The following is a 115343-nucleotide window of genomic DNA, read 5'->3' as shown; positions in this document are numbered from 1 at the left end:
CGCGAACACCGCGCTCATGGGGCTGCGTGACGTCGCAGGAGTTCAGCCGGGGCAACGCGTTCTGCTCAACGGCGCGTCGGGCGGCGTCGGCACGTTCGCGCTCCAGCTGGCGAAGTCGTTCGGCGCGACCGTGACCGCCGTGTGCAGCACGCGGAACGTCCAGTTGGTCACCGACCTCGGCGCGGACCACGTCATCGACTACACGCAGCAGGACTTCACCCGCGCCGGCGAGCAGTACGACGTGGTGTTCGACCTGGTGGGCAACCACTCACTGCGTGCGCTCCGGCGAACGGTGGCCCCGGGAGGCATCCTGGTCCTCTCTGGCGGCGGCGTCTCCCGCGGCGGCAGCCTCGTCGGCCCGATGGGTCTGGTGATCAAGGCGGAACTGGTGGCCCGCTTCGCCCGCGACCGCATCGTCCGGCTGACCGAGGCGCCGAGCCGCGAGAACCTGGTGACACTGCGCGAACTCATCGAGTCCGGCAAGGTCACCCCGGTCGTCGACCGCACCTACCCACTGACCGAGACAGCGGCCGCCATCGACTACGTCGAGGTCGAACACGCCCGCGCGAAGGTCGTCATCTCGGTGTGACCTTGAACGTCCAGGCCCACCTGCCGGCCGCGCGGGCGGATTCCGGGACCTCGATCACGAGCTTCCCGCTCTCCATGGTCCACTTCAGACTCTGTCCGTGGCCGAGCATGGTGACCCGGTCGCCCGCGCGGATCGGGACCGGGGCGTCCACCACGACCCGGTCCCCCGGCTGTTCCAGGGAAGTGATGTAGAAGGCCTCGTTCTGCTTCACCATGAAGCGCAGCGGGCCCTGTGCGGCCATGCGGGACCAGTATGTCGTGCCGTAGACGGCCTCGCCGTTGACCTTCAGCCACTCGCCGGTCTCCAGGAGCCTGGTGCGCATGATCTCCGGGATCGAGCCGTCGGCGCGGGGACCGATGTCCAGCAGGAAGTTGCCGTTCTTGCTGGCGACGTCGACCAGGGTGTCCACGACCTCGTCGGCGGTCATGTACATCTCGTCCGGGGTGGCCTGGTTGTAGCCGTAGGAACGCGGGTCGAGGCCACGGCTCGCCTCCCACTTCTTCACCACCGTGTCCGGGTAGGTCGTGTACTCGGGGGTGGTGAAGTCGTGGGTGGGGATGCCGCACCGGTCGTCGACCGTCACGTCCTTCGGGTGCAGGCGGTTCTTGGCCCGGTTGAAGTAGTCCGCGAGGACGGACCGGCTGTCGTTGGCGCCGCCGATGTCACACCAGATCACGTCCGGGTCGTACTGCTGGACGATCTCCCGCATCTGCGGGGCCTGGTAGTCACGCACGAAGTTCCGGCCGGACTCGTAGCCGGTGTACGGGACGGCCGTGCCGGTGTACGGGTTCACCGGGCCGTGGCCCGTCCACGGACCGTCCGGGTTGTACCACTCCGGCATCGAGAAGTAGAGGCCGTTCCTCATCTCCGGCGTGTGCGTGCGGGACGCCTCGAACAGCTCGCCGACCAGGTCCCGTCCCGGGCCGAGGTCGACCGAGTCGCGGCCGGACACCGCCGAGTCGTACAGCGCGAAACCCTCGTGGTGCTTGGAGGTCAGCACGTAGTACTTCGCGCCGGCGGCCTGGAACAGCGTCACCCAGTCCACCGGGTCGTACCGGGACGCGGTGAAGCCGGGGATGAAGTCGTCGTAGTCGAAGTCCTCGCCGTAGGTCTGCGCGTGGTAGGCGTGGACCGCGTTGTTCGGGTCCTCCATCCAGCGCCAGTACCACTCGGCGTACTGCTCGCCCGGCGGTGACCAGGCCGGCACCGAGTAGACGCCCCAGTGGATGAAGATGCCGAACTTGGCGTCGTCGAACCAGTACGGCGACTCGTGCCGGCCGAGGGAGGCGTCGGTCGCCTGGTAGTCCGCGACGCCGAGGGTGAGGCGGACCGGCTGCTCGACACGCAGTCGTTTGCCTTGCGCCACAACCTTTCCGTTGACGATCGTGTCGACGGGGGCGCCGGTGCGGACGATCCCGACCCGCACCCGGGCCTCCTCGCCGGGCGCGAGCCTGCGCACCGCGGCCGGTCGGACGGTCCGCGCGCCGAACACCTCGACGGACACCGACACGCCGTCCCGCTCGGTGATCCACTCGTCGCCGAGGTTCACCACGGTGGCCTCGACCGCCTCGATGTTGTTGCCGGACAGCAGTTTCGTGGTGGACCGCGCACCGAGGACCGCGAGGGCCCTGCCGCTGGCGGCGGGCTGTGCGGTCAGCGCGAACACGTGCAGGCTGGACTGGTTGGGCTGCGCGGGTTTCGTGGTCGGCAGCGTGATGCCGACGGCGTCCCGGCCGGGGTCGAGCCAGATCCGCGCCACGGAGATCGACACCGGGTGCTGGTCGGTGCCTCCCGTTGGGGTGTAACGGAAGGGAGCGGCGATCGCGCCGGATCCGCTGTACCAGTCCGGTCCGCCGAACGCCGCGGTCGTGGTGCCGCCGTCGGCGTAGTGCACGGTCGACTGTCCGGACGCCATGCCGTAGCTACTGGCGACCAGGAGGTGCGCGCTGTGGTACCGACCAGATGGCAGATCGAGCCGCTGCCCCATGGCCACGATGTTGTTGGCCGTTCCCGGTGCGGCGGAAGGGAACGCGTACGGCACGCCGTCCACTGTGACCTGGCCGGACGGCAACGCCTCGGCCGGGAACGTGTAGCCGGAACCGTCGAAGTTCCCGTCCCGCGCCGAGGCGGAGTCGATGCCGTCGTTGTCGAAGGAGCGGTCGATAGGTATGACCACAGACGTGGGCACCGCGGCTGCCGCGGCGAGCGGCCCGGCGGTGGCGGTCGAGGTGATTCCGGTCAGTAGAACGGTCATTGCCAGCAGGGACGGGATCGACCTCGATCGCGTTCGCATACACGCTCCAGCGGGTGCACGGCGGCAGTCATCCGATGTTCGGAACTTTACTCTATGCCACCATCCCCACACGGAACGAAAATCGGCGGCGGAGGTGAGACCCGACATGACCGAACAGCAGAAGGTTTCTATGCCGGGCCGGCTCATCGGCGTACTCGTCGTGCTGGCCATCCAGATGATCGGCAACGGCTTCCTCGGCTGGGTGCTGATCGACGAGCTGAACGAGGACGCCGAGCACGGCAGCTCGATGGACGGCGCCGGTGGGTACTACTTCATCGGGTACCTGTCGGTCGCGATCGCGTTCGTGCTGCTGGTCTGTGCCGTGCTCACCATCAGCCCCCGCGCGTGGGTGCGACCCGTGATCATCACCGTCGAGGCGGTCTCGATCGTCAGTGGTTTGATCAACCTGGTGAACGGCGCGGTGGCGTCGCTGCTCGGGATCGTCATCGCGATCGTCGTCATCTCGACGCTGCTGAGCCAAGAAGTGGTCGACTGGTACCAACAACGGCGCTAGGCCGCTCCCACGCGATGTCGAGGGCGAGAAGAACCAGGTTGGCCGCGGCGGTCGCGCCGGCGATCGTGGTGAGGAGCGCGAGAAGTCCGTCCATGGCGTGGAATCCCAGCCACGCGCCGACGAGCGCGCCGGCCACCGCCGCCACCAGCCCGATGGTACGGACGTTCCTGGCCTGGTCGCGACGCCGCCAGGCCAGGTGGATCCCCAGCCCCACCGGCATACCGACGGATAGCGCCGACGCCAGCTCGTCGTCGAGGGGAACGCTGGGCAGCAACGTCAGGATGACGAGGGCGGCGAGGAACCAGCCACCGAGGCCCAGCACGAGCGGGAACACCGACCGCAGAACCGCGCTCGCCTTCGGCCCGAACCCGCCCTTCTTGCGGACCCGGCGAGCCATCAGCAGCAGCGACAGCACCATGACGAGCGCGAGCCCGGTCATCGTGCCGAGGATGATCTTGGCCAGTGCCGGGTGGGTGACCGACGGCGTGAAGTCGACCTTCGCGGTCCGGTACAGCGAGTGGTCGACCTGGCCGCTGCCGAGGAAGGTGCTGATCAGCCGGTCGCCCGCCTCCGGTTGGGTGGCCCAGAAGTCCGTGGTGTGCCCGAGTTCGGCCAGTATCACCTGGTGACCGTTGGGCAGGAACGGAAGCAGCTCGTTGGTCGCGTTTCGCGCCGGCGCAGAGAAGTCGAGCGTGCCACCGATGAGCAGCGTCTCCACGTCCGAGGTCCGCACGGTGCGGTACTCCGCGTCGTCCGGCGAGGTCGGCCACGCGTCGGCGAACTGCCCGCCGGCCCAGACGAAGGCCGTGCCGGGGTCGTCGAGGATGGAGTCCTGCCGGACATCGGGGAGCGCCCACGCGTCGGCCGTGCCGATCGCGGCGTACTCGCCCCAGACGAACGACCTCGGGAAGATCAGGTCAGCGGCGAGCGAGGCGAACCACAGCCCGCTCGGGTCACCCTCCGCCGCGGAGAGCCAGGAGTCCAGTGTGGCGGGTGCCGGCATCGCCGCGGCCGACGTCGAGTCGACGAGCCCGAAGAAGGCGGCGAGCCGCACGTTGCCCGGCTTGATGTTCAGGACGCCCCAGCTGTCCGGCACGTGTTCCGCCGTCCGGTCCATCGACGCGGCGAGCTCGTCCGTCCTTTTGCGACAGTCAGTGTCCTCGGCGCACAGCCTGGCGTAGCGGCGGATCAGGTCGTCGGTCGTCGCCGGGTCCCACAGGAAATGGCCGGGCGGGTTGACGCCGATCATCACCGACCGGTGGATGCTGTCGGGACGACGCCACGAGTAGATCTGTGCCGTGCGGGTGCCCGTGCTCTCGGCGAGCAGGTCGATGCGGTCGTAGCCGAGCGCCACGCGCGCGGCCTCCAGGTCGTCGACCCGTTGCGTGAGGCTGTACCCGTCCAGGTCGACGCCCTCGGCGGTCAACCGTTTCGCGCAGTCGCGGAAGGCATCGGTGTAGGCGCGGAAGGACTCCTCGCCGAGGAAGTCGGTGGAGTGCCTGAGCGCGGCGGTGACCTCGGGGCAGTCGAGCACCGTCGAACCGTCCACACCGCGGTAGCCGACGAGGACGACGTCGTGGCCGTCGAGAAACCGGTTGGCGGTGGGGAAGTCCAGGTTCGACAGGCCGGGGCCGCCCTCGAGGTGGAAGATCGGTTCGGCCGGCTCGTCGGTCTCCGCGCGGATCTTGACGACGGGTAACGCGATGAGCCGCGAGCCGGGGTCGTTCCGGTTCTCTGGCACCACGAGGGTGCCGCAGTCGGCGGCGTGGTCGCCGTTTTCCGTGGTGTACTCACAGGGTTCGAGCGTCAGGTCGCCTGCTCTGGCCCCGTCTGGCACCGCGACCTCGTCCGGTCCCGACCCGAAGCGCAGGAACACCAGTCCTCCCACGAGGATCGCGATGAGCGCGATGGCAACGACGCGTGTTGGTTTCATGGTGTCGACGCTAGGAAGAGACAGTGCCTCGGCACGTCGTCGCGAGGCTTGATTCGATCTCGGACCGACCGGCGATTTCCCTCTCCTACTCGGGTAGGACGTGCCGGGCCCGCGCGTCCCGTACGGTCGGCGGCGTGAACCGGATCAGACGCGGGGTGGACGTGTTGATCGTCCTCACCGCACTCGCGAGCGCGGTTGAGATCGCACTCCGGTACGACGCGCCGGAGGTGCGCCTCTGGTTCGCGGCGCCCGCGGTCGCGTTCGTCGTGCTGCCGCTACTCGGCCGTCACCGCTTCCCTTTCGCCGCACCGGCGACGGTGTGGGTGGTGGCGATCGCGGTGTCGTTCGTGGACGGCCGGCTGGTGGTGTTCCCGATCAGCGCGTTCGTCGGGGGTCTGGTCGCGTCGTTCCTGCTGGGCCACGTGGACGACGCCGGGCGGACGAGGCTGGGCCTGGCTGTCGTGCTGGTCGGCGGTGCGCTCGTGGTGTTCAACGACCCCGACCACGACACGAGCCAGCTCGCGTTCATCCCGATCGTGTTCGCGATCGCCTGGCTGGCCGGTTTCGCGCTCCGCGAGCACGCCGTGCAGACAGAGGCGGCGGAGCGACGCGCGGCGGACGCCGAACGGGAACGTGAGACGGTGGTGCGGATCGCCGTGGCCGAGGAACGGGCCAGGGTCGCGAGGGAACTCCACGACATCGTGGCGCACGCGGTCAGCGTCATGGTTCTGCAGGTGGGGGCGATCCGGCACAAGATGCCAGCGGAGTTGGCCGAGGAGACGGACGCGCTGCGGGACGTGGAACGGGCGGGCCGCACCGCGTTGACGGAGATGCGCCGCCTGCTGGGTGCGTTGCGGCAGGAAGGCGAAGCCGTGGAGCTGACGCCGCATCCGGGTCTGGGGAACCTGGAGGCGTTGGTCGCGGAGGTCGGCCGTGCGGGACTGCCCGTGCGGTTGCACGTCGACGGCGAGACCGTCGAGCTGCCCGAGGCGATCGACCGTTCGGCGTACCGGATCGTCCAGGAAGGCCTCACGAACGTGCTCAAACACGCGCGGGCACGGCAGGCGGACGTGACCGTTCGCTACCGTCCGGACGAGCTGAGCCTGGAGGTGCGCGACGACGGCCCCGGCGCGTCGACGGCCGGCGGCATCGGGCACGGGCTGGCCGGTATCCGCGAGCGGGTGAAGATCTACGGCGGCGAGATGACCGCGGAAGCCTTGCCGGAGCGGGGTTTCGTCCTCAGCACCCGCCTACCGCTGAGCGGCTCATGACCATCCGTGTCCTGGTCGCCGACGACCAGTCGATGGTGCGTGCCGGTTTCCGCATGCTGCTCTCCCAGGAAGAGGACATCGAGGTGGTGGCGGAGGCCCGCAACGGCCGGGAGGCGATCACGGCGGCGGCCACCACGAGCCCGACGGTCATCCTGATGGACATCCGCATGCCCGACCTGGACGGCATCGAAGCGACCCGCCGCATCCTGGCCGCGGACGGCGGCGCGAGGGTCCTGGTCCTGACGACGTTCGACCTGGACGAGTACATCTACGAGGCACTGCGCGCCGGGGCGAGCGGTTTCGTGCTGAAGGACGACCCGCCGGAACAGCTGATCGCCGCGATCCGCACCGTGGCCACCGGCGAAGCCCTGCTCTCCCCCACGGTCACCCGCCGTGTCATCAAGCAGTTCACCCACCTGGCGCGCCCCGCCCGTCCCCCCAAAGAGTTCGCCGACCTCACGGTCCGCGAGCAGGAGGTCTTCCGCCTCATCGCCGACGGCCTGTCCAACGCGGAGATCGGCCAACGCCTCTACATCGGCGACACCACGGTGAAGACCCACATCACCCACATCCTGCAAAAGCTCAACCTGCGAGACCGAGCCCAACTAATAGTGCTGGCCTACCAGTCCGGCCTAGCCCACTAACCGCGAGTCGCGCGTTCGGCCCCTGCGAGTTGCGTTTTCGTGAACGCCCGGGTGTACCTGAAAACGTAACTCGGGGGTGCTGAACGCGAGACTCGCCGGGGCTGAACGCGAGACTCGCGGTGCTTTGGGTTGTTGTGTGCGTACCTTGCGTCACCTGATTGGGGGTCGCTCGTTAGGGGGGCAACGGAGGGTTGCTGGTTGGAGGTCTGATGGTCAGTCGAGTTCGGCGTTGTACTTTGCTTGTCGCGGTGGCTCTTACCGCCTCGGGGGTGGTGCCGGGGGTCGCCTCGGCGGAGCCGCTCGCGCCGGTGTCCCCGTCGTTGGTGTCGACCCTCGGGTCGGCGACCGGCACGATGACCGTCCTCGTGCACGGGGCCGACCTCGCCGCCGCGCGGAGCGCCGTGCAGCAGGTCGGGCTTGCCGAGGTCACCAGTTTCGACCGCATCGGCGTCGTGGCCGCGACCGGCACCGCGGACCAGGTGCGGGCCGTCCGGGCACAACCGGGCGTCACGTACGTCGAGGGCAACGACCCCATCGAGTTCTTCGCCACGTCCGGCACCGTGGCCAGCCGCAGCCGCGAAGCACAGCAGACGCTGGTCGGCGCCAACGGCGCACCGCTCAACGGGACCGGCGTGAGCGTCGCCGTGATCGACAGCGGGATCGACCCGACCCACCCGGCCTTCGCGGGACCGGGCGGCGCCACGCGGGTCGTGCGTAGCCTCAAGGGCGTCTGCCTCACCGAGGACACCACGCCAAGCTGCCTGGTCGACGTGCCCACGTCCGTCGACACCGACCTGCTCGCCGTCGGCGGGCACGGCACGCACGTCAGCGGCATCGCCGCCGGCACCGACTACACGCTGCCCGACGGCACCGTGGTCGGCGGGTCCGCGCCGGGCTCGAAGATCGTCTCGCTGTCGGTCGGCGCCGGGCTCCTGATCATCGGGGCCGACGCCGCGCTCAACTGGGTGCTGGAGAACCACGCCGCGCCGTGCGGCGCCGGGGTGCCGGCCACAACCTGCCCGCCGATCAAGGTGATCAACAATTCCTACGGCCCGTCGGGCGGCGGCCAGTTCGACCCGAACTCGGCCACCGTACTGCTCCAGCGTCAGCTGGCCGCCGAAGGCGTGGTCACCGTGTGGGCCAACGGCAACGACGGCGGCGACGGCTCGACGAACCTGTCCAACCCGCCGGGCACCGACCCGACCCCGGGGATCCTCTCGGTCGCGTCGTACCACGACCTGGGCACCGGCACCCGCGACGGCGCCGTGTCCGACTTCTCCTCCCGTGGCGCCGCCGCCGACCAGACCACCTGGCCGGACATCTCGGCGCCCGGCGAGAACATCGTGTCCGCGTGCCGGCTGTACCTGCCGATCTGCGCCACCGGCCTGCAGCCGGTCAACGGCCCCGGCCCGCTCGACGTCGGCACGTACAACGTCATCAGCGGCACCTCGATGGCCGCCCCGCAGATCACCGGCATCGTGGCCCAGCTGTTCCAGGCCGACCCGACGGCCACCCCTGGCCAGATCGAGAACGCACTGAAGTCCACGGCATACCGCTTCACCGCGGGTGCCCCGTACCAGCAGGCCGGTCCGTACCTGTCGAGCTACGACAAGGGCACCGGGCTGGTCGACGCCGTCGCCGCCGCCACCTCCCTGGGCGCCGGACGGCCATGAGAAAGGACGGAGGGCCTCTACCCGCGGGAGGCCCTCCGTCTGCTCGGTCCGCATCGCCTCCCTGCGGGCCATGTTTGACCGCCGCCACGCAGATCATCCAAGCAACCGGGGCCGACAGAATTTTCTCGTGTAGAACTGTCGACCCGGTACTTGGCCGTTCGACGCGAACGTGACAGCGGCCCGAACAGACAACACAGGGAGCAGACAATGCGGTTTCTGATGATGCACCGACTGGACGAGCGTGTGCCGGAGGCATGGAACCCCACGCCCGAGTTCATCGAGAAGATGGGCGGGTTCATCCAGCAGTCCTTCGACAAGGGCATCCTGATCACGGCGGAGGGTGTGCACCCTTCCGAGAAGGGCTCGCTGGTCCGCAAGTCCCGCGCCGAGAAGGTCACCGTGACCGACGGGCCGTTCACCGAGGCCAAGGAGGTCATCGGCGGCTTCGCCCTGATCAACGCCGACGACCGGGCACAGGCGGTCGAGTTCGCCGAGGAGTACATCGCCCTGTTCGACGGCATCGAGATCGAGGTCGAGGTGCGCCAGGTCGTCGAGTTCGAGGACCTGCCCCAGTCCTGACCCCGGTGCGTGCTGGCCACCGACCAGGTGGCCAGCACGGGTTCGTCCCTACGAGGGCCATGGCCGGTGGTCGCGCCGCATGGGATGGTCGGCGGGGACCTCGACGAGCACGATCCGCAGCCCGTCCGGGTCGGTGATCCACATTTCGCGCAGGCCCCAGGGCTCCTCCTTTGGCCCGCGCTCGATCGGCACGCCACGGTCGGCGAGTTCGCGGGCCGTGCTGGCGACGTCCCGCACCTGCAGCCACAGCGCGACGTCGGGTCCCGGCCCGGTGTCGCCCTGTCCGGACAGCTCGATCAGCCCGCTCCCCGCGAAGAACACCGTCCCACCGGGAAACTCGCGATAGATGGCCAACCCGAGCGTGTCCCGATAGAACGCCAGCGACCGGTCGGGATCACGTGGCCGCACGATCATGCGGCTCATGAGGAACTCCATGACAGCAGCATCTCGCGAGCGTGGCCGTCGCGCAGCGGAGCACGCCGTCAGCTGGCGAGTATCGAGGTTCAGGCCGAAGCGCCGTTCCGCCTCCAGTCGGTCATGCATGCCGCCGATCCGGACCCGCGCGTGGATCGCGCCGCGGGGAGTCGTGATCTCCGCCAGGTCGCCGACGCGCAGGTGGACGCGGCGCGAGGACCTCGTGCAGCAAACCGTTCATCAGCGCCAGGTTCGTGTCGGGCAGTGGTGCCAGGTGGACGGTCGCGGCGCGTGCGACCTCGGTCTCTCTCGGGTCGACGCACAACAGCTCTGACGGGTTCTGCCCGGCGAGGCGGTCCAGGATCCGATCCCACAGCACGACCTGTGCTGGCCGCTGGTGTAGAAGCCGAGCGCCGCTCGGCGAGCAGTTCCTTGGCGCGGGTCACTATTCGGCTCATCGCATCGTCCTATGTGGACTCGACGAGCCCGCCGTTCCTGATCGCGGTTCCATCCCGTCCCCGTTGGAATGCGACACCGCGGCGGTCGGCACCCACGCGTCGACGTCCTCCAGGGTCACCCCGTCCGCGAGGTGACCGTCCACCCGGACCGGCCATGCCCGTACGGGGTCCGCCTCCCCCACGGTCGTTCGATGCCGCCACTCTCCACCGTGGAGTCCTACCTGGCGGCACGCGGGGAAACACCGTGCTCAGCGGGCGGTGAGCCCCAGGTAGGCGGCCATGTCCCTGGCCTGGTGCTCGTACCAGGCCGCGAGGTCGGTGATCGTGTTCTTGAACCGGCCGAACAGCTCGAAGCTGATCGCGCCGAACAGCTCGGTCCACGCGATCAGCGCCCGCGCCATGACCGCTTCGCTGACACCCGGCGCGATGTAGGCCGCGATCTGCGCCAGCTCCGGCAGCAGGTCCGGCACCGGACGTTGGATGCCTTTCGTCGTGAGGCGGCCGGCGTCGTGCGCGTCCTCGAGGATGGCGCCGAGCACGACGACCGGCCGGATGGACGGCTCGACCGTGTCCTGCGGCGCCTCGTAGCCCGGGACCGGGCTGCCGTAGATCAGGGCGTACTCGTGTGGGCTCGCGGTGGCCCACGCCCGCACTCCACGGGCCACCGCGAGCCACCGGCCGAGGTGGTCGTCACGGTCGCGCACCGACGCGCCGGCCTGCTCCGCAGCCTCGCCGAGCGCGTTGTACGCGTCGAGGATGAGCGCGGTCAGCAGCTCGTCGCGGCTGGCGAAGTACCGGTAGATGGCCGACGAGACCATGTTCATCTCACGGGCGATCGCCCGTAGCGACAGGTTCGCCCCGCCCTCCGCGAGCTGCCGGCGGGCCGCGTCCTTGATCTCGTCGATCATCTCCGCTCGGACCCGCGCCCGGATCGATCCCCTGGTGCGCTCAGCCATGCCCGAGATTGTTGCACACATCCGAGAGCACTGCTCTTGACACAGAGCGGTCTCTCAGTAGAACATTGCACCAGAGCGAGAGCACTGCTCTCAAAAGAGACAGGGGAGCACAGTCATGAGCGGTTTACACGTGATCGTGGGTGCGGGCCCGGTCGGCACCGCCACCGCGGAGCTGCTGGCCGCACGCGGCGACAAGGTCAGGGTCGTGACGCGCAGCGGTGGCGGGCTGGCGCACCCGGGGGTCGAGCGGGTGGCGGCCGACGCGACGGACGCGGACCGGCTCAGTGAGCTGGCGGAGGGTGCGGTCGCGCTGTACAACTGCGCGAGCCCGCAGTACCACCGCTGGCTGACCGACTGGCCGCCGATCGCGGAGTCGCTGCTGACCGCCGCCGAGCGCAGCGGCGCGGTGCTGGCGACCGCGAGCAACCTGTACGGGTACGGCGAGGTCGACGGCCCGATCACACCCGAGACGCCCCTCGCGGCGGCACACCCCAAGCTCAAGATCCGCGCCGACCTGTGGCGCGCAGCCCTGGCCCGCCACGAGGCCGGCCGGATCCGGGTCACCGAGGTCCGCGGCAGCGACTACATCGAGGCGAACTCGATCTTCAACGCGGTGCTGGCGACCCCACTGCGCGCGGGCAAGCGGGCGCTGGTGCCGACCGCACTCGACATGCCGCACAGCTGGACGTCGATCGCGGACGTGGCACAGACCCTGGTCACCGTGGCGGCGGACGAGCGCGCGTGGGGCAAGGGTTGGCTCGTGCCCACCAACGCACCACTGACCGTTCGCGAACTGGCACAACGCTTCACGGAGGTCCACGGCCTCCCACCGGCGAAGCTCGCCACGCTCCCGTACGCGGCACTGTGGACGGCGGGCCTCTTCTCGCCGATGATCCGCGAGTTGCGGGCCACCCACTACCAGTTCACCCGGCCGTTCGTCATGGACTCCTCGGCGACCGAGCAGACCTTCGCCCTGGCCCCGACAAACATGGACGCCGCACTGAAGAACGTCTCCTAGGGTGTGCCTGTGACCGAGTACTCGATCCGTCCCGCAATGGACCAGGACCTCTCGACGCTGCGGGAGATCGAGCGGGCGGCCGGCAAGTGGTTCGCCGACATCGGCATGACGTTCGTGGCCGACGACGAGCCGCCCTCGCTCGAGACGCTGGCGGAGTTCGCTCGTGACGGCAGGGCCTGGGTGTGCGCCGACGGGGACGACCGCCCGGTGGCGTACCTGCTCGCGGAGGTCGTCGACGGGAACGCCCATCTGGAACAGGTCTCGGTCCACCCCGACCACGCACACCGCCGGCTCGGCAGGGCACTGCTCGAGCACATGATCGACTGGGCGCGGGCGCGCCGGCTGCCGGCGATCACCCTGACCACCTACACCGAGGTGCCGTGGAACGGCCCGTACTACGAACGCCGCGGCTTCCGCTACCTCACTGACGCCGAGCTCACCCCCGGGTTGCGCCAGATCCGCGCCGCCGAGGCGGCACACGGCCTCGACCGCTGGCCACGGGCGTGCATGCGCCGGGACCTGTGAGACGGGGAATGAACGCGTCGTGCCAGGTGTTGACCATGGGCATGTCGGACGTAGAGCTCAGCCCAACGGAATGGGTGCGGAACCAGACGAAGAAGATCCTCGAGACCGGGACGACCGAGGGCCTCGACATCCTCGGGAAGCCGATCGTGCTGCTGACACTGCGCGGCGCGAAGACCGGCAAGCAGCGCTACACCCCGGTGATGCGGGTGGAGCACGAGGGCCGGTACGCGGTCGTGGCGTCCAAGGGCGGCGCCCCGGAACACCCGACCTGGTACTACAACATCAAGGCGCACCCCGAGTTCCCGCTGCAGGACGGGACCGTGACGAAGGACTACGTCGCACGCGAGGTCGCGGGTGCCGAGCGGGCCCAGTGGTGGGAGCGGGCCGTCGCGGCCTATCCGGCCTACGCCGAGTACCAGGAGAAGACCGACCGGCAGATCCCGGTCTTCGTCCTCGACCCCAAGTGACGGACGGCCCGCGGCCCCGCGCCGCGGGCCTCTCTTCTAGCGCACCGGGTACTCGATGGCGGCGGCGACCCGGGCCGCGGTGGCGGCGCCCAGTTCCCGTTCGGTGAGCCGCAGTCCGAGATCGAGCCCGGCGGACAGGGCACCCGCCGTGACGCGGTCCCCGTCGTCGACCACACGTTGGTCCAGCACGGTCACGTCGTGCGCCCGCAGTTCCTCAAAGGCACCTCGGTTGGTCGTCGCCCGCCGGTGGGTCAACAACCCGGCCGCGGCCAGCAGTAACGCACCCGTGCAGACCGACGCCATCCAGCGCGTCGACGGCGCCAGCTCCGCCAACCGGGCCGGCAGCACCCCGCGCCGCGCCTCCGCCCAGGCACCCACAGCGGACCGGTTCAACCACCCGCCACCCGGAACGACCACGCCGTCGGCCCGACCGAGCACTTCGGACACCTGGAGCCGGGCTCCGCCCTGACCGGTCACGATCCCCGGCCGCTCAACGGCAACGAGCGCCACCTCGAGCCCGGCCAACGACAACACCTCGAACGGCCCGAACACATCCAGTTCGTCGAAGCCGTCGAACGCCACGATCTCGATTCGCACGAGGGCCAGCAGCTCCCCCGGCACAACCGGTTGGCGAACGGATTTACGAGGATGCCTTGTGGCGGTGGTAGTAGCGCGCCACGCGGGCACGGTTGCCGCAGCGGGTCGGTGAGCACCAGCGCCTGCGAGGATGCGCGGGCAGAAAGAGCATCACGCAGTCATCGGCTTCGCATTCCCTGAGACGGCGGATCGCGGGTTGGGCGAGGAGATCCACAGCGGCTTCGGCGAGCCGGGCCGCCAGACGGACACCAAGCCGGCCGCCGCGCCTGGCGGTCGCGATGACGGCGGCACCGTCCCAGTCCAGTTCCCACACGGCGGGCGCCGCACGCTGCGCCTCCGTCAGGCCCCGCAAGGCGGTCTTGGGCGGCCGGGTTCCGTGCAGTAACGCGTGGACCGCTACGTCGATGTGCTCGCGCACGGCATGCACCGCGACGAGGTCCGCCGCTGTCGGCACCGCGTCCCCCACCTCTTCCTGAAGCGCGGGCTCCAGATCCAGCCAGGAGGCCAACCTCTCCGGGGTGTCGAGCAGGTCGACGGGGCCGTCCCCGGACAGCGGACGCGTGTTGACGAGATCCAGCGCGAGGGGCTCGCCGGTGAGGGGCCCGGTGTCGCTCATGTCACTAACGCTACCAGACGCACTTGATGCATTAGATCATTTCGGCTATACCTAATGTGTCATCACACTCAGGAGGCATGTGACATGACTGCTCGCGTCGCCCACCGCCACATCGACGTCGACGGCGTGGACGTCTTCTACCGGGAGTCCATGCCGGACCGTCCGGATGCGCCGGTCCTGCTGCTACTGCACGGTTTCCCGTCCGCCTCACACCAGTTCCGCCGGCTCATCGACGCCATCGGCACGCGCTACCGGCTCATCGCGCCCGACTATCCGGGCTTCGGCCAGACCCAGGCCCCTGAGGGGTTCTCCTACTCGTTCGATCGCCTCGCCGACATCGTCGAAGGGTTCGTCGACCGTGTGGGGCTGACCCGCTTCACCATGTACCTGTTCGACTTCGGCGCACCTGTCGGCTTCCGGCTGGCGCTGCGCCGGCCGGAGTGGGTCGCGGGTCTGATCGTGCAGAACGGCAATGTCTACGCCGAGGGCTTGTCGGACACGGCACGCGCGTTCATCGCCCTCACGCCAGAAGCCCCTGGCGCCGAGCAGACGATCCTCAACCTGTTCACACTCGACTCGACCCGTGCCCAGTACGAGGGCGGCACCGTCGATCCGGAACTGGTCGCGCCGGAGGGATGGCTGCTCGACCAGTTCTTCCTGGACCAGCCGGGTCGCAGACAAGCCCAGCTCGCGCTGGCCTACGACTACCACAGCAACGTCGCGGCCTACCCCGACTGGCAGGCATGGCTGCGGGAACAACGCCCGCCGACGCTGATCACCTGGGGTGTCAACGATCCCTTCTTCACCGCGGCCGGCGCCAAGGCATACCTGCGCGACCTACCGGACGCCGCTCTCCACCTGTTCGACACGGGCCACTTCGCCCTGGAGGACCACCTGCCCCAGATCGCACCGCTGATCGCCCGGTTTCTCGACGACACCTACCTCGGAACCACGATCGAACCGTCGAAGACCGAGGCGCCCGGGACCGCGTCGAGGAGTTGACGGGTGTACGGCTCGGTGGGCGCCGAGAGGACCTGTGCCACCGGTCCGTGTTCGACCACCGCGCCGTTTCGCATTACCAGGACTTCGTGTGCCAGGGCGGCCACCACCGCCAGGTCGTGGGAGATGAACAGGTAGCTCAACCCCAACTCGCGTTGCAGTTCCGACAGTAGGCCGAGGATCTGGTCCTGCACCAGAACGTCCAATGCGGACACCGGTTCGTCGCACACCACGAGCCGCGGCCCGAGCGCGAGTGCCCTGGCGATGGCCACCCGCTGCCGCTGCCCGCCGGACAGCTCGTTCGGGTACCGGTGGGCCATCGACTGCGGCATGGCGACCTGGTCAAGCAGCTCCGCCACCCGCGCCCGGCGGGTGGCACGGTCGGCGGAGCCCAACGTGCGCAACGGTTCCGCCACGACGCGCTCGACCGTCCACATCGGATTCAGTGAGGCGTACGGGTCCTGGAACACCGGCTGCATCGCCATGCGAGCGGCACGCAACCCGTCGCCGCGCAGGCCGTCCAGCTCCGCGCCGTCGAGGCGGATCGTGCCCGACGTCGCGTGCACCAGGCCGAGCACCATGCGGGCGATCGTCGTCTTGCCGGAGCCGGACTCGCCGACGACGGCCGTGGTCCGAGCCCGTCCGACCGTGAACGACACGTCATCGACCGCGCGCAGCACCCCGCCGCGGCCCCGGATCCGGTACTCCTTCGAGATGTTGACGACCTCCAGCACCGGTTCCGTGTCCGCGACGGGCTCCCGGGCTGCGGTGAGCGACGGCACGGCCGCCACCAGGCGCTTGGTGTAATCCGCTCTCGGTTCGGTCAGCACCTGCCGCACCGGACCGGTTTCCACGATCTCGCCCTCGGACATCACCACGACCCGGCTGGTCCGGTCGACCGCGAGGCCGAGGTCATGGGTGACGAGCAACAGGGCGGTGCCGAGCTCGTCGGTCAGCGCCTCCAGGTGGTCGAGGATCTGCCGTTGCACGGTGACGTCCAGAGCGGACGTCGGCTCGTCGGCGATCAGCAGGTCCGGCCGGCAGGCCAGGGCGATCGCGATGAGCACGCGTTGCCGCATCCCACCGGAGAACTCGTGCGGGTACTGTTTCGCGCGCCGCGCCGGTTCTGGGATGCCGGCCTGCCCCAGCAGGTCCACCGCGTGCCGCCACGCCTGACGGCGGGTTGACATTCCGTGTGCCAGTAGGGTTTCCGCGACCTGTCTGCCTACTTTGGACACCGGGTTGAGGTTGGACATCGGGTCCTGCGGCACGAGGCCCACCTCCCGGCCGCGTAACCGCCGCAGCCTGCGCTCCTCGGCGTGCGTGATGTCCTCGCCTCGCCAGCGGATCGCGCCGCCGGTGACCCGGCCGGAGCCGGGCAGCAGGCCGATGATGGCGTGCGCTGTCGTCGACTTGCCCGAACCGGACTGACCGACCACGGCGACCCGCTCCCCCGGCGCCAACGACAGCGAGACGCCCCGCACCGCGGACGTGTCCCCAAAGGACACCGAGAGGTCGTCGACTTCCAGCAACAGAGTCACGAACCGCTCCTCGGGTCGAGTGCGTCACGCAGGGCGTCGCCGAACAGGTTGAAGCCGAGGCAGATCAGCCCGAGGGCGACACCGGGGAAGATGCCAGGCCACGGGGTGCGGAACAGGTACTGCTGCGCGTCGGACAGCATGATGCCCAGGCTCGGGTTGGGTGGCTGGATACCGAGCCCGAGGAACGACAGGATCGCCTCGCCGAGCACCGCCGTCGGCATGATCACGGTGGCCTGCACGATGATCGCCGACAGCGCGTTGGGCAGGATGTGCTGGCCGAGGATCCGCGACGGCCCGGCGTGCATCGTGTGCGCGGCGAGCACGAACTCGCTTTCCTTCAGCCGCAACGTCTCCGCGCGCACCACCCGGATCATGGTCGGGATCTGCGCGACACCGAGCGCGACGGCCGCGTTGGCGAGCCCGCCGCCGTTGATCGCCGCGAGCCCGACCGCGAGCACCAGCGCGGGGAAGGCCAGCATCAGGTCCGCGAGCCGCGACACGACGGCGTCGACCCAGCGCCAGTACCCGGCGAGCAGGCCGAGCGGCACCCCGACCACGACCGCGACCAGCACCGCCAACAAACCGACCTCGAGAGAGGCCTGGATGCCGTAGAGCACACGGGAAAGCACGTCGCGGCCGAGGTCGTCGGTGCCGAGAGCGAAACCGACCGTCGCGGGTTGCTGGAACGGCGTGGCGAAGTGCACCTCGGTCGGCGGGTACGGGGCCAGCAGCGGCGCGAACGCGCCGGCGACCACCACGATCAGCAACAGCACGCCGCCGACCACACCCAGCGGGTTGCGCCGCAGCCTGCGCAGGGTGCGGCCGCGGACCAGCGGCGCCGGTGTGGCGGTGATCTCGGCGGTCGTCATCGGGCCCTCCCGGAGACTCGCATGCGTGGATCGATGACGGTGTAGAGCACGTCGACGAGCAGGTTGATCACGATGTACGCCGCGGTGATCACCAGCACCACGGCCTGGATCACCGGGTAGTCACGGGTGAACACCGAGTCCAGCGTCAGCTTGCCGATGCCGGGCAGACCGAAGATCCGCTCGGTGACCACGGCGCCAGCGATCAGCCCGCCCAGCTGCAGCCCCACGATCGTGGTCACCACGATGAGGCTGTTGCGCAGGCCGTAGCGGAACACCACCGCGCCCCGGCTGAGCCCCTTCGCCCGCGCGGTGCGGACGAAGTCGGCGGCCAGCGTGTCCACCATGGACGCACGGGTCTGCCGCTGCACCACCGCGGCGTGGGTCATGCCGAGGATGACCGCCGGCAGCGTCAGGTAGTACAGGCCACGCAACGGTTCGGAGAACGGCGACACGTAGCCCGACGCCGGGAACCAGCCCAGCTGCACCGCGAGGTACAACACGGCGAGGATGCCGAGCCAGAACGTGGGCACCGACAGGGCGAACAGCGAGAAGCCGTTCGCGACCCACTCCGGCCACCGCCCTCGGAACACCGCTGCGACGACCCCGAACGCCATGCCGGCGAGCACCGCGATCAGCATGGCGTACACGGCGAGCTGCACGGTCACCGGCAGGGTCGCGCCGACCATCTCGTCGACCGGCGTGCCGGTGCGGACGGACTCGCCGAAGTCGCCACGCAGCGCGTTGCCGAGGAAAGTCAGGTACTGCACCGGAATCGGCTCGTCGAGGCCGAGCTTCGCGCTGATCGCGGCGACGGTCTCGGGGTCGGCCTCCTCACCGGCCATCGCCGTCGCCGGATCGCCGGGCAGCAGCCGCACACCGATGAACACGACGATCGAGGCGAGCACGAGCGTCAGCGCGGACTGCCAGAGGCGGTGGAACGTGTAGCGCACCATGACCTCAGTCCTCTCCGGCCATGAAGGCGGCCTTGCCGAGCCGGACGACACCGTCGGTGTACACCTCGACGCCGGCGATCCGTTTCGTGTGGACGGTCAGGTTGCGGAGCCGGTAGGTGTAGATGACCGGGTTCTCGCGCTGCAGCACGTCGACGACCTGGCCGTACAGCGCGGCACGCTCCGCGACGTCGGTCGTCTGCGCCGCCCGCGCGAGCAGATCGTCCATTGTGGCCGAGGAGAACCCGCTGTAGTTGGCGGCCTTGCCGGTGCCGAGGAAGCGGGTCGTGTTGCCGTCGGGGTCGATCCGGCCCGACCAACCCAGTGCCAGCGCCTCGAACGTGCCGTTCTTCTGCACGTCCAGCAGTGTCGAGTACTCGACCGGCACGATCTCCAGCTCGAACCCGCCCTCGGCGACGCTCGCCTGGAGTGCCTGCGCGAACCGCAGGATGTCCTGTGTGTTGGACACCTGCAACGTGATGGGGTACGGGATCCGCACCCCCGCCTCGGTCAACAGGCGCCGGGACTCGGCCGGATCGAAGTCGGGGCAGGCGTTGCTCGCGTCCGACGCGTACGGCGTCTGTGGCGCGACGGGTGAACACGCCGGCTCGAACCAGTTGTTGAACACGGTGTCGACGAGCGACTGGCGGTCGATGGCGTGGGAGAAGGCCAGCCGCACACGGGGATCGGTGGCGAGCGGCGTGTCGATTGGCTTTGTGGGCTCACCCACGCCGTCGACGTTACCGACGTTGATCGTGACGGCCTGGTAGCCGAGTGAGGGCGCCTGCAGCACGCGCAACTCCGGATCGCGGATCAGCGCGTCCACGTCCTGCGGGGAGATCGTGTCGGCCACCTGGATGTCCCCGGACCGCAGGTTGGCGGCGCGGATGTTCGCGTCCGACATGATGCGGTAGGTGATGGAGTCGAGGTGCACGTTCTCGGCGTCGTAGTACCTCGGGTCGCGGACCACGGTGATCGAGGTCTGCGGCACGCGTTCGACGAACGTGAACGGCCCGACGCAGACGGGATGGTCGCCGAAGGAGTCGTCCAACCCGGTCGGGGACATGATCATGCCGGCGCGGTCGGCGAGCGCGGCGGTGATCGGCGCGAACGGCCGCTCGTACCGGATCACCACGTGGCTCGCGTCCGTGGCGGTGATGCTCACGATGGGCCCCATCTCGCTGGCACGCTGGGACTCCGGGAGCGTGAGGTGCCGCATCAGGCTGACGCGGACCGCGTTCGCGTCGAACGGGGTGCCGTCGGCGAAGGTGATCCCGGTGCGGACGGGGATGGTCACCGTCAGCCCGTCCGCCGAGATCGTGGGCAGCCCGGTGGCGAGTTGCGGGATGATCTCGCCGCCGGCGTCGAGGTCGTAGAGCTTCTCGCAGATCGAGCTCATCACGTACCGCGTGTACAGCGAGGAGGACGTGGTCGGGTCGAGCCGGTCCGGTTCCGACGACAGCCCCATCACGAGATCACCGCCGTCGGCCACCGGACGCGTGCCGACCGGAGTGCCGAAGTCGTCGTGGTACTCGGGGCGGGCGGTGGGGTGTTGCAGCGGAACGCAGGCGGCCAGTACAGCGGCCAGCGTTGGCAGCGCCACACGCAAGGACCGGGTTGACATGTCGACAACCTACGACGCCGGTTCCTTTCCCACCATTTCTCACGGGTTAATGAAAGTAAATAGTGACAATTGACTAAAGCGCACGGAAAAGCAGCGGTCCGCCGATTTCCGGACCGCTGCGTACCCGCGTTCAGTTATCTGCCGGCGGCGTAGCCCTGCATGCCCCTCGGGTTGGCGGCCGCCGAGAGCACACCGGTCTCCGGATCCCGTGCCACGGCACACAATCTGCCTTCCGACCACGGTTCCCCGACCGTCACGTCGTGGCCCCGGCGGCGCAGTTCCGCGATGACCGGGTCGCCGATCCGGGATTCGACGACCACGCTTCCCGGCGCCATCGCCCTCGGATAGAAAGAGCTGGGGAAACTCTCGGTGTGCCAGTTCGGCTCATCGACCGCGCCCTGCAGATCCGGGCCGCCGCGTACTTTTTCGCGCAGCGCGACCGACAGCAGGAAATGCACGCTCCACTGGTCCTGCTGGTCGCCGCCTGGGGTGCCGAACGCCATGACCGGCTCACCGTCACGCAGTGCCAGCGACGGGCTCAGGGTGGTGCGGGGACGACGGCCAGGGGTCAGCGAGTTGGGGAGGCCGGGGTCGAGCCACGTCATCTGCAACCGGGTCCCCAGCGGGAAGCCGAGTTCTGGGATCACCGGGTTGGACTGCAGCCAACCGCCACTCGGGGTGGCCGCGATCATGTTGCCCCAGCGGTCCACGACGTCGACGTGACAGGTGTCGCCCACCGTGCGGCCGTCCCGTGCCACGGTCGGCTCCCCCGCACCCGCCGGCACGGGTCGCGCGCCGGCCTCGATGTGCTTGCTCAGCACCGGTTCCCGACCGTCTGGCCGGCCGGGACGCAACTCGCGGGACGCCCGATCGCCGATGAGCGCGCGGCGGGTTTCGTTGTACGCCGGGGATAGCATCGTGTCGAGCGACACGTCGGCACCGTCGCCGTACCACGCCTCCCGATCCGCCATCGCGAGCTTCGTACCCTCGACGAGCGTGTGGTGATAGTCCACCCCGCCGTACTCCAGGTCGGTGGGCAGGAGCGCGAGTTGTTGCAGGAACACGGGTCCCTGGCTCCACAGCCCGGGTTTGGCGACTGTCCACCCGCGCCAGGTGAACGTGGCCGGTTCCTCGTAGTGCGCGGAGAAAGCGGCCAGGTCGTCGCCCGTCAGCACCCCGACATGCCGCTCACCTGACGTATCCATTGTGGACCGACCGGCGACGTCGACGATGGCCTCGGCGATGAAGCCCTCACGCCAGACCGCGCGGGCGGCGTCGATCTGGGCCTCCCGGCCCGGACCGGCCGCCTCCGCCTCGGCGAGCAGCCGCTGCCAGGTCCGTGCGAGCGCCGGGTTGCGCAGGAGGGCACCTGGCGCTGGCGACTTGCCGTCCCGCAGATAGAGCGCGGCGGAGGAGGTCCATTCGGTCTCGAACAGCTCCCGCACGGTGTCCACTGTGGAACCGATGCGGTCGACCGCCGGATGTCCGTGCTCGGCGTAGCCGATGGCGTGGGTCAGCACGTCCCGCAGTGACCTGGTGCCGTGGTCGCGCAGCAGGAGCAGCCAGGCGTCGAACGCGCCGGGCACCGCGGCGGCGAGCGGACCTGTGCCGGGCACGAGATCGAGCCCGAGCGAGGTGTAGTGGTCGATGGTGGCACCAGTGGGCGCGGGTCCTTGTCCACACAGGACCTTCGGCCGTTCGCCGGCCGGTGCCAGGATGATCGGCACCTCGCCGGCCGGCCCGTTCAGGTGTGGTTCCACGACATGCAGGACGAACGCGGCGGTGACGGCCGCGTCGAAGGCGTTGCCGCCGTCCTCCAGCACGGCCATCCCGCTGGCCGAGGCCAGCCAGTGCGTGGAGGACACCATGCCGAACGTGCCCTGCAGTGTCGGCCGGGTGGTGAACACGTACCGAGTATCGCGCCCACACGGTGAAACGTCTAAGACATCCGTAACACCGGTCCAATAGCCTGTGGCTATGGAACGCCGCCAGCTCGAGTACTTCGTGGCCATCGTCGAGCACGGTGGCTTCACCCATGCGGCACGCGCGTTGCGGGTCGCGCAGCCGTCGCTGTCCCGGGCGATCGGCAAGCTGGAGCACGAGCTCGGCGTCGCGCTCTTCCACCGGGTCGGCCGCAACGCGGTTCTGAGCAACGCGGGCGAGCTGATGGTCGAGCGGGCCAGGCTGGTGTTGCGGGACCTGGACGCGCTACGTGCGGCCGCCCGGGCGGTCGGCACCGGCGCGGCGGGCCGCGTGGACGTGGCGGCCACGTCGTCCTCGGCGCTGGAACCGGTGATCAGCACGATCGCCGCGCTGCGGGAGCACCACCCCGGCGTCACCGTGAGCACGTCGTCCGCGCTGTCGGCGGCCGAGGTGGTGGCGATGGTGCTGCAGGGTCGCTGCGAGGTCGGGGTCTGCGGCAGCGGGGAACGGCCCGCCGGGCGCGGGTTGATCGCCCATCACCTGCGGGACGAGGAGTTCCTCCTGGTCACGCCGCCGGGCACCGCGTTGGGCGCGAACGGCGAGGTGGCCCGCGAGGATCTGCGCGGCATGCGTTTCGTGGTAACGAAACCGGCGACCGCCGTCCGCGCGCTGTTCGACCGTTTGGCCGCAACCGTCGGCGACCTGACGATCGCCGCGGAGGTGGGCGACCGCAGCGTGGTGCTACCGATGGTGTTACGCGGCATCGGCGCGGGCCTGATGCCGGACGGCTGGCGTGACCTGGCTCTTCGCGCGGGCGCGGAGGTTTACCACTTTTCCCCGCGCGAGCGCCTTCCGCAGTGGCTGGTTCATCGCTCCGGCCCCATCTCGGCGGCCACGCAGGCATTTCTCGACGCCACCCTCGCCGGGTCCAGCTGGTAAAAGAGTCCCACGTTTGGCCGCTTGCTCGGACATATCAGACGGTGCGTATGGTGATCGGCCATATCCGGATTGCTGGCCTACCAACCACTCCCACCACTACGGTGAGGTTGGGACGGGGCGTGGGCTGAGACCTCCAGGGCGAGAGGAACCTTAGTGGAAGCGGATCGCACCACGTTCCGCGCCGTCTTCGCTGTTCGCGAGTTCCGGGCACTGTGGGCGGCGGAGGCCTTGTCGCAGGCCGGTGACCAGGTGGCGCGGGTCGCGCTCGCGGTTCTGGTCTACGGTGCCACCGAGTCCGCCGCCTTGGCGGGGCTGACCTATGCCCTGACGCTGGCGCCGTCGTTCCTCGGCGGGGTGTTCCTTTCCGGCCTGGCCGACCGGTTCCCGCGCCGTGCCGTCATGATCGTCGCCGACGTCGCGCGGGCGGTGTTCATCGCGCTCGCCGCGGTGCCGGGACTGCCGTTCTGGGTGCTGTGCGTGCTCGTGGGTTTGGTGTCGTTCGTGCAGGCGCCGTTCAAGGCGGCCCAGTTGGCGCTGCTACCGGACGTGCTACCCGGCGACAAGTACGTGGTCGGCATGAGCATCCGCACGATCACCATGCAGACCGCGCAGATGCTCGGCTTCGCGGGCGGCGGCGTGCTGCTGACCGCGCTGACCCCGTCGACCGGCCTGCTCCTCGACGCGGCCTCGTTCGTCGCCTCGGCCCTGTTCGTGTGGTTCGGTGTGCGATCCCGGCCGGCGGCACAGAAAGTCGCGCGGCAGAACGGTGCGCCGGCACCCGGCTCGTTCGCCACGTCGGCGTTCGCCGGCGCCAAACTGCTGTGGCAGGACAAGGGACTGCGCACGCTGGTGGTGATCGACTGGCTGTCGGCGCTGCTGATCCTCTACGAGGGCCTCGCCGCCCCGTACACGGCGGAGCTCGGCGACGGGCCGGCCGCCGTGGGTCTCATCCTCGCGGCCGACCCGTTGGGCAGCGCGATCGGCGCGTTCGTGTTCGCACGGTTCGTCCCGGCGCACCGCAGGCCGACACTGCTCGGCCCGCTGACGGTCGCCAGCTGTGTTCCGCTGCTGGGCTGTCTGTTCATGCCGGGTCTGGTCGCGTCGGTCGTGTTGTTCGCTGTGGCGGGCGCGTTGGGCACCGCCGTCACGATCCAGGCCATGGCGTCGTTCGCGCGCGGTGTGCCCGACCATGGACGGGCACAGGCTATGGGGCTGCTGCAGGCCGGACTGGCGACGATCCAGGGGCTCAGCCCGCTGCTCGGCGGTCTGGCGGCCGACGCCGTCGGCACGGCCCGGGTGATCGGCCTGGTCGGCGTCCTGGGGCTGCTGATCGCCATGCCGGCGGCAATCGCGTGGCGGCACGCGATCACCGCTCGACCGGATGTCTGGTTGTCGCCTGAGGCTGACGAGAAGTGATCAGTGTTCGCGCGTGTGCATCACAGTTCACCTCCGGGCGGTTCCACGGTCAAAGGAATGGGCATCAAGGATGCGCAACTCAGTGTTCGCGCGTACGCATTGTCGTCCACCTTCTAGTCGGGGCGAACATCTCGCCCGTTCAGCTGACATACCGTGACTGGGCCGATACCCTTCGCCTGAGGGGGTGATTAGTACAGCATGAGCAGTATGGGGCATAAGCGCAGCACGAGGGGGTCCCGAGTTCGGCTGCGATCCCATCTCGTGCTGTCTCCGGCTCAGTGGGCATTGTGGTCGGCCAGGCCCCGATGGATCGTCTTCGTGCTGCTCAGCGAGGTCGCGGCCGTTGGTCTGACCGCGACGAGCCTGGTCGTCGAGGCCGACCACGATAGCGACCTCTTCTGGTTTGCGGTATTGCTGGCCATGGGTGTCGCACAGGCGGAGATGTCACGCCGAATCGAACGCGTGCGCCGTTTCATAAGCGGCCAGATCCACATCAACGTCACGTCCGTGTGGTATCTCGCCGGTATCGTTCTCCTTTCTTCCGGATGGGCCGCATTACTCGCCGCCGCCCTTTACGCCCATCTGTGGGCGCGCATTTGGCGGGACGTCAGCACCCGTCCGGCCCACAGGGTAATGGGCAGTACGGCGTGGGCCATGCTGTCATGCTGGGCCGCCGCCCTCGCACTGGACATCACGGGACTTGGCGGGCTCGCGGACACTCCGCCGCTGTCCTACCGCGCAACGGCCGCGATCCTGGTCGCCGCGCTGGTCTTCGAACTGGTCAACCTGCTCGGCGTCGCGACGAGCATCTTCCTGCACACGCAGCAGCGCTCGTTCACCGATCTGGTGGGCACCTGGGACGACAACGCGCTCGAGCTCGTGACCCTCTGCCTCGGTGGTCTCACCGCGACCGCGTTGGTCTACCAGCCCCTCCTGGTCCTGCTGATCTACCCCCCGCTGCTGCTCCTGCACCGGCACGTACTGATCAAGCAGCTGGAGGCGGCCGTCTCGACCGACGAGAAGACCGGCCTGTTCAACAACACGAGCTGGCACCACATCGCCAACCGGGAGCTCGACCGCGCCAAGCGGACCTCCGGCAGCCTCGCCATCTTCATGATCGACATCGACCACTTCAAGAAGATCAACGACACGCACGGCCACCTCGTCGGTGACGCGGTCCTGAAGGTCGTCGCCACGACGATCAACCACAACGTCCGCGACTACGACTCCGTCGGCCGCTTCGGCGGGGAGGAGTTCGTCGTCCTGCTGCCCGACATCGGTGGCCAGGACGTCAACGAGGTCGCCGAGCGGGTCCGCCACGCCGTCACCCAGCTGGCGATCCCCGTCGGCGACGACAGCACCACCATCGAGGGCCTGTCCGTCTCCGTCGGCACCGCCGTCTACCCCTTCTCGGGCACCGCTCTGGACAACCTCATCCACGCGGCCGACACCGCCCTGCTCCACGCCAAGCGCGCCGGGCGCAACCGAGTCACCCACGCCAACGGCGCGGCGCCGAAGGCGACGCCGCTCGCCCACCGGTAGGACTGTGACCCTGCAGGTCCGCCGGGCCCTCGCTGCTCGCGCCGGCTTCCCAGTCCTCCCGGCGTTCGGTCACACTACGACGAGTCAGCGCCGCCAGATCTCGGCGTCGGAGTCGGTGTAGCCCAGCGCGGTGTAGACGGCGTCGACCAGGGCCTGGCCGCGGTCGTTGAGCAGTGTGCCGGGGCCCATGGCGTTCATCGTGTAGCCGAACGAGAGCCGGTTGGCCGGTGAGGCGAAGCCGACCCCACCGCCGAGCCCGGGGTGACCGAAGGCGTCCGCGGAGAGGATCATGCTGTCGCGCAGGCCCGGCGGCTCGTGCCGGTTGTCGATCGACGGGACGAAGCCGTAGGTGTACCTGCTGTTGGCGAACGCCACCGCGTCCTGGCCGGCGGACACGGTCGTGCTCATGCGGGCGAGGGCGGCGGCGTCCACCAACCGGACGCCGCCCAGTGCCCCGCCGCAGGCCAGTGGCGCGTACATGCCGGCGATGGCGCGGGCGTTGGTGATCGCGCCGACCGCACCCATCTCGGCGACGTGCGCGGCGCGGGAGTTGAACGCACCCATCAGGTAGCCACCGGTGTTGAGCATCAGCTGGCCCTGCAGCGACTGTGGCTCGGTGGCCGCGACCACCGACAGCTTCGACGGTTCGTCGTCCGGCCGAGGGTCGGCGGGGCCCATCGTCGCGACCCGGGGCTCCACGTCCTCCGGCAGCCCGAGCCACAGGTCGAGCCCCAACGGCTCGGCGATCTCGGCACGCACGAACTGCCCGAGGGACTGTCCGGACACCCGGCGGACGACCTCGCCGACGAGCCAGCCGAACGTGAACGCGTGATACCCGTGCCGGCTGCCCGGCTCCCAGACGGGGGGTTCCGCCTCGAGCGCGGCGACCATGCCGTCCCAGTCGAAGAACGCGCCATCGGCGAGCGGCGTGGTCACCACCGGCACGCCGGCGCGGTGGGAAAGCAACATGCCCACCGTCACGCCTTCTTTGCCCGACTTGGCGAACTCCGGCCAGTAGGTGGCGACCGGAGCGGCGAGGTCGAGCTGGCCTCGGCTCGCGAGGATGTGTGCGCAGAGGGCCGTCACGCCCTTCGTGGTAGAGAAGACGACGCTGACCGTGTCCTCCTCCCACGGCCGGTCGCCGCCACGCTCGACCACCCCACCCCAGAGGTCGACGACGGGCTCGCCGTCCACCAGCACGCAGACCGACGCGCCGATCTCGCCCCGCTCGGCGAAGTTCCGCTCGAACTCCTCGCGCACCCGCGCGAACGCCGGCGCACAACTCCCGTTGACCATCCGCCCACCGTACGTCGCTACGCGACGAGAAGGTAGCCGGTGCCGAGCGCCATGAAGACCTCGCAGGCGGCGGTGACCCGGGACGCGGTCAGCGCGGCCGGCAACCCGGTGTCCCCCGGCGCGGCGGCCCGGACCACCCGAGGCCCGAGAACCGTTGCGTGCACGAAAAAGTAGCCGGCGAAGAGCCACCCGACGAATGGCAGCGCCCGTTCCGCGCCATGGGTGCCCGACAGCCATGGGACCGCCGTGTGTTCGGGGTCGTGCGGCATTGCGGTGAGCATGTACAGCATGGCGAGGCCGGCGACCACATGGTGCTGGCAGTCGCCGTGCCAGCCGATCGGTTCCGTGGCGGTGCGCCGCCACCACGCCGAGACGAACCACGCCGTGCTCACCAGGAACACCGCCTGCCAACCGGCCACCGGCACCGGCCCACCGACCGGTGAGCACATCACGGCCATGCCGAAGCTCATCATTCCGTGAGCGGCGTCGAGCGCACGGTGACAACCGCGATATCCGTCCGGCACGTGCCGGGCGACCACGAGCCGGGTGACGCAGTAGGCGGCGACAGCGAGGAAGAGAACAGTCAGCGTCCAGCGGATCCAGTCCGGACCGGCCATGGCGGCGTTCCCTGTCCCTAGAGCCGAAAGTTCCAACCCGCGTGGGCACTGTCAGCCCGGAAAGCCAGCGGATGCAAGGTGTTTCAGCCGATCGGGAAAGCACACAACCCGTTCGGCCGCTAATTCGGTCGCGGCGACGGTTCGGGTTTTGTTAGGAATTCCTGATGCTGAACGAGCCCGATGGGTGGTTGCCCACGCTGCGGACGCGGCTCGCGGCGGAGTCGGCCGCGGGCAGGTTCTCCGGCGCCGTTCTGGTAGCTCGGAACGACACCGTGCTGTTCGCCGAGGCGCACGGGATGGCCGACAGGACACGGGAAATCCCGAACCAGCTGTCGACGCGGTTCCGGCTCGGCTCGATCAACAAGGTGTTCACGGCCGTGGCGGTGTGCCAACTGATCCAGGCTGGCGCCGTCGACCCGCACGAGCCGTTCGGGACGTACCTGCCCGACTTCCCCAACAGAGATCTGGCCGCCGGCGCCACCGTCCACCATCTGCTCGTGCACCGTGCCGGCACGGGGAACATCTTCGGGCCGGAGTACGAGTCGCGGCGCGAGGAACTCCGCACCGTCGACGACTACGTGCGTCTGTTCGGGCACCGGGACGCGGAGTTCGAGCCAGGGAGCCGGCACGGCTACAGCAACTTCGGCTATGTCGTGCTCGGCGCGCTGATCGAGCACGTCACCGGCCAGAGCTACCACGACTACGTCGACGAGCACATCCACGCCGCCGCGGGGATGTCACGTTCGGGCAGCGCGCCGGAAGCGGAGGTGGGAGACCTCGCGATCGGCTACACCGACGAAGTCGAGGGCAGCGATGTCAACACCGGCCTCCTGTCCTACCGCGGCTCGCCGGCCGGCAACGGCTACTCGACGGTGGAAGACCTGTGGCGCTTCGCGAACGCGCTGACCGGGCATCGACTGCTCGACGCCCGGCACACCCGGTTGGTGACCACCGGCCAGGACGAGGACGGCTGGGCCGGCCGCTGCGTGGCCTACGGCTGCTGGGAATGGACCGCCTACGGTCTCCACTCGTTCGGCGCGAGCGGCGGTTTCCCCGGGGTGAGCACGAACGTCACGGTCCATCCCGGTGACGGGTACGTCATCGTGGTGCTGGCCAACATGGACCCGGACATCGCCCTGTACGTCTCGAACTTCATCCACCGCCGACTGCCGGTCACCACCTGACAAGTGGTAGCCCTTGACGACCCGATGTGCGTTAATTTTGTAAACCCATCGGTGCGGAGGAGCGGCGTTGAGTCAGGAGCCTTGGGCAGAACTCGCTGAAGCGATCAGAGCCATTCGGTCGGAGTTGAAGAAAGCGATGGAGTTGGGCGCGGGGGAAACCGTCCGATTCCGGACCGGGCCGGTCGAGATGGAATTCGCGATCGACGTGAAGAAGGACGCGGAGGCGCGGGCGAAGATCATGGTGCTGCCCTGGAGCGCCGAGGCCAAGGGAGCGGTTGCCTCCTCCCGGACCAGCAAGGTCAAGATCGTCCTGCACCCGGTGGACGAGGACGGCACGGATCTGTCCATCAACGCGCGTTCCGACACCCGTCCGGAGTGACGAGTCGGGGATGGACAGACACCGGATCATGGAACTCTGGACGTCCGCTGGGAAGGTGGGGACGGGCTATCTCGTCGCGGATCGTCTGGTGCTCACCGCCTACCACGTCGCCGCGGAAGGCACTGTGGACGTGCGACCGCTCGGGAGTGCCACGTGGACGACGGCCAAGCTGGCATGGCCGGAGCAGGAGCCGGACCTCGTCGCGCACCCGGAGGCGGACGCCGCGCTGCTGCGCATCACGGATCCTTCATGGCAACCGCCCGCCGGCCGCGAAGCCGTGCTGTGGGGACGCGTTGCCGGCCATGACCGGGTGCCCTGCGTCGCCGTTGGCTTTCCCGACGCGCAGGAGCGGAACAGAACACGCGACACCAAGGAAATTCGGGGTCACGTCGAAACGCTGACCGGGCTGAAATCCGGGCTGGTCACCGTCAACGTGGACCAGAGTGCCGTGCCAAGCTCGTTTCGCGGCGGTTCCGGCTGGGCAGGTGCCTCGGGTGCGGCGCTCTTCTGCGACCGGCGGCTCGTCGGCGTGCTCACCACCGATCGCAGCGGCGCCTATCCCGCGGACCAGCTTGTCGCCGTGCCGGTCGCCACACTCGTTGCCCGGCCCGGATTTCGTATGGTCGCGATGGACGCCGACGTGCGGCTCGAGGACGTCAGCGCCGTTGGCACGTTCGGTGGCACCGCGGCCCTGCGCTCACCCGGCGACGTGGACGGCCACGGGGGCATCAACAACCTGCCCGACGTCCCGTCCAGGGTCTTCGTCGGCCGCCATGCGGCGTTCGCGGCGCTGGACGCGGCGTTGACGGAGGGCACCACGGCCATCACCCAGACGCTGAGCGGGCTCGGCGGTGTCGGCAAGAGCACGCTGGCGCTGCACTACGCCCGCTCTCGCCTCCATCAGTACCACCTGGTCTGGTGGATACGGGCGGACACGCCGGCGCAGATCACCGGCGGGCTGGCCGCGCTCACCGCCCGGGTGCACGGCACCGTGCCCGACCTGACGACCGATGCACTCGCCGAGTGGGCGATCGGCTGGCTGCAGAGCCATCCGGGCTGGTTGATCGTGCTGGACAACGCCGAGAGCCCGGTCGACATCCGTACCCTGTCCGGCCAGCTGAGCCATGCCGGCCGTCTGCTGATCACGACCCGCTACCGCGAGGGCTGGCCGGCCGCGCCGATCGAGCTGCACCCGCTGGACGCCAGGTCGTCCCTCGCGGTGCTCACCGGCTGGACCGGGCGAACCGCCGACGTCAGCGACGCCGACGCCATGGACCTGGTCAGCGAACTCGGCAACCTTCCCCTCGCACTGGAGCAGGCCGGGGCCTACATCGCCCAGACCCGCATCTCAGCGGCGGACTACCTGGCGCAGCTTCGGCGCCGCCCCGACACGATGATCGACACACCCCCGGAGGGCGGAGACCACCAGCGCACGGTCGGCCGGATCTGGAGCCTGACCATGGCGACCATCGGCGACCGCAACCCGCTGGCCGCCCAGATCCTGCACGTCGTCGCCTGGTTCGCGCCGGACGGGGTGCCCAGGGACCTGCTGTCCCCACTGGGTGCCGGCGACACCGACGTGCCGAGGGCACTCGCGCTGCTCGCCGCCTACAGCATGGTGACCCTCGACGCGGAAACCGTCAGCGTGCACCGCCTCGTACAGGCGGTGGCGCGCTCGGCCTCGGCCGGCGACGCCGAGTCGATCGCGAGGCACCGGCTGCGCGCGGCCGAACTGCTCGAGCAGGCTCTGCCGGATGGCGACCCGAACGTCCCGCACTTCGCCGCGGAAACGTGGCCGAGGTGGCGTGCGCTGCTGCCCCACATCCACGCCCACGTCGCGCTCACCGAGCCCGCCCAGGACACGACCACCACGGCGAACGTCCTCGCCATGACGGCGTGTTTCCTGATGTGTCAGGCGCAGAACCGTCAGGCCGTCAGCTACCACGAACGGGCATTCGACGCCCGGGAGCGGTTGCTGGGCCCGGACCATCCAGACACGCTCATGTCACGCAACGGGCTCGGTCACGCGTGCCAGTCGGTGGACGAGGCGCGGGCCGCCGCGCTGCACGAGCGCAACCTCCTGGACCGCACCCGCGTACTCGGCGCCGACCATCCCGACACACTCCGGTCGGCCAACAACCTCGCCAACACCTATGTTTTGCTCGACCGGGTCGAAGAGGGCGTCGAACTCCACCAACGCACGCTGTCCGCCCGGGAGCGAGTCCTCGGGCCACGCGATCCGTACACCCTGTGGTCGGTGCACAACCTCGGTTACGCGTACTGGATGAGCGGCGACCTGTCGCGTGCCGCCGAGTGGCTGTCGCGCGCGACCTCGGACCGCGAGGAGGTCCTCGGGCCCGACAGCTACGACACCATCAGCTCGCGTTCGGACCTCGCCAGGGTCTACCAGCAGGCCGGTGATCTCGACCAGTCCATTGTGGTCTACCGCAGAGCACTCGCCGACAGCGAACGGGTCCTCGGCCCGGACCACCCGGACACGCTCACGCTGCGCCGCGACCTCGGGTGCGCGCACGTCGCGGTCGGCTCGCCCGAGACAGCTGTCCAGTTGCTCCGCACCGCGTTGACCGAGCACGAGCGTGTGCTCGGCGGGGACCACATCAACACCCTCTCGACCCGCAACGACCTCGCCGCGGCGTATCGAGCGGCGGGGGACCCCGACACCGCGATGGCTCTCCTCGACCAGAACCTGGTCGAGACGCAGCGCGCCTTCGAGACCGACGACGGGGAGACCCTGGCCGCGCGTACCGCACTCGCTTTCGCGTACAGCAACGCGAGGCCGGCGGACGGGCTCGCCTTCGAGCTGCTCGAACACGTTCTCGCCACCTACGAGAGCGTCGCCGGCCCGGACAGCCCGCACACCGCCCGCGCCAGGCACAACCTGGCCGTCGCCTACGAGTCCGCCGGCGCGGCGGAACGCGCGGCACCCCTGTTCGAGTCCAATGTGGATACCTACGAGCGGACCATGGGCGCCGACCACCCGCTCACGGTGAACACCCGCGCCAGGCTGGCCAGCGCACTGTCCACATTCGACCCGCGGCGCGCGGTGGGGGTGTACGAGATCGTCCTGCGGGTACGGGAACGCATGCTGGGACCCGATCACCCCGACACGTTCAACATCCGGGACGAGCTGGCCTACGCGCACGTGCGGGCCGGCGACTTCCCTGCCGGGTCAGCGATTCTCCAGCGGTTGCTTGACGACCGGAGACGCGTGCTCGGGGACTCCGACGACCTCGTACTCGTGGCGGCCGGCAACCTCGGGCTCGCCTACGTCGAGGCCGAGGAGTTCGCCAAGGCGATCGAGCTGCTGAGCCGCACGCTGGCCGACAGCGAGCGGATCGTCGGGCCCGAGCACGTGACGAGCCTCGCGGCTCGGCACAACCTCGGCCTGGCACACAAGGATTCCGGGAACCTCACCGCGGCGATCGAGCTGCTCACCCGCAACCTCCCCGCCTGTGAACGCGTGCTCGGCCAGGACCATCCGAACACCGTGACCGGACGGGAGATGCTCGCGCACGCGTACCAACTGGCCGGCCGGCCGCGGGAGGCCGCCGAACTGTACGACCGCATCGTGACCTACCGCGAGTGGGCGTTCGGCCCGGACCACCCGCAGACCATCAACGCACGCAACAGTCTGGGGGTGGCACTGCTCGACGCGGGTGAGGCCGCCCGCGCCGCGGCACTGTTCGAGAGCTGTCTCGCCAGCCTCGAGAACACGGTGGGGCCCGACGACCCCGACACCGAGATCGCGCGGGAGAACCTGGCTCTGGCCCAGGACGTGGTCCGCGCCGACGGGCGTGTCCGGACGAGACTGCGACACCTGGTGGAACGCGCCATCCCCAACCGGCGGCAGCGAACGCGGTAGGGCCGCCGCGTCATTGACAAACCGGGCGGCCGGCAGCCAGTCTGGGAGCGCTCCCAGACATCGCCGTCGGAGGACCTCCCATGAGACGATCGCGCCCTGCCGCGTTGTTGGTGTTCGTTCTCGCAGCCGCTACGCAGGTCGGCAGCCCGCCGGTCGCCGCGGCGGAGGCGGGAGTCGACGTCGTGGTGAACGCCCGAGCCGGGCTGGAGTCGGTCAGTGACGTGGCGCTGGGGGTGAACCACGCGATCTGGGACTCCCAGCTCGGCACGCCCGAGGTCGCGGACCTGTTGAAGGGCGCGGGAGTGCGCGCCATGCGGTACCCCGGCGGCTCGTACTCGGACATCTACCACTGGGAAACCCACACCGCGCCGGGCGGGTACGTCGCCCCGAACACCGACTTCGACCAGTTCATGGCCGGTGTGCGGCGGGCGGGCGCGCAGCCGATCGTGACGGCCAACTACGGCACCGGCACGCCAGAGGAGGCGGCGGCGTGGGTGCGGTACGCCAACGTCGAGAAGCGCTACGGCGTCCGGTACTGGGAGATCGGCAACGAGAACTACGGAAACGGCCACTACGGCGCGGCCTGGGAGGCCGATGACCACCCGGACAAGAGCCCGGCCCAGTACGCCACGCTGGTCCGCGACTACGCGCTGGCCATGAAGGCCGTCGACCCGTCCATCAAGATCGGCGCCGTGCTCACCTCGCCCGGTGAGTGGCCGGACGCCATCACGGCGGGCGGAGACGCGGGATCGTGGAACCAGGTCGTGCTGTCCATCGCGGGCTCGGCCGTCGACTTCGGCATCGTGCACTGGTACCCGGCCGGCGAGTCAGGACCCGAGGTGCTGCCGAAGACCGACCGGATCGCCGACCAGGTCCGCCTGGTGCGTGCGCAGGCCCGCCAGTACGCGAGCAAGGACCTGCCCATCGCGATGACCGAGCTCAACACGTCCTACGGCCGCAACACGCAGCCGGGCGCCCTGTTCGCGGCCGACGCGTACGCGACGCTGATGGCGAACGGCGTGTTCAACATCGACTGGTGGAACGTCCACAATGGAATGGACCGCGTCACGACGATCGGCGGCCAGACCGACTTCCACGACTTCGGCCTGCTCTCCAGCGGCAACTGCAACGCGGACGGCACGGTCTGCCAGCCCGCGCTCAACACCCCGTTCGCGCCCTACCACGGCCTCGCGATGGTCTCCCGCTTCGCCCGCCCCGGTGACCAGCTGGTCGGCGCGAGCGCGTCCGACCCACTGGTCAAGGCCCACGCCGCCCGCCGCACCGACGGTGGCCTGGCCGTCCTGCTGATCAACGAGGACCCGGAGGCCGCGAAGACGGTCGACCTGGACTACACGGGCTACTCGCCGGCCCCGGCCGCGCAGGTGCTGACGTACGGCAACGGCGACACGGCCATCACGACGTCGTCCGGCACGGCCCGTTCGGTGACGCTGCCGCCGTACTCGCTGACCACGTTGGTGCTCCGGCCGTCCACCGCGCAGACCGGTCTACCCGGGAGGCCGAGCCGCCCGATGGCCAGCAATGTCACGGACCGCACGGCCACGATCCTCTGGCCGACGCCACCTCCGTCCGCCGCGGCGGGCGTGAAGTACGAGATCCACCGCCAGCTGGGCACGACGAGCGAGCAGTGGGGCGAGACCACGGGCCTGTCGTTCACGGTCACGAACCTGACGCCGGCGACCCGGTACACGGTGAACGTCCTCGCCCGCGACGGCGCGGGCCGGGTGTCGTGGGCCTCGGCACCACTGACGTTCCAGACGTCGAGCCCCGCGCAGTCCACATGCGCGGTCCACTTCGCGGAAACCACCAACTGGGGCAACGGATATGTCGCGGGTGTCGACATCACCAACACCGGCGAGCACCCGCTCGACACGTGGACACTGACGTTCACCTGGCCGACGACCTGGCAACGCGTGGACAGCGGCTGGAACGGAACCTGGACGCAGCAAGGCACCACGGTCACGGTGACCAACGCGGACGGAAACCGAATCCTGGAAGTCGGCGCCACCACGTCGGTCGGCTTCGTCGGCAACTACCAGGGCCCGAACGTCCAACCAGCGGCCTTCACACTGAACGGAACCCTCTGCTCGACCCGCTGACCGTGGACAACCCGACCCGCGCCAGCCAGCGGTGTCGGTGGCTCGTGAAAGGCTGGAACCCGGGGGCCGGAGGCCAAGCGGTCAGCGCGGCTCGTAGTAGGAGTGCACCGCCGGTTGGCCGGTGTAGTTGGGGCCGGCGCGGTCGTCGGCACCAAGGTAGCGGAACGGCAGCTCGACGTCGGCCGGCCCATGACGGTGGATCCGGTTGGTGCGCCCGTCGTGGACGAAACCCGCCGCACGCAAGGCGTTCGTGAGGCGGCGGCCAGCTGGTGCCCCACCGGAGAGGCGGATGCCGGCCGCGTCGAAGTTGGCCACGAGCTGCCCGTCGGGGGTGAGCCACGAGGACGCGCGTGCCAGCAGGCCCAGCTTGTCGCCGACGTAGTGCAGGCCGTGCACGCACGTGATGAGGTCGTACCGCTCGTCGGGCCGCCAGTCGGTCACCGACGCGGTGACGAGCCGGATCTCCGGCGGCGGTTCGTCGCCGGAGACCAGGTCGATCCCGGTGATGCTGAGCCGGTCTCGCTCGCGGAGCAGCGACGCCGCCTCCCGCAGGGCGCCGCCGCTGCCGCAGCACAGGTCCAGCCACGCCACCGTCCTCTTCGGACTTTCGGACAGGAGGTCCGTGAGGACGGTGGCGATGTCGACGCCGAGGACACGTGTGTAACCGTCGCGGCCGGTGAGACCGCGTTCGCGGTTCATGTCGCGGTTGGCCACCACCCAGGAGGCGGTCAGCGCCTCGTCGTCGATCAGGTCCACGACCGTGAGACTACGAGTGCCCGTGGTCGCCGCCGGGGTGGACGTGGAACCGCGCCACCTCCGGTGGGTGCACGACGAAGGGTCGCATCATGCCCTCGTCCTCGTGGTCGAGGATGTGGCAGTGGTACATGAACTCGCCGGTGGCGCCGGCGAACTGGCCCGCGACGGTGACCCACTCGCCCGGCTGCACCCGGAACACGTCCTTCCAGCCCTCCTCGTACTTCTCGATCGGCACGCCCTCGACGGGCGCCTCCAGGGGCTGGGTGGTGCCGCCTGCCGCGATGTCGAAAGGTGTCACGTTCTGGAGGGCCCGGCGGGTGAGCATCTGGAACTGCGACATGTGGATGTGGATCGGGTGTGCCGGGCCGCCGAGGTGGACCAGGTTCCACACCGCCCACCGCTTGTGGTCGATGAAGAACGTCGTCGTGTCGTCGAACAGGCTCGCGACGCGGCGGAACGAGCGCACCTGCCCTGAGGCCGGGTCGGTGAGCTGGATGATGCCCTCCGCCGGGAACGCCGTCGGCAGCTTGGCCGGGTCGGTGATCTCCCGCAGCTCCCACATCTGCGGGTGCGCCTCGCCCGCCGAGCCGGGCGGCACCAGCGCCACGAACAGGTGGTCGTGGTCCTCCGGCACGGTCGTGCCGTGTTCGAGCCGCACGTAGGACTTGGACAGCTCCTCCGGCAGCTCGAACGGGTCGTGCCGATCACGGCTCTCCACCCGGAACTCCATGAGGTCCGGCTCGATCGGACCGCCGACCGGCACGTTCGTGTTGGTCAGGCGCAGGCGCTGTCCCTGGAACCTGCTGAAGTCGATCAGCAGGTCAGCGCGTTCGGACGGCGTGAGGACCAGGCCACCGACGGGTAGCGGCGCCGGCGCCGGCAGGAGACCGCCGTCGGTACCGATGACGCGTACCGCGTCGTTGTGGGTGTTGCCGGCCTCGTCGACGAGGTTGAGCCGGTAGAACCGCGAGTTCGCCGCGTTGAGCACACGGAACCGGTACCAGCGGGCGTCGACGTCCAGGTGCGGCCAGATCACGCCGTTGACGAGGTTGAACGGCCCGGTGAAGGGAATCATCGCACCGCTGGCCGGCACGAACGGCACCTTGAACAGCAGCTGCCCGATGAGCGCGCCGGTCACCGGGTTGGTGTCCAGGTTGCGGTCGGTGATGATCAGCGGGATCTCGCGTTCCCGGTCGGGCAGGTCCAGCCGGTCCTCCTCGTCGTCCCGGATGAGGTACATCCCGACGAGGCCGGCGTGCACGTTGAACCTGGTCACGGCCATCGCGTGGTCGTGGTACCAGAGGGTGGTCGACTGTTGGCGGTTCGGGTACTCGGCGAGCTGGGCGTGCCCGGACAGCGTCCCGTTGTGCGCCCAGCCGTCGTTGCCGCCGTTCGTGAGCGCGCCGTGCAGGTGCACCACGGTCCACGCGGGCAGGTCGGCGACACCCTCGATGATCTCGTGCCCCGGCAACAGATCCCCGTCCGGACCGCGGTGCCCTGGCGTGTTCGCCGGCGCGTCCGTGATCGGTGCGCGCACGGCCACCAACGGGATGGCGCCGTCGATGTCGTTGCTCCACGCGACCCGCAGCCGCCGTCCGGAACGCACCTCGATGGTCGGCCCGGGAAACTGTCCCTCGTAGGCCCACATCGTGGTCAACGGCAGCTGTGAATGCAGCCGCACACTCGCCCTGGCCGTGTTGATCGTGATCTCTTCCTGATGCCACCACGAATGCGGCCGGATTACCGGCGGAATCCGCAGCGGATCAGCAAACTTCGTAAGCCCGAAATGCGGCGCCACCGGCGCGGCCGTTATCGGTTGACTGATGACGTCGGTCATCGTGAATTCCTCCTGCGTTATGCGCGCAGGGGAGCACGCCCGTTGTGCGACAACGGCTTTTGAGAAACTCCCCCATCCCCAGTACACCGAGGCCCCCGACCCCGGCTTCCCGCCAGCATAGGTCAATACAGCGGACCATGCCAGGAAGAGGTGATTGTGCGACCTGGTCAGATCCCTCGGATGCCCTGAAGGGCACCCTCGGGACGCTCACCGCCCGCAAGGGCACCCTCGAGGCATCGGCGGCACCAACAAGACCTCCGCGCACGGCCACCCGATGCCGCAAACCAGGCAGAGCCCAGACCGCTCACCCGGTCGGTGGGTGTGAAGAACCTTCACGAGCTGCTCGTACTGTGGGATCGCCATCAGTACATCAGCCTCCTGCCGCCGATGTTTGCCCATGGCCTAGCTACCCATCTTGACCAAAGCTTCCCCGCCTAGCTGGACAAGCTTTCGCAATGCACCCTTGTCCAGAGACAACTCGAACTCGTTGGAACCGCTACCGAAGGTCACAACCATGTGACCAGAGCCGTCGATCGAATACCGCATGGGACAGTCGGCATGAGCACTGGCCCAGCTCACGACCTTGAGCGGGCTGGAGAGGTCTAGGGCCATCTTGCACGTCCTCGTCTATCTCGCACGTGGATAAGCGGCACCGAGCACTGGGTACCGTGTGGATCACCAAAGCAGGTTCACCAAGTTCAACCCATGACCTGCTGCGCATGAGCGATATACATGACCAGCATGACCCGTATTTATCCTGGTCAGCCGGGCGTGGACTAAGCTGCGAAAGATCCGACGCAAGGAGTTGACATCCGTGGCCGCGAGCAACGCAGAGGACCGGCGTTACTGCCGCTGCGGCGCACACATGGCGGCTGACAATGCCGACGATCTCTGCACCTCCTGTCGACGTCAACTACGGAATCGCTTACTCTTCCCGCCCGTCGTGCCTGCCAGCTTCTGGCTGACGCAGCAGTTGCGCGACGCATTCGCAGCACGACACATCGGGCGGGTAGCGCGGGCTTATCGACAGCATGCCCACCACGCGGTTGTCTATGGCGCGGCCGGAATTTCACAAACACTTCTCGGGCAATGGCTGGGCCTGACCCAAGCGCAGGTCAGCCGCATAGAGAATGGCGCACCGCTCAAGAACATAGACACGCTGACTCATTGGGCACGAGTTCTACGAATTCCACCTGATCTCTTGTGGTTCGACCTGCCCGGACACCGGCGTATCACCGCGGCCAGTGTCAACGAGTTATTTGACAACTGCAGCACAGGCAGGGTTGAACCGCTGGACCTGCACAGCGACGAGTGGCTGCCGGTGAACAACGGCGAGCTGGCCGAGCTTCTGCGAGAAGGCGCGGAGCTACCTGTCAACGCCTCGACCGTGTCCCGGCTCGTACACGCATGGTTGGTTACCGAACCGCCTCAGGTCGTCGAGGCGCGGTCTGGTCGGCGGATCGGCGAAGGGCTGGTCGACAAGATCGAGCGCCGCATCGCTGAGCTGCGGCGCATCGACGACTTTGTGGCCGGGGGCGACCTGCGGACCTTGGTGGAACAGGAGCTGCATGCGACGGCCTCTCTGCTCCGTGACGCGAGCTACACGGAACGACTCGGTCGCCGCTTGCTGATTGCTGTGAGTGAACTGTGCCAGCTTGCGGGGTGGGTGGTGGCCGATGCCGGGCAGTACGCCATCGCCGCGCATTACTACACCGTGGGCGTGAAATCGGCACATGGTGCCAACTGTCCCGGCCTGGCAGGCAACCTGATATCCACACTTTCCTACCAAATCGCCAATGTCGGCAATCCGCGTGAGGCGGTCTTGTTCGCCCAAAGCGCTGACGCCGGCAGCAGGGAGGCGACGCCGACAGTGCAAGCGCTGTTCAAGGAACGACTGGCCTGGGCTTATGCCAGGGCAGGGGAACGTAGATCGACAGAACGAACCTTGGCCACCGTGGAAACCGCCTACGGCAAGCGCAGGCAAGAGGATGAACCGGAGTGGGTCTACTGGCTCGACGAAGATGAAATACACATCATGGCAGGCCGCTGCTACGTCGAGCTGGGCCAGGCCGAGCGTGCCGTACCGCTGTTGTCCGGCGCGCTCGCGCACTACGACGAACGCCGCACGCGTGAGCTGGCGTTGTACACGAGCTGGTTGGCAGAAGCCCATATACAGCTCGGCGCGTTCGATGAAGCTGCTGCCGCCGCTACCCGTACCCTGGAACTAACCACGCGAATAACGTCGGCCCGCAGTGATGAACGGGTAAACGTGCTGCGTCGCGCGCTTCAGCGTTACCAAGACGTGCCGGCGGTCGCGGAGTTCGTGGACATGGCCCGCGAACTAGGCGAGTCAGACTGACATCATCCGCTGCGGGAGCTAGCGGCTCGTTATTTCCGTTCCGGCCGACCGGCTATCCACTGTGGACAGCAGATCGGTGATCCGGCGGGTCACGTCAGTGGGGCCCGTTGGGCCGATGCTCAGGCAGGTGCCCTCGTGTGCGACGAGGTACGGGCCGGTCTCGGTGTCGAGCCAGGTGACGGTGTCCGGTAGGGGGCCTCTGGCGCCGGTGGAGACGCCGAACCGGCCGGCCGCGCGGCAGATCGCCGGCAGGCGGGACAGGACGACCGCGTCCCGGCCCAGTACCACGGCCACTGCGTCGTCGCCGAGGACCGTCGTTCGCTGGTATGGCACCGAACCCGGTGACACGCCGCCGGGTAGGACGCCGACGATCGACGGCACCAGGTTGGCGGGCGGGACGCTGGTCAGCCACAGTTCTCCGCCGGCCAGCACGGCCAGCACGCCGGACTGCCCGTCGGTCGCCGCGAGTGCTCGTACGGGGTAGCCGATGTCGCCCACCAGGTCCACCGCGACACGGAAGTCGCCGAGCAGTCGCAGGAGTGCGGCGAGGCGGGCGTCGACCTGTTGGTCCTCGGCCACCAAGCCACGATCGCTCAGTGCCCGGCGCACCTCGCCGGCGAGCACGGAACGCTCCGCCGGGGTGCGTCCGATGCGTGGCACGGCGAGGGGGTAGGGCATCCGGTCCTGTCCCCACAAAACGTCGAACTCGTAGCTGGATAACGCGAAATCCGGACCGCCCACGAGGCGTCAGTCAACACCAAGTCGAGCGTCTCCGTACTGATCTTGGCAATCTTCCGCCCGAACGGTCCCCGGATGGTGCCCGGCGTGTCATTCCGCCGGCAGCTTCGCCAACTCGGCGAGCACCTGGTCCTTCCACGGCGTTGGTGCGGTGCCGGCGTAGGTCGCGAGGGCGTGCCGCAGGCATTCGTCCGCCTTCGCGTACTCCCCCGCCCCCAGCCACGCCCTGCCCTCGTTCAACGCGGCGTGGCCTTCCTGGCCGATGGAGTTCAGCTCCGCGAACGCCATGCGGGACTCGCGGAACGTCGCCGCGGCCTGGCGCCACTCCCGCATGCCCAGCAGACAGTGGCCGACCTCGAACACGACCATGTTCACCAGCCACCGCCGTGTGTCCGGCGCCTCCTCACCGCCACGTTGCTCCGCGTCGGCGAGCAAGCCCCGGTGCACGTCGAGTGCTTCCTCGTAGCGGCCCAAGGCCTGGAGAACACGGCCCAGCCGGTTACGTGCCGACAGCTGCACCGGCCAGAACCCGAACTCCCGCGCCAGCTCGCAGGACCGCCGCACGGGTTCGAGGCCCTCCTCCGGTCTGCCGAGGCGGGTCAGCACCGAGCCGATGTACGCGTGCGACCACGCCTCCTCCAGCCGGTCGCCGGTCTCGATCGCCACGACCAATGCCTGCTGGTGCGTGACGAGCGCGGTCTCCTCGTCGCACAGGCAGGCAACCTGCGCCCAGCCAAGGAAGTTCAGCAGCTTGGCCTCGTCCGGCCGGTTTCCCAGCGCACGGGCGGCCTCCACACCCAGCAGGAAGATCTCGTCCCACGGCAGCCCCATCCACTGGCCGTCCGAGTACCAGTGCATGGCCTTGGCGAGGTCGAGCACCTGTTGGTGCAGGCCGAGCCGGGCCGCTTCCCGCTGCGCGGCGATCCAGCTCGACTCCTCCCGCGCCAGCCATTCGCCCGCCTCGTCACGGGACGGGAAGCCGTCGGTGTCGGCCTCGGGGAAGAACGCCATGCCGGCCGCCGACGCGGTGCCGAGCAGGTGGTCGAGCACGGCGTGCACCACCTGCTCGCGTTCGCCCGGTTTCTCCTCGGCGGCCCAGCGCTCGCCCGCGAAGATCCGGATCAGGTCGTGGAACTGGTACCGCCCCTCGGTGGGCGTGACCTGGAGCAGGCTGGCGTCCGCCAGCTCGTCGAGGTACAGGTGCACGTCCGGCTCGGTCAGACCGGTGGCCACGTGTGCGAGCTCGGCGCCGAAGTCCGAGCCGGGCAACGCGGCCAGCCGGCGGAACACCAGCCGCGCGCCGGGTGACAGGCGGCGGTAGGACATCTCGAACGCCGAACGCACCTGCAGGTCGCCGGCGGACAGCGAGCTGAGCCGGGTGCGTTCGTCCCGCAGCTGCCCGAGCAGGTAGGCGAGCGACCAGTGCGGCCGGGTCGCGAGCCGGTTGCCCGCGATCCGGACGGCGAGCGGCAGGCTTTCGCACAGCGCCACGAGCTCGGCGGCCGCGTCCGGCTCGGTCCGCACGCGTTCCGGGCCGGCGATCGTGGCCAGCAGCTCGACCGCGGCGGAGTCGGCGAGCGGCTCCAGCCACAGCCAACGCGCGGCCTCCAGCCCGGCGAGCGTGCGCCGGCAGGTGATCAGGGTGAGACAGCCGGGAGCCGCGGCCAGCAACGGCCTGACCTGTGCCTCGTCGGCGGCGTTGTCCAGCAGCACCAGTACGCGGCGCCCGTCGAGCACGGTCCGGTACAGGTCCGACTGGTCGGCCTCGGACGCCGGGATCTCCGAGGGCGGCACGCCGAGCGCACGCAGCAGCCGGTCGAGGGCGGCGCGTGGTGTGACAGGCTGGTCGTCCATGCCACGCAGGTCGACGGCGAAGCACCCGTCCGGGAACTCGGGCCGCAGGGCGTGCGCGGCCGACACGGCGAGTGCTGTCTTGCCGACGCCGGGCCGCCCGACCACCGCGATTGTGGCGGCGCCGGCGATCGCCTCGGCGCACAGTCGCCGCAGGTCACGGTCCCGTCCGACCAGGTCCAGCAGGGCAGGGGGCAGCGCGGCGGTGACCGGGTTGGTCCGCTGGGTCCGGCGTCGCCCCTCCCTGGCGGCGGACAGGAAACGTTCGCGTTCCTTTCCGACGAGCGCCAGTGCGTCGGCCAGCGCCTCGGCGGAGCGTCGCTGGGCCGCCTGGGCACGGCCACGCTCGAGGTCGCGCAGCGCGCGGACGCTGACACCGGACGCCTCGGCCAGGTCCTCCTGGGTCATCCCGGCCGCACGACGGTGTTCGAGCAGGAGCTGCCCGAACCGCGACGACGCGCCCCCAACCAAGTCCACCTGCACATTCAACCGGCAGAACTCGACGGGAAAGAAACTGCCCCCTGTTCCGCCTCGATCGCTGCGCATCGTTCCGGTTTCCTTGGGGCCATGTCATCGAGCCTCGCCCTGCCCGACAGCTCGCCCACCGCCACCCGGCCACGCCAACGCATCCGCGTGTCGGTGCTGGCCACGGATCCGCTGGTCCGGGCCGGTCTGCTCAGCGAGCTCCGTGACAAACCCGGCCTCGAGCTGACCACCGACCAGGCCGAGGCCGACGTCGTCGTCGCGGTCGCCGAGACCGCGCTGCGTGACCTGCTGATCCCGTTCACCAGGCTCGTGCTGGTCGCCGACGAGCCACGGCAGGCGGAACTGTGGTCGGCCGTCGAACACGGGCTCGCCGTACTCGTGCCACGCGACGAGGCGACCACGCCCAGGTTGCTGAAGGCCATAGTGGACGCGAGCCAGGGCCGAGGCGACCTGCCGCCCGAGCAGCTCGGGATCCTGCTGCGCGGCCTGTCCCAGCTGCAGCGGGACGTGCTCGGTCCCCGTCAGCTCACGCTCACCGGTCTGTCCTTTCGGGAGACTGACGTGCTGCGCCTCCTCGCCGACGGGCTGGACACCGGGCAGATCGCACAGAAACTTTCGTACTCGGAACGCACGGTGAAGAACATCCTGCAGGGACTCCTCACCCGGCTCGGCCTCCGCAACCGAACCCACGCGGTCGCCCACGCCATCCGCCTGGGCCTCATCTGACATCCACTTTTTTCCCTGCCCGATTTCGTCCATACTGCTTTTTTCGGAAATTACCTGCGATTTCCGGAAGTTTCGGACGCGCTCCCAAAGACGGGATGAGGGCATGCCAGAACAGCGAGGGAACGGCACCGGCGACAAGACACGGCAGGACGGGGTGACTCGGCGCCAGGCATTACAGCTCGGCGCCGCCACCGCTGGACTGATGGCACTCGACACCACCCCGGCCGGAGCCGAGACGGAAGCGGCGGCGAACCCGGCGCGGGAGCGGTCCTTCGACGAGGGTTGGCGGTTCTTCCGCGGTGAGGCGGCCGGGGCGCAGGCGCCGTCGTTCGACGACAGCGCGTGGCGGCGGCTGGATCTGCCGCACGACTGGAGTATCGAGGATCTCCCCTACGCCACCTCCACGAACGGCGCCGCCAGCGCGGACCCGTCGATCATCGCGCCAGAGACACCGCCCACCTACCCCGGTCTGCCGGACGTGATCGGGCCGTTCGACCCGGCGCGCAGCGAGAACGGCGGCTCGATCGGGTACACGGTCGGCGGGATCGGTTGGTACCGCAAGGAGTTCCGGCTGCCCGGCGACGGTCACGTCGAGCTGCGGTTCGACGGTGTCTACCAGAACGCGGACGTCTGGCTGAACGGCTCGCATCTGGGCTTTCACCCGTACGGCTACACGTCGTTCGCCTACGACCTGACCCCGCTGCTGGACCGGGACGGCGTCAACGTGCTCGCGGTGCGCGTCGACAACACCGGCAGGAACAGCCGCTGGTACGCGGGTTCCGGCATCTACCGGCACACCTGGCTGACCGTGACCGGGCCCGTGCGGATCCCGCTCTGGGGCGTCTCCGTGACGACGCCCGTGGTGGCCGACAACTCGGTGGCACGCGTGGCGGTGTCCGTCGCCAACCGGGGCACGGACAGCACCAGGGCCACCGTGCGCGTGGTGGTGCGCGACCCGCGTGGGCACGTCGTCGCCACGAAACACGCTGCGGCACAGGACATCGCGCCCGCCGCCACCACGGAGGCGACGCTGGACCTCGACGTCGCGCACGCGAAGCTCTGGTCGATGGACTCGCCGAACCTCTACACCGCCCGCGCGGACGTGTTGGTGCGCGGCAAGGTCGTCGACACGGTCACCACCACGTTCGGCATCCGGTCGATCGAGTGGAACGGCACGACCGGCTTCCTGCTCAACGGTCAACCGGTCGAGATCATGGGCGGGAACGTGCACCACGACCACGGGCCGCTGGGCGCTGTCGCGCTGGACCGGTCCGAGGAACGCCGGGTGGAGATCCTGAAGGAAGCCGGTTTCAACTCCATCCGCACCGCGCACAACCCGCCGACGCCCGCGCTGCTCGACGTGTGCGACCGGCTCGGCGTGCTGGTGATGGACGAGTTCTTCGACGTGTGGGACACCGGCAAGAACCCCAACGACTACTCGGTGCATTTCGCGCAGTGGTGGCGCGAGGACCTGACCAGCACCGTGCTCCGCGACCGCAACCACCCGAGCGTCGTGCTCTGGTCGCTGGGCAACGAGATCGTCGACAACACAGCCGGCCGGCGTGGCGCGGAACTGGCGGCACTGCTGCGCGAGCTCGACCCGACGCGGCCGAACACGCTCGGCGGCGGGTCGACACCCGGCCCGAACGACCCGTCGTGGCAGTACGTCGACGTCGGCGACGTGCACTACAACGCGAACGGCCGCACGTACGGCGTGATCCACGACGCCCACCCCGACCACGCGATGACCCACAACGAGACGTTCCCCGCGACGATCCACCAGGACGTGACGTTCGCGAACGAGCACGCCTGGGCCACCGGGACCTGGGTGTGGGCCGCCTGGGACTACCTCGGGGAGGCGGGCATCGGCAAGACGATGATCCCGCCGGTCGGCACCGCGGCGGCCATCGGCGACCAGAGCGTGCTGCCCGGCTGGTCGACCGCCAGGACGCTGCACCACAACTGGGCGGGCTTCGGCTACCCCTTCCCGTACTACCAGGCGAACTGCGGTGACTTCGACCTGATCGGTCAACCCAAGCCGCAACATTTCTGGCGGCGGGCGGTGACCGGCCGCAGCCCTGTCGAGGTGCTGGTGGAGCGACCGGTGCCGCCGGGCACCGAGCAGGTGGCGGTGTGGTGGGGCTACTTCGACGAGCTGGTCAGCTGGACGTGGGACGTCGAACCGGACCACCCGATGGTCGTGCACGTCTACACCCCGGGCGACAGCGTCACGGTGCTGCTCAACGGAACCGAGGTCGCCACCGGCGTGCCGGAGCGGGCCATGGCCACGCTCACCGTGCCGTACCAGCCGGGTGAACTGACCGCGGTCGCCAGCCAGGACGGCCGCGAGATCGGCCGCCAGACGCTGCGCACGGTCGGCGCCCCAGCGGCACTGCGACTCACCTCGGACGTGCGTGCGCTCACCACCAGCCGCGACGACCTCGCCCACGTGCTCGTCGAAGTGGTCGACCGCCGCGGGCGACTCGTGCCCGACGCGCTGGCCGAGGTGTGGTTCGAGGTCGGCGGCGCCGGCGCACTCGCCGCCGTCGGCAACGGCAACCCACACAACGCGGACAGCTTCCGCCTACCCCGCCGCCACACCTGGCACGGGAAAGCACTCGCGATCCTGCGCCCGGCGAAACGCCCGGGCCGGCTCACGCTCACAGCACGAGCGGAAGGCCTACAACCGGCGACTCTCGCTCTACGAGTGGAGCACTGAGCCCGGAGCTCTCGCCGGCCGGCTCGGACATCGGGAGGCCGGCCGGCGCGAGCAGCGAGACCGGCTTCAGGTGTTCTCGAGGTGGGCCAGCGCGCCGATGATGCGTTCGGCGATGTCGGCCGGCCACGGGAAGGCGCGGGTCACGGCGCGTTGGTGGGCCAGGCCGTGCAGGCCCAACCACAGCGCGACCGCGTCACTGGCCAGGTCGGTGCTGGTGGACTGACCCTCGGCGACACAGTCGCCGAGGGTGTCGGTGAGGATCTGCAGGGCCTCGGCACCCAGGGCCACCAGGTCCTCCTCGGTGAGCGAGCTCTCGCCAAGGGCAGGCGCGATCCACAGACCGCCGAACATGGTGCGGTAGCGCTCGGGGTGGGTCTGGGCGAGGTCCAGGTAGGCGTGGCAGACGGCGAACAGCCGCTGCCGAGGGTCCTGGCCCCCGCCCTCCCTTGCCGTGCGCAGGACCGCCGCGAGCCGGTCGAACTCCAGGCGCACCACGGCCAGCATGATGGCCGGCTGGTCGGGGAAGTGCGGGTAGATCGAGGGGGCGGCGATCCCGATCCGGCGTGCGACCGAGCGCAGCGTGACCGCGCGCTCGTCGCCTTCCTCGTCGAGTAGCTCCACCGCCGCGGCGATGATCTCGTCGCGGAGCTTGGCCCCCTCGCCACGGCGGTTGCGCCTGCGGGCCGGTGCAGCGGTCTCCGTGTTCTTCACGCCGTAACCATACACCGCGAAGTTTATGGGTGTTAGGTCTTGCGCGAGTCAGCTTACGGTCGTTACGTTACGACTGTAAGCACACGGATGAAGCCTTAAGGGGTACGTCATGAACAGCGCCGTCGCCACCGAGATCGTTCTGCCGGGCACCGTCGAGCCGGACGGGCTGGAGGTCCGGGTCCGCGATCTCGAGGCCCCGGGCGAGGGGCAGGTCGTCCTGCGCATGGACGCCACCGGGGTGTCCTTCGCCGAGCAGCAGATGCGTCTCGGCAAGTACTACGACCAGCCGCCGTTCCCGTTCGTGCCGGGCTACGACGTGGTCGGCACGGTCACCGCCACCGGGCCGGGCGAGGACCCCGCGCTGGCGGGCCGCCGGTTCGCCGCGGTCACCAAGATCGGCGGGTGGGCCAGTCACCTGCTCGTCGAGGCCGCGGACCTGGTGCCGGTGCCGGACGAGGTGGACGCGGCCGCCGCGGAGACCGTGGCCGTCAACGGCGTCACCGCCTGGCAGATGCTGCACCGCACGGCCAAGGTCCGCGCCGGCGGGACCATCGTGGTGCTGGGCGCCAACGGCGGTGTCGGCTCCATCCTCGTGCAGTTGGCCCGGCACGCCGGGATCAGGGTGATCGGCACGGCCTCGGCCCGCCACCACGAGGCCGTGCGTGAGCTGGGCGCGACCCCGGTCGACTACCGCGATCCGGACATGTACACCCAGATCCGCAAGCTTGCCCCCGAGGGCGTGGACGCGGTGTTCGACCACGTCGGCGGTCCCGGGCTGACGGAGTCGTGGCGGCTGCTGCGCCGCGGCGGAACCCTGGTCAACTACGGCTCCGCGTCGACGAAGAACGAAACCGGCGACGCGAAACTGCCCATTCTCAAGTCGTTCGGGCAGCTGATGGCGTGGAACTACCTGCCGAACGGCAAGAGCGCGCACTTCTACAACTTCTGGGCGGGCCGGCGCTCCAACAAGACGGCCTTCCGCGGCCGGCTCGCGCAGGACCTCACCCAGGTGCTGCGGCTGGTCGCCGACGGCGTGCTGGTTCCGCAGGTCGCCGCGCGGATCCCGCTGACCGATGCCGCCGCCGCGCTGGCGCTCGCCGAGTCGCGCACCGTCCTCGGCAAGGTCGTCATCGTCGCGGGGACGTGAGGTCGCGCAACCACCGGGGTGAGGGCGTCCGCCTGCGGGCCGACATCCTGGTGGCGGCGACCGGGCTCCTCGACTGGGGTGGCGAGCGGGCGGTGACGCTGCGGGCGGTGGCCCGAGAGGTCGGGATCGCCACTCCCTCGATCTACCCACACTTTCCCGACCGGTCGGCCGTCCTGCTCGCCGTGGTCCGCGCGGCCTCAGCCGAACTGACCCACCGGATCCGGGTCGCGATGACCACCGCGTCGCCGGACGACCGCCTGTACGCCGCCGGCCACGCGTACTTCGACTTCGCCGCCGCGCACCCCCGGCGCTACCGCGCCACGTTCGAGCTGGCCGATCCCGACCCCGTCATCGTGCGACTCCTCGCCGGTGCCCTCTCCGAGTGTGTCGCCGCCGGGTACTCGGCCAGCACCGACCCAGCCGCCGACGCGGTCGCGCTGTGGCTGGGCCTGCACGGCGTGGCCCATCAGCGCAGCGTGATCCACAACTTCCCCTGGTCAGCCGACCTCGTGCCACACGTCGTGGCCTCGCTGGCACACCTCGACGTCGAAAGGTCCCACCATGCACGCCACCACCCTCGTCACGTCCGCTCCCGCCTCGGGTGAGGTCGACAGCCGTGCCGCCTACGTCAGCTTCGGGTTGGCCTACGTGTTCGGCCACGGCGCGGCCGCCCTGTCCAAGGGCACCGACCCGGTGCTCGCCATGCCCGGCTGGTTGCCCATGGCGCTGCTCGCCGCCGGACTCGTGGCCGGCACGGCCTACAGCATCGGCGCGGCCACCCGCGCCCAGCGTGGCCTCGGCAAGGCGGAACTGCTCTCCGCCAGGCTGGTCGGGAGCGCATGGATCACCGGCTTCGTCGCCCTGTTCCTGGCCATCACCGGTCTGACCGGCGCCTTCGACAAACCTGAACTGCAGGCCGTCCTCTGGCCGGCCGGATCCACGTTGGTGGTCGGCCTGATCTACCTCGCCGAAGGCTCCGTCCGCCGCAACACACTGCACTACGGCCTCGGCACCTGGCTCACCCTGGTCGGGGGTGCCTCGCTCTTGTTCAGCACTCCCGGCCTCTTCTGGGTACTGACCGTCGCTGGCGGCGGCGCCTACGCCGTGGCCACGATCCTGGAACGCCGCCGCCTGAGCTGTGACGGACCGGGACTGCAGTACCGCACCGACTCCGCGCCGGCGCAGTCATTCATGGACGCGAACCTGTAGCCAGGTGCCGGTTCGGCACGAACCGGCACCTGTTCACGCCCGGGGAATACCCAGTGCGGCGGGTGGAGTGTTCCCCGCGGTGGAACCGACGTGGAACTGCGGGGTCACGATGTAGACGAGTTCGAACACGCCGTCGGCGACCGGTTCCTCCGTGCGCACGCTCTCGCCGATGCGGATGCCGTGCTGGGTGAGCAGAACCTGGTGGCACGGGAAGACGTTGGGACCGACGACGGCCGGGTCGAGCACCTCGAGTCCCCACGTGTCGCTGCCGACCATGGCCACCCGGCGGGATGCCAGGTAGCGGGCCTCGCGCAGGTAGATGCCCGGTTCGTTGGTGATGAAGCGGCGGTTGGCCTCGTCGTTCGGGTCGTCGAAACCGCTGCGGTTCAACAGGTGCGTCCATCCGGTGCGGAACAGCGCCACCTCGCCCGCCCCCGGCTCGCGGCGCACTCCCTGCCTGCGCAACGCTTCCCTCATGTCGGTGAGCGTGATCCGGTAGTTGTCGCGCAGCACCCATTCACCGTTCACGGGTGAGCGGAACAGGTCGGTGTGCGCGCCCTGGGCCAGTTTGAGGCCGACGATGTCGTAGATGACGCCGCGGGTCACGATCGGGCCGAGGTTCTCGTTGCCGAGTTTCGCCAGCCCGCGCGGCGTGGCGATGTCCGGCCCGCGGAAACCGTTGTAGTAGGTCTCGCCGACGCCGATATGGCCGAGGTTGTCCAGCTGTGTGGCGATCTGGTAAGTGCCGCTGTGCGGAAACCGGTCCTCGTGGAAGGAAAGCGTGTTGGGACCCAGGGGCGCGACCGACTGCAGGATGCCGGATTCCGGGGACACGCGCGGATCGTAGGTCGCGGCCGGGACGAAGTCGCCACTCGGCTGGTAGCCGCTCACCGTGAGCCGCTGGCGCAGCACGCGGGGCGGAACCCCGGCGAACGCGGGGAAGTTGTCCTGCATCAGCTCGCCCAGGTTGTAGGTCTTCACCGGGCCGCGGCCCTCCAGCAACCGCAACGCCTTCCGGGTCCGCTCCGGGGTCACCTCGTTCCACGCGCCGCGCTGGTCATCGGCACCGTAACGCCGGGCGGTCTTCTCGGCCCAACCCGCGACCTCGTCCAGAGTGAACATCTCGTCGGTGAACTCTTCCCCGTCCGCCGAAGCCGTCCCGGCCGCTGTTCCGACGCCTGCCGAAACAGCGGCCGTGACCGCCGCCGCCTTTGCCGTCAAGCCGAGAACATCTCGCCGGCTGTGCAGATAATTCCGCAGAAAATCAGGGCGCATAACCGGGCAGCTTATCGCGAAAGCACGAATTCTCGTGACACGTCCGGGTGACTCAGCGCGGCGCGATGGCGTGTGAGGTCGTTCACACAAGGTCACAACCGAGCCAGGGGCCGGTGTCTGGAGGGCACGACGAAAGGAACAACATCATGATTCTGATCACCGGAGCCAACGGCGTCGTGGGGCGTCAGGTAATGCGTGTGCTGCTGAGGGAGGGCACGGCCGTCACCGCGGTCACGCGTGGTCCTGGCGGGGCCCCGCTTCCGGCCGGCGCGCGAGTGGTCGACGGGGACCTGTTTCGTCCACAGTGGATCGAAACGGCGTTGGCCGGAGTGGAGGCGGTACAGATCAGCCCGCGTGCCACCGGCCCCGGTCTCGGTGAGCTCCTGAAGCTGGCCGTCGCCCAGGGCGTGCGGCGTGTGGTGCTGCTGTCGGCCACCACAGTGGAGCACCCGGCGGGAGAAGCCCGCTTCGCCGCCCAGTTCACGGCCGCCGAGGACCTCGTCACGCGCTCCGGTCTGGACTGGACCGTCCTGCGCCTGGCCGACTTCGCCGCCAACGCGCTGGCCTGGGCGCCGCAGATCCACGCCGGTGACGTGGTGCGCGGTGCGTACGGCCACGCCGCCACCTCCCCGATCCACGAGGCCGACATCGCGGCGGTCGCCGCACAAGCCCTCCGGGGCCGCCTTCACACGGGGGCGGTCCACACGCTGACCGGGCCGGGGTCGCTGGACCAGTTCGAGAAGGTGCGGCTCCTCGGCGCCGCCATCGGCCGAGCCCTGTCCTTCCAGGAGGTCTCACCCGAGCAGGTACGGCAGAGAATGCTCGCGCAAGGGCTGCCCGAGGAGGTCCCCGCGCGTCTGCTCGGGTCTCTGGCCGACTACGCCCTTCGCCCGGGACCCACGACCAGCACCGTGGAAGACCTGCTGGGTCGGCCCGCGCTCACCTTCGCCGACTGGGCACGCGACAACGCGGCCGCCTTCGGGGTGGGCATCGAGACTGCCGCGCTGCGCTGACCGTTCGCGTGTCCAACCGTGTGGACCGGCGAGTTCAACAAATCGCGGATGACCGAATTGTTGAACTCAGGGGTCCTGAGTGTTGGACACGCGGGTCAGGGCGTCCGAGGTGAGCTTGTCGGCCGCTTCGGCCCAGCTTGCCCGGTCGTCGGCGGTGATCTTCTTGAAGAGCTTCAGGTTCGAGATGTCGGAGCGGCGGCCCGCGTATCGCAGGAGTGCGTTCGCCGAGTGGTACCGGACCAGGTACTCCGGGTCGCGGACGGCACGGTCCAGTGTCTGGATCAGCGGCACGGTCGGCGTGAACGTGGCGAGCGCGATCGCGGCGTCGATGCGGACGCCCCAGAACTCCTGTGACCCGAGGACCGACGCGATCGGCTCGGCCCAGGACTCGTCGCCGGTCAGCGCGTTTAGCGCCTGGGCCACGCGGACGAGGAACGTGCCGGTCGCCGTCGCCGCCGCGGTGCGTAGCAGTGCCTCGGCATCCTGCGGGGCACGGCCCTCTTCCGCCATGGCCAGAATCGACAGTGCGGCCACCGGGTCCTCGGCATCGAGGCCGGCCGGCAGCATCCGTGCGACCTCCTCGGGTGGCAGGCTCAGCAGACGACGGAAGTCGGGGCCGTCGTGCCAGACCAGGTACGGGTCGCCGAACACGTCGTCCCGCCACCGGTTCCAGGAATCCACACGACAAAAGGTACTTGGATCTCCGGCTGCTACTCGGTGAGCACCACGAGCTTGCCGCTGACCGTGTTGTCCTCCATGGCGCGGTGTGCGTCGCGGATTTCGTCCAGGCGGTAGGTGTGGGTCGGGCCGAGGCGCATCGAGCCGTCGGCGATCTGGTCCAGGTAGCGCTGCAGCACGTCGGAGGGCAGGTCGTTCGCCTCGCCGCTGTAGGCGGAGAGCCGGACGCCGTCCGGGAGGTACCCGATCGGGTAGAAGTCGGGGATCGTCCACTGGTTGGACAGCATCCCGGTGAAGCAGACCGTGCCGTGGACCCTGGTCGCGGCCAGGGTGTCCGGCAGGGTCGGGGTGCCGACCAGCTCCAACGCGGCGTCCACGCCGTCGGGCACGATGCGGCGGACCTCCTCGGCGATGGCGCCCTTGTCGAGGATCGGGTGGTCGACGCCGTGTTCGGCGAGAGTGTCGAGCCTGCCGGGCTGGCGGGTGGTCGCCAGGACCGTCGCACCGAGGTCACGGGCCAGCGCGGCGGTGGCGTAGCCGAGGGCGGAGGTGCCGCCGCGGATCAACAGGGTCTGGCCGGCCCGCAGGTCGAGCCCGGTGGTCAGCGAGCCGTACGCGGTCTGCACTGTCTCCGGCACGCCGCCGATCACGGCCCACGGCAGGTCCGAACGGAACGGCACCACCTGGGACCTGGGCACCACGGTGTACTCGGCGTACCCGCCGTCGAAGGCACGCCCCATGCCACCCATCATGGTGACGACCTGCTGGCCGGGCAGGAGGTCGGTGGCCCCGTCCACGGCGTCCACGACACCGGCGGCCTCGATCCCCGGCACGATCGGGAACCGCAGGTCGCCCTCGGCCAGCCCGAGCCGCAGGTGCAGCTCGGAACGGTTGAGCCCGAACGCCTTCACCGCGATCCGGACCCATCCGGGTCGCGGCGAAGGCACGGGGAGTTCACGGATCTCGAGGTTTTCCACCGGGCCGGGCTCGGTGAGCACGACCGCCCGCATCGTCGTCACAGCAGGCAGGATAGTCAGTCCACACCGGACCGGCCCGGTGAACGAAGCCAGACCATTCGGCACCTGAGCGAGCCGCCGGGTCAAGGCCCGCGAACGCCGAGCGGCGTCGAACGGGACCGCTTGCGCGGCCGCCGAACACTGGTCAGCCCCATCGCGCGTCCCGCAAGGACGCCCGAAGGGGAAGGTCCAGCGCCGCCACCGCGCGTTGAATGAGCGCCACTGGCACAGAACAGGAGGTGGGACCACATGTCCGACACGGAGGGCCAGGAGACGCGGGTGGAGTTCCGCGGAGCCCAGATCGAGGAGACCGACGAGCAGATCGAGGTCGTCGACGTCGAGGAGATGAGCGAATGACCGGGGCGGTCGCCAAGGTCACCGCGGTGACCAACGCCATCAAGGAAGCCTGGTGGCTGGTCGAGAAGAGCGAGTCGGTGGTGAACGTCAACGCCGACCAGGCCAACGCGGTGCCGGAGGACGCCGACTGGGTCAACGACCTCACCCAGGCCGCCGGCCCGAACTACAAGGACATCACCTACTCCAGCTCCTGGTACATCTGGAACCCGTTCGGGGACGACCACGAGTCAAGCACGTCCATCACCATGCGGGTGTTCTGGATGTACGGCGCCAAGTACCGGGGCGGCGGCGCGTTCATCCCGACCGCGTGGGTGGAGGTCGTCCACCTGGATCCTGGTTACAACAACGACATCGACATCTCCGTGCACGTGGGCCAGCCGTCCAACGTGGGCACCGAGACCGCGCCGATCGCCGCGCTGCCGCTGAGCATCACGGTGAAGGAGGACTCGATGATCCCCGGCCAGGACAACCAGGAGACGTACACGGTGATGCTGTACGGCACGGGCCACGGCCAGGTCTACGGCTAAGCGCTCTTGCGGATGAGGCCCGTGTAGCCGGCGAGTGCGAGGGTGGCCAGCCCCCACACGGCGGCCTGCACGATCCACAGCAGCACGGTGAACACCTGACCCGCCACGGATTCCGTGTCCAGGTCGCAGCGGGAGCGCAGTCCGGTCGGGCCCAGTGGCAGCCCGCGGTCGAGCCCCAGCCCGATCAGCTCGATCGTCGAGCACGGCGTCCTCGGCGCGCTGGAGGTGATCGTGTGCTCGGCGGCGTGGCGGCCAGGGCCGGTCATGACGTGACCGGCCCACAGGGTCACGCCGCCGGCGGCGGCCAACGCCACCAGCAACGCGAGTGCGGTGCGCCGGGCCCGGTAGCCGTAGCCGGCCAGCGCACCCCACAACCAGTGGAAACGACGCGTGAGCCATCCCCCGAGCGCGGCGGGCGAGCGGTGTCGCAGGTCCTGTTGTTGCGCGATCAGGATGTTCCGTGCGTTGCCGTCGTGTCCGGCGGCCCGCTCGACCGCGGCGAGCTGCTGGTACGGCGAGGGCCGGTATTCTTTGGTGTGGTGGCGAACGAGGTGCAGCCACTGCCGCCAGTCCGCGCCCTCGATCGAGCCGTAGCTGAAGTCGTTGAGGTTGACCAGCCGCCCGTCGCACGCCGCCGGGTCCGGGCAGACGACGTCGGTCGGGAACCACACGCTGGCTCCCACCTGTGCCTCGCGCAGGTCCAGTAGCTGGCCGTCCGGGTTGCTGATCGTCATGTTGCCGAACACGAGCTGCCCGCCGATCCGGGAGTCGCCCAGTCGGATCGCCGCGTGCCGACCGGCCCCGGACATCCGGGTCAACTGCAGGAACACGTTGCCCTGAACGCGTAGCTGGGCGGCGAACAAGGCGGGGCCGGCGTCGTTGTCCACTTCCGACTCGACGACGCGTAACCCGGCCACGTGCGCGCCGAGCAACCAGATCGTGCCGTCCTCCGCCGAGCCGGACATCCGCGTTCTGAGCAGCACGGGGGTGCCGTCGACACGCAGACCGTCGGCGTGCACGGCGGCCCCGGAGTCGTTGCGCACCTCGGTGTCGACCAGGTAGAGGTCGCCACCGACGCGTGCGTTCGCCAGCTGGAGCGCGCCTGGGCTCCCCGCACCCGAGAACCGGGCACCGTGGACGAGCAGATCACCGCCGACATGCGCACCCTCGGCACCCAGCGCTGGGCCGGACGTGTTGCGGATGTCGGCGCCGTCGAGGCTGATCCGCCCGCCGATGCGCGCCCCGACCACCCGGATCGCGCCCATGTCACCGTGACCGGACACCGTCACCTGGTCGAGGAACATGGTGCTGTCGACCGTCAGGGTCGCCGCGTCCAGCGCCGGCCCGGTGTCGTTGCGGATGTCCGTCCGTGACATGTTCAGCTCGCCCTTGAGGTGGGCGCCGACCATGCGGACCGCGCCCTTGCGCCCCTCTCCCGACAGCCGGGCATCCCGGAGGAGAACGATGCCGTCCACCTGCATGCGGTCGGCGTGCAGTGCGGAACCGAAGTCGTTGCGTACTTCCACCCCGTCCAGGGAGAGCGCTCGGCCGACGTGGGCGCTCAGCAGCCGCACCGCACCCGTCTTCTCGGTCCCGACGATCGTGGCCTCGTCGAGCAGCAGGTCACCGCTGATCCGCACGCCGGCGGCCCGGAGCCCGGCGAGCCGGCTCCTGACCAGCACGAGTCGGGGCAACGCCGCCTGGGTGAGGTCAACCGGCTCCTCGATGTCGCAGTCGACCAGGTCCAGGCCCACCTTGGCCGTCACGTAGTCCAGTTCCAGCGCGCCGACCACGCGGGCGCCGCGGAGCCGGACGCCACGCGGGTCCAGTTCGCCGCGCCGACCGAGGAGCAGTTCCCGGATCAGCGCCGCGCGGATCGGCACACGGTCGGCGCAGACCAGTTCGGTGCCACCACACGCGGCGTCGGTCAACGCCGACTCGTGGTCGGTCAGGTCGTCGAGCACCCGACGACCTTGTCACGACAGTCAGTTCGCAGACCAGACAGTGGCCGAGTTGTCGCCGAAGGAGGGCGAGTAGCTGATCCGGTCGATCTGGAAGTCCGCCGGCACGTCGAACAGGACCGTCCACGTGTCGTCGGCGCCGGCGGCCAGCGGCATGCCGTTCTTCTCCGTGGTGCCATGGATGTGGTCGCGGACGAACTCGTCCGCCGCGTTGTGCACCGCGAAGATGCGGAGGTCCGCGTCAGAGTCGATGTCGTCGTAGGCGTTGTCCCCGGTGTTGGCGACGGTGAACTCGACGCCCACGAGACGCCGGCCGTCGCCGGCCCGCACCTCCTGGGTCGGTTCGGCGGGGTCGATGATCCTGGTCGCGGTGACCCGCAGCGCGATGTCGACGCCGTTGCTCTCACCGGTGACCTCGGCCTCCTCGCCCAGCCGGTGCACGGTGGCCTCGTCGCTTGATCGCTCTGGCAGCGGTGGCGCCGTGTTCACCGACTGTCCGGACGTCTTCCACAGCAGGGTTTCGTCGCCCTCGAAGTCCATCATCTGGAAGTCGACCGCCTCGACGGCGACGTCCTCCGGGAGCTGGGCGGTGAGGTAGCCGACGATGGTCTGACCGGGGGCGAGCCGCAGCTGGTCGAACATGGTCCCGGCCGTGGTCTCGTCGAACGAGTGGTTGTCGTACACCGTCCCGTCACTGCCGTGGAAGTGCACGGTGCCGGTGGGACCGATGAGCTGGTCCTCCTTCGCGCGGTTGGTGACCTGGAGTCGCAGCGCGACGAGCCGCTTGCCCTCCTCGAGCTTGTCGTGGTCGCCCTGCGAGTAGTACGGCGCGGGGTCGAGCAGCACGAGCGGCGTCACCTCGAGGCCGCCGCCGATCTCCGTCCGCTGTGTCACCCCGAGTACCAGATCTGGCCTCGCCGTGCCGGCGACCGCCGAGCTGCACGCGGTCACCGTGCAGAGCACCACCGCCAGAAGTGACATCCACCGTCGCATTGGCACACCTTAGTGCCAGGGTTCGTCACCGACCTGGAGGGTCGTGTCCTGCTCGGCGGCGGCGTCGATGGCCAGGGCGATGCGGTGGTCCTGGATGCCGTCGGCGAGCGGGTACGGCTCGGGCCCGCCGCCGGTGGCCCACGCCGCGGTGTCCGCCAGCAGCGTGGCGATCGCGATCTCCTCGTCGTTCCACCGCTGCCCCTGGTACGGGTTGCGGTAGAGCACGTCGGCGCCACAGGCGAGGTGGTCGGTGTCGAACCCGTCGAGGTCGAGGTCGTAGCCGGTCTGGCGGCGCACGATCGGGGTGCGGACGATCGTGCGGTCCTCGGCGAGGTGGACGACCTCGTGGTCACGCAGTTCGCCCGTGGTGCCGCGAACCAGCAGGCGGCGGTTGAGCAACTGGTTGTGCCACTGGTTGTCGGTGAAGTCGTAGAGCCCGAAACCGCCGCCCGGGAAGACGATCGTGGCCAGGGTGGTAGTCGCCTGCCTGATCTCGACCGGGTCGGCCCAGCCCGTGCGGGACAGCGGATCGGCGAGCGGCGCGGTCGTGCGCGTGGCCCGCACCTCGACCGGCCCTCGGCCGGCGCCGAGGTAGGCCCGGATGAGCGAGATGGCGTGGTACTGGTGGGTCGAGGAGACGTCCACCCGGGTCGGCGTGCCGATGACGCCGGAGCGAACCAGCGCCAGCCGTGCGGCGTGGACCGGCATCCGGGTGTACTGCTCGGCGACCTGGACCAGCCCGCTGTCCCCCACGTCCCGCCACAGCGCACGGAGTCCGTCGAGGTCCGGCGCAGGCGGGGTCTCCGCGAGCACCCGCACGCCACGGGCCACCAGTTCCGTCACCAGCGACGGCGTCACCGCCCACGGCACCGCGGTGACCACGAAATCCGGTTTGGTGGCAAGGCATTCGTCCAACGACAGGTAGACGGGCACGGGCAGTTCCTTCCCCTGCCGGGACACCACGCCGACACAGGTGAGACCGTCCAGTGCGGCGGCCAGACGCCAGAAGTACTCGGCCCGCCATCCGGAGCCCACGATCGCGAAGCTGCTCATACCGCCATCCAAACACGGAACTCGTGGCGCACACACACGTGGTGACGGATCGTGGTTGGGGTTGTGGTGCCGCGCGCCCGGGTCGTGACGGACCGGGATCAAACGTGATGAATCGTAACGACAGGAGTTCAGCCGTCGAAGCCCTCCACAATGGACGAATGGCGACCTTTGGGGGGAATGCCGAGATGGTTGACTCACGAGACGTCTGCGCCACCAGGTCCAGCGAAGACCATGTACGCCAACGGTTTCGGCACACGGTCAGGTGGTCGATCGCGGCGGCGGCGTCCGTTCTGGCCATGGCAGGCGTTTCCCTGTGGTCAGGGCCCGCGCCGATGGTGGCGCCCTGGGACAACTTCATACTCCTCGACGGCGGTTACCGGATCATCCTCGGACAGGTTCCGGGCACCGACTTCACCAACCCGATCGGCCCGCTGGCCTACGAGCTGGTGTCGTTGGGCATGCGCGTGCAGGCCGTGCCGTCGCTCGTCGCGCTGACCTACGGCGACCTGATGTTCCTCGGTGTCACCGCGTTCCTGGCCTGGATCGTCGCATGGCCCCGCATGCGTCTGGTGTCGGCCCTGGGGTTCACGATCTTCATCGGGCTGGTCGTGGTAGCCGTTCGCCCGCTGGGCTACGCGGCGGACACCACAAGCTATGCCATGCTGTACAACCGATACGGCTGGGTGCTCTACACGATCCTGCTGGTACTAGTGCTGTTGAGGCCACGGGAAGACGCCGGTTCACGTGGCGACCTCGTCCACGGCTCGATACTGGGAGTCCTGATAGGACTGTCGTTCTACTGTAAGATCACCTATTTCCTGGTCGGTGTTGGCGCGGTGGTCGTCGGGCTCGTTCTCGACACATTGCCCAGACGGCGCGGTATCGGCATCGGGGCCGTCGCGGGCTTTCTCGCCGTTGGCATGATGTTCTGGCTCGTGTTCGGGATCCGCGTCACCGGCTATCTCGGCGATCTTGCCACCAGCGTCGGCGCGCAAGGCGGCCAACAACGGCTGTCAATGCTGGCGAACAGCGTCTTCTACACCCTTCCCGTGACCGCGTTCACGATTCTCGTGCTCTGCGTTCTCGCGAAAACCCGGACGCGAAACCCGGACGCCAGGCCGAAACTTTCGCTGTTGTCGGTCTCGGTCGCCGCGGCCTACGTCCTGGGTTCCAGTGTGCTCGTGTCCGCGGGAAACGCGGGCGAGAAGACCGACCTGCCGGCGCTCGTGGTCATCGTGTTGCTGCTGGTCGGCTACCAGGCGACGACCGCGCCCGACCAGCCGGCCGCTCGTCGTTCGAAACCGTTGCTGCTCGGGCTCATCGCACTGGTGGTCGTGGCGGTCGTCCCCATCGCCTCGCGGGATGCCTTGTCGATAGCCAACAGCGTCTCGTACCACCTCAGCCATCCGCCCCGCGACGGACAGTTGGCCAGCGAGCATCTGAGGGATTTCACCGTCCCCGCCAACAGCACGTGGGAGACGGCCTACCGGACCGCCAACCAGGTGCCCGGCATGCTCAACGACGGCATGGCACTGCTCCGCCGTCACATCCAACCGACCGACACCGTCGCGGTCGTGGCGATGACCAACCCGTTCTCGTTCGCGCTGTCCCTGCCTCCCGCACGCGGTGTGCCGCTGTGGTGGGACGTCGACATCAGTTTCGACGCCAACACCCACCTCGACGCCGCGCAGGTCTTCGGGAGCGCACGGTGGGTGATGATCCCGCGCATGGTCGCCGGGCAGGGCTGTTGCCAGGCCACGGTGCAGGCGATGCTCGACCTCTACGACCCCTACCTCAGCACGCACTACGTCGAAAGCGAGCGAACCGACAGCTGGCTGCTGCTCGTGCGAGCCTGACTGGCTGTACGGGTGCCCGGATGCCAGCCCGACAAGTTGGTTCCGGTGCCAAAGCAACCAAATGGGCTGCCAAACGACATTGGTAGTGATTGCGAACGGATCTGGGTGATTGGGGTTCGCGCGTCCGAAACGATCTCTGGGGGATTGCTGCCATGTCTTGGTTTGCTGTGCTGCCGCATGCGCTCATTGCGGTCGCGTGGGTGTGGGGACCTGGTTTACCGGTCTCTTACCTGCTGGGGTTGAGGGGAATCGCGGCCCTCGGGATCGCGCCGTTGATCAGTATCGCGGTGGTCGCGTCGACCGCCGTCGTGGCGGGGACGGCCGACGTCGACTGGTCGATACCGTTGGTGCTGGTCGCCGTCGCCGTGGTCACGGCGATCGTCGGGCTCGGGGCGTTTCTGTTGCGCCGCAAGGAGTTCCTGGCGGCGAATCCCGATCCGTGGCGGCTCACCTCGGTCGCGATGGTCGGGTTGCTTCCCGCGCTCGTGCTCGGCGCGCTGAGCGTGATGCGTGGCGTTGGGTCGCCGGACGCGATTTCGCAGGTGTTCGACACACCGTTCCACTACAACGCGCTCGCCCACATCCGTGACTCGCACGACGCGTCTGCGCTCACCCTGCAGACGATGGGCGACCCGGAGGTCACGGCATCGTTCTACCCGGCGGCGTGGCACGACCTGACGTCGCTGGTCATGATGTCCACAGGTGCCTCGATTCCCGTTGCCGCCAACGTGTTCTGCGCCGTGGCCACCGTGCTGATCTGGCCGCTGTCCTGCCTTCTGCTGGTGCGGCAGCTGTTCGGCCGCAACACCGCCGCGCTCGTCGTCGCCGGCGTGCTCTCCATCGCCTTTCCCTTGTTCCCGTGGGACTTCTTCGGTTGGGGCGTGTTGTGGCCCAACCTGCTCGGAATGTCCATCGCTCCCGCGCTCTTCGCGTTGGCGCTCACCGTCACCGGATGGGTGAAGGACGACGCCATCGGGCGGGGACGCGGCTGGCTCCTGCTCGTCGTCGCGGTGGTCGCGGGCGGGTTCGCGCACCCGAACGTGCTGTTCTCGGTGCTCGTGCTGTCGATCCTCCCGGCCGGCGCCACGCTTTTCCTGCGTGCCAGGCGACTCCGCGGTGAGGGGCGGGGTCGCCGCGGTGTCGTCGAGTGCGCCGGTTTCGCCGCGGTGATTCTCGGCGGCTGGTTGTGGTCGGCCACCTCACCGGCGTTCGCCGACGCCCGCGACTGGGACTGGAAGCCGTTCGAGCAACCGGCCGCCGCGGTCGGCGAGGTGCTGCTCAACGCCACCAACGAGCACGAGGCGTTGTGGCTGCTGTCGGCGGTCGTGCTCGTCGGCGCGTTCATGGTCCGCCGCTCCCCCGCGCTGTGGTGGGTGCTCGCCGGCCACATCGTCACCGGCATCCTGTACATGTTCAGCGCGGGTCTCAACACGACGGTCACCCGCATGTTCACCGGCTACTGGTACAACGACGCGCACCGGCTCGCCGCCATGCTGCCGATCACCGGGGTGCCGCTCGCGGTCGCCGGTGTCCTGTATCTCGCCACCCTGCTGCGGCCGTACCTGCGGAAGGTGAACGTCAAGGTGGCGGCCGTGCCGGCGATCGCGGCCGCGCTGACCGCCCTGCTGGCCGTGACGACAGGCGGGCTGTATCCGGCCGACCGTGAGAACCGGATCATGGCGACCTACCCGCGCGTCGAGGAACAGAAGCTGGTGACCGACCAGATGAGGGCGTTCTACGACCGGATCGCCGACGAGATCCCCGAGGACGCGGTGGTGATCGGCAACCCGTTCGACGGCAGCGTCATGCTGTGGGCACTGGCCGACCGGAAGGTGCTGTTCCCGCACTTCCTCGTCACCGAGAGCCCCGACCAGCTCTACCTTGGCGAGCACCTGAAGAAGGCAGCGACTGACCCGAAAGTGTGCCGGGCACTGGCCCGCTACCACGTCGAGTACGTGCTGATCGGCAAGAACGACCCGGAGATCGCCGTGATCACGCCGTACGACGGCATCGCCGGTGTCGGGTACCACGAGGGCTTCGAGCTGGTCGACCGTGCCGGGCCGACCAGGCTCTACCGCATCACCGCCTGCGAAGGTCAGGGCCGGCAACCCTAATCGGCGTGGGCCCAGGCCTTCGCGAGCCTGACCTTGCCGCCCGACTGCAGCAGGGATCCGGAGTACAGCCGGCTCGCCAGCAGCACGATCAGGACCACCGTTGCGGCCACGATGCCCAGTGACACGAACGGCTCCCAGACACTCGCCTCGTCGGAGAACAACCGCACGGGCATGGCGATGGCGGCCCCGAACGGCACGTAGGACATCACGGTCATGACGGTCGCGTTGTCGGAGAAGAACACCGTGGCCATGTACGGGCCCATGGCCAGCAGCATGACGACACCCATGCTCGACCCGAGGTCCTCCTGGCGGCTGACGAGTGAGCCGGCGACGGCCCACATCGCGGCGAGCAGTACGAAACCGAAGCACATGAAGGGAACGAACCAGCCGAGGGCGGGCGCGATGATCGACAGCAGTTCGGTGTGCCCGCCGATGGCGAGTGCGATCGGCGCGGCGACGGCGATCACCACGACCTGACCGAGGGTCAGCAGCGTGTGGCCGATGATCTTGCCGGCGAGCATGGCCCGCACCGGGATGGTCGACACGAGGATCTCCACGATCCGGGTCTGCTTCTCGGTGACCGTGCTCTGCGCGATGGCCGAGCCGCCCATCGCGAAGATGAAGAACATCAGCGCGAAGATCTGGATCACCACCTGGCGTGCGTCCTCGCTGACCGGGGAGTTCTCCAGCAGGTCGACTGGTGGCGCGGTGGCGAGCGCCGCGACGACGTAGTTGGGCGCGTCGTCGAGCGCGACCACCCGGAGCCCGGTGACGGAGTTCCCGGTGGTGTCGGGGACGATCGCCGCCTCGACCTCCTCGGAGCGGATCAGCTCCTCGGCGGCCTCGACGGTGCCGACCTCACGGACCTTGAGGTCGGCACCGGCGAGGACCCGAGCGGCCTCGGGTCCCACGGTCGCGACCGTGTCCGGTTCGCCGGCGAACGCCTTGGGAAGGATGGCGAGCGCGAACAGCCCGGCCACGATGACCGCGAGTCCGATCCAGAAGCCCTTCATCCGCAGGAAGCTCTTCGCCTCCCGCTCGGCCACCAGCCGGGTGGCCCTGCTGAACGACGTGGCCACTCAGATCACCTCCTTGAAGATCTCGTCGAGCGACGGCAGCACCGGTGCGAAGCTGCGCACCCCGCCCTTGCCCAGCGCCACCCGCAACACGTCCTGGTCGGCGCGCTCACCGTCGACGATGTCGAACACCGCCCGCGGCCCGTCCAGGTCGACGACCCGCACCCCGGGGTGGTCCCGCAGCCAGCCGGCGTCGGAGTCCACGACCAGCTCGAACCGTGCCGAGCCGTACCGCGCCCGCAGCTCCTCCCGTTCGCCGGCCGCCTTGATCACCCCGCCAGAGATGATCACGAGGTCGTCGCAGAGTCGCTCGACCACGGCGAGCTGATGGCTGGAGAACAGCACCGGCACGCCGGCCGCGGCCCGCTCCCGCAGCACGGCGAGCACGGTGTCCACGGCGATCGGGTCCAGGCCGGAGAACGGCTCGTCGAGGATGAGCACGTCCGGGTCGTGCACCAGCGCCGCCGCCACCTGCACCCGCTGCTGGTTGCCCAGCGAGAGCGCTTCGAGCTTGTCGTCCGCGCGGTCGGTCAGCTCCAGCTGTTCGAGCAGCTTGGCGGTACTGGCCTTCGCGTCGGCCAGGCTCATCCCGTGCAGCTGGCCGAGCCAGACGATCTGCTCGGCGATCTTCATCTTCGGGTAGAGCCCGCGTTCCTCCGGCATGTACCCGAACCGCTGCCGCACGGCCTGGGTCACCGGTTCACCACGCCAGGTCACCGTGCCGCCGTGAGGGGCGAGCACGCCGAGGATGATCCGCATCGTGGTCGTCTTGCCGGATCCGTTGGCCCCGAGGAACCCGGTCATCCGCCCCGGCCGGACGTCGAACGACAACCGGTCGAGCACCTGGTGATCGCCGAAGCTCCGGCTGATCGTGGTCACTTGCAACATGCGGCCGAGGGTAGGGAGTCGGGTCCCTCGACCGCGTCCGGCGCGCGACCCACGGCCGGGTCCTCCTCGCGATCTACACGCCGCCCGGCGCGACGATCCCGTTCTCGTACGCGAAGACGACCGCGTGTGTCCGGTCGCGGAGGCCGAGCTTGGTCAGCACGCGCGAGACGTGCGTCTTCACCGTGGTCTCGCCGAGGAACAGCTCCTTGGCGATCTCCGCGTTGCTCGCGCCGCGGGCCAGCTGGACCAGCACCTCGAACTCGCGGTCGGTCAGCTCCGGTGGCCGGTGCGCTGGCACGGGCGGCGCCGGCGCGGAGAACCGCGCGATGACCCGGCGGGTGACCTCCGGGGACAGCAACGCGTCGCCGCGGGCCACGATCCGGACCGCCTCGACGAGGTCCTCCGGCGACGCGTTCTTCAGCAGGAAGCCGCTCGCACCGGCACGCAGCGCCTCGAACAGGTAGTCCTCCCGGTCGAACGTGGTGAGGATGACCACCCGCGTGTCCACTGTGGAGGACCCGAGGACGCGTCTGGTCGCCTCCAGCCCGTCGATCCCGGGCATCTGGACATCCATCAGCACCACGTCGGGCTCCAGCCGCGTGGCCAGGTCGACCGCGGCCAGCCCGTCGCCCGCCTCGCCGACGACCTCGATGTCGTCCTCCATGCCGAGGATGACCCGGAAGCCCGCGCGAACGAGGTCCTGGTCGTCGGCGAGGAGTACCCGCAGCGTCATGAGTTCTCCCTCGGGCCCGCCGGGACCGGCAGGCTCGCGCGTACCCGGTAGCCGGCGTCCCGGCGAGGCCCGGCCTCCAGCTCGCCGCCGTGGACGGCGACACGTTCCCGCATGCCGACGAGCCCGAACCCGCCCCGTTCCGGCCGGCCGGCGTGCCCACGGCCGTCGTCGGTGACCTCGATCTCCAGCGCGCTGTCGAGGTAGCGGACGCGGACGTCGGCCGTGCGGGCGCCGGCGTGCTTGACCACGTTGGTCAGCGCTTCCTGCACCACCCGGTAGGCCGAGAGCGCCACGCCCTCCGGCACCGGCCGCGGGTCGCCGTAGACGCCGTGGGTCACCTCGATGCCGGCCGCGCGGGCGGAGGACAGCAGCTCGGAAAGCTGGTCAAGGCCCGGGGTCGGGGTCGGCTGCTCGGCGTCCTCGGCCAGTTCGGCGCGCAGCACCCCGAGCAGCCCACGCAGCTCACCGATCGCGGTGCGAGCGGTCTCCTCGACGGTCTGCAACGCGGTGCGGGCGAGCTCCGGATTCTTGTCGAGCGCCCGCCGGGCGGCGCCGGCCTGCACACCCATCACGGACACGTGGTGGGCGACGACATCGTGCAGGTCACGGGCGATCCGCAACCGCTCGGCCACGATCGCGCCGTGGGTGTTCTGCTCCTGCGAGCGGCGCAGCTCGTCCGCCTGGTGCTCGAGCTGTGCCTGGCGGCGAGCCGACAGCCACGCCATGTTGCCGACCAGCCAGGCGATGAAGAAGTACACGACGTTGACGACGATGTTGACGAGAATGAGCGCCACGAAGGGGTCGAACGGCCCGGCGGCGTCCTCGAAGTCCGGCCGCGGTTCGAGGATGACCTCGACCAGCGACACCCCGAGCCAGCCGGCCATCAGGACGATCACGCCGATCCGCGCCCACCGCGCCACCGTCCGGTTCGGCTGCCGCGCGCCCACGGTGTAGAAGGCGAGGAACAGCGCGAACCCGGGTGTGTTGTTGTCCCCGATGTGCCGCGCCTGCGCCACGATGAACACCACACTGACGACCATCAACACCGCGACCGGAAACCGCCGCCGCACCGCCAGCGGCGCACAGAGCGCGGCGGCCCACAGGAACTGCTCGGCCAACGAGGGCGCGGACCCGAAGGCGAACGCGCCGACGCTGTTGACCAGCACGAGCAGGACGAGCCCGCAGGCCAGCGCCCCGACCGCGACCAGCACGTCACGCCGCTGCTCAGCGGGCGTGGGCCGCGGCCGCCGCCACCGGCTCCAGTCAGACTCGAAGGTCCCCATGGCGGTCAAGGTAGCCGGTGTGGTGGCCGATGTCTCGAGGGTGCCCTTGAGGACCTGAACGTCCCGAGGGTGCACTTCAGGACATCGGGGAACCGGCCCTCGGTTCAAGGAAAGCGCTTGCCCGGACGCGGGGTCCGGCGGTTTAATCGTTGCAACAGCGCTGTTCGACCGACCCGGGAGTGCGCCGATGCGCCGTCGTCGAAGCTTGTCGCTCTTCTTTCTCGTGGCCGTGCTCCTGACGACGTTCGTACCGGGCGCGTCGGCCAACGCCGGCAACCGGGCTCCCGGTGCGCCGACCCACCTGACCGTCGACGGCCGGAGGAATCCGCCCGCCATTGACGGTGTGCCCCATTTTGGTTGGCTGCCTACCGATCGCGATCGCGGCGAGATCCAGAGCGCTTACCAGGTCGTTGTGCGGCGCGGCAAAACCGTGGTCTGGGACAGCGGTCGTGTGGCGTCGTCGCGGCAGTCGTGGGTTGATGGGCCCGAGCTGACACCCGGCACCACCTACCGCTGGACCGTGCGCACATGGGACCGGCGGGGCGCGGCCTCCCCCTTCGCGCCGTCCGCGTCCTTCGACACCGGTATCACCGACTGGGACGGCGCCGCCTGGATTCGGCGTGCCACGAGTGGGAACGACGCCGCGAACGAGTGGACCCTCGCCCGGAAAGCGTTGCGGATCAAGAACAGTCCGGTGACCAGGGCCCGCGTGTACGTCGCCGCGATCGGGGACTGGGAGCTGCGGGTGAACGGCCGTGTCGTGGGTCGTGGCTCGTCGTACGGTTACCCCGGCGAGGGGTACTACGACGTCGCCGCGCCCGCGTTCCGGTCGGGGGACAACGCGATCGGCGTTCGCTACCACTACTGGAACTGCCGGTGTCAGGGGCGCGCCAACGGTCCGGTCGACGGACCCTCCGGCCTGCTGGTCAAGGTGGTCGTCGAGCACGCGGACGGCACGCGCCAGGTCTCGGTGTCGGACGGGTCGTGGCGGGTCTCGCGCGACGAGGCCCAGGACGTCTCGACCATCACCTACCGCAACTCGGACGCGGGCGACGTGGTGGAACGCTACGACGCCACCCGCGAGATCACCGGCTGGGACACCGCGCGCTTCGACGACAGCACCTGGGCACCCGCCTCGGTCATCGGGCCGCATCCGAGGCCGGCGGGTGACTGCGCCGCCTACGGCTCGGCGCCGTGCACGGTCACGCGCCTCGCGGCACAGCAGGCACACATCGACCGGTGGACCATCCGCCCGGTGTCGGTGCGGCGGCTCCCGGACGGCACGCTGTTCGCCGACATGGGCAAGGTGGTCTCCGCGGTGCCGCACGTGAGCTTCCGCAGCGGCACGGCTGGACGCCAGGTCACGATGACCACGAGCTACCGCCGCAACAACACGACGCTCGCCGCCGCGGCCGCCGCCGGCGCGCGGACCGTCCAGTTGGTCACCGCGGCCAATGTGCACGCCGGTGACGAGATCGTGGTCGACGCACCGGCCAGCGGCTTCGGAGCCGGGGCACCGGAAACGCGGACCATCGTCACGGTGACTCCGGAAGGGACGGTCGAACTGGACCGTCCACTCGGGATGGCGCACGCGGCCGGGGCGTGGGTGGAGAACTCTCGCGCCGGTACGTCTGGTTTGGACACTCAGGGCAGCGACATGCGGTTCCACTACACGCAGAAGGACGGGCCGCAGGTCGCCGAACCGTTCACCTACTGGGGATGGCGGTACCTGGAGATCAGTGGCGCACCGGACGCCGGGATCGCGGCCGTGGCGCAGGCGACCGACGCGCAACGGGCCGAGGAAGCCTCGTTCGACAGCAGCGATCCGACGCTCGACGCCGTGTTCGACCTCATGAAGCACTCCGCGCTGATGTCCGCGCAGAACGTCTTCCTCGACACGCCGACGCGGGAGAAGGGTCAGTTCCTCGGCGACGCCATCGACATCTCGTTCGCGACCATGGACTCGTTCGCCGAGCGGAGCCTCACCCGCCAGGCCATCGTCGAGTTCATGCACTCGCAGTCCCGGTACTGGCCGAGCGGCGCGCTCAACGCCGTCTACCCCAACGGTGACGGCCGGCGTGACATCCCGGACTACACCGAGATGTTCCCCGAGTGGGTCATGCGTTACTACCAGCTCACCGGCGATGGTTCCCTGGTGGCACAGGTACTTCCCGCGATGAAGCGGGTGGCAGGCTACCTGTTGTCCTCAGTGGACGTGACGGGTCTGGTGCACCAGCTGCCCGGCGGCAGCGGCCCGTACGCCAACGGGATCATCGACTGGCCGGCCGCCATGCGGTACGGCCATGTGGTCACCGACAACGGTTCCCGCACGGTGGTCAACGCGCTCGCGGTCGGCGCCCTGCGTGCGGTGGCCGATGCCGCGACGATCACGGGCGACCCGGACACGGCCACCTTCTACGACCAGCACGCCGACGCTATCGCCGCCGCCATGAACGAGCGACTCCGTGACCAGGCGACCGGCCTCTACTCCGACGGTCTGGCACTGTCCACAGGGGAGCGGATCGACAGCTTCTCCCAGCACGCGCAGAGCTTCCCCATCGCGTACGGCATCGCGCCGCCGGAGTCCTTTGCGGCTCTCGGCACGCACATCGACGAACTCGGCATGCGGCAGGGTCCGATGACGTTGCGGCAGCTCCTCGGCGCGCTGTTGAAGGCGGGCCGGACGGACACGGTCCTGCGCCTGCTCACCGACCCCACCGGCGACGGCCCGGCACGCACGCTCGCCGAGGGCGGCACGTTCATGTGGGAGCAGTGGACGCCGGGCTGCGCGGTCGCGAGCTGTACCGGAGCGGCCGTGAACCAGCGCAGCAGCGAGAGTTTCTCGCACGGCTGGGGCGCCGCGGGCATCAGCGCGATCCTGCAGGGCCTGCTGGGCATCGAGGTGACCGGTCCTGGCTCGTCCACGGTCCGGATCGCCCCACCCACCAGCGGCCTCGATCACGCCAGCGGTACACAGTGGACCGAACGCGGCCCGGTCACCGTGCGCTGGACACGCACGGGCAAGGGCGTCGAGCTGGACGTGACGCTCCCGGTCAACGTCACCGCAACGGTGGTGCTCCCCTCCGGCGAGCACACCGCCGGCTCCGGCCGTTCACACTTCACCAGTCAGCACGTCCGGTAGACGTACCCCTCGCTGTCCGGAGTGGACACCTCGACGTCCCGCAGGACGATGCTGAGCTGGTCGCGCCACCCGGCGCATGCCGTCGAGAGGCCCTGTTCGGTGTACTCGATCACGATCACGTTGGCGCCGAACGCGTCGACGTAGCCCTCGCACTCCTCCTCGTAGCCGCACTCCTCGGCGACGGCGAAGTCGAGTCCGTTGGCTACCCGGTTCTCGGCCAGTTCCACGGTGTTCTTCTGCCCGATGGCCAGACCGACCTGGTGGGCGTGCGCGGACAGCAGCCGGATGTGGGCCTGGGCATGGTCGTCGGTGAGCAGGTCCTGCGAACGGGTGTACGAGTCGTAGTTGTCCGGTTCGATCGCCTGGAAACCCTTGTCCGCGCACTCGTCGACCCACGCGTTGACCCGGTCGGCGATCCGCTCACGCGTGGTCGCGGTGCGGATGTCGAGCAGCGCCTCGTCCCAGTCCTCGTCGTAGACGATGTTGCCGCCGCCGTCGCGGAGCAGCAGGTCGCCCCACTCGTCCTCGGTGCCGGGCTGGGCCTGGAACCCGTTGACGTAGCAGATGTTGTACAGGCCGGGGGCGGGGTCGTCGTCGTGGTCACGGCTGACGACCGTGACCCCGTCGGGCGGTGGGTAGCCGCCACCGATCTGGTAGTCGAACGGCGCGTGCGCCGGCGGAAGCGTGACCGCGGCGGCACACGCGGCGGTCCCGCTGGGGATCACCAGGAGAACGGCGCCGAGCACCGTGAGGGCGTAGGCACGGATCATCTAGGAAACTCCGGTGAGTCGGTCGAGCACGCCCTGGATGCGTCGCCGGCGGGTCTCGGGCTTCTTGGCGACCTCGACGGCCTCGACGTTCTCGCGTTGGTGGGTGTAGGACAGGCGGTCCCAGCGGTCCCGAACGCCGGCCTCGTCGATGGCGGCCGCGAGGTCGGCGGGCAGGGTGACGACGCGTGGCTGGTCGTCGAACGCCACCGTGACCGAGAAGGGCTCACCGGCCACGATGGCCGCGGCGGTGGCGTTGGCCTTGTTCAGCGGCACGTAGTACTCGCCGCCGTACACCGCGACCGTCGACCGGTACGTGTGTTCCCGCACGGTCACGACCACGGGTGGGCGGGCCTTGCCGAACAACGCACGGACGTCGTACGGGATCTTGATCCCGCCACCGGCCGAACTGTCGAGCGTGACCTGGAACCGCAACGGCTCCACGGGCCTCAGTCCTCGACCCAGCCGTGCTCGCGGGCCTTCACGACCAGGCCCTGACGTGCCTGCAGGATCTGCTGCGCGGACATCGTCGGGGCGGCCGAGAGCAGCGTCTCGGTCACCTCGGCGATGAACTTCTTCGTCGACAGCACGTCGCACAGGTCGCTGTCCAGACCGCGGGACGGCTCGGGCTGCCCGAGCATCCGCACGTGCGACGCCTTCGGACCGCGCTCGCCCTCCTCGACGGTGAACTCCACCATCGTGCCCGGGGTGAGCAATCGCTTGTCGAACGAGAGGTCGTTGACGTGGATGAACACGTCCTCGCCGCCACCTTCCGGCGCGACGAACCCATAACCGCGAACCTCGTCGAAACGAACCACTTTGCCGCTGACCATCACTGCACCTGCGCCTCACACCGCACCAAAACGTGACGCCACCCTAGCGCAACCCGCGCGGAAGCGCTCCGCCCCGCTCCCGTGCGTATAAGTGAGCTGTCCGTCCGTGAGCACGCCGGTACCGCGTCGCCGGCGGTCGTGCACCGCCGGCGACGCGGAGTCGAAACAATCACCAGAACAGATGCCTCGCGTCAGATTTGTGTACGCCGTCGGGCGACGTCCCACAGGTGATAGATCACCCGTCCGACCTGCTCGGCCGTCACGGCGTCGAAGTTCCCGCCGCGCACCATGATGTTCCTGGCGGGAATTCCCACCAGGCACCACCGGCCGCGCCGCTGCCGGGCCACCGCGAGGACACATTCGGGGTACCGCCGGTGGACGGACGAGATCCACCGGCGAGCCTGGCCCCGGGTGCGGTGCTGGCCGATGACGATGTCGGCGGACTGCAGCCACGCTCGGGTGCTCGTGCCTTCGACGCCAACCACCGCTTCGTGGTCCGCCAATGACATTCGCCGCCGGGACTCGTGGAATCTTGGCAACTGCCACCTCCGTGAATCGACTGTGAAATCGAGCGTGGCAACGCGATGTGCAATCGCCTTGCAGACGGCTTGCAGCACACTGGACGTGCGCGTAACGGTTGGATATCAGACCAGCTAACCGAACCAGGGCGAGGTATTCGAGTCACACACTCGGTTGGGAAAGGCATCCAAAAGGTCTGGGGCCAGACGGTGGAAGTCAGCATTCTCGGGCACGTGCGCCTACGCATGCAGGACGAGGTGCACCTGCGCACGGTGAAGATGCGGGGCCTGCTGGGGTTCCTGTCGTACAAGGCGAACGAGCTGGTGCACGTCGACCGGATCACCGAGGCGCTGTGGGACGGGGACGCGCCACCCGATCCTGGCAAGGCGCTGCAGAGTCCCGCGTCCCGGCTGCGTCGGGTCTTCCGGGAGGAGAACTGCCCCGCCGAGCTGACGCACGAGCACCGTTCCTACCGACTGGACATCGATCAATCCATTGTGGACTTTCATCGGTTCCAGGCCATGATGCGGGAGGGGCACCGGGCACGCGGCGGCGGCGACCTCCGGGTGGCCGCGGACCTGTTCGCCGCCGCGCTGGAGCTGTGGTCGGGCCCGCTGTTGGCCGATCTGGACACGCAGTGGGCGCGGCGCCAGCGCGAGTCGCTGACGAACAGCCGGCTCATTCCGGCCTACTGCGCGCTGTTCGACACCAGTCTGCTGCTCGGCGACCTCGACTCCGTCCTCAATGGACTGCCCGCGCTGCTGTCCGACCACCCGCACGACGAAAGTCTCGCCATCCGGTGGGTCCGGGCCCTCACGGACGCGAACCGCGCCGACGAGGTACCGGTCTTCTTCCGCGAGTTCGCCAGCCGGTTGGCCGACGACCTCGACGCGCCCCCGTCCGCCGACCTGGTCCAGGCCGTCCGGGACGCGACGGCAAGGCGACCGGCCCGCACGGCGCGGAAACCGGCGCTGCCAAGAGACGTCCCGTACTTCACCGGCCGCGACGACCTCCTCGATCAGCTCGACACGCGGCTGGCCGCCGGCGACACGGGCGTCGTCGCCCTCGACGGGCTGCCGGGCATCGGCAAGACCGCGCTCGTCAAACACTGGGCACGCAGCCGGCGCGCCCAGTTCCCCGACGGTGTCCTGCACGACGACCTGGCCGGCTACTCGACCGGGCCGCCTGCCGAGCCGCACACGGTCATGGGGCGGTTCCTGGCACAGCTGGGCGTCGATCCGGCGGGCGTGCCGGACAGCACGGACGCGCGGGCCACGTTGCTGCGGCGGCTGCTGGCCACCAGGGCCGTCCTCGTGTGCCTGGACAACGTGCGCGACAGTTCCCACGTCCGCCCGCTGCTCGAAGCCACCTCGCCGTGCCCGGCGCTGATCACCAGCCGGCAGCGGCTGACCGGGATCACCTACCGGGACGGCGTCCAGTCGCTGTCCGTCCCCGCGCTCGCGACGTCCGAGGCGACGGAACTGCTGGCCAAACGCATCGGCTCCCGAGCGTCGGAGGACCCCGCCGCGTTCGCCACGCTCGTCGACCTCTGCCGGGGACTACCGCTCGCGCTGCGCATCGTCGGCGAACACGTCGCGATGCGCCCGGCCGCCCCGATCGGCGAGTTGGCCGACGAGCTACGCCACACGCAGCGCCTGCTGGACGCCGGCGCCCACGGCGACGACCACACCACCACGCTCCGCTCGACGTTCTCGTTGAGCTACCGCGCGTTGCGCGACGAGGAGCGGCGCCTGTTCCGCCTGCTCGGCCTCCATCCGGGCACGAGGTTCAGCGTGCGTGCGGCCGACGCGCTGGCCGGCACCGGCGACACGGAGCGTGTCCTGGACGCACTGGTCGGCGCTCACCTGGTCGACCAGGAGGGCGCGGGCCGCTACCACGCGCACGACTTGCTGCATGCCTTCGCCGCGGACGCCGCGCGGGAGGACGAGCCGGCCGAGCAGCGTGCCCGCGCGTTCCGCCGGCTGCTTGACTGGTACCTGCGGTCGGCGCGCCAGGCCGGGATGCGACTCAGCGCCGACGACCAGCACGTGCCGGAGCTGGTGCCCGAGGAGCCGGTCGAGGCGCTGACGTTCGACAACGGCGGCGACGCCCTTCGCTGGCTGCTGACCGAGCGGCAGAACCTGGTCGCGTCCACCTACCGGGCCGCGGAGCTGGGCCATCACGAGCACGTGTGGCGGTTCGCCGGCGTGCTGAACGTGCTCAACCGGCACGAGGACCCCCAGAACCTGCTGGAGATCAACGAACTGGGCCGCCGCTCGGCGGAGCTGACCGGCCACCGGGACGCGGTGGGCGGGTGCCTGAACAACATGGGCACGATCCATGCCCGCCGAGGTGAGGACGCGGCGGCCGGCCGCTGTTTCGAACTGGCGCACAAGGCGTTCACCGAGGCCGGCGACCGGCGCGGGGTGGCCGTGACCACGCACAACATGGGCGTCGTCCATCTCAAGTTGGGACACCTGACCGAGGCGATCACCTGGCTCGACGAGGCGTTGGCGATGAGCCTGCGTGACGGAAGCGAGTGGCAGGTCGCCAACACCCACCGCCGCCTTGGCGACGCCTACCGCAAGCTGGACCGGCTGCCCGAGGCACGTTCGCACTACCGCAGATCGCTGTACTTCAGCCAGGCCCACGACGACCTGGCCGGACAGGCCGCCAGCATGTCGAGGCTGGCGGCCCTGAACCTCGACGAGGGTCTGCTCGACGAGGCCGTCCAGTACGGTCAGGCCGCCGTCGACATGTTCGACCGGGTTCTGGTGGACCGGGACGGCACCGCGGCGGCGCTGTGCGTCCTGGCCACCGCGCACCTGCGCCACGGCACCCACCGGACCGCGATCTCCATGGCCCGCGAAGCGGTACGCACGTATCAGGAGACGAAGAACGCCTCCGGCGAGGCCGACGCGCTCATCCTGCTGGGGCGGGCGCTGTCGGCCTCCGGCGAACCCGCGGCGGCCGCGACCATGTGGTCGGCGGCGGCCGAGCTGATCAGCGCGCCGGCCGACCCGCGCGCCGACGTCATCCGCGACCTGCTCGCCGGCGCCGACGAACAATCGTTGCCCGCTCCTCGCACGGAAGGATCACTGGGTGGCGGGCCGGTCGTGAACGAGCTTCCCTCGGACGTCGGTTAAACGGTTCGCGGGCACCGTGGGCGACACGGTACGGTCGGAGGCGGTGGTTTCCCGGCCGCCTCTGGGTCCGCGGGCAGAGCTGCAAGCTCACCGGTTCACGTGAAGCCATCGACGGCAGGCCTTTTCCCGCCCGATGTCGCGGACCCGCGGGCGCCAAGGGAAGGACTGCCTTGTCCGATCAGTCACGTGCGCTCCCCGACCGGCCGAACCTCCGGTACCTGAAGCTCGAGGCGAAACGCCGCCTCTCGTCAGGGGAGTTCACCACTCTTCACCAGGCCCAGCTGGCCATCGCCCGCGAGCACGGGCAGTCGAGCTGGACCGCGCTCAAGGAACACATCGAGGGCAGCCACGCGTTGGCGCAGATGCGGTGGGCGATCTCCCGCTTCGCGCCGGCCGGCACCCCGGGCTGGAATCCTCCCGACGAGGAGGAGCTGCGTCGACACTTCGACGACCGCTACCTGAGTCTCGTGCCGACGGACTGGGTGATCCGCCTGTTCGACACGCTGACCAAGCGTTTGCGCGAGGGCCTCACCGACGTGCGGGCCGAGCCGCTGCGCCTGCGTGCACGACTCGGCGACCTGCGGGTCGAGGCGGCGACCGAGTCCGAACCGCCCTACCGGCTGCGCCAGCTGCGGTTCTACCCACTGGAGGGGAAGGCCGACGACCCGCGCGTGGCGTCACCGCCGACGCGTGACTCCGGGACGGTGCCGGCGGAGGCGGCCGCGGTGGCCGAGCACTCGTTCACCGAGCTGGGACTGGTCGGGCTCCTCGTGGCCGGCGCGACCGGTGACGGCCCGGCGTGGGTGACCGCACGCGGCTGGGCGAACCTCGACCAGGGTGACGCGCTCCTACCCGAACACCGGTTTCCCGCGTACTCGATCACCAAGCTGATCACAGCGACGACCGTACTGCGGCTGGTCGCGGACGGGCGTGTACAGCTCGACGCGCCCGCGAACACCTACCTGCGCACCATCCGGCTGGCCGACGACGCCGTCACGGTGCGGCAGCTCCTGTCCCATGCCGGCGGCGTCGACAACCCCACGTCGATGTTCGCCGACCGCGTGCCCGACCTGGTCTCGGTCACCGGTCCGGTCGCGGCGTGCGGCGGCACGCCCGGCACGTACGCCTACGGGCACGGCGAGTACGCCATGCTCGGCCAGCTGATCACCGACGTCACCGGCTCGCGGTACGAGGACGTGGCCGCCCGGTGGGTGCTCGAACCCCTCGGAATGAGCACCTCGTGGTTCCCAACGGAGCCTCCCACCACCGGGGTGGTGACCGGCCACCACCTCACCGACGGCGGCGTGTTCGAACGCGTGCCGGCGCAGGTCGCCGTCGTGCCGGCCGCGGGTGGACTGTGGACCACCGCAGCCGATCTCGTCCGCTTCGGGACCGCCTGGTCCTCGCTGCTACCGGACGAACTCGCCCGCGAGGCGCTTTCACCGCAGGCCGAGTTCGAAGGGGGCGACGCGGGTCTTGGCTGGGGGCTCGTTCGTCCCAAGGACATCGCCGGGCATCCCGGCGCCGGTCCCGGCTTCTCCGCGTCCCTGATCATCCGCCCCAGCACCGGCCAGACCTGGGTCGTCGTCACCAACCGAAAAGTCCTGGTCGAACCGATCAACGAACGTCTGGCACTCCCACTCGACTGAGCATCCCGCGCGGAGGGCAACTGGCGTTCGCCCTCCGCGCGGTGCCGGTTTGCGCTAGGCGGCTCCCTGCGGTCCGCTGACGATTCCCAACATGTCGTACCAGTCGAGTCCGTAGGCGACGGACCCTGCGAAAACCCACCGGGCGGCCTCACCGAACCGAGACAGCATGGAGGGCTTGGTCGCCGGCAGGAAGTCTTCTTGATCCAAATTCATGGCGGCGATCATGCCACGCATCGATCATAAAGGTATACCCGGATGTCACCTTCGCCGAATGGCCGCTTGTTGGCGACGGGACAACAAGTAGTTGATCGTCCAGAGGCGATTTACATACCGATCAGTTTGCCGACGATCGACAGCATGTCGTACCAGCATGACTTGAAGGCACTGGAACTTTGAGCTACCGACGAGTAGGAATCGGCCAGCGTGGACAGTGGTCCGGAGCCAGCCGTCGACATGGTGTCGATGATCAATGTGAACATGCCGAGACATGCTTCCCTATCCGCCTCGGTCCAATTTCAACCGGCCGAGTGCGGGCGTGACTACCGGCGGCAGTAGAGTGGAAGGAACAAACACCCAATCGTGTCTATTATTGGCACTAATGGGTGCTATCGGCCTCTGCGGCTTGATACAGGTTCAGTCGGTATGCTCCGAATTCTGGCGGGAGCACTCGGGAGATCAACCGCAGGCCGTGGCGGTAGAGCCACGGGAGCCGGGGGGCCAGTTCCGGTTGCGGGTCGGCGAGTGTGCGGCTCTCCAGCAGGTGCAGGCCCCACTCCGCGAGGCTCGACGGGTCGTCGCAGGCCCAGTGCATGCGGGCCGACAGGACCTCGAGGACCGGGTTGCGGTCCTGGCGGTCGATGGCCGCGCGGCCGCCCGTGTCGAAGGCGACCAGGCTGCCCGGGAAGCGGGTCGCCACCTGTCGCAGGGCGGTGCGGGCCTTGTCCTCGGTCAGGTAGGTCAGCACGCCCTCGCTGACGAAGAAGTACGGGCCGGGGGCGGCGGCCACCTGGTCGATCCAGTCCGGGTCCACCAGCGAGCCCGCCAGCATGGTGAAGCGCTCGGTGTCGTGGAAGAACCTGCGGCGCAACGCGATGGCGTCCGGGAGGTCCAGGTCGAAGAACCGCGCGCGGCCGTTGTCCACGCGGTCGGAGCGGGTGTTCAGCCCGACACCGAGTTCCACCACGGTCCCCTCGGGGTGCTCGTCGAGGAACCGCCTGACCCACACATCGAACATCGCGGTGCGCAGGACCGCCAACGGCAGCGACGCGCCACGGAACTTGGTGAAGTCGTAGTCGATCCGCGCCACCAGTTCGGCCGACTTGCGGTCCGCCAGCATCGGGCGGCGGGCACCCAGGTCACGCGCGCGGCCGTACAGCGTGAGCAGCAACGTTTCCTGCACAGTGCCGAGCCGAACGGCTTCCTTCGCCACAACCGTCACGATAGCCAGTTCTGGATCCGTTCGACAGCGTTGTTTCCGGCCGGCACCGTGCGGGAGTCGAGCCGCAGGTACAGCGGAAACTCGTCCATAGTGGACTCACGGACCAGGTGACGACCGCCGGAGACGATCTCACCACTGAACAGGTCAAGCCACTGACCCCGTGGCAGGTACACGTCCACCGGGGTTGGCAGCCCCGCCACTCCGTCGGCTTCCGCGCGGTCGGCGGTCACCGGCACGGCAAGGAGGTTCGGGCCGACCATCATCTGCAGGTCAGCCACCCATGCCGCCTCGTCGCGCGGGAAGTCGAAGCCCAGCGGACGGGTGATCGGCTCGCCGGTGCGGGCGGACCGTTTCGCCAACTCGTAGAGGTACGGCACCAGCGCGTCGTGGAGTGCGACCGAGGCACGGAAACGGTCGACCGTCTGCTCGTCATACAACCACGGTGTCGCGTTGCGGCCCTGGCCACCGACCTCGAACACCGGCGACACGGACGAGAACTGCGCCCACCGCGTGAACAGTGTGGGGCTCGGCGCGTTCGTGTCGCCGGCCGCCGCTGAGTAGCCGCCGGTGTCCGTGCCCCACACGGGATGCCCGGACAGCCACGAGTTCTGCCCACGCCGCACCGACAACCGCAGGCCGTCGAACGTCGAGGTCGGGTCAGCGCCCCAGAAGCCGTGCAGCACGCTCGGCGCTCCGGTGTAGCCGGCGCGGAACACCATCGTGTACTCGTTGCCCCACACCTCGCGCAGCGCGTTGGACGTCGATTCCGCGTACAGCACCGGATAGATGTTGTGGTACTCGGCGCCGGGACCCGCCGCGAACCGGGCGTTCTCGAAGTCGGTCTCGTCGCCGCGGTCGCCCTTGACGAAGTCGACGCCCATCCGGAACAGCTTCTTCAGCTTGGCCTCGAAGTGCTCCTTCGCTGCGGGATTGGTGAAGTCGATGTCGAACCGGTCGGTGCGGCCGGTGTCGGCCACGTACGAACCCGCCGGGTAGCCGGGGTCCGGGCACGCCACTCCCCCGGCGACCGGGCGGACGAACGACGAGATCCATAGTCCCAAGTGGACACCACGAGCGTGCAGCTCGTCGATCATCCCCTGCGGGTCGGGGAACTGCTCTGGGTCGAACTCCAGCGTGCCGTTGCACGCGCCGCCGTGCGTCGGCGTGCCGGTGGCCGTGTTGATCTCCCACGGGTTGTCGATCCAGACCGTCTTCACCGGGATGCCCCGTGCCTGCAGCTGAGCAATGTCGTCGAGCACCTCCTGCTGCCCGCCGGGGTTGATGTCACGCCAGAACGTCAGCTCCAGCTGCCGCTTCGGCGGCAACGCCGGCCGGCCGGCACGAGCGCTGTACGACCGCACGACCTCCGCCGGGGAGCCGGCGTAGATCTCGTAGTCGAGCCGGTTCGTCTTGAAACACAGCTGGGTCCGGTCGGGCTGACCGAGCCGCACCGGGCACGGCGGTGGAGCGGTCACGCAGCTCGGCGGTTCGTCGACCGCGTTGGGGAACGCGAGGCGGCCGATCGCGTTGGTGTCCGGGAAGATCGCGTAGCCCTTCGAACTCGCGAAGAACGGGCTGGGCGCGCCGCCGCTGTTGCAGCGGTTGAGGGCACTCGCGCCGGTGAACCGGACCTTGTTGAACAGCACGCGGTGCCGCAGGTCGGTGTAGAGGAAGTTCGCGCCACCGCCCAGGAAGTGCTCGGCGTCGTCACCGGTGAGCGACTCGTAGACACCGACGACGTTCGTGGCCGGCTGGAACGTCCACGACACCCGCAGTCCGCGTGGCGTGCGGCTCACCACGACCCGTGCGGTGCGGTCGGGCTCGTCGGTGGCGACCGTGTACGTCCGCGACCGGTGATCCCCTTGCTGGTCAAGGAGATCCGTCAGCCGGTGGGTCGAGCCGTCGGCCAGCGCGTACGCCATCCGCCCACCAGGCCCGGCGGTGTCGCCGTTCGCCTGCGCGACAAGGGGTTTGCCCCCATCAAGGAAGGTCAGACGGAAGGGTGCCTGGTCGACTCGCCAGCCGAGACCTGCGGCGGCCGAGGCGACCGGAGCCGAACACAGAGCGGCGACCATACCGAGGACGACGAACAACGCTGAACGTCTCACGACGCCACCTCGCCCGCTCCGTGGCGCCGGCACGCTCCGCAGGCTCCGCTCCGCCGGCGCCCTCCGCGGGCGATGCGGCGTCCTGAATGTCGATGGTTCGCTACGCAAGCTCCGCTCACGGAAGTCTCCTTGACCGATTAATCGGATCTAAGGGCTCCTCCCAACGTAGGCAAGCGCTTTCCAAGCGTCAATAGCTATGCAACGATCCGATGTATGCGAGCAAGGGTGCTCATCACCGCACTGTCCCTCATCGGCGCGGCGGTCACCGCCACCGTGACACCGGCGCAGGAGGCCATGGCCCTGCCGGACGGGTTGGCGCTCACCCCGCCGATGGGTTTCAACAACTGGAACGCGACCGGCTGCGCGATCGACGAGACGCTGATCAGGGCGACCGCGGACATCTTCGTGTCCACGGGTCTGCGTGAGGCCGGCTACGAGTACGTGAACATCGACGACTGCTGGGCCGAGCAGGAACGCGACCCCGAGACCGGTCGCTACGTCCCGCACCGCGAGCGGTTCCCCAGCGGGATCGAGGCACTGGCGGACTACGTGCACGCGCGGGGCCTCAAGCTCGGCATCTACACCAGCGCGGGCACGTTGACCTGCGCGCGGACGATGCCGGGCAGCCTCGACCACGAGGAGGTCGACGCGCAGACGTTCGCCGACTGGGGCGTCGACTACCTCAAGTACGACAACTGCAACAACGAAGGCCGTCCCGCGCTGGAGCGGTACACGAAGATGCGGGACGCGCTGAAGAAGACCGGCCGCCCCATCGTGTACAGCATCTGCGAGTGGGGCCAGAACCGTCCGTGGGAGTGGGGCGCCGACGTCGGTCACCTGTGGCGGACCACCGGCGACATCAACGACAGCTGGACCTCGATGATGTCGCTGCTGGAGCAGAACGCACCGCTCGCGCCGAACGCGGGACCGGGCCACTGGAACGACCCGGACATGCTGGAGGTCGGCAACGGCGGCATGACCGATCGGGAGTACCGGTCGCACTTCAGCCTGTGGGCGACCATGGCCGCACCGCTGCTGATCGGCACGGACCTGCGCGACGCCACGCCGGAAACCCTGGAGATCCTGGGGAACCGCGAGGTCATCGCCGTCGACCAGGATCCGCTCGGCGTGCAGGGCCGCTTGCTGCGCAAGGACAACGGTCGCTGGGTGATGGTCAAACCACTGCAGGACGGCGACATCGCGCTGACACTGTTCAACTCGTCCGAGACCACGGCGACGTTCGGCGCGACCGCCGCGGAGCTGGGGCTGCCCAACCGGACCGCGTACACGGTGCGGGACCTGTGGGAACACAAGACCTATGAGAATGCCGGGAACTTCTCGGCCGCGGTGCCGGCACACGGCACGGTCATGTACCGCGTCGACGCCGAGGACCGCGGCTGGTGGCGGCACCCGCCCGCGACCGAGTTCGCGCTCGACCTACCGGCGCCGTTCACCGGTGTGCCGGGCACGGTCACACCGGCCGGCCGCCCGTTCACCGCGAACGTGACGGTGGTCAACCGCGGCCGCACGCCGGTGCTGAACGGCCGGGTAAAGCTGGCGCCGGCGGCGGGCTGGCGCGTCGAACCGCTGGGGAACACCGGAAAACCGTTGCTGCGCACCGGAGAGTCGCTCACGGCCGCGTTCCGCGTGACGCCACCGGCGACCGCGCCACCCGACGGCTACGCGCTCGACGCGACCCTGTCGTACGCGTCGCTGCTGCACCCGCGGCTCAACAGGACCGCCGGCGAGGACCTGGCGGTACCGACACCGGCGCCCGCCGGCACGTCCAACCTCGGCGACCTCGCCTGGGCCAAGGCGGCCAACGGCCTCGGGCCCGTCGAGCGGAACACGTCCGTTGGCAGCGCGCCGACCGGCGACGGGCGAACTCTGACGATCAACGGTCGCACGTACGACAAGGGTCTCGGCACGCACGCGGAGGCGTCCGTCCTGTTCTACCTGGCCGGGAAGTGCAGTGGTCTGACCGTGGACGTCGGCATCGACGACGAACGTGACCCTCGGCCGGATCCGACGCAGGGCACGGCGATCTTCGAGATCTGGGCCGACGGGACGAAGGTGGCGGACAGTGGCCTGCGCACCTGGCAGGACGACGCGCTGACGCTGTCGGCGAACCTGACCGGGGCCTCGTTCGTACGGATCGTGACCAACGGCAGCCCCGACGGATTCAGGTGGGACCGGGGGGACTGGGCGGCCCCGGTCCTGGCCTGTGCGTAGAGATTTGCGTGGCGGAGTGCCGGCTCCGCCACGCATCTTCCGCTCACACCAGTTGGTAGGCCTTGTAGTTGCGGATCAGCTGGTAGGTGTTCTGCAGCCCCGAGCTCTCGATGCTGCGGTAGATGCCCCACTTCGGGCGCAGGTAGTTGATGTCGCGCCACAGGTCGACGGCCGTGGTGCGGCCGTCGACCACGGTGGTGCTCCCGTTGCGGATCACCCAGCGCAGGTAGCCGCCGCTGTTAGACGCCTTGAACTCCCACTCGACGTCGATCCACTTGTTCTGCAGCGGCGTCCAGTCGGCGAGCGTGTGCTCGGTGTTCGAGTCGTCGTCCCGCAGCGTCAGTACGGTCAGCGTCGGCTTGCTCTTCTGCCGTGGCGTGAGTGTCCACAGCGGACCACCGACGTCCTGGACCTTCATCTGGAAGATGTGGGTGAACTTGGTGGTCGCGGTGAGCGAGCTCGGCCAGTAGGCCTGGTAGGCGATCCGCCAGGTCTGGTCTTTGTTGATCTTGTGCAGGGTACTGCCCGAACGCATGCCCTTGGACTCGTTGCGCTGGCGGTCGTCGCCGTCGCGGTCCCTGGTGTGCATGTCAAAGCGGTAGTGGTCGCCCTCGACGTAGATGTGTTTCACGTCGGTGTGCGAGTCGGCCCGGTCGTCCTCGAGTCCCTCGAAGGCGTTCAGGCCGTCGGCGGACGGGGTGGGACTCCACCGGAGCTGCCAGGTGGCGGCACTGGCGGGCGTCGTGCCCACCGCGAGCGCACCGGCGACGCCGGCGCCGAGCGCGAGCGCTCGTCTGCGGTTCAGCGGGTTGTTCATGTGTTCAACTCCTTCGTCGGAAATGACGCAGAGCCGATACATCCGATGTCTAGACCTTTGGGTACCACAACCTCGATGCCTGTGACAAGGAGAAAGACATGCGGTTCCGTCGCCTGCCGATACTTCCGGTCCTGTGCACGATCGCCGCAATGGTCAGTCCACCAACCGCGACAGCCGGAGGCTCCGGACCGCTGCGCTGGACCGCCGAAGCAGCACCCTTCCAGCTCACCTTCCACAGAGGACAGGAATCGCTGACCGGCCAGACATCGGATGACACAGCGGGACCAGGTGGCCGGATGTCGTACGCGCTGGCGGACGGCACCACCCACCGGCTGACCGATCTCCTTGACCAGCAAGGGGATCACCGGTCTCGGACGTACACGGTCGCCACCGACGAGCCCGACCGCACCGCACGGGTCGTGGTGAGCCGCACGCCACGCGGACTGCGGGTGTCCTGGTCACTCCAGCCGGCCACGAACGTCGTCCAGGTGTACGAGTCGCTCACCGGTGACGACGCCGAGCACTTCCTCGGTGGCGGCGCGAACTTCCTCTACACCGACCTGCGGCACCGCGTGCTGCTGAACAAGGCGCACTTCACCGGCGCGGCCCCTCTCCCCACCTGCAACAAGAGCGGCATGCCGAGCCCGTTCTTCCTGAGCTCACGCGGCTACGCGGTGTTCCCGGAGACCGACGCCATCGGCCGGCTCGCCTTCCCCAACGCGGTCGACGATCCGCCACACTGCTCGACGGAACCGCCGCCGTGCCCGGTGATTCTCGGCCAGCCCGACCGGACCCAGCTGTGCTTCAAGACGAACCGGCTCGACTACGAGATCTACGCGGGCTCGCCGGCCGAGGTGGTCCGTGCCTACAGTGCCCGCGCCGGGCTGCCGACAATGCCGCCGGTCCGCCAGTTCGCCCTCACGCACTGGCGGGACACGGTCGACGGGCAGGCAACGGTGATCGACGACGTGGACCAGCTGCTGCGGAGGGGAATCCCGCTCGGTACCGAGTGGATCGACAACCCGTGGGAGACCTCCACGAAGCTGCCCGGTGAGTCGCAGAACAGCCGCTTCGCGTGCAACGGCACGCTGACGTTCGACCCGGCCCAGTTCCCCGACCCGGCCGCCATGGTGGCGGCGCTGAACTCGAAGGGCGTCGAGCTGGGCATCTGGCTTTCACCCCACGTCAGGGAAAAGGCCGCCGAACGACCGTGCCCGGTCACCGACTACCCACCGGACTCGTTCATCCGGACCAGCCGCACGGCGGACCCCCTGCAGCTCGACCTCACGAACCCGGCCACCCGCGCGCACTTCCAGGACAAGCTGCGGCAGCTGTTCTCGCTCGGCATCACGATGGTCAAGGGTGACCGCGGTGAGGAGTTCGAACTGGAGGACGCCACGTTCGCGGCCGGGCCCGGCACAGAACTGATGAACACCAACCCGGTGCGGTACGCGCAGGCCACGACCGAGGTGCTCGAGGAGCTGTACGGCGACCAGTACACGACGCTGTGGCGCGGCGGGTACACGGGACTGCCGGCCATCGTGAACGGTGTGTGGGGCGGCGATCCACGCGCGACGTACGAGGGGCTGCGGTTGTCGGTGCGACGTGGGCTGAACTCGTGGTTGTCCGGGCATCCCATGTGGGGCACGGACACCGGCGGCTTCAACGGCGGCGGCGCCGGGGCGCCCAGCCCCACCCTGTTCACGCGATGGGCCCAGTTCTCCGCGGTGTCCCCGGTGTACGAGGTCGGTGGCGCCGGCCGCAACGCCACGCCATGGCTGTACGACGACACGACGGTGGCGCGCTTCCGGGAGAGCGTGCTGCTGCACTACGCGCTCTTCCCCTACCTGTACGGGCTCGCGCAGCGGGCGGCGCGGACCGGTGAGCCGATCGTGCGGCCGATGTCGTTCGACCACCCGGCCGACGAGCAGGCATGGGCGGCCGACCAGCACATGATGGTCGGGCCGGACCTGCTCGCGGTGCCGGTCACCGCGGACCGCAACGAGACCGACGCGGCGGCCGGTCAGCCGACGCCGGTCGACGTGTACCTGCCGCGTGGCCGCTGGGTCGACCTGTACACCGGCGAGGTGCTCGACGGCGGCCGCCACGTCGTCCGGGAGTCCACACTGGACGAGTTCCCGCTGTTCCTGCGTGCCGGTGCCGCGATCGGATTCAACCAGCGGATCGACGGCGTGTGGCCTCAGCCGTGGGGGCTGAACGACCTCGACCGGCGCGACCGTGCCGGGTGGACGTACGCGCCGGGCACCGGGACCACGGTCGCGTCGAACCCGTTCGGCGGCAAGCTTGTCGCCCGCCGCGACGGCGGCGTGATCCACCTGAGGGTCACCGGCGCACCGGCGGAGACCCAGGTTCTGCTGGCGGTCCAGGGCACACCGCGACGGGTGGTGATCAACGGCCGGCCGGTCGCGCGGTCACTGGACGGTGCCGTGGGCTGGACCACGAAACCCGCGCCGTTCGGTGGCGTCCTGTTGAAGCTCGACGGCACGAGCACGGTCACAGTCACGTTCTGAGAGGAGCCAACAGATGAACCGGTGGTCGCGACGAGAAGTGCTGGGGTTGGGCGGGTTGGTGGCCGGCGGCGTGCTGCTCGGCGGTGCGCCGGCGGCATGGGCGTCACCCAGCCGGAAGTTCACCATCACCGACTTCGGCGCGGTCGACGACGGCGTCACCGACTGCACCGACGCGTTCCGGGCGGCGATCGCGGCCTGCCAGCGCGCGGGCGGCGGCCGGGTGGTCGTGCCTCCCGGCGAGTTCCTCACCGGACCCATTCACCTGCGCAGCAACATGAATCTCCACGTGACCGGGACGATCCGCTACCACACCGACCCCGCGAAGTACCTGCCGGTCGTGATGACCAGGTGGGAGGGGACGGAGTGCTACAACTACTCCCCCTTCGTCTACGCGTTCGGGCAGCGCAACGTCTCGATCACCGGCAGCGGCACGCTCGACGGTCAGGGCCGGCTCGGGCCGTGGGAGAGCTGGTACGCGAACAGCGGCCCGCAGGGCGCGGACCAGCGCGAGCTGCGCAGGATGGGCGAGGAGGGAGTGCCGGTCGAGCAGCGGGTGTTCGGTGCAGGGCACTTCCTGCGGCCGAAGATGATCCAGTTCTACCGCTGCCAGAACGTGCTCGTCGACGGCGTCACCGTCATCGATCCTCCGATGTGGACGATCCATCCGGTGCTGTGCCGGAACGTGGTGGTCCGGAACGTGACCGTCCACAGTTTTCTGCACAACACGGACGGCTGCGACCCCGAGGCCTCGACGAACGTCTACATCGCGGACTGCCGGTTCAACACGAACGACGACTGCATCGCGATCAAGGCGGGCCGCGACGCCGACGGTCACCGGGTCGGCGTGCCGAGCAGCAACATCCTGGTGGAGCGGTGCAAGTTCGCCGGCCGGTGGGGCGGCATCACGATCGGCAGCGAGATGTCCGGTGGGGTGCGGCACGTGTACGCCCGCGACTGCGAGATCAACCCGCCCGACTTCCCCGGCAACTTCCCGGTGAAGTACCCCCTGTACATCAAGACAAACAAGCTCCGCGGCGGCTACATCCGCGACGTGCACCTGAGCGGCTTCACCGGTGGCGGCGTGGAACGCGAGGCGATCTTCGTGATCCTCAACTACAACAACCAGGTCGGCACCCGTCCGGTCGACGTTCGCGACATCACGGTGTCCGGCATGGCACTGAACGGCGCCCGCCGCGCGGTGTGGCTGGACGGCCTGGAAACGGACCCGATCCGCGACGTCCACATCCGCGACAGCCACTTCACGAACGTGACGAACCCGACCAACACGGTGAACCACACCGAGGGCCTGCGCTTCACCAACGTGACGGTCAACGGCGCACCGCTCTAGATTCATGCTGTGGACAGCAGTCGTACACCAACGGCATGGAGGCTGTGGCGCATGATTCGTGGACCGATCATCGGTGTGGTCGCGCTGGGCATGGTTATGGCGACCGGCTCGTTCGCGGCCGGAACGCCGGCGCTGGAGCAGGTACGGGCCGTGGCGGAGACGGCGTCGAACTTCGACGACGACGCCGGCGGCAACGCCGACGCAGACGACCCCGCCATCTGGGTGCACCCGACCAGGCCGGCGGACAGCGTCGTGGTGGGCACGCTCAAGAACGGCGGCCTGACGGTGTTCGACCTGCGTGGGCGCGAGCTGCAGCACATCGCGACCCCGCCCGACGGGCGGTTCAACAACGTCGACATCGCGGGCAACCTGGCCGTGGTGACCGACCGAGGACTCGACCGTCTCCGGATCTACGCCATCGACCCTCGTGGTGCCCGGGCCACAACGGTGGTGACCGACGTGACGACGGCCGCGCCGCCGCTGGTATTCAGCGCCGACGAGGCGGAGGTCGAGGACCAGCGCACCGCCTACGGGCTCGCGGTATGGCCCGACCCCGCCGGTGGCGCGCCGTGGGTCGTGGTGAGCCGCCGGCACGAGACGCGGCTGGGCCTGTTCCGTCTGACCCCGCAGAACAGCTACCGGCCGGTGGCGTTCGTCGACCTGCCGTCCTCGTTCGGTAGCTGGACCCCGTGCGCCGAGCCCGGCGAGGGGCCGCAGGTCGAGGGCATGGTCGTCGACCGCACCACTGGTGTGCTGTACGCGGCGCAGGAGGACGTCGGCGTCTGGCGAATCCCGTTGTCCCGCAAGGGCTTCGGACAGCCGGCGCTGGTCGACCGGGTACGCGGCTTCGGCCAGCCGGCCGTCTACGACGAGTCGACCGAGGAGTGCGTGCCGACCGGCCCGCCGTCCCCGGAGGCGGGCAAACACCTGACCGCCGACGCCGAGGGCCTCACGATCGCCTACGGCAAGCACGGCCGCACGCTGTACGCGTCGAGCCAGGGCGACAGCGCGTTCGCCCGCTACCGCCTCGACGGTGGTTTCCGCTACGTGAGTGGTTTCGAGGTGATCGACTCCCCAGCCACGGACGGCGTCCAACACAGCGACGGCGCCGCGGTGACCACCACGCCGCTCGGACCGGCGTTCCCCCACGGCCTACTGGTCGTCCACGACGGCGAGAACACGCCGGAGACTCCGGACCGGACGGACACCAACTTCAAACTCGTCCGTCTCGGCTGAACAGTCCTGAGAAGGCCCCGTTTCGAGACGCTCGAAACGGGGCCTTCTCGCGTGCTATGGTCGGTGTTCCGCTGCACGAATACCGTTCCGTCTCACGGCACAGGGATGCGATGGGGCTGGCACTGGAGAACCTGACGGTCATCGACCTGACACAGGTGATGGCCGGCCCCTTCTGTTGTCAGCTGCTGGGCGACCTCGGCGCGAACGTGATCAAGGTCGAGCCGATCGGGCGTGGGGACGCGACGCGTGAGGCCACGGGGAACCGGTTGCCGCACGGGGAAAGCGCCGCCTTCATCGCGGTCAACCGCAACAAGCGAAGTGTGGCGATCAACCTGCGGACGGCGGGTGGCCGGGAGGCGTTCCACCGGCTCGCCGCCACCGCGGACGTGGTGGTCGAGAGCTTTCGGCCCGGCGTGGCGGCGCGGCTCGGGGTGGACTACGCGACGCTGCGGGAGGTCAACGAGCGGCTCGTGTACGCGTCCATCTCCGGGTTCGGTCAGACGGGTCCCTACGCCGCCCGTCCCGGGTACGACCTGATCGCCCAGGCCATGTCGGGGATCATGAGCGTCACCGGCGATCCGGCCGGCTCGCCGGTGAAGTGCGGCGTGCCCGTCGCGGACCTGTCGGCCGGGCTGCTGTGTGCGGTCGGGATTCTCAGCGCCTGTCTCAGCCGCACGATCACGGGGCGCGGGCAGGCCGTCGACACGTCCCTGTACGACGCGGCGCTCGCCATGTCCGTGTGGGAGACCGCCGAGCTGTGGACCACCGGCAGGGCACCGGACCGGCTCGGGTCCGCCCACCGTGTCAACGCTCCCTACCAGGCGTTTCCCACCCGCGACGGCCATCTCACCATCGGCGCCAACAACAACCGCCTGTGGGAGCGGCTGTGCGCGGTGCTCGACCGTGCCGACCTGCTCGCCGACCCGCGGTTCGCGACCAACGACGACCGCCTGCGCAACCGGGCCGCGCTGGCCGGGGAACTGACGCGCACACTGTCCACTCGGGACACCGAAGAGTGGGTCGAGCTGCTGCTCGACGCTGGGGTGCCGGCCGGTCCGATCCGCGACTACGAGCAGTCGTGCGCCGACCCGCACACGCTTGCCCGGGAGATGGTCGTGGAGATGGACCACCCGGTCGAGGGCCGCGTCAGGGCGCTCGGGATCCCGGTGAAGCTCAGCGAGACCGCGGGTGCCGTCCGGCGGGCACCGCCCCAACTCGGGGAACACACCGACGAGGTTCTCCGCGCCGCCGGCTACTCCGCCACCGAGATCGCCGCGCTGCGGGAGGAAGGTGCCGTCTCATGAGCGGAGCTTGCGGAGCGAATCATCAACAATCAGGCCGGCTCGGAGCCCGCGGAGGGCGCCGGTGGAGCGGAGCCTGCGGAGCGTTCCGGCGCCGCGAAGCAGGCGAGGAGACGGCATGACTATCACCGTGACGACCGACGGTCCTGTCGCGACGGCCACTGTGGACCGTCCGGAAGCCCGCAACGCCATGACCATGGCGATGTACGAGGCGCTCGCCGATTTCTGCGCGCACGTGGACGAGCACCCCGAGGTTCGGGTGGCGGTGGTGCGTGGCGCGGGCGGCAAGGCGTTCGTGTCCGGCACCGACATCAACCACTTCCGCGACTTCACGACCGCCGACGACGGTATCGAGTACGAGCGGCGTATCGAGTCGGTGCTGGCGCGGCTGGAGGAGGTGCGCGTGCCGACCGTCGCGGTGGTCGACGGCTACGCGACCGGCGGCGGCCTCTCCATCGCCGCCGCGTGCGACCTGCGGCTGTGCACACCGAACGCACGCTTCGGCCTGCCCATCGCACGAACGCTGGGCAACTGCGTGTCCATGCCGACCTACGCCAGGCTCGTCCACCTCATCGGCGCCGCCCGCACGCTGCACCTGATCTACACGGCCGGTTTCGTCGACGGCGCCGAGGCCGCCCGGATCGGCCTGGCATCCGAACTGGTCGACGACATCGACGCCCGCCTCGCCGAACTGTGCGAGCAACTCGCGAACCATGCCCCACTCACGATGCAGGCAAGCAAAGTCGCGTTACGACGACTGCGAGACCACGACCTACCACCGGACGAGGACCTCGTACGCCAGTGCTACGGCAGCAACGACTTCCGCGAGGGTGTGGAAGCGTTCCTGGACAAACGGGCCCCGCGATGGCAGGGCAGATGAGCGCTGTGGACCCGGCGAGCAAAGCCCGCTTCGCGGACGGCTTCCATGCGATGAAGGACGCCTTCCTCACGCCCAGGGTGAGGAAGGCGTCCATCACCACCCAGTGCCGCGAACGGCGTGCCACCGGCGCTGTCCCGAAAGACGCTTTCGGGTCGTTGAACCCAGATCCACCGATGCTCTTGGTGGCTCGGAGTGCGGCCCGGTGGACTCGCTGCGCGGATTCGGCCGGCGGCCATGCGAGGAAGGACGTCTTCATCACCGCCAGCGTGAGGAGCGTCCTTCACCACACCGCTCAAGTCGCACTGGCCGCGCACGAATGGCGCGTTCACGCTGCGGGCAATGTCCTGAAAGACGCGCTCACGTCGTTGAACGTCCCCATCGCGTCTTTCATGACACCAGCCATGTCCCCAACGCGTCCTTCGCGACGCGGCACCCTGCGGGTGCGCGCCGGGCGCGCAGCGCCCGGCGCCCGCGAAGCGGGCCTGACCAGGCCCACGCCTCTCGCACGGTGCGACACCCGACAAGATCATCGGTGGATCGAGGTTGAACGTCATCAGCGCGTTCGGGACACCGACGATGCCCCGAACGCGCCCCTTTCACGGCGCGGTTGGTGCGGGGCGGTAGCCCAGGGTCGCGCTGACCCGGCGTGCGGCCTCGGTGACCAACGCGCCGTAGGACTCCCGCAGCTCGGTGGGCATTCGGCTGCCCGGCGCGGAGATCGACAGGCTCGCCGACGTGCGGCCCGCGTGGTCGAAGATCGGGGCGGCTACCGCGGCGATATCGGTGCGCCACTCTCCCACGTTGGTCGCGTAGCCGCGTTCGCGGACCCTGGCCAGTTCGGCCAGGAACTCGTCCCAGTCCACGATGGTCTTCTCGGTGTAGCGGTCGAGGCGGGCGCCGACGATGGCTCGGACGTCCTCCTCGGAGCGGTGGGCGAGCATGGCCTTGCCGTTCGACGAGCCGTGCAGTGGCACGGCGCTGCCGAGTGTGATGACCGCCCGGATCGGGTGGTCGGTCTCGACCTTCTCGATCAGCACGGCGTGGCCGCCCTCGAGGACCATCAGGTGCGCGGTCTCGCCGGTCTCCTTGCGGAGCTCGCGCATCATCGGCAGCGCCGCGTCCCGGACGCTCAGGTCGGCCACGGCGTGCTGTCCGATGTGGAGCGCGCGGGTGGTGAGCACCCACCGCGTCATCTCGTCACCGGACGGGCAGATCCAGCCGGCCGTCCACAGTGTCTGGAGCGCCCGCTGCACCGTGGTCTTCGGCATCCGAAGCTTCCTGGCCAGGTCTCCGACGCCGGCCGGCTGCGTGAACGCGACCTCCTCGAGCACCCGGAAGGCCGTGAGCACGGTCCGCATCCCCTCACTCATGAGGGCATCCTAGGAGCACGCTCACAACCAGCCGGGCGCGACGAAGATCGCCCAGGACAGCGCAGGCGCCACGATGATCATCGAAAGGCCCCACGTCATCAGCCCCCGGAACACCCGGTCCCGCACCTCGGGGCCGCTGCTCGCCACGACCAGCGCGCCGCTGGTGGAGAACGGCGAGGAGTCGACGACCGACGACGAGATGGCCAGCGCGATGATCAGCCCGACCGCGCCGACGTCACCGGCCTGCAGGAACGGCACGGCGAGGGGGATCAGCGCGCCCAGGATGCCCGTGGTGGAGGCGAACGCCGACACCGCCCCGCCGATCAGGCAGATCACGAACGCGGCGAGCAACGGGACGCCGATGTTGGCGACGCTGTCGCCGAGCATGTCGATGGTGCCGATCTGCTGCATGATCCCGACATAGGTCACCACGCCGCAGATGAGCAGCACGGTCGGCCACGCCACCTGACCGACGCTGTCCTTGCAGTCCTTCGGGAAGAGGATGCAGATCACGGTGGCGATGGAGAGCGCCAGCAGGCCGACGTCGATGTCGAAGACCAGCGCACCGGCGACGAGCGTGAGCAGGCCGGCGAGCGTGGAGATCCGTTGCGCGTTCAGGGTCACTACCCGGTCCTCGACTCGCGTCTCGGTGGCGACGGACGCGCCGCCGCCCCCACCGGGAGGCTCCTCGTCCACGGTGGACGGTCCGGCGGGGTCCACACGCCGGTTGAGCAGTTCCCTGCCGCCGAACATGACGAAGACCACGACGCTGAGCAACGCGTTGAACAGGAACGAACACAGCCACAGCAGTCCGGGGTTGCTCGCCAGGCTCTCGCGTTCGACGACGCCGTTGGTGATGACGCCGAACACGCCGATCGGCGAGAAGCCACCCGCGCTGGCGCCGTTGATGATGAGCAGTCCCATCAGGAGCGGGTTGATGCGGTGCCTGGCCGCGAAGCTCAACCCGATCGGCGCCATGATCGCGACCGCGCCGGGCACGACCGCGCCGACCGTCGTGAGCACGCTGGTGACCGCGAACATCACCCATGGGATGAACGCGATCCGGCCGCCCACCGCCTTCACTCCGATGTGGACGAGCCAGTCGACGGTGCCGTTGCCCTTGGCGATGGCGAACAGCAGCGTCACCCCGACGAGCACGACGAACAGGTCACCGGGGAAGCCGGCGAAAAGGTCGTCCTCGCTGACGTCGAACACGAGTGTGCCGAGTGCGAACGCGCCGAGAAACGCGATGGCCCCCATGTTCACCGAACGCAACGTGGCGAGCAGAACGATGAGGACGAGTCCGACGATCGAGATTATCTGCATGGTCATGGCGACTCCCGAGACCGCGACGGCTCGTGCAGGACAGGAGCCAAATATGGCTTAGCTCACAAGTGACGTCAATAGCTTTCCACAACCGACAGGAGTTTGGCGATGCCATACCCGGCCGGACGGCATTTCCTGCAAATTCCCGGTCCGACGAATGTGCCGGACCGGGTGCTGCGGGCGATTTCCGCCCCGACGATCGACCACAGAGGACCGGATTTCGCCGCGCTCACCCGGGAGGTGCTCGCCGCGCTGAAACCGGTGTTCGGCACGAGTGGGCCGGTCGTCACCTATCCGTCGTCGGGAACCGGGGCGTGGGAGGCCGCGCTCGTCAACACGTTGAGTCCCGGGGACCGGGTGCTGGCGTTCGAGACCGGTCACTTCGCGACGCTGTGGCGGGACCTTGCCGGCAACCTCGGGCTGGACGTGGACTTCGTGCCCGGCGACTGGCGGCACGGCGTCGACCCGTCGGTCGTGGCCGAGAGACTGGCGGCGGATCCCGGGATCAAGGCCGTGTGCGTCGTGCACAACGAGACGTCGACCGGTGCCACCAGCCGGATTCCCGAGATCCGGCAGGCCATAGACGACGCGGGACACCCGGCGCTGTTGCTCGTGGACACCGTCTCGTCGCTCGGCTCGGTCGACTACCGGCACGACGAGTGGGGTGTGGACGTCACCGTCTCGTGTTCCCAGAAGGGTTTGCTCCTCCCACCGGGGCTCGGGTTCAACGCGGTGAGCGAGAAGGCGTTGCGTGCCGCGGAAAGCGCGACGTTCCCGCGCGCGTACTGGGACTGGCGGCCGATCCTCGCGGCGAACGAGCGCGGCTTCTTCCCCTACACACCACCGACGAACCTGCTGTACGGCCTGCGCGAGAGCCTGGCGTTGCACAACGAGGAGGGTCTGGCGAACGTGTTCGCACGCCACCGCCGGCACGGCGAGGCCACCAGGGCGGCTGTCCGGGCGTGGGGGCTGGAAGTGCTGTGCCTCGACGAACGTGAGCACTCGCCGGTGCTCACCGCGGTCCTGGTGCCGGAGGAGCACGACGCCGACAAGATCCGCGCGCTCATCCTCGACCGGTTCAACATGTCGCTCGGCACCGGGCTCGGCCGGCTCGCAGGGCGGGTGTTCCGCATCGGACACCTTGGTCACTTCAACGACGTGTCACTGGCTGGCACGCTCTCCGGTGTCCAGATGGGACTGTCGCTCGCCGGCGTGCCGGTCGATCCCGGCGGTGTCAACGCCGCGCTCAGGGTGCTGGAGAACACATGAGCCTGGTCGACCAGTTGCAACGGGACGTCGCCGGCGAGGTCATGGCCGACGACCACACCCGGGCGCTGTACGCGCGGGACGCCAGCATGTACGCGATCACCCCGCGCTGCGTAGTGTTCCCGATGGACGCCGACGACGTGGTCGCGTGCGTCGCGGCCGCTCGTGACCACGGTGTGCCGGTCGTGCCCCGCGGGGCCGGCACGAGCCTCGCCGGCCAGACCGTCGGGCCCGGCATCGTCCTCGACCTGTCCCGGCACATGAGCCGGATCCTCGAACTCGACCCGGAGGCCAGGACGGCGCTGGTCCAGCCGGGCGTCGTTCAGGACCAGCTGAACCGGGCCGCGGCGAGACACGGGCTGATGTTCGGCCCGGACACCTCGACGAGCAACCGCGCCACGATCGGCGGGATGATCGGCAACAACTCCGCCGGCAGCGGCTCGGTGCGTTACGGCATGACCATCGACCACGTCCGCGAGCTGGACGTGGTGCTGTCCGACGCCTCGACAGCCCACTTCGCGCCAGGCCATAGTGAGTCCGCTGTGGACAGTCTGGTCGCCCGGCTCCACCGGGAGCTGCCGAGGCTCGTGGCGGACAACCGGGACGCCATCGCCACCGGGTTCCCGGAGTTCTGGCGCCGTGCCGGCGGGTACCGGCTGGACCGCCTGGCGGAGAGCTTCGACCTCGCGAAGTTCGTCGTCGGCTCCGAGGGCACCCTGGTGATCGCGACCACCGCGCTGGTCGACCTCGTCCCCAAGCCGAGGCACACGGTCATCGCCGTCGGACACTTCACGTCCACACAGGCGGCGATCGAGGCGACCGAGGACGCGCTCACGTGCGACCCCGCCGCGGTCGAGCTGATGGACCGCACGATCCTCGACCTGTCCCGGCAGAAACACGAGTACGCCGCGCTCGGCACGATCCTGCACGGCGACCCGGACGCGCTGCTGTTCGTGAGCTTCACCGGCGACGACGAGAAGGAGCTTGCCGGCCAGCTGAGCACGCTCACATCGTTGTGGCGCAAGCACAACCACGGCTACCACACCCTCGAGGCGGTCACGCCGGTACAGCAGGGCTCGCTGTTGAAGGTCCGCAAGTCCGGGCTCGGGCTGCTCATGGCGGCCAGTGTGGGCGCGCGCCGGCCGCTCGCGTTCGTCGAGGACACCGCGGTCGACCCGAAGCACCTGCCCGAGTACACGGCGAAGTTCGCGAAGATCCTCGACCGGCACGGGCTGCGGGCTGGCTTCTACGGGCACTGTTCGGTGGGCTGCCTGCACGTCCGCCCGTTCGTGGACCTGACCGAGCCGGACGGGGTGGCGACCATGCGGGCGGTCGCCGAGGAGATCAAGGACCTGGTGCGCTCCTACGGCGGCGTGAACTCCAGCGAGCACGGCGACGGCCTGGCCCGCAGCGAGTTCAACCGTGAGCTGTTCGGCGACGAGCTGTACGAGGCGATGCGCCGGGTGAAGGGCCTGTTCGACCCGACCGGCGTGCTGAACCCCGGCAAGATCGTCGACGCGCCCGCGATGACCGAGCACCTCCGCGATCCCGCGCTGCCGCCTGCGACGCCGTTCCGGACGCAGCTGTCGTTCGAGGTCGTCGGCGGCATGCGGGGCGCGGCCGACCGGTGCATGAACATCGGGCTGTGCCGCAAGCACGACACCGGGGTGATGTGCCCGTCGTACATGGCGACCCGCGCGGAGGAGGATTCGACCAGGGGCCGGGCGAACGCGCTCGTGCACGCGCTGTCCCAACCAGACCCGCAGGCCGCGCTCGGCGACGACCGGCTGCACGAGGTGCTCGATCTGTGCCTGATGTGCAAGGCGTGCAAGAGCGAGTGCCCGCTTGGCGTCGACATGGCGAAGCTGAAGAGCGAGGCACTGCACCAACGCCACGTTCGTCACGGGGTGCCGCTACGGTCCCGGATCTTCGGCGCCATCCGCGCGGTCAACCGCCTCGGCTCGGCGACCGCGCCGCTGTCGAACCGCCTCGGCTTCGTGCGCCGCCTGGTCGGCATCACCCCGAAGCGGCCGATGCCACGCTTCCAGCGACGCAACCTGGCCGCGTGGTTCCGCCGCCGCCCGGTCGCGCCCGGCAACCGCGGCGCGGTGACGTTCCTCGCCGACTCGTTCACCACCTACACGGAGCCGGCGGTCGGCCAGGCCGCGATCGAGCTGCTGGAGCGGGCCGGCTACCGGGTGACCCTCGCGGCGGACGGCTGCTGCGGCCGGTCGAACCTGTCGAAGGGTCTGCTGGACGACGCCCGTCGCCAGGTGGGCGCACTGGTGTCGCAGCTGTCGGACGGCACGGATCCGATCGTGGGCTGTGAACCGTCGTGCGTGCTGTCGTTGCGCGACGAGACGCTGGCACTGCTGCCGGACGACCCGCGGGCCCGCGGGGTCGCGGACCGGGTCCGGCAGGTGGAGGAGCTGCTCACCGAGGCCATCGACGCGGGTGACCTGACACTGTCCGCTGAGGCGTGGGTGGCGGGCCGCCGCATCCTGTACCACGGGCACTGCCACCAGAAGGCCGACGTGGGCACCGCGGCGACGCTGGCGATGCTGCGCCGCATTCCCGGCGCGACCGTCGAGGAGGTGGACGCGGGCTGCTGCGGCATGGCCGGCTCGTTCGGCTTCGAGGCCGAGCACTACGACGTGTCGATGACCGTCGGCGAGGACCGGCTGTTCCCGGCCGTCCGCGCGGAGCCCGAGGACACCATCGTCGCCGCGACGGGCGTGTCGTGCCGGCAACAGATCACGCACGGCACTGGCCGCCGCCCTCTCCACCCGGTGGAGCTGATTCGAGCGGCGGTGCGGTAGACGGGCGACAATCATGGGATGAAGCTGGGGCTTTTCCTCGCGATCGCGTCGCTGTTGTTCGCGTGCACACCAGCACCGGTCGCCGCTGCCGACCCGTTGACCGAGTACCTGGAACAAGCGGTGCGGGCCAAGCGTTTCCGCGGCGCGGTCGAGGTGCGACGAGGCGATGAGGTGGTGCTGCGAAGGGGTTTCGGCCAGGCCGACCTCCGCGATGAGACCCCGAACCGCCCGGACACGAGGTTCCGGGTCGCCTCGGTGACCAAGCAGTTCACCGCGCTGGCCGTACTCCTGTTGCAGGAACAGAACAAACTCCGGGTCACCGACCCGGTGTGCACGCATCTGCCGGCGTGCCCGCCGCACTGGCAACCGATCACCATCGAGCACCTGCTCACCCACACCAGCGGCCTGCACGACTACGCGGACGTGATGCAGGAGGACCTCCACCAGTTCTATCGGGACGTCGGCAGCCAGCCCTCCCCCGAGCGGTTGATCCAGACCTTCGCCGACCGGCCGCTGGACTTCTCACCCGGTGCGGGGTTGGCGTACAGCAACTCCGGGTACGTCGTGCTGGGCCAGCTGGTCGAGCGGGTGTCCGGCGAGAGCTACGGCGACTTCCTGCGCCGCGAGATCCTGGACCCGCTGGGCATGTCCGACACGGGCTACGCACCGGGGCGTGCGGCCGGCCGGGACGCCGCGGGATACGAAAACTGGACCACCCCGGCAGCCGCGTTCGACGACTCGGTGTTCTTCTCATCGGGCGGCCTGACCTCGACGGTGACCGATCTCGGTCGCTGGCAACAGTTCCTGCTGACCGGCGAGCCGGCGATCTGCGAGCCGGAGACGCTGGCCGAGTTGCTACTACCGCGGGTCGCGGAGGGGACGACCAGGTGGTACGGCTACGGCATCGAGTCGACCGGCAGCTCAACGACCGAGATCGACGGCTACTTCCACTCGGGCAGCATCCCGGGCTTCTCGTCGTACGTCGAGGTGCGGCCGAAGGGCGACCTCACCGTCGCGCTGGCCGCCAACATGGAACTCGACGCCCACACGTTCGGCCGTGACCTGGTTCGGCTCGCCTCGCGCTGAGCAAGTCCTGACGCGATTCATCGACACCTATTCGTAGCCGACCGGCAGGCGGATTGGTCGGTCTTTGAATCTCTTTCGGTGAGTTGACGCACACGTTTTTTCGCGAACCGATTCCCGGGGTCGACTCGTGTGTTGGGCGAGTTCGGAAGAGCCGAACCACAACAGTCTCCCGGAGGGGAACCATGTCCCGCATATCAGTCGCATCCTGTGCCGCTCTCGCCGTCGCCGGTGCGGTGTTGCTGTCCGCCTGTGGTGGCACCGACTCCGCCGACACCGCCGCCACCACGTCGTCGAACCTGTCGCTGCTGGCCGGCACAGCCAGGGCGAACAACGCGAAGCCCGACACGGGCGACTGGGCGAAGGGGTCCGACGGCACGGTCAACACGGCCAGGTCGACGGTGGCGCAGCGGTGGGTGCAACTCGAGGCGGCCAAGGCCGGAGAACTGGACCCGGTGGTCGTCAACGGCGCCGGCCTGACGCTGTACCGATTCGACGACGACAGCGCGAACCCGTCCATTTCCACCTGCAATGGTGACTGCGCGAAGAAATGGCCACCGGTAACCGTGGCGAAGGGCGGACGAATCTTTGTCGAGGGCGTGAAGAAATCCGCTGTGGGGGTGGTGAAGCGCGACGATGGCCGCCTTCAGGTGACGATCGGCGGTTGGCCGGTCTACCGTTTCTCGGGCGATGCCGAGCCCGGTGACACCAACGGCCAGGGCGTGGGTGGCACGTGGTTCGGCGTCACGCCGGACGGCCAGAAGGCCGGCACGCGGAAGGCGACCAGCGCGGTCCTGTTCGACGAGGCCGACTTCGCCGACCCGGCACAGGGGGTGGCCGGCAGCGGCTGCCAGAACGTCGCACGCCCGGACGTGACCACGTCGGTCTCCGCGTCGGGCTCGCTCAAGCTGTGGTCGGAGAAGAACTGCAAGGGCAGGTCGCTCGTGGTCGACGGGGACGTCGAGGACCTCGCGGCTCTCGACTTCGACGACACGGTCGCCTCCGTCTTCTTCGGCTGACACCAAACCGCACCACCTGGTCGCCCCGAAGTACCCCGTGGAGGAGATCAACCGGGGCGGCATCGGGAGTGGCCATGTGGTGGCGAAGGAGAACAAGAACGCTGTCGTGGACGGCACCGTGCCGCGACGAGTCGGGTCGGCGGACCCGGCTCGTCGTGGCACCCGTCGGTGACGGCAAGGTAGTGCTCATCGTGCCGCGCGGCGGCGTGGCCGTACTGACCATGCTGGCGGTCGGCGAACTGCGGTCCGCACTGCGGAACGCGGCACTCGCACTGGCCGATCCGACGCAGAACCCGGACCGGCAGTACGAGATCGAGATCCACCGGGCGACGGCATGAACATGTCGAGAGGCGCGGCCGAACGGCTGGGCTACAACCTGTACGACATGGGTTTCCACCCAGTGCCGGACATCGACGACGACGGCCGCCTGACCGGCGTCCGCATGTGGCGACAGCGGCCGGGCGTGCTGGAGTACATCTCGCTCCGACCGTCCGGCCTGGCCACCGCCGGCCGGGTGGTGGCCGAGTACGACTACCGGCGCCCCTTCGACCACGGACCGGTGCTGGAGACGCGGCGCGGGTACGTGCTCAACACACTGCAGTGGCTGCTTTCCGACATGGACCTGCAAAGCACGCAACCGATTCCGGCAGCCCCCACGGATGCCGAGAAGGCCCGGCACGCGGCCCGCGCCCTGCCCCGGCACACACCACCGTGGGAGGACCCACACCGCCTGATGGCCGGCAAACCGTGGGAGACGACCCGCGAGTGCACAGGCCATTCACACGAGACCGAAGACGCGGAAGCCGCCCCGACGGACTGAGATCACGGTTACGAAGGCGTCCTCGCCACGATCCGTACTCCGGGTGGGTTCGTCGCAACCGGTGACTCGGCGGCGCGTCACTGGTCGAGTCTGGTCCACGTGCCCCGGCGTTCGGCCGGATGTGGTTCGCGCACGGCGTGGCGGAACTCCTCTTCGCAGGCGCCGAGAGCCGCGTAGTTGCGGCGTGCCTGCGCGAGTGTCAGATCCCCGTTCGGCCCACCTACCCGGTCGAGGTCGTCGCTGCCGTCGTCCTCCCAGAAACAAACCGGGCAGATGACGTAGTCGCCGCGCTTGGCGAGGGTGCGGTGCCGGCAACACGGACAGGAGACCCGCCGTCCCCGCCTTCTTCTTCTGCCGCTGCCCACACCGTCATGATGCACCCGACCGGTCGGCGGCTTGGGCCTTGACCTCGGCACCACCGGTTGCAATGATCGGATGTATTCAGCGCGCCTCCGTTCGACTACTACACGTGTATCGCGAATGATCGTCCATACATCCGATCTCTACTCCCTGAACCAAGGAGTGTTTCATGGAGTTGTCGCGTCGTGGCTTTATCGGCAGTGTGGTGGGCGGGGTCGCCGCCGGTGCGCTGCCCGCGACTGTCGCCGCTGAGCCGCACGGCCGGGCCCGGTTGGACAACCGCATGCGGTCCGACCGGGAGTGGGCGCGGTTCCTGGCCGGGCAGGATCTCGTCTGGAAGCGGGTGCCGCGCACCTGGTACGAAGGACCCTTCCTGGGCAACGGCTTCCTCGGTTCGATGGTCTACCAGGAACCCGGCCGCAACGCGCTGCGGTTCACCGTGCACCACAGCGAGGTGCAGGACCACCGGCCGCGGTTCGGCAACGAGTGGGGAGTGGCCCGGCTGCCGGTCGGCAATCTCGCGCTCGAGCCGGTCGGGCAGATCACCGGGGCGGACCTACGCCTCGACCTCTGGCACGCCGAACTGCGCGGCACAATCACCACCGACCGGGGCCGGATACACCTGACCGCGTTCGTCGAAAGTGGACGGTCGGTGTTGGCGATCACCATTCGGCCCAGCGATGGTGAGCGGGGCGCACAGCTGACGTTCACGCCGTCGGCGGCGCTGAGCCCTCGGACCATCCGCGAGGACCCGCCCGCCAACTTCCCGCTGAACCCCGATCCGGTGACCACCACCGAGAACAGTGTCACCCGGGTCGTCCAGCCCATGGTCGCCGGTGGGCAGACCGCGACCGCGTACACCCGAAGAGGCAACACGCTCTACCTCACCGTTGCCCACAGCTTCCCGGAAACGACCGCCGAGCAACGGGTTCTGGACACCATCGGCCAGGCGCCGGCGCCACACCGGCTCGCCGAGGAACACCGGGCCTGGTGGCACGCCTTCTACCGCAGGAGTTTCGTGTCCATTCCGGACGGTCTGCTGCAGAGCTTCTACTGGATCCAGCTGTACAAGCTGGCCTCCGCAGCCAGGAAAGAAGCGCCGATCATGGCCACCACCGGGCCATGGCTCGAACCGACGCCGTGGCCGTCGGTGTGGAACAACCTCAACTCACAGCTGGAGTACTGGCCGGTCTACGGCTCGAACCACCTCGAGCTCGACCCGATCCCCCGCTCGCTCCACAGCTACCAGCAGATCCTCGTCGACGCCCTGCGCCCGGAGTACCGGCACGACTCGATGGGTCTGCGGCGCAGCACCGACGCGCAGTTCGACGACGCGGGCTCCGTCGGCTCACCCGAGTTCTCCGCGGATCCGGAGATCGGGAACCTGCCCTGGTTGGTGCACAACGCGTGGTTGACCTACCGGCACTCGATGGACCAGAGCGTACTGCGGGACGTGGTGTTCCCCATCCTGCGCAAGGCGATGAACTACTACCTGCACTTCCTCGCCCCCGGCGCGGACGGCCGCCTACACCTGCCACCCACGTTCTCCCCGGAGTACGGCGCCGCGCCCGACTGCAACTACGACCTCGGGCTGATCCGCTGGAGCTGCCGGACGCTGCTGGACTCCGCCGCCACACTCGGCATCGACGACCCGCTGGCGCCCCGCTGGCAGGAGGTGCTCGACACACTCGTCGACTATCCCGTCGACGCCAACGGATTCATGGTCGGCACCGGAGTGCCGTTCGCCAAGTCGCACCGGCACTACTCGCACATGCTCGCGGTCTACCCGCTGTACCAGGTCACACCGGAGACGGACAGGGAGCTGATCGAGCGGTCCCTGCAGCACTGGATCAGCTTCGAGGGCGCGTTGCGCGGCTACAGCTTCACGGGCGCGTCGTCGATCTCCTCGGTGCTCGGCAAAGGCGACGACGCCCGGCACTACCTGCGCGAGTTCGTCGCCCGCTTCGCCCAGCCCAACACGCACTACTACGAGGCCGGGCCGGTCATCGAGACGCCGCTGTCCGGTGCGCAGTCGATCCACGACATGCTCTGCCAGAGCTGGGGTGGCGTGATCCGGATCTTCCCTGCCGTGCCGAGCACGTGGCAGGACGTGACGCTGCACGACTTCCGCACCGAGGGCGCGTTCCTCGTCAGCGCGGTGCGCCGGCACGCCAGGACGTCGTTCGTGCGGATCCGCAGCCTCGCCGGGGAGCCCTGCCGGGTGCGGCCGGGGATCGCGGGCCGGCTCACCGTGCGCGCGCTGTCCGGGCCGGAACCGCGCTGGCACGAGGCCGACGGCGTCGTGGAGATCGACCTCGGGCGCGGGCACGAGGTGGTGATCCACGCCGCCGGCACCCGTCCCGACCTGGTCATCGCGCCGGTGCTGGTGCGTGAACCCGCCCCGCCGTGGGGTCTCCAACCGCTGCCGCCATCGGGCGCGGCGACACAGGTGCCGCTCGACGGCTACTTCGACAACGACGGCGTCACCAGCGAGTTCTTCATGGGTGACGGCGACTTCGACGGCGCGGGCAACACGTATCCGGCGGCCGCGTTGCCGCAGACCGGTGGCGTGACCGACGACGACATCCCGTTCCTGTTCACGAACGGCGTCGAGGGCACGAAGAACAACGTCACCGCCGCTGGACAGACCATCGACGTGCCGGCGGGCGACTACGCGCGGCTGCACCTCCTCGGCGCCAGCAACGGCGGTAACGCGAACACGACCATGACCGCCCGGTACGCCGACGGGTCGACCGCGACCGTGCCGCTCCAGCTCACCGACTGGAAGGCGGGCCCGGCGTTCGGGGAGACGGAGGCCGTCCGCACGCCGCAGTTCCACTCCAGGACCGGCGCGAAGGACGTCAAGGTGGCGATCTTCCACCAGGTCGTTGACGTGGACCCGGCACGCCAACTGGTGGCGCTCACGCTCCCGACCATGACCACGCCTCGGGCACACGTGTTCGCGCTCACACTCGAAAAACCCACCTAAGATCAATGCAACCCGACGGGCGACCAGGCGCATGACTAACGTGGAGCGCCGCCGAACCGCGGCGGCGCAGCAACCCAAGGAACGTTGAATGCGCAAACGTAAGTTGCTCGTGGCGGGCATCGCCGCCGGCGCGCTGGCCATCGGCACGCCGGTGGCTGCCTTGGCGATGTCGGGCGGCGGCGACACGACACCGCCCGCCGGCACCTCGGACCGGACCAACACTCCGGGCCAACCGCCGGTCAACTCACAGAACCCGTCAGGCAACGTCCCGCAGCCCGCCCCGGGCCAACCGCCGGTCGACTCGCAGAACCCGCCGGACAACGCCCCAGTGCCCGCCCCGGGCCGGCCGCCGGGCAACGTTCCAGTGCCCGCTCCGGGCCAACCGCCGGGCAACGCCCCAGTGCCCGCCCCAGGCCGACCGCCGGTCAACTCACAGACCCCGCCAGGCCACCTCGAACCGCCCGCGCCGGGTAAAGGCCCCGACCACGGTGTCCCGCCGACGGACGCCCCCGGCGTAGGCAACGGAGTACCAGCCGGCAAGTGAGCAACGAACGCTCGTCGTTCGACGGGGAGTTCAGCGAGTATTTCGCAGCGCGGGCGCACGCGCTGCGAAATACCGCGCACCTGTTGTGCGGCGACTGGCATCGAGCCGAGGACATCACGCAGTTGGCGATGCTGCGCCTGTACGTCGCGTGGCCGAGGCTCGCGAGACGGGACGCCCTCGACGCGTACGCGCGTCGCGTCGTGGTGCGTACCTTCCTCGCCGAGAACCGGCGCAGCCGGTGGCGGCGTGAGCAGCTCACCGACGCCCCACCGGACACCGCCGCCACGGCGCGCGGAGACAGCGCGGAACGGTTGCTGCTGCTCCGCGCGCTGGCCGGCGTGCCGCCGAAACAGCGGGCGGTGCTCGTGCTGCGCTACTGGAACGACCTGAGCGTCGAGGAGGTCGCCGCCGCGCTGCGGTGCTCGACCGGCACGGTCAAGAGCCAGGCCGCTCGGGCGCTGGCGACACTGCGGCAACGACTCGGCCCGCACTACGCCGAGCTGTCCACGATCAGCGACGGAGGTGATCCCCGTGTCCGATGACGACATCCGCGCGTTGTTCCACCGCGTGGACGCCGGTCCACCGCTCGGCATCGACCCGAGGGCCATCATGGCCCGCGGCCGGCGCGTCCGCACGCGCCGCACCGGTCTCGCGATCGGGGGCAGCGTCCTGGGCGTCGCAGTGGCCGCCGTGGCGATCGGCCTGTCGCTCGGCGGCGATCCCCGGTCACCGGATCTCGACCAGCCGGCCGAGAAACCCACCACGTCGACGACTTCCACGACGACGTCCACGAGCGTGGCCCCCGTTCCGCCGGGAGCCGACTCGGGGTCACCGCCCGGCAACGGCCCCGGCAACGGCAGCAGTCCGCCCGACAACAACGTCCCTCAACCGGGCCCGGGCATGGAGCCGCCGGCGGACAACGACTGAACGGTCATAGCCTGTTCCGGTGCGCCCGCCGCTCTTCCTCGTCAGCCACGTGCCGACCACGTTGCCGGACGGGGAGTTCCGCCTGTCCGGCCTGCGTGGCAGTCGCGCGACCCGAGCGCAGGAGTTGGGGCCCGGCGACGAGATCGTCCTGGGCGACGGTCAGGGCGGCACAGCGACCGCGGTGGTCACCTCGGTCGGCCGCGGTCACCTCGATCTCAAGGTGGACGCTGCCACGCTGACTCCCCAGCCGCACACCACGATCAACGTGATCCAGGGCGTGACCTCAGCGGACCCGGACGAGTTGGCCGTCGCCGAGCTGACCGCCCTTGGCGCGAGCGAGATCTCGGTACTGGCGCGGCCCAGCGTGGCGGCCGCACTCCCGGCGACGCTCTGGAAACACTGGCAGAAGGTCGCGCGGGAGGCGGCGGAGCGCTCGGGACGCCCGTGGCTGCCGAGGATCGAGTTCGTGTACACCCACGAACGCCTGCAACGCCGCCTCGACTGGGGCGACGGCGGGTTCCTGCTCGACCCGTCCGCCGACACCACCGCGTCTACTGTGGACTTCTCGGGGAGGACGCTCCTGATCGCGGACGACCCCACACCGGACCTCGACGGCTGGCTGCGACGAGTCCGTCTCGACGAGCACCCGAGGAACGCGCGTGACGCGGCGGTGGCGGCCATGACGATCCTGGCCGCCCGCGGTTAGCGCGACTGCAACGCGTCGAGCGCGACGGCCTGTGCGAGCACCAGCCGCCGGTCCATGGCGGGGTCGTCGATGCGCACCACGTAGTGGTCCCGGAAACGGGTCTTCTTGTCCATACCGCCGATGGCGACACCGTCCCGCACGAAGTCGAAGTGGTACTTCCACGGGAACGGCAGGTCGCCGACCCACGGGATGAAGTCCCAGATCCGGCGGAACAGCGCCATGACCATGCTGCGCTCACTGATGACGACGGTCGGCTGGCCGGGCTGGTCGAGCTGCCAGGTGGAGCGGAGCAGCGACTTGCCGAACTTCTTGCCGAAGACCCCGATGGTCGTCCCGTCCGGCGCGGTCACGTCGTAGGCGCTGGCGAGGTCGATCACCTTGCGCGCCTTGAACGCGGCAAGCACCCCCTGCTTGCTCTCGTCGGTGTACAGGGTGACCTGTTCCTTGAAGGTCATCCGCTTCTGCTCGACGAACGCGACCCGCGAGCCGGGCTCACCGTTGCCGTCGTCGATGAACACCTCGTAGCGGTTGACCATCATCGTGATCTTCTGGTGCACGTGGAAGCGTGTCACTGAGTCCATGAGAATCCCCCTCGGTTGGCGAGGGCACAGTATGTCACTTCGGACCGTGGATGACCGGACGTCCTGAAGGGCACCTCCGGGACGTTCAGCGCCCCCAGGGGCACCTTCAGGACACCGACCAGGAGCCAGTGCCGCGACGGCGTTCCGTGGCCGCGCGGATCACGGCGTTCAGGTCCTCCGCGGTGACCAGCCGCACCTCTGCGGCGCGGCGGCCCACGGCGAAGCGCACGTTGCGTACCGGTCGGCCCGGCGCGCCGCGGAACGGGTCGTCGTGGGGGCCGAACGCCACCGCGGCGACCTTGCGGATCGCGTCGTCGACCCGTTGGGCTCGTTCGAGGTTCCACGCGTACCCGTGCCAGGCGAGCACCCGTTCGAAGATCTCGCGGTTGGTCGGTGGGCGGGGGTAGTCGTCGGCGCCGGTCAGCCACGGCTCGGCGAGCGCGAGTGCCACGAACCACTCGCGGCCGTGCGGCACGAGGCCCGGGGCGTCCTTGGTGGGCGGGGCCTCCTGGTCCAGCAGTGCGGGCAGCGGGATCGGGCGGGTGGCCGCCGTGTCGGCGCGGACCACGTCGACGACCAGCAGCCGGTCCGCGTGTTCGGCGCCGACCTGCTTGCCACGCAACACGAGCAGCTGGTTCTCGCCCTCGTCGAGCTGTGCGGACATGCGCTCCGTGAGGATGACGCGACGGGCCCCGGCCGGCGCGTCGAGCATGCTGGACAGCTGTGCCTCGGTGCCGCCGTGCCAGCGCAGCAGCACGGTTTCCTCGCCCACGACGATCTCGCCGAGCAGCCGCGAGACGTGCGCGGCGCTGTCCGGCAACGGAAAGGCCGTGACGCGCAGCTGCGTTTCCGGCCGGTCGTCGGGCACACGGGGAGCGCGACCGATGAGCAGCGACTCACCGGATCCGAGCACCACGGCCGGCATGTCCGACCCCCGAACCGTGACCCTCAGCACGTGATCAGCTTAGCCCTCCGCATGTCAGGACGTGACGCGGAAACTTTCTAGAACTGTTTGCAGTTCGGACTGGTTGGCCTGCCAGAGCTGTTCGGTCGCCGTCGGATCGACGGTCTGCGCGGCCAGCGTGAGCAGGTAGGTCCGCCCCGACTTGGTGACGATGGCGTGCAGCAGGTCGTGCACGTCGAGTTGCCCCTCCGGCACGGTGACGTGGTAGGTGGCCTCCAGCTCCGCACGGGTCGCCCCGGTCGGAGCCGCCGTCTCGACGAGCTTGATCCGCTGGTACCGGGAGTAGATGTCGAGAGTGGTGAACTCGGTCTGCTCGAACTCGGTGAGCGTGTCCAGCGCGTTCTTCGGTTGCTCGTCCCACCAGGTGATGTGCACGACGAGGGAGTTCTCCGAGTCGGCGCTGCTGGACCAGTAGACCTCCGAGTCGTAGGAGTCCTTCAGCCAGCCTTTCGGCACGGTGATCGTGAACCCGTCACCGCGGTACCCGGTGAAGCCCGGTGGCGCAGGGACCGTCGCGGTGGTGGACCTCGCGCCCGCGCCGTTCGGGGTGTCGCCGCCCGGACTGAACACGAACCAGGCGGCGGCCGCCACGGCGAGCACGGACGCGGCGACCACCATCGCGAGCCGACGCCCCCGGCGCCGCGTACGCGTCGCGACCGGTTCGGTCACCGGCAACGCGACCAGATCGGTGACCTGCAGCGCGACCGGCACGGTCACGGACGCCTCGAACGGCACGCCGAGCAGCCCGGCGAGAGACGCCGCGGCCTCCTCCGCGCTCGGCCGCGCGTCCGGTTTCTTGTTCAGCAGAGCCGAAAGCAGCGGCCACAGATGCGGCGCCCTCGGGATCGGCGGCGGTTCGTACATGAGCACCGCCGCCAACGTGGACTGTGTGTCGGAGCGCTGGAACGGCGACTCGCCACGCAGTGCGGCGCAGAGCGTGACGCCAAGCGACCACAGATCGGTCGCCGGTGTCGCCGGCTGGCCGTTGATCCGTTCCGGCGCCAGGTACTCCGGCGAGCCGAGCACGGCCCTGCTGTCGGTCAGCGTGACCTCACCGGTCATGGCGGCGATGCCGAAGTCGGTCAGCACCACACGGTCGCCCTCGATCAGGATGTTCGCCGGCTTGACGTCGCGGTGCAGGATGCCGTGCCGGTGCGCGGCCTCGAGGGCACGAAGCACGCGTAACCCGATCTCCGCGACCCGCGGCTCGGGTAACGGCCCCTCGGCCCGGATCACCTGCGCCAGCGAGCGTCCCTCGACCAGCTCCATCACGATCAGCGGGCGGCCGTCGTCCAGGATCACGTCGTGCACGGCGACCACGCCTGGATGCCGCAACCGTGCCGCGGCCTGCGCCTCCCGCAGCACCCGTTGCGCCGAGAGGTCGTCGGGCCCGGCGCCCACCCGCACGTGCAGTTCCTTGACGGCCACGTCACGCCGCAGGAGCTCGTCGTGCGCCCGCCACACCACGCCCATGCCGCCCTGACCGAGCCGCGCGAGCAGCCGGTAACGACCGGCGACGATCCTGACCCCAGGCTCCGCCATGGGAAGAACGTACCGACTGCACGCGACCAGTCACACATGGTCCACGAAACTGGAACACCTCACACGAGGCGGAACGTTTCTCTGGCGCCTACAGGCTGAACGCGACCTGCCGCAGGATGATCGCCGCGATGAAGACCACGGTGAACGCGAGGTCGATCGACAGCCCGCCGGCACGCACCGGCCGCAACACCCGCCGCACGGGCGCGATCACCGGCTCGGTCCCGGCGTGGGTCAACGCCCTGGCCCGACTCGCCCACGGCGGACTGCTGCCGAGCACGCCGACCCAGTCGAGAATCATCCGCGCGATCATCAACAACACGAACAAGGTCAGCACGAACCCGAGCACGAGTCCGACAGCACTCATGACGACCACCTCCGCTTTCACCCCGTCAACGTCCGCGACGGGGCGAAAAGTGTCCGTTGGTCCGAGTTCTCAGCTGACTGTCAGCTCACGCAGCTCCACCGGCGGCAGGCCGGGGTGCACCACGCCCAACCATCTCGTGGCTCTCGTCATCGCGACATACAGGTCGTTGCGACCCAACGGGCCAACCAGAACCGCGGCCGGATCGGCGATCAACACCCCACCGCATCCGAGCCCCCAGACCTCGACCGAGGCCAGCAGCACCACCTTGCCAGACAAAGAGTCCCGCTGGCCCAAACCTCAGCGAGCCATCAGCTCGCGCAGCTCCACCGGCGGTGGGCCGGGGTGCACCACGCCCAACCACCGGGTCGCGCGTGTCATCGCGACATACAGGTCGTTGTGGCCCAGCGGGCCGGCCAGGATCGCGGCGGGGTCGGCGATCAGGACCCCGTCGAACTCGAGGCCCTTGGCCTGGGCCGGGGTCAGCAGCACCACCTTGTCCGTCAGGTCAGGGACCGCCGGCAGGCACAGCGCGGCCGTCAGCGAGGCGGTATGTTCCGCCGGGGCGATGATCGCGAGCTGTCCGTCGGTGTGTGCCGCGGCGAGGTCGGCTACCGCGGCGGGGAGGTCGTCGGCGTGCTGGCGCCACGGCGTTTCGCCGCTGGAGCGCACGGATCGCGGCGGCCGCAGCCCGGGATGGTGCGCGGCGAGGAGGTTCGCGGCGACGGTCATGATCTCGGCCGGGGTGCGGTAGTTGACCGTGAGCTGCACGAGCCGGTCCGGCGAGTCCCGGCGCAGCACGCGGTCCCACGAGGCCGCGCCCGCCGGGCTCCCGGTCTGGGCCAGGTCGCCGACGACCGTCATGGATCTGGTGGGGCACCGGCGAACCAGCATCCGCCAGTCCATTTCGGACAGCTCCTGCGCCTCGTCGACGACGACGTGCCCGAACGTCGGCACGCCCTCCCCGACCAGGACGGCGGCCTCGTCGAGCAGTGGGACGTCCTCGGCGCTCCAGCCTTCGCCGCCGACCACGTCCCGCACGACCTGAGCCGGGGTCAGCGGCGGCCAGATCCCGTCGAGCACGGACTGGACCTCGTCGTCCGCCAGGAGCGTGGCCTTCAGCGCGGCCTTGTCCGTCTCGTCCAGCATGGTCCTGGGGCCCTCGTCGTCGGCGCCGAGGATGACGCCCGCCGTCGCGAGCGCGCGCAGGTCCGCTTCGCTCAGCCGGCCGTCGGCGCTGCCGCCGTCGAGCGCCTCGCCGGTGTCGGTGAGCACGACGGACTCCATGCGGTCGACCAGCTCGCCGGTGAGCGTTGCCACGACCTCCCGCTGGAACACCAGCCTGGCCTGGTTGTGAGGAAGGCCGGCCGCCTTCCGCACGGCGCGGCGGCACGTGTGCGGGTACAGCCGCAACACCTGCTGCTCGAACTCGACCTCCACCGTGTCCTCGGGAAGGTGGACGTGCGCACGCACCGCGTCGGCGAGCTGCGCGGCCATGTCCGCGCGCCCTTTGCGGGCGGCGAGGTCGGGCGGGTCCTCCCGGTCGACCACGACGTCGGGACGCAGGCCGGGGATGGTCGCCGTCACCACGCGGTCCTCACCGAGCCCGGGCAGCACCTGGCCGATGTAGTCGAGGAAGACCTGGCTCGGTCCGATGACGAGAACCCCGCGGGTCCGCAGCTGCTCGTGCGTGTAGAGCAGGTAGGCCACCCGGTGCAGCGCGACGGCCGTCTTGCCGGTGCCCGGCCCGCCCTGCACCACCAGCAGCCCGCGATGGTCGTCGCGGATGATCCGGTCCTGCTCGGCCTGCAGCGTGGTCACGATGTCGCGCATCCGACCGGTCCGCTCGGCGGTCACCGCGGCCAGCAGAGCGGCCTCACCGACGAGCCCGTCCCGAGGCGCGTCGGGATCGAGCAACTCGTCGTCGAGCGCGACGACCGTACGGCCACGCGTGCTGATCCGCCTACGACGCAGAACACCGTGCGGCGCGGCGGCGGTCGCCGTGTAGAACGGCCGGGCCGCCGGCGCGCGCCAGTCCAGCAGCAGTGGTTCGTCCTCCTCGAAGAGCCCCATGCGCCCGATGTAGAGACGCCGTCCGCCGGCCAGGTCCAGCCGCCCGAAGCACAGCCCGTCCTCGACGGCCGCCAGCCGGGCCCGCTCCGCCCGCCACACCGGCGCGTCCCCACGCGCGGCGGCCTCAGCACGCAGGGCGTCCAGCCGCGCGTACAGGCCGTTCAGGTACTCCTGCTCGACTCCCAGTTCGCTCACGTCCCCGAGCCTGCCCGCAAACGTGAGCGAATTGCAGTCTTGTACTTCTTGACAGCCTCAGCCGGTCGGTTTTGGCGGTGCACTACGGTGGCTCGCATGCGAGCGGATCGGGGCGTGCGGTTGCGGCAGTGGTTGCTGCTCGCCGCGCTCGCGTTCGCGTTGGTCGGTATGCACCATGTGCCGTCGGCGCCGTGTGGGCCGCATGTCGAGGTCACGTCGCACACCCTCGAGCAGGAGCAACACTGTCACACGCCGGAAGGCGGGCATGACCTGCTGCATCTCTGCCTGATGGTGCTCGGTGCCGTGGCCGGGGTCCTGCTCGTCTGGCTGTTGCTGGCGATCACCGGCTCCCCGCGCACGCCCACCCGCCGCGTGCGGGCGAGGGCCCGGCCGCGGGGCCTCGCGGGGAGAGCTCTGCTCACGTCCGTCTGTGTGTTGCGCACATAGGCCGTCACTTTCCGTGGCCATCTGGCCACAGATCGCGACGACCTTGTACCGCAACACATTTGAGGATGTTCATGAGGAAGTACCTGACAGTCGCCGCTGCGCTCGTGGCGTTCACCGCCGCCGGCTGTGGTGGCGGTGACGACACCGCGGGGTCGCACGAAAGCATGTCCGCGACCGCCACGGCCACGTCCGAGTCCGCGTCGGCCGAGCACAACGACCAGGACGTCGCCTTCGCGCAGGGCATGATCCCGCACCACCAGCAGGCCGTCGACATGGCGAAGGCGGCTGCGGAGAAGGCCACGAACCCGGCGGTGAAGGCACTCGCCGGCCGCGTGCAGGGCGCGCAGGACCCCGAGATCCAGCGGCTGACCGAGATGCTCGAGTCCTGGGGCGCGCCGACGGAGCCGTCCGGCATGCCCGGCATGGACCACGGCAGCGGCGGCGACGGCATGATGACCGACGACCAGATGGCAGAGCTCGACCAGGCCAGCGGCGCCGAGTTCGACCAGATGTGGCTCCAGATGATGATCGAGCACCATCAGGGCGCGGTGACCATGGCCAAGACCGAGCTGGAGAGCGGCAGCGACGCCGACGCCAAGGCTCTGGCCCAGCAGATCGTCGACGCCCAGGAGGCTGAGATCACCGAGATGCAGGGCATGCTCGCGTAGTTCGAGCGGGGCGGGGAGGGCCCGCCCTCCCCGCCTCTTCGATGCGGTCGGTCAACTGTCTACTGAGGACGGGCGGTTGATGGAGAAGTGAATGTGATCAGCGCCTGTACTGGTAGGTGGTCTGATGGAAACTGGCCGTTCTTCTTGAACGTGTTGACACCAACCGCTTGTACGGTCGCGCCTCGTGTGAGGATCCAGTCGATCCGGTCGCCGTTCATCACCGGTGGTTGGTAGCCGTGGTAGGTCGCGTACTGCGGGGAGCGTTGTTCGGTGGCCGTGACCCAGGTGTCTTTCAGGCCCGCCACCAGTGTTTCGTAGGTGACCGAGTTGCCGGCCGGGGTGTTGAAGTCTCCGGTGAGCACGACCGGTAGGTCCGGGCCGAACGCGTTCACGCGATCGCGGATCAGCAGTGCGCTGCGCCGGCGCGCGTGCTCCGACAGGTGGTCGAAGTGGGTGTTGACGGCGACGAACTCCTTGCCGGTGCGCAGGTCCGCGAACCAGACCCAGGTGGCCATGCGGATCACGTCGTTGCCCCACGTTCTCGAGCCGATCACGTCTGGGGTGTCGGACAGCCAGATGTGGTCGAACTCCAGTGGTTCCAGGCGATGTGTGTCGTAGTGGATCGCGGTGAACTCGTCGCGGCTGCCACCGCCTCGGCCCACGCCGAGCCAGTCGTAGTTGTCGGGTAGGTCGCGCTGGATGTCCTTCAGCTGTGCGTAAAGCCCCTCCTGTGTGCCCAGCACGGTCGGCTGTTCGCGGCGTAGCAGTTCGGCCATGACCGGGCGCCGCTGCGTCCACGAGTTGGGCTTCCTGGTCGAGGCGTAGCGGAGGTTGAACGACATGACGTGCAGGGAGTCGCCTGACGCGGGGCCGATCACGGTTCGCTCCTGTACAACGGTGACGTGGCTACCCCCATGATCGCGGATTTCTGGCTGGATCCATCCTGCCCGTATACCTGGGTGACGTCCCGTTGGCTCGTCGAGGTCGCGTCGGTTCGGCCGGTCACCGTGTGTTGGCGGGTCATGAGCCTGTCGGTGCTGAACGAGGGTCGTGACGACGATCCGGAAGGCGACCCCGAGGGGTACCTGTGGATCCCCGTGCGGGTGTGCGCCGCGGTGTGTGAGGAGTTCGGGCACGACGCGCTCGGCCGGTTCTACGCAGAGCTGTGGAACCGTGCGCACGCCACCGCGGACTGGATGGCCGGTCTGGCCGGCGCGCTGGCGCGGGCCGAGCTGCCCCACAAGCTCGCGGAGGTCGGCCTTTCCACCGCGTACGACGAGGTCGTGCGCGCATCGCATGCCGCGGCCATGGCTGAACTCGGTCCACACATCGGCACGCCGATCATCGCGACGACCACCCCCGCTGGTTCGCGGGTCGCCTTCTTCGGCCCGGTGATCTCGCGGGTGCCGACGGGTGAGCGGGCCGGCGAACTGTGGGACGCGGTGGTGACCGTGGCGGGCACGCCGGGGTTTCACGAGCTCAAGGCCGCCGCCCACGCGGAACCGCACCTCGATTGAGGTATCACACCTTGTCGAGCGGCCGCAGGGGTTGGCCGTGGGGTTCGGCGCCGCGCAGCAACGCGCACAGTTCGTCGGCGAGCTGGCTGGCCTCCTGCGCGTCGACGGCAAGTTGCGACATGCACAGGACCACCGCCAGCGGCACACCGCCCTCGCACACGACGCCGACGCGGATCCCCCACTCACCGACGATGTCGAACGGGTCCGTGGTGACCGCGGCCCGTGCTTCCGCCACGTCACCGCACATCCGGAGCGTGAGCATGCCCGCGCCGTCCACGACCTGCTCTCGGCCGCCGCCGGGGAAGCGGGTCCGCAGTGCTTCGTGCCGGCACACCAAGGCATACACCGCGGCGCTCACGCCGGCCAGATCCACGCCCGGCGGTACCTGCGCGGCTCGGTGCAGGTGACCGACGCCATTCTCGAGGACCACCCGCTGCCCGGCGGTCAGGGGGCCGCGGGCGAACCGCATCCCACCGAAGGTCAACACGGCGGCACCCGAGGGATGACACCGATGATCCTCATCCCGGCAAGATAGCCACCGAAAGTTGCTGATTCAAGTGTCTAAGTCACCCTCGTGGGTGACTTGTCCAAGTCGAACTGTCGGTTCACGACGCTCGGGGCGCCGCACCTG

The 115343-nt window shown here is 69.4% G+C and carries 98 protein-coding genes (1 of these 98 running past the window's edge); 50 read left to right on the top strand and 48 right to left on the bottom strand.

The window, feature by feature from the left end; genetic code table 11:
• Nucleotides 1-589, top strand: the 3' portion of a protein-coding gene (locus tag VF106_RS18580) for an NAD(P)-dependent alcohol dehydrogenase (RefSeq protein ID WP_330841004.1). 386 nt of this gene lie to the left of the window's left edge; the window shows 589 of its 975 coding nt (coding positions 387-975); its start codon lies beyond the left edge, outside the window; its stop codon occupies nucleotides 587-589.
• On the opposite strand, the gene VF106_RS18575 is transcribed toward VF106_RS18580, so the two are convergent.
• Complete coding sequence (locus VF106_RS18575) at nucleotides 576-2882, bottom strand: alpha-L-fucosidase (protein ID WP_330841003.1); 2307 nt, start codon at nucleotides 2880-2882, stop codon at nucleotides 576-578. The two genes, VF106_RS18580 and VF106_RS18575, sit on opposite strands and share 14 nt — an antisense overlap.
• Nucleotides 2883-2988: 106 nt before the next feature.
• On the opposite strand from VF106_RS18575, the gene VF106_RS18570 reads away from it, so the two are divergent.
• The gene (locus VF106_RS18570) at nucleotides 2989-3396 is read left to right on the top strand and encodes a hypothetical protein (RefSeq protein WP_330841002.1); all 408 of its coding nucleotides are present in this window, start codon (nucleotides 2989-2991) and stop codon (nucleotides 3394-3396) included.
• Here the strand turns inward: VF106_RS18570 and VF106_RS18565 are convergent.
• Nucleotides 3341-5329: an alpha/beta hydrolase gene (locus VF106_RS18565; RefSeq protein ID WP_330841001.1), complete on the bottom strand. Its 1989-nt coding sequence runs from the start codon at nucleotides 5327-5329 to the stop codon at nucleotides 3341-3343. The genes VF106_RS18570 and VF106_RS18565 overlap by 56 nt on opposite strands.
• A gap of 134 nt (nucleotides 5330-5463) precedes the next feature.
• Here VF106_RS18565 and VF106_RS18560 point away from each other — a divergent pair, with 134 nt between their 5' ends.
• The 4 genes from VF106_RS18560 to VF106_RS18545 all read left to right on the top strand — a co-directional run bounded on the left by VF106_RS18560 (nucleotide 5464) and on the right by VF106_RS18545 (nucleotide 9496).
• Entirely contained in the window at nucleotides 5464-6600 is a 1137-nt protein-coding gene (locus VF106_RS18560) for a sensor histidine kinase (RefSeq protein ID WP_330841000.1), read from the top strand.
• On the top strand, nucleotides 6597-7244 hold the full coding sequence (locus VF106_RS18555; RefSeq protein ID WP_330840999.1) for a response regulator: 648 nt from the start codon (nucleotides 6597-6599) through the stop codon (nucleotides 7242-7244). The genes VF106_RS18560 and VF106_RS18555 overlap by 4 nt, the downstream gene beginning before the upstream one ends.
• A gap of 209 nt (nucleotides 7245-7453) precedes the next feature.
• On the top strand, nucleotides 7454-8917 hold the full coding sequence (locus VF106_RS18550; RefSeq protein ID WP_414639011.1) for a S8 family serine peptidase: 1464 nt from the start codon (nucleotides 7454-7456) through the stop codon (nucleotides 8915-8917).
• A 207-nt stretch (nucleotides 8918-9124) separates the two neighbouring features.
• Entirely contained in the window at nucleotides 9125-9496 is a 372-nt protein-coding gene (locus tag VF106_RS18545) for a YciI family protein (RefSeq protein ID WP_330840998.1), read from the top strand.
• Between the two features lie 48 nt (nucleotides 9497-9544).
• On the opposite strand, the gene VF106_RS18540 is transcribed toward VF106_RS18545, so the two are convergent.
• The gene (locus VF106_RS18540) at nucleotides 9545-9931 is read right to left on the bottom strand and encodes a VOC family protein (protein ID WP_330840997.1); all 387 of its coding nucleotides are present in this window, start codon (nucleotides 9929-9931) and stop codon (nucleotides 9545-9547) included.
• A 685-nt stretch (nucleotides 9932-10616) separates the two neighbouring features.
• On the bottom strand, nucleotides 10617-11324 hold the full coding sequence (locus tag VF106_RS18535; RefSeq protein ID WP_330840996.1) for a TetR/AcrR family transcriptional regulator: 708 nt from the start codon (nucleotides 11322-11324) through the stop codon (nucleotides 10617-10619).
• A 115-nt stretch (nucleotides 11325-11439) separates the two neighbouring features.
• Between VF106_RS18535 and VF106_RS18530 the strand changes: the two genes are divergently transcribed.
• From VF106_RS18530 to VF106_RS18520, 3 genes are read left to right on the top strand one after another with little or no spacing between them, the layout of a single operon-like run.
• Nucleotides 11440-12342: a Rossmann-fold NAD(P)-binding domain-containing protein gene (locus VF106_RS18530; protein WP_330840995.1), complete on the top strand. Its 903-nt coding sequence runs from the start codon at nucleotides 11440-11442 to the stop codon at nucleotides 12340-12342.
• Between the two features lie 36 nt (nucleotides 12343-12378).
• Nucleotides 12379-12867, top strand: a complete 489-nt coding sequence (locus VF106_RS18525) for a GNAT family N-acetyltransferase (RefSeq protein ID WP_330841044.1) — start codon at nucleotides 12379-12381, stop codon at nucleotides 12865-12867.
• A 41-nt stretch (nucleotides 12868-12908) separates the two neighbouring features.
• Nucleotides 12909-13334: a nitroreductase family deazaflavin-dependent oxidoreductase gene (locus VF106_RS18520; protein WP_330840994.1), complete on the top strand. Its 426-nt coding sequence runs from the start codon at nucleotides 12909-12911 to the stop codon at nucleotides 13332-13334.
• 36 nt (nucleotides 13335-13370) lie between these two features.
• Here VF106_RS18520 and VF106_RS18515 read toward each other — a convergent pair whose 3' ends face one another.
• Both VF106_RS18515 and VF106_RS18510 read right to left on the bottom strand, forming a co-directional pair.
• Nucleotides 13371-13931, bottom strand: coding sequence for a DJ-1/PfpI family protein (locus VF106_RS18515; protein ID WP_330840993.1), 561 nt, complete (start codon nucleotides 13929-13931; stop codon nucleotides 13371-13373).
• A gap of 43 nt (nucleotides 13932-13974) precedes the next feature.
• The gene (locus tag VF106_RS18510) at nucleotides 13975-14547 is read right to left on the bottom strand and encodes a CGNR zinc finger domain-containing protein (protein WP_330840992.1); all 573 of its coding nucleotides are present in this window, start codon (nucleotides 14545-14547) and stop codon (nucleotides 13975-13977) included.
• Nucleotides 14548-14631: 84 nt separating this feature from the next.
• Between VF106_RS18510 and VF106_RS18505 the strand changes: the two genes are divergently transcribed.
• Nucleotides 14632-15549: an alpha/beta fold hydrolase gene (locus VF106_RS18505; RefSeq protein WP_330840991.1), complete on the top strand. Its 918-nt coding sequence runs from the start codon at nucleotides 14632-14634 to the stop codon at nucleotides 15547-15549.
• On the opposite strand, the gene VF106_RS18500 is transcribed toward VF106_RS18505, so the two are convergent.
• From VF106_RS18500 to VF106_RS18480, 5 genes are all read right to left on the bottom strand, one after another.
• Nucleotides 15486-17087: a dipeptide ABC transporter ATP-binding protein gene (locus tag VF106_RS18500; RefSeq protein ID WP_330840990.1), complete on the bottom strand. Its 1602-nt coding sequence runs from the start codon at nucleotides 17085-17087 to the stop codon at nucleotides 15486-15488. The genes VF106_RS18505 and VF106_RS18500 overlap by 64 nt on opposite strands.
• Complete coding sequence (locus VF106_RS18495; RefSeq protein WP_330840989.1) at nucleotides 17084-17956, bottom strand: ABC transporter permease; 873 nt, start codon at nucleotides 17954-17956, stop codon at nucleotides 17084-17086. Before VF106_RS18495 ends, VF106_RS18500 begins: the two co-directional genes overlap by 4 nt.
• Complete coding sequence (locus tag VF106_RS18490; protein ID WP_330840988.1) at nucleotides 17953-18909, bottom strand: ABC transporter permease; 957 nt, start codon at nucleotides 18907-18909, stop codon at nucleotides 17953-17955. The genes VF106_RS18495 and VF106_RS18490 overlap by 4 nt, the downstream gene beginning before the upstream one ends.
• Before the next feature lie 4 nt (nucleotides 18910-18913).
• On the bottom strand, nucleotides 18914-20530 hold the full coding sequence (locus tag VF106_RS18485; RefSeq protein ID WP_330840987.1) for an ABC transporter substrate-binding protein: 1617 nt from the start codon (nucleotides 20528-20530) through the stop codon (nucleotides 18914-18916).
• Between the two features lie 134 nt (nucleotides 20531-20664).
• Nucleotides 20665-22437: a gamma-glutamyltransferase family protein gene (locus tag VF106_RS18480; RefSeq protein WP_330840986.1), complete on the bottom strand. Its 1773-nt coding sequence runs from the start codon at nucleotides 22435-22437 to the stop codon at nucleotides 20665-20667.
• 70 nt (nucleotides 22438-22507) lie between these two features.
• Here VF106_RS18480 and VF106_RS18475 point away from each other — a divergent pair, with 70 nt between their 5' ends.
• The 3 genes from VF106_RS18475 to VF106_RS18465 all read left to right on the top strand — a co-directional run bounded on the left by VF106_RS18475 (nucleotide 22508) and on the right by VF106_RS18465 (nucleotide 26350).
• On the top strand, nucleotides 22508-23392 hold the full coding sequence (locus VF106_RS18475; protein ID WP_330840985.1) for a LysR family transcriptional regulator: 885 nt from the start codon (nucleotides 22508-22510) through the stop codon (nucleotides 23390-23392).
• 153 nt (nucleotides 23393-23545) lie between these two features.
• The gene (locus VF106_RS18470; protein WP_330840984.1) at nucleotides 23546-24808 is read left to right on the top strand and encodes an MFS transporter; all 1263 of its coding nucleotides are present in this window, start codon (nucleotides 23546-23548) and stop codon (nucleotides 24806-24808) included.
• 654 nt (nucleotides 24809-25462) lie between these two features.
• Nucleotides 25463-26350 carry a GGDEF domain-containing protein gene (locus VF106_RS18465; RefSeq protein ID WP_330840983.1) on the top strand — a complete coding sequence of 296 codons (888 nt, stop codon included), beginning with the start codon at nucleotides 25463-25465 and terminating at the stop codon, nucleotides 26348-26350.
• A gap of 84 nt (nucleotides 26351-26434) precedes the next feature.
• On the opposite strand, the gene VF106_RS18460 is transcribed toward VF106_RS18465, so the two are convergent.
• Both VF106_RS18460 and VF106_RS18455 read right to left on the bottom strand, forming a co-directional pair.
• Nucleotides 26435-27646, bottom strand: a complete 1212-nt coding sequence (locus VF106_RS18460; protein WP_330840982.1) for a serine hydrolase domain-containing protein — start codon at nucleotides 27644-27646, stop codon at nucleotides 26435-26437.
• A 17-nt stretch (nucleotides 27647-27663) separates the two neighbouring features.
• Complete coding sequence (locus tag VF106_RS18455) at nucleotides 27664-28263, bottom strand: DUF5134 domain-containing protein (RefSeq protein WP_330840981.1); 600 nt, start codon at nucleotides 28261-28263, stop codon at nucleotides 27664-27666.
• A gap of 164 nt (nucleotides 28264-28427) precedes the next feature.
• Between VF106_RS18455 and VF106_RS18450 the strand changes: the two genes are divergently transcribed.
• From VF106_RS18450 to VF106_RS18435, 4 genes are all read left to right on the top strand, one after another.
• Nucleotides 28428-29447 carry a serine hydrolase domain-containing protein gene (locus VF106_RS18450; protein ID WP_330840980.1) on the top strand — a complete coding sequence of 340 codons (1020 nt, stop codon included), beginning with the start codon at nucleotides 28428-28430 and terminating at the stop codon, nucleotides 29445-29447.
• Nucleotides 29448-29514: 67 nt separating this feature from the next.
• Nucleotides 29515-29826, top strand: a complete 312-nt coding sequence (locus tag VF106_RS18445) for a trypco2 family protein (RefSeq protein ID WP_330840979.1) — start codon at nucleotides 29515-29517, stop codon at nucleotides 29824-29826.
• Nucleotides 29827-29836: 10 nt separating this feature from the next.
• Nucleotides 29837-33709, top strand: coding sequence for a tetratricopeptide repeat protein (locus VF106_RS18440; RefSeq protein WP_330840978.1), 3873 nt, complete (start codon nucleotides 29837-29839; stop codon nucleotides 33707-33709).
• 80 nt (nucleotides 33710-33789) lie between these two features.
• Nucleotides 33790-35826 (top strand): cellulose binding domain-containing protein, encoded by a 2037-nt coding sequence (locus VF106_RS18435; RefSeq protein WP_330840977.1) that lies wholly within the window; start codon nucleotides 33790-33792, stop codon nucleotides 35824-35826.
• 81 nt (nucleotides 35827-35907) lie between these two features.
• On the opposite strand, the gene VF106_RS18430 is transcribed toward VF106_RS18435, so the two are convergent.
• Together VF106_RS18430 and VF106_RS18425 are read right to left on the bottom strand one after the other, a co-directional pair.
• Nucleotides 35908-36582, bottom strand: a complete 675-nt coding sequence (locus VF106_RS18430; protein ID WP_330840976.1) for a class I SAM-dependent methyltransferase — start codon at nucleotides 36580-36582, stop codon at nucleotides 35908-35910.
• Nucleotides 36583-36592: 10 nt separating this feature from the next.
• Complete coding sequence (locus VF106_RS18425; RefSeq protein WP_330840975.1) at nucleotides 36593-38419, bottom strand: multicopper oxidase family protein; 1827 nt, start codon at nucleotides 38417-38419, stop codon at nucleotides 36593-36595.
• Nucleotides 38420-39233: 814 nt separating this feature from the next.
• Between VF106_RS18425 and VF106_RS18420 the strand changes: the two genes are divergently transcribed.
• The gene (locus VF106_RS18420) at nucleotides 39234-40778 is read left to right on the top strand and encodes a helix-turn-helix domain-containing protein (RefSeq protein ID WP_330840974.1); all 1545 of its coding nucleotides are present in this window, start codon (nucleotides 39234-39236) and stop codon (nucleotides 40776-40778) included.
• 18 nt (nucleotides 40779-40796) lie between these two features.
• Here the strand turns inward: VF106_RS18420 and VF106_RS18415 are convergent, their stop codons facing one another.
• Nucleotides 40797-41519, bottom strand: a complete 723-nt coding sequence (locus tag VF106_RS18415) for an ESX secretion-associated protein EspG (RefSeq protein ID WP_330840973.1) — start codon at nucleotides 41517-41519, stop codon at nucleotides 40797-40799.
• Between the two features lie 87 nt (nucleotides 41520-41606).
• A complete protein-coding gene (locus VF106_RS18410; protein WP_330840972.1) occupies nucleotides 41607-43844 on the bottom strand; it encodes an ATP-binding protein in 2238 nt (745 codons plus the stop codon).
• A 90-nt stretch (nucleotides 43845-43934) separates the two neighbouring features.
• Here VF106_RS18410 and VF106_RS18405 point away from each other — a divergent pair, with 90 nt between their 5' ends.
• Together VF106_RS18405 and VF106_RS18400 are read left to right on the top strand one after the other, a co-directional pair.
• A complete protein-coding gene (locus tag VF106_RS18405; protein ID WP_330840971.1) occupies nucleotides 43935-44579 on the top strand; it encodes a helix-turn-helix transcriptional regulator in 645 nt (214 codons plus the stop codon).
• Between the two features lie 103 nt (nucleotides 44580-44682).
• Nucleotides 44683-47298, top strand: coding sequence for a glycoside hydrolase family 2 TIM barrel-domain containing protein (locus VF106_RS18400; protein WP_330840970.1), 2616 nt, complete (start codon nucleotides 44683-44685; stop codon nucleotides 47296-47298).
• A gap of 66 nt (nucleotides 47299-47364) precedes the next feature.
• Here VF106_RS18400 and VF106_RS18395 read toward each other — a convergent pair whose 3' ends face one another.
• Nucleotides 47365-48009 (bottom strand): TetR/AcrR family transcriptional regulator, encoded by a 645-nt coding sequence (locus VF106_RS18395; protein WP_330840969.1) that lies wholly within the window; start codon nucleotides 48007-48009, stop codon nucleotides 47365-47367.
• Between the two features lie 109 nt (nucleotides 48010-48118).
• On the opposite strand from VF106_RS18395, the gene VF106_RS18390 reads away from it, so the two are divergent.
• From VF106_RS18390 to VF106_RS18380, 3 genes are read left to right on the top strand one after another with little or no spacing between them, the layout of a single operon-like run.
• Nucleotides 48119-49156 (top strand): medium chain dehydrogenase/reductase family protein, encoded by a 1038-nt coding sequence (locus VF106_RS18390; RefSeq protein WP_330840968.1) that lies wholly within the window; start codon nucleotides 48119-48121, stop codon nucleotides 49154-49156.
• Entirely contained in the window at nucleotides 49153-49761 is a 609-nt protein-coding gene (locus VF106_RS18385; RefSeq protein ID WP_330840967.1) for a TetR/AcrR family transcriptional regulator, read from the top strand. Before VF106_RS18390 ends, VF106_RS18385 begins: the two co-directional genes overlap by 4 nt.
• Nucleotides 49718-50365 (top strand): ABC transporter permease, encoded by a 648-nt coding sequence (locus tag VF106_RS18380; protein WP_330840966.1) that lies wholly within the window; start codon nucleotides 49718-49720, stop codon nucleotides 50363-50365. Before VF106_RS18385 ends, VF106_RS18380 begins: the two co-directional genes overlap by 44 nt.
• Nucleotides 50366-50398: 33 nt before the next feature.
• On the opposite strand, the gene VF106_RS18375 is transcribed toward VF106_RS18380, so the two are convergent.
• The gene (locus VF106_RS18375) at nucleotides 50399-51640 is read right to left on the bottom strand and encodes a cyclase family protein (RefSeq protein ID WP_330840965.1); all 1242 of its coding nucleotides are present in this window, start codon (nucleotides 51638-51640) and stop codon (nucleotides 50399-50401) included.
• A 146-nt stretch (nucleotides 51641-51786) separates the two neighbouring features.
• Between VF106_RS18375 and VF106_RS18370 the strand changes: the two genes are divergently transcribed.
• The gene (locus tag VF106_RS18370; protein WP_330840964.1) at nucleotides 51787-52653 is read left to right on the top strand and encodes an NAD(P)H-binding protein; all 867 of its coding nucleotides are present in this window, start codon (nucleotides 51787-51789) and stop codon (nucleotides 52651-52653) included.
• 66 nt (nucleotides 52654-52719) lie between these two features.
• On the opposite strand, the gene VF106_RS18365 is transcribed toward VF106_RS18370, so the two are convergent.
• Entirely contained in the window at nucleotides 52720-53334 is a 615-nt protein-coding gene (locus tag VF106_RS18365; RefSeq protein ID WP_330840963.1) for a hypothetical protein, read from the bottom strand.
• A gap of 29 nt (nucleotides 53335-53363) precedes the next feature.
• Entirely contained in the window at nucleotides 53364-54341 is a 978-nt protein-coding gene (locus VF106_RS18360; protein ID WP_330841043.1) for a zinc-binding dehydrogenase, read from the bottom strand.
• A gap of 359 nt (nucleotides 54342-54700) precedes the next feature.
• Between VF106_RS18360 and VF106_RS18355 the strand changes: the two genes are divergently transcribed.
• Nucleotides 54701-55231, top strand: a complete 531-nt coding sequence (locus VF106_RS18355; protein ID WP_330840962.1) for a hypothetical protein — start codon at nucleotides 54701-54703, stop codon at nucleotides 55229-55231.
• On the opposite strand, the gene VF106_RS18350 is transcribed toward VF106_RS18355, so the two are convergent.
• From VF106_RS18350 to VF106_RS18340, 3 genes are read right to left on the bottom strand one after another with little or no spacing between them, the layout of a single operon-like run.
• Nucleotides 55228-57195 carry a hypothetical protein gene (locus tag VF106_RS18350; RefSeq protein ID WP_330840961.1) on the bottom strand — a complete coding sequence of 656 codons (1968 nt, stop codon included), beginning with the start codon at nucleotides 57193-57195 and terminating at the stop codon, nucleotides 55228-55230. The two genes, VF106_RS18355 and VF106_RS18350, sit on opposite strands and share 4 nt — an antisense overlap.
• Before the next feature lie 21 nt (nucleotides 57196-57216).
• The gene (locus VF106_RS18345) at nucleotides 57217-58185 is read right to left on the bottom strand and encodes a hypothetical protein (protein WP_330840960.1); all 969 of its coding nucleotides are present in this window, start codon (nucleotides 58183-58185) and stop codon (nucleotides 57217-57219) included.
• A 9-nt stretch (nucleotides 58186-58194) separates the two neighbouring features.
• Nucleotides 58195-59238, bottom strand: a complete 1044-nt coding sequence (locus VF106_RS18340; RefSeq protein WP_330840959.1) for a Gfo/Idh/MocA family protein — start codon at nucleotides 59236-59238, stop codon at nucleotides 58195-58197.
• A 296-nt stretch (nucleotides 59239-59534) separates the two neighbouring features.
• Here VF106_RS18340 and VF106_RS18335 point away from each other — a divergent pair, with 296 nt between their 5' ends.
• Together VF106_RS18335 and VF106_RS18330 are read left to right on the top strand one after the other, a co-directional pair.
• Nucleotides 59535-61094, top strand: a complete 1560-nt coding sequence (locus VF106_RS18335) for a hypothetical protein (protein ID WP_330840958.1) — start codon at nucleotides 59535-59537, stop codon at nucleotides 61092-61094.
• Between the two features lie 152 nt (nucleotides 61095-61246).
• The gene (locus VF106_RS18330; protein ID WP_330840957.1) at nucleotides 61247-63208 is read left to right on the top strand and encodes a DUF6541 family protein; all 1962 of its coding nucleotides are present in this window, start codon (nucleotides 61247-61249) and stop codon (nucleotides 63206-63208) included.
• Here VF106_RS18330 and VF106_RS18325 read toward each other — a convergent pair.
• From VF106_RS18325 to VF106_RS18310, 4 genes are all read right to left on the bottom strand, one after another.
• A complete protein-coding gene (locus VF106_RS18325) occupies nucleotides 63205-64287 on the bottom strand; it encodes an ABC transporter permease (protein WP_330840956.1) in 1083 nt (360 codons plus the stop codon). The two genes, VF106_RS18330 and VF106_RS18325, sit on opposite strands and share 4 nt — an antisense overlap.
• A complete protein-coding gene (locus VF106_RS18320; protein WP_330840955.1) occupies nucleotides 64288-65172 on the bottom strand; it encodes an ABC transporter ATP-binding protein in 885 nt (294 codons plus the stop codon).
• Between the two features lie 73 nt (nucleotides 65173-65245).
• Entirely contained in the window at nucleotides 65246-65905 is a 660-nt protein-coding gene (locus VF106_RS18315; protein WP_330840954.1) for a response regulator, read from the bottom strand.
• Entirely contained in the window at nucleotides 65902-67188 is a 1287-nt protein-coding gene (locus VF106_RS18310) for a sensor histidine kinase (RefSeq protein ID WP_330840953.1), read from the bottom strand. The genes VF106_RS18315 and VF106_RS18310 overlap by 4 nt, the downstream gene beginning before the upstream one ends.
• Nucleotides 67189-67375: 187 nt before the next feature.
• Between VF106_RS18310 and VF106_RS18305 the strand changes: the two genes are divergently transcribed.
• Nucleotides 67376-70330 carry an alpha-L-rhamnosidase-related protein gene (locus VF106_RS18305; protein ID WP_330840952.1) on the top strand — a complete coding sequence of 985 codons (2955 nt, stop codon included), beginning with the start codon at nucleotides 67376-67378 and terminating at the stop codon, nucleotides 70328-70330.
• Here the strand turns inward: VF106_RS18305 and VF106_RS18300 are convergent.
• The 4 genes from VF106_RS18300 to VF106_RS18285 form a co-directional block, all read right to left on the bottom strand.
• Nucleotides 70315-71100 (bottom strand): endo alpha-1,4 polygalactosaminidase, encoded by a 786-nt coding sequence (locus tag VF106_RS18300; RefSeq protein WP_330840951.1) that lies wholly within the window; start codon nucleotides 71098-71100, stop codon nucleotides 70315-70317. The two genes, VF106_RS18305 and VF106_RS18300, sit on opposite strands and share 16 nt — an antisense overlap.
• Nucleotides 71101-71541: a YdeI/OmpD-associated family protein gene (locus VF106_RS18295; protein WP_330840950.1), complete on the bottom strand. Its 441-nt coding sequence runs from the start codon at nucleotides 71539-71541 to the stop codon at nucleotides 71101-71103. It abuts the gene before it with no gap.
• A 5-nt stretch (nucleotides 71542-71546) separates the two neighbouring features.
• Nucleotides 71547-71930 (bottom strand): cold-shock protein, encoded by a 384-nt coding sequence (locus tag VF106_RS18290; protein ID WP_330840949.1) that lies wholly within the window; start codon nucleotides 71928-71930, stop codon nucleotides 71547-71549.
• Nucleotides 71931-72121: 191 nt separating this feature from the next.
• Complete coding sequence (locus VF106_RS18285) at nucleotides 72122-72415, bottom strand: hypothetical protein (protein WP_330840948.1); 294 nt, start codon at nucleotides 72413-72415, stop codon at nucleotides 72122-72124.
• Between the two features lie 243 nt (nucleotides 72416-72658).
• On the opposite strand from VF106_RS18285, the gene VF106_RS18280 reads away from it, so the two are divergent.
• Together VF106_RS18280 and VF106_RS18275 are read left to right on the top strand one after the other, a co-directional pair.
• The gene (locus tag VF106_RS18280; protein ID WP_330840947.1) at nucleotides 72659-75595 is read left to right on the top strand and encodes an AfsR/SARP family transcriptional regulator; all 2937 of its coding nucleotides are present in this window, start codon (nucleotides 72659-72661) and stop codon (nucleotides 75593-75595) included.
• Between the two features lie 170 nt (nucleotides 75596-75765).
• Nucleotides 75766-77244 (top strand): serine hydrolase domain-containing protein, encoded by a 1479-nt coding sequence (locus tag VF106_RS18275; protein WP_330840946.1) that lies wholly within the window; start codon nucleotides 75766-75768, stop codon nucleotides 77242-77244.
• Between the two features lie 54 nt (nucleotides 77245-77298).
• On the opposite strand, the gene VF106_RS18270 is transcribed toward VF106_RS18275, so the two are convergent.
• The 4 genes from VF106_RS18270 to VF106_RS18255 form a co-directional block, all read right to left on the bottom strand.
• Nucleotides 77299-77478 (bottom strand): hypothetical protein, encoded by a 180-nt coding sequence (locus VF106_RS18270; RefSeq protein ID WP_330840945.1) that lies wholly within the window; start codon nucleotides 77476-77478, stop codon nucleotides 77299-77301.
• 89 nt (nucleotides 77479-77567) lie between these two features.
• A complete protein-coding gene (locus VF106_RS18265; protein ID WP_330840944.1) occupies nucleotides 77568-77723 on the bottom strand; it encodes a hypothetical protein in 156 nt (51 codons plus the stop codon).
• Nucleotides 77724-77839: 116 nt separating this feature from the next.
• On the bottom strand, nucleotides 77840-78673 hold the full coding sequence (locus VF106_RS18260; protein WP_330840943.1) for a class I SAM-dependent methyltransferase: 834 nt from the start codon (nucleotides 78671-78673) through the stop codon (nucleotides 77840-77842).
• 5 nt (nucleotides 78674-78678) lie between these two features.
• Entirely contained in the window at nucleotides 78679-80790 is a 2112-nt protein-coding gene (locus VF106_RS18255) for a TIM-barrel domain-containing protein (RefSeq protein ID WP_330840942.1), read from the bottom strand.
• A 213-nt stretch (nucleotides 80791-81003) separates the two neighbouring features.
• Between VF106_RS18255 and VF106_RS18250 the strand changes: the two genes are divergently transcribed.
• The gene (locus VF106_RS18250) at nucleotides 81004-83022 is read left to right on the top strand and encodes an NPCBM/NEW2 domain-containing protein (RefSeq protein ID WP_330840941.1); all 2019 of its coding nucleotides are present in this window, start codon (nucleotides 81004-81006) and stop codon (nucleotides 83020-83022) included.
• Between the two features lie 43 nt (nucleotides 83023-83065).
• Here the strand turns inward: VF106_RS18250 and VF106_RS18245 are convergent, their stop codons facing one another.
• Nucleotides 83066-83839: a Tat pathway signal sequence domain protein gene (locus VF106_RS18245; RefSeq protein WP_330840940.1), complete on the bottom strand. Its 774-nt coding sequence runs from the start codon at nucleotides 83837-83839 to the stop codon at nucleotides 83066-83068.
• Between the two features lie 98 nt (nucleotides 83840-83937).
• On the opposite strand from VF106_RS18245, the gene VF106_RS18240 reads away from it, so the two are divergent.
• From VF106_RS18240 to VF106_RS18220, 5 genes are all read left to right on the top strand, one after another.
• Complete coding sequence (locus tag VF106_RS18240) at nucleotides 83938-86370, top strand: TIM-barrel domain-containing protein (RefSeq protein WP_330840939.1); 2433 nt, start codon at nucleotides 83938-83940, stop codon at nucleotides 86368-86370.
• A 13-nt stretch (nucleotides 86371-86383) separates the two neighbouring features.
• Entirely contained in the window at nucleotides 86384-87718 is a 1335-nt protein-coding gene (locus VF106_RS18235; protein WP_330840938.1) for a glycoside hydrolase family 28 protein, read from the top strand.
• Nucleotides 87719-87769: 51 nt separating this feature from the next.
• Nucleotides 87770-88954: a phytase gene (locus VF106_RS18230; protein ID WP_330840937.1), complete on the top strand. Its 1185-nt coding sequence runs from the start codon at nucleotides 87770-87772 to the stop codon at nucleotides 88952-88954.
• A 110-nt stretch (nucleotides 88955-89064) separates the two neighbouring features.
• The gene (locus VF106_RS18225) at nucleotides 89065-90258 is read left to right on the top strand and encodes a CaiB/BaiF CoA transferase family protein (RefSeq protein WP_330840936.1); all 1194 of its coding nucleotides are present in this window, start codon (nucleotides 89065-89067) and stop codon (nucleotides 90256-90258) included.
• A gap of 115 nt (nucleotides 90259-90373) precedes the next feature.
• Complete coding sequence (locus VF106_RS18220; RefSeq protein ID WP_330840935.1) at nucleotides 90374-91135, top strand: enoyl-CoA hydratase/isomerase family protein; 762 nt, start codon at nucleotides 90374-90376, stop codon at nucleotides 91133-91135.
• A gap of 596 nt (nucleotides 91136-91731) precedes the next feature.
• Here VF106_RS18220 and VF106_RS18215 read toward each other — a convergent pair.
• A complete protein-coding gene (locus VF106_RS18215) occupies nucleotides 91732-92505 on the bottom strand; it encodes an IclR family transcriptional regulator (protein ID WP_330840934.1) in 774 nt (257 codons plus the stop codon).
• Between the two features lie 21 nt (nucleotides 92506-92526).
• On the bottom strand, nucleotides 92527-93837 hold the full coding sequence (locus VF106_RS18210) for an SLC13 family permease (protein WP_330840933.1): 1311 nt from the start codon (nucleotides 93835-93837) through the stop codon (nucleotides 92527-92529).
• Between the two features lie 102 nt (nucleotides 93838-93939).
• Between VF106_RS18210 and VF106_RS18205 the strand changes: the two genes are divergently transcribed.
• From VF106_RS18205 to VF106_RS18180, 6 genes are all read left to right on the top strand, one after another.
• Nucleotides 93940-95100 (top strand): pyridoxal-phosphate-dependent aminotransferase family protein, encoded by a 1161-nt coding sequence (locus tag VF106_RS18205; RefSeq protein ID WP_330840932.1) that lies wholly within the window; start codon nucleotides 93940-93942, stop codon nucleotides 95098-95100.
• A complete protein-coding gene (locus tag VF106_RS18200; protein WP_330840931.1) occupies nucleotides 95097-97916 on the top strand; it encodes an FAD-binding and (Fe-S)-binding domain-containing protein in 2820 nt (939 codons plus the stop codon). Before VF106_RS18205 ends, VF106_RS18200 begins: the two co-directional genes overlap by 4 nt.
• Before the next feature lie 18 nt (nucleotides 97917-97934).
• Entirely contained in the window at nucleotides 97935-99002 is a 1068-nt protein-coding gene (locus VF106_RS18195; RefSeq protein ID WP_330840930.1) for a serine hydrolase domain-containing protein, read from the top strand.
• 182 nt (nucleotides 99003-99184) lie between these two features.
• On the top strand, nucleotides 99185-100018 hold the full coding sequence (locus VF106_RS18190) for a hypothetical protein (protein ID WP_330840929.1): 834 nt from the start codon (nucleotides 99185-99187) through the stop codon (nucleotides 100016-100018).
• A gap of 74 nt (nucleotides 100019-100092) precedes the next feature.
• Nucleotides 100093-100356: a hypothetical protein gene (locus VF106_RS18185; RefSeq protein WP_330840928.1), complete on the top strand. Its 264-nt coding sequence runs from the start codon at nucleotides 100093-100095 to the stop codon at nucleotides 100354-100356.
• Nucleotides 100353-100838 carry a hypothetical protein gene (locus tag VF106_RS18180; protein ID WP_330840927.1) on the top strand — a complete coding sequence of 162 codons (486 nt, stop codon included), beginning with the start codon at nucleotides 100353-100355 and terminating at the stop codon, nucleotides 100836-100838. The genes VF106_RS18185 and VF106_RS18180 overlap by 4 nt, the downstream gene beginning before the upstream one ends.
• 77 nt (nucleotides 100839-100915) lie before the next feature.
• Here VF106_RS18180 and VF106_RS18175 read toward each other — a convergent pair whose 3' ends face one another.
• Nucleotides 100916-101203 carry a CPCC family cysteine-rich protein gene (locus VF106_RS18175; RefSeq protein ID WP_330840926.1) on the bottom strand — a complete coding sequence of 96 codons (288 nt, stop codon included), beginning with the start codon at nucleotides 101201-101203 and terminating at the stop codon, nucleotides 100916-100918.
• A gap of 164 nt (nucleotides 101204-101367) precedes the next feature.
• Between VF106_RS18175 and VF106_RS18170 the strand changes: the two genes are divergently transcribed.
• The 5 genes from VF106_RS18170 (at nucleotide 101368) to VF106_RS18150 (ending at nucleotide 106364) form a co-directional block, all read left to right on the top strand.
• Complete coding sequence (locus VF106_RS18170; protein ID WP_330840925.1) at nucleotides 101368-104187, top strand: glycosyl hydrolase family 95 catalytic domain-containing protein; 2820 nt, start codon at nucleotides 101368-101370, stop codon at nucleotides 104185-104187.
• Nucleotides 104188-104275: 88 nt separating this feature from the next.
• On the top strand, nucleotides 104276-104731 hold the full coding sequence (locus tag VF106_RS18165; protein ID WP_330840923.1) for a hypothetical protein: 456 nt from the start codon (nucleotides 104276-104278) through the stop codon (nucleotides 104729-104731).
• Nucleotides 104728-105273, top strand: a complete 546-nt coding sequence (locus VF106_RS18160; RefSeq protein WP_330840922.1) for a SigE family RNA polymerase sigma factor — start codon at nucleotides 104728-104730, stop codon at nucleotides 105271-105273. Before VF106_RS18165 ends, VF106_RS18160 begins: the two co-directional genes overlap by 4 nt.
• Nucleotides 105263-105658 carry a hypothetical protein gene (locus VF106_RS18155; RefSeq protein ID WP_330840920.1) on the top strand — a complete coding sequence of 132 codons (396 nt, stop codon included), beginning with the start codon at nucleotides 105263-105265 and terminating at the stop codon, nucleotides 105656-105658. Before VF106_RS18160 ends, VF106_RS18155 begins: the two co-directional genes overlap by 11 nt.
• Nucleotides 105659-105677: 19 nt before the next feature.
• Nucleotides 105678-106364: an RsmE family RNA methyltransferase gene (locus tag VF106_RS18150; RefSeq protein ID WP_330840919.1), complete on the top strand. Its 687-nt coding sequence runs from the start codon at nucleotides 105678-105680 to the stop codon at nucleotides 106362-106364.
• On the opposite strand, the gene VF106_RS18145 is transcribed toward VF106_RS18150, so the two are convergent.
• From VF106_RS18145 to VF106_RS18120, 6 genes are all read right to left on the bottom strand, one after another.
• The gene (locus VF106_RS18145; RefSeq protein WP_330840918.1) at nucleotides 106361-106945 is read right to left on the bottom strand and encodes an LURP-one-related family protein; all 585 of its coding nucleotides are present in this window, start codon (nucleotides 106943-106945) and stop codon (nucleotides 106361-106363) included. The genes VF106_RS18150 and VF106_RS18145 overlap by 4 nt on opposite strands.
• Nucleotides 106946-107051: 106 nt before the next feature.
• Nucleotides 107052-107900 carry a hypothetical protein gene (locus tag VF106_RS18140; protein ID WP_330840917.1) on the bottom strand — a complete coding sequence of 283 codons (849 nt, stop codon included), beginning with the start codon at nucleotides 107898-107900 and terminating at the stop codon, nucleotides 107052-107054.
• A gap of 24 nt (nucleotides 107901-107924) precedes the next feature.
• Nucleotides 107925-109451: a serine/threonine-protein kinase gene (locus tag VF106_RS18135; protein ID WP_330840916.1), complete on the bottom strand. Its 1527-nt coding sequence runs from the start codon at nucleotides 109449-109451 to the stop codon at nucleotides 107925-107927.
• Nucleotides 109452-109539: 88 nt separating this feature from the next.
• Nucleotides 109540-109815: a YggT family protein gene (locus tag VF106_RS18130; protein WP_330840915.1), complete on the bottom strand. Its 276-nt coding sequence runs from the start codon at nucleotides 109813-109815 to the stop codon at nucleotides 109540-109542.
• Between the two features lie 69 nt (nucleotides 109816-109884).
• Nucleotides 109885-110091: a hypothetical protein gene (locus VF106_RS18125; protein ID WP_330840914.1), complete on the bottom strand. Its 207-nt coding sequence runs from the start codon at nucleotides 110089-110091 to the stop codon at nucleotides 109885-109887.
• Between the two features lie 21 nt (nucleotides 110092-110112).
• Nucleotides 110113-112080, bottom strand: a complete 1968-nt coding sequence (locus VF106_RS18120) for a HelD family protein (RefSeq protein WP_330840913.1) — start codon at nucleotides 112078-112080, stop codon at nucleotides 110113-110115.
• A gap of 96 nt (nucleotides 112081-112176) precedes the next feature.
• On the opposite strand from VF106_RS18120, the gene VF106_RS18115 reads away from it, so the two are divergent.
• A complete protein-coding gene (locus VF106_RS18115) occupies nucleotides 112177-112527 on the top strand; it encodes a hypothetical protein (protein WP_330840912.1) in 351 nt (116 codons plus the stop codon).
• Between the two features lie 71 nt (nucleotides 112528-112598).
• On the top strand, nucleotides 112599-113195 hold the full coding sequence (locus VF106_RS18110) for a DUF305 domain-containing protein (RefSeq protein WP_330840911.1): 597 nt from the start codon (nucleotides 112599-112601) through the stop codon (nucleotides 113193-113195).
• Between the two features lie 59 nt (nucleotides 113196-113254).
• On the opposite strand, the gene VF106_RS18105 is transcribed toward VF106_RS18110, so the two are convergent.
• Nucleotides 113255-114073, bottom strand: a complete 819-nt coding sequence (locus VF106_RS18105) for an endonuclease/exonuclease/phosphatase family protein (protein WP_330840910.1) — start codon at nucleotides 114071-114073, stop codon at nucleotides 113255-113257.
• A 24-nt stretch (nucleotides 114074-114097) separates the two neighbouring features.
• Between VF106_RS18105 and VF106_RS18100 the strand changes: the two genes are divergently transcribed.
• Entirely contained in the window at nucleotides 114098-114712 is a 615-nt protein-coding gene (locus VF106_RS18100; protein ID WP_330840909.1) for a mycothiol-dependent nitroreductase Rv2466c family protein, read from the top strand.
• A gap of 4 nt (nucleotides 114713-114716) precedes the next feature.
• On the opposite strand, the gene VF106_RS18095 is transcribed toward VF106_RS18100, so the two are convergent.
• A complete protein-coding gene (locus VF106_RS18095; RefSeq protein WP_330840908.1) occupies nucleotides 114717-115199 on the bottom strand; it encodes a hypothetical protein in 483 nt (160 codons plus the stop codon).
• Between the last annotated feature and the right edge of the window lie 144 nt (nucleotides 115200-115343).

Origin of the sequence: Actinophytocola sp. (genome assembly GCF_036378875.1) — a bacterium.
Taxonomy (GTDB): domain Bacteria; phylum Actinomycetota; class Actinomycetes; order Mycobacteriales; family Pseudonocardiaceae; genus Actinophytocola.
The sequence above is the reverse complement of the archived record's forward strand: the minus strand, read 5'-3'. Positions and strand labels throughout refer to the sequence as shown.

Excerpts from the sequence above, each read along its gene's own strand:
- VF106_RS18575 (WP_330841003.1), bottom strand. The coding sequence starts at position 2,882 with ATGCGAACGCGATCGAGGTCGATCCCGTCCCTGCTGGCAATGACCGTT.
- VF106_RS18570 (WP_330841002.1), top strand. The coding sequence starts at position 2,989 with ATGACCGAACAGCAGAAGGTTTCTATGCCGGGCCGGCTCATCGGCGTA.
- VF106_RS18565 (WP_330841001.1), bottom strand. The coding sequence starts at position 5,329 with ATGAAACCAACACGCGTCGTTGCCATCGCGCTCATCGCGATCCTCGTG.
- VF106_RS18555 (WP_330840999.1), top strand. The coding sequence starts at position 6,597 with ATGACCATCCGTGTCCTGGTCGCCGACGACCAGTCGATGGTGCGTGCC.
- VF106_RS18550 (WP_414639011.1), top strand. The coding sequence starts at position 7,454 with ATGGTCAGTCGAGTTCGGCGTTGTACTTTGCTTGTCGCGGTGGCTCTT.
- VF106_RS18545 (WP_330840998.1), top strand. The coding sequence starts at position 9,125 with ATGCGGTTTCTGATGATGCACCGACTGGACGAGCGTGTGCCGGAGGCA.
- VF106_RS18540 (WP_330840997.1), bottom strand. The coding sequence starts at position 9,931 with ATGGAGTTCCTCATGAGCCGCATGATCGTGCGGCCACGTGATCCCGAC.
- VF106_RS18535 (WP_330840996.1), bottom strand. The coding sequence starts at position 11,324 with ATGGCTGAGCGCACCAGGGGATCGATCCGGGCGCGGGTCCGAGCGGAG.
- VF106_RS18530 (WP_330840995.1), top strand. The coding sequence starts at position 11,440 with ATGAGCGGTTTACACGTGATCGTGGGTGCGGGCCCGGTCGGCACCGCC.
- VF106_RS18525 (WP_330841044.1), top strand. The coding sequence starts at position 12,379 with ATGGACCAGGACCTCTCGACGCTGCGGGAGATCGAGCGGGCGGCCGGC.
- VF106_RS18520 (WP_330840994.1), top strand. The coding sequence starts at position 12,909 with ATGTCGGACGTAGAGCTCAGCCCAACGGAATGGGTGCGGAACCAGACG.
- VF106_RS18510 (WP_330840992.1), bottom strand. The coding sequence starts at position 14,547 with ATGAGCGACACCGGGCCCCTCACCGGCGAGCCCCTCGCGCTGGATCTC.
- VF106_RS18505 (WP_330840991.1), top strand. The coding sequence starts at position 14,632 with ATGACTGCTCGCGTCGCCCACCGCCACATCGACGTCGACGGCGTGGAC.
- VF106_RS18495 (WP_330840989.1), bottom strand. The coding sequence starts at position 17,956 with ATGACGACCGCCGAGATCACCGCCACACCGGCGCCGCTGGTCCGCGGC.
- VF106_RS18490 (WP_330840988.1), bottom strand. The coding sequence starts at position 18,909 with ATGGTGCGCTACACGTTCCACCGCCTCTGGCAGTCCGCGCTGACGCTC.
- VF106_RS18485 (WP_330840987.1), bottom strand. The coding sequence starts at position 20,530 with ATGTCAACCCGGTCCTTGCGTGTGGCGCTGCCAACGCTGGCCGCTGTA.
- VF106_RS18475 (WP_330840985.1), top strand. The coding sequence starts at position 22,508 with ATGGAACGCCGCCAGCTCGAGTACTTCGTGGCCATCGTCGAGCACGGT.
- VF106_RS18465 (WP_330840983.1), top strand. The coding sequence starts at position 25,463 with ATGCTGTCATGCTGGGCCGCCGCCCTCGCACTGGACATCACGGGACTT.
- VF106_RS18460 (WP_330840982.1), bottom strand. The coding sequence starts at position 27,646 with ATGGTCAACGGGAGTTGTGCGCCGGCGTTCGCGCGGGTGCGCGAGGAG.
- VF106_RS18455 (WP_330840981.1), bottom strand. The coding sequence starts at position 28,263 with ATGGCCGGTCCGGACTGGATCCGCTGGACGCTGACTGTTCTCTTCCTC.
- VF106_RS18450 (WP_330840980.1), top strand. The coding sequence starts at position 28,428 with ATGCTGAACGAGCCCGATGGGTGGTTGCCCACGCTGCGGACGCGGCTC.
- VF106_RS18440 (WP_330840978.1), top strand. The coding sequence starts at position 29,837 with ATGGACAGACACCGGATCATGGAACTCTGGACGTCCGCTGGGAAGGTG.
- VF106_RS18435 (WP_330840977.1), top strand. The coding sequence starts at position 33,790 with ATGAGACGATCGCGCCCTGCCGCGTTGTTGGTGTTCGTTCTCGCAGCC.
- VF106_RS18425 (WP_330840975.1), bottom strand. The coding sequence starts at position 38,419 with ATGACCGACGTCATCAGTCAACCGATAACGGCCGCGCCGGTGGCGCCG.
- VF106_RS18405 (WP_330840971.1), top strand. The coding sequence starts at position 43,935 with ATGTCATCGAGCCTCGCCCTGCCCGACAGCTCGCCCACCGCCACCCGG.
- VF106_RS18400 (WP_330840970.1), top strand. The coding sequence starts at position 44,683 with ATGCCAGAACAGCGAGGGAACGGCACCGGCGACAAGACACGGCAGGAC.
- VF106_RS18390 (WP_330840968.1), top strand. The coding sequence starts at position 48,119 with ATGAACAGCGCCGTCGCCACCGAGATCGTTCTGCCGGGCACCGTCGAG.
- VF106_RS18380 (WP_330840966.1), top strand. The coding sequence starts at position 49,718 with ATGCACGCCACCACCCTCGTCACGTCCGCTCCCGCCTCGGGTGAGGTC.
- VF106_RS18375 (WP_330840965.1), bottom strand. The coding sequence starts at position 51,640 with ATGCGCCCTGATTTTCTGCGGAATTATCTGCACAGCCGGCGAGATGTT.
- VF106_RS18370 (WP_330840964.1), top strand. The coding sequence starts at position 51,787 with ATGATTCTGATCACCGGAGCCAACGGCGTCGTGGGGCGTCAGGTAATG.
- VF106_RS18360 (WP_330841043.1), bottom strand. The coding sequence starts at position 54,341 with ATGCGGGCGGTCGTGCTCACCGAGCCCGGCCCGGTGGAAAACCTCGAG.
- VF106_RS18355 (WP_330840962.1), top strand. The coding sequence starts at position 54,701 with ATGACCGGGGCGGTCGCCAAGGTCACCGCGGTGACCAACGCCATCAAG.
- VF106_RS18345 (WP_330840960.1), bottom strand. The coding sequence starts at position 58,185 with ATGCGACGGTGGATGTCACTTCTGGCGGTGGTGCTCTGCACGGTGACC.
- VF106_RS18340 (WP_330840959.1), bottom strand. The coding sequence starts at position 59,238 with ATGAGCAGCTTCGCGATCGTGGGCTCCGGATGGCGGGCCGAGTACTTC.
- VF106_RS18335 (WP_330840958.1), top strand. The coding sequence starts at position 59,535 with ATGGCAGGCGTTTCCCTGTGGTCAGGGCCCGCGCCGATGGTGGCGCCC.
- VF106_RS18330 (WP_330840957.1), top strand. The coding sequence starts at position 61,247 with ATGTCTTGGTTTGCTGTGCTGCCGCATGCGCTCATTGCGGTCGCGTGG.
- VF106_RS18320 (WP_330840955.1), bottom strand. The coding sequence starts at position 65,172 with ATGTTGCAAGTGACCACGATCAGCCGGAGCTTCGGCGATCACCAGGTG.
- VF106_RS18315 (WP_330840954.1), bottom strand. The coding sequence starts at position 65,905 with ATGACGCTGCGGGTACTCCTCGCCGACGACCAGGACCTCGTTCGCGCG.
- VF106_RS18310 (WP_330840953.1), bottom strand. The coding sequence starts at position 67,188 with ATGGGGACCTTCGAGTCTGACTGGAGCCGGTGGCGGCGGCCGCGGCCC.
- VF106_RS18305 (WP_330840952.1), top strand. The coding sequence starts at position 67,376 with ATGCGCCGTCGTCGAAGCTTGTCGCTCTTCTTTCTCGTGGCCGTGCTC.
- VF106_RS18300 (WP_330840951.1), bottom strand. The coding sequence starts at position 71,100 with ATGATCCGTGCCTACGCCCTCACGGTGCTCGGCGCCGTTCTCCTGGTG.
- VF106_RS18290 (WP_330840949.1), bottom strand. The coding sequence starts at position 71,930 with ATGGTCAGCGGCAAAGTGGTTCGTTTCGACGAGGTTCGCGGTTATGGG.
- VF106_RS18270 (WP_330840945.1), bottom strand. The coding sequence starts at position 77,478 with ATGCGTGGCATGATCGCCGCCATGAATTTGGATCAAGAAGACTTCCTG.
- VF106_RS18265 (WP_330840944.1), bottom strand. The coding sequence starts at position 77,723 with ATGTTCACATTGATCATCGACACCATGTCGACGGCTGGCTCCGGACCA.
- VF106_RS18250 (WP_330840941.1), top strand. The coding sequence starts at position 81,004 with ATGCGAGCAAGGGTGCTCATCACCGCACTGTCCCTCATCGGCGCGGCG.
- VF106_RS18245 (WP_330840940.1), bottom strand. The coding sequence starts at position 83,839 with ATGAACAACCCGCTGAACCGCAGACGAGCGCTCGCGCTCGGCGCCGGC.
- VF106_RS18240 (WP_330840939.1), top strand. The coding sequence starts at position 83,938 with ATGCGGTTCCGTCGCCTGCCGATACTTCCGGTCCTGTGCACGATCGCC.
- VF106_RS18235 (WP_330840938.1), top strand. The coding sequence starts at position 86,384 with ATGAACCGGTGGTCGCGACGAGAAGTGCTGGGGTTGGGCGGGTTGGTG.
- VF106_RS18230 (WP_330840937.1), top strand. The coding sequence starts at position 87,770 with ATGATTCGTGGACCGATCATCGGTGTGGTCGCGCTGGGCATGGTTATG.
- VF106_RS18225 (WP_330840936.1), top strand. The coding sequence starts at position 89,065 with ATGGGGCTGGCACTGGAGAACCTGACGGTCATCGACCTGACACAGGTG.
- VF106_RS18220 (WP_330840935.1), top strand. The coding sequence starts at position 90,374 with ATGACTATCACCGTGACGACCGACGGTCCTGTCGCGACGGCCACTGTG.
- VF106_RS18215 (WP_330840934.1), bottom strand. The coding sequence starts at position 92,505 with ATGAGTGAGGGGATGCGGACCGTGCTCACGGCCTTCCGGGTGCTCGAG.
- VF106_RS18210 (WP_330840933.1), bottom strand. The coding sequence starts at position 93,837 with ATGACCATGCAGATAATCTCGATCGTCGGACTCGTCCTCATCGTTCTG.
- VF106_RS18205 (WP_330840932.1), top strand. The coding sequence starts at position 93,940 with ATGCCATACCCGGCCGGACGGCATTTCCTGCAAATTCCCGGTCCGACG.
- VF106_RS18200 (WP_330840931.1), top strand. The coding sequence starts at position 95,097 with ATGAGCCTGGTCGACCAGTTGCAACGGGACGTCGCCGGCGAGGTCATG.
- VF106_RS18195 (WP_330840930.1), top strand. The coding sequence starts at position 97,935 with ATGAAGCTGGGGCTTTTCCTCGCGATCGCGTCGCTGTTGTTCGCGTGC.
- VF106_RS18190 (WP_330840929.1), top strand. The coding sequence starts at position 99,185 with ATGTCCCGCATATCAGTCGCATCCTGTGCCGCTCTCGCCGTCGCCGGT.
- VF106_RS18185 (WP_330840928.1), top strand. The coding sequence starts at position 100,093 with ATGTGGTGGCGAAGGAGAACAAGAACGCTGTCGTGGACGGCACCGTGC.
- VF106_RS18180 (WP_330840927.1), top strand. The coding sequence starts at position 100,353 with ATGAACATGTCGAGAGGCGCGGCCGAACGGCTGGGCTACAACCTGTAC.
- VF106_RS18170 (WP_330840925.1), top strand. The coding sequence starts at position 101,368 with ATGGAGTTGTCGCGTCGTGGCTTTATCGGCAGTGTGGTGGGCGGGGTC.
- VF106_RS18165 (WP_330840923.1), top strand. The coding sequence starts at position 104,276 with ATGCGCAAACGTAAGTTGCTCGTGGCGGGCATCGCCGCCGGCGCGCTG.
- VF106_RS18145 (WP_330840918.1), bottom strand. The coding sequence starts at position 106,945 with ATGGACTCAGTGACACGCTTCCACGTGCACCAGAAGATCACGATGATG.
- VF106_RS18135 (WP_330840916.1), bottom strand. The coding sequence starts at position 109,451 with ATGGCGGAGCCTGGGGTCAGGATCGTCGCCGGTCGTTACCGGCTGCTC.
- VF106_RS18130 (WP_330840915.1), bottom strand. The coding sequence starts at position 109,815 with ATGAGTGCTGTCGGACTCGTGCTCGGGTTCGTGCTGACCTTGTTCGTG.
- VF106_RS18115 (WP_330840912.1), top strand. The coding sequence starts at position 112,177 with ATGCGAGCGGATCGGGGCGTGCGGTTGCGGCAGTGGTTGCTGCTCGCC.
- VF106_RS18110 (WP_330840911.1), top strand. The coding sequence starts at position 112,599 with ATGAGGAAGTACCTGACAGTCGCCGCTGCGCTCGTGGCGTTCACCGCC.